This window comes from Rhizobium sp. L51/94 (assembly GCF_019355555.1).
Taxonomy (GTDB): domain Bacteria; phylum Pseudomonadota; class Alphaproteobacteria; order Rhizobiales; family Rhizobiaceae; genus Rhizobium; species Rhizobium rhododendri.
In genome coordinates this window covers 57,672-173,014 of sequence record NZ_CP072145.1, presented here as the reverse complement: position 1 = coordinate 173,014, position 115,343 = coordinate 57,672, and the positions used below count along the sequence as shown (strand labels likewise).

97 protein-coding genes, 18 pseudogenes and 1 other annotated feature (2 of these 116 cut by a window edge) are annotated in these 115,343 nt (G+C 56.7%); of the genes and pseudogenes, 71 read left to right on the top strand and 44 right to left on the bottom strand.

Annotated features, from left to right (window positions below; translation table 11 throughout):
* The 4 genes and pseudogenes from J5274_RS28175 to J5274_RS28160 all read left to right on the top strand — a co-directional run.
* Positions 1–55 carry the 3' portion of a LacI family DNA-binding transcriptional regulator gene (locus J5274_RS28175; protein ID WP_142832487.1) on the top strand. 968 nt of this gene lie to the left of the window's left edge, so only the last 55 of its 1,023 coding nucleotides appear in the window; its start codon lies off the left edge, out of view; the stop codon is at positions 53–55.
* A gap of 179 nt (positions 56–234) precedes the next feature.
* Entirely contained in the window at positions 235–687 is a 453-nt protein-coding gene (locus J5274_RS28170) for a transposase (protein WP_219276134.1), read from the top strand.
* Entirely contained in the window at positions 684–1,037 is a 354-nt protein-coding gene (gene tnpB / locus J5274_RS28165; RefSeq protein ID WP_209207799.1) for an IS66 family insertion sequence element accessory protein TnpB, read from the top strand. Before J5274_RS28170 ends, tnpB (J5274_RS28165) begins: the two co-directional genes overlap by 4 nt.
* Before the next feature lie 61 nt (positions 1,038–1,098).
* A pseudogene (locus J5274_RS28160) lies at positions 1,099–2,145 on the top strand (IS66 family transposase); the annotation flags it as partial.
* 272 nt (positions 2,146–2,417) lie between these two features.
* Here J5274_RS28160 and J5274_RS28155 read toward each other — a convergent pair.
* Positions 2,418–3,443, bottom strand: coding sequence for an IS110 family transposase (locus tag J5274_RS28155; protein ID WP_219276132.1), 1,026 nt, complete (start codon positions 3,441–3,443; stop codon positions 2,418–2,420).
* A gap of 234 nt (positions 3,444–3,677) precedes the next feature.
* Positions 3,678–4,907 carry a group II intron reverse transcriptase/maturase gene (gene ltrA / locus J5274_RS28150; RefSeq protein ID WP_224130376.1) on the bottom strand — a complete coding sequence of 410 codons (1,230 nt, stop codon included), beginning with the start codon at positions 4,905–4,907 and terminating at the stop codon, positions 3,678–3,680.
* Between the two features lie 720 nt (positions 4,908–5,627).
* On the opposite strand from ltrA, the pseudogene J5274_RS28145 reads away from it, so the two are divergent.
* Positions 5,628–6,188: pseudogene (locus J5274_RS28145) on the top strand (transposase); the annotation flags it as partial.
* A 218-nt stretch (positions 6,189–6,406) separates the two neighbouring features.
* Positions 6,407–8,050, top strand: coding sequence for a hypothetical protein (locus tag J5274_RS28140; RefSeq protein ID WP_219276130.1), 1,644 nt, complete (start codon positions 6,407–6,409; stop codon positions 8,048–8,050).
* A gap of 318 nt (positions 8,051–8,368) precedes the next feature.
* Here J5274_RS28140 and J5274_RS28135 read toward each other — a convergent pair whose 3' ends face one another.
* The 4 genes from J5274_RS28135 to J5274_RS28120 all read right to left on the bottom strand — a co-directional run bounded on the left by J5274_RS28135 (position 8,369) and on the right by J5274_RS28120 (position 11,380).
* Positions 8,369–8,953, bottom strand: a complete 585-nt coding sequence (locus J5274_RS28135; protein WP_219276128.1) for a plasmid pRiA4b ORF-3 family protein — start codon at positions 8,951–8,953, stop codon at positions 8,369–8,371.
* Entirely contained in the window at positions 8,953–10,611 is a 1,659-nt protein-coding gene (locus tag J5274_RS28130; protein WP_219276127.1) for an IS66 family transposase, read from the bottom strand. Before J5274_RS28130 ends, J5274_RS28135 begins: the two co-directional genes overlap by 1 nt.
* Before the next feature lie 77 nt (positions 10,612–10,688).
* Entirely contained in the window at positions 10,689–10,970 is a 282-nt protein-coding gene (tnpB, locus tag J5274_RS28125) for an IS66 family insertion sequence element accessory protein TnpB (protein WP_257625801.1), read from the bottom strand.
* Positions 10,971–11,032: 62 nt separating this feature from the next.
* Positions 11,033–11,380 carry a transposase gene (locus tag J5274_RS28120; protein WP_111217014.1) on the bottom strand — a complete coding sequence of 116 codons (348 nt, stop codon included), beginning with the start codon at positions 11,378–11,380 and terminating at the stop codon, positions 11,033–11,035.
* 230 nt (positions 11,381–11,610) lie between these two features.
* Between J5274_RS28120 and J5274_RS28115 the strand changes: the two genes are divergently transcribed.
* From J5274_RS28115 to J5274_RS28085, 7 genes and pseudogenes are all read left to right on the top strand, one after another.
* Positions 11,611–12,489, top strand: coding sequence for a hypothetical protein (locus tag J5274_RS28115; protein ID WP_219276125.1), 879 nt, complete (start codon positions 11,611–11,613; stop codon positions 12,487–12,489).
* A gap of 188 nt (positions 12,490–12,677) precedes the next feature.
* A pseudogene (locus J5274_RS28110) lies at positions 12,678–12,764 on the top strand (transposase); the annotation flags it as partial.
* A 133-nt stretch (positions 12,765–12,897) separates the two neighbouring features.
* Positions 12,898–13,236, top strand: coding sequence for a hypothetical protein (locus tag J5274_RS28105; RefSeq protein ID WP_219276124.1), 339 nt, complete (start codon positions 12,898–12,900; stop codon positions 13,234–13,236).
* A 46-nt stretch (positions 13,237–13,282) separates the two neighbouring features.
* On the top strand, positions 13,283–14,473 hold the full coding sequence (locus tag J5274_RS28100) for a tyrosine-type recombinase/integrase (RefSeq protein WP_219276122.1): 1,191 nt from the start codon (positions 13,283–13,285) through the stop codon (positions 14,471–14,473).
* 80 nt (positions 14,474–14,553) lie between these two features.
* Complete coding sequence (locus J5274_RS28095; protein ID WP_219276121.1) at positions 14,554–15,741, top strand: IS701 family transposase; 1,188 nt, start codon at positions 14,554–14,556, stop codon at positions 15,739–15,741.
* Positions 15,635–16,525: a tyrosine-type recombinase/integrase gene (locus J5274_RS28090; RefSeq protein WP_257625769.1), complete on the top strand. Its 891-nt coding sequence runs from the start codon at positions 15,635–15,637 to the stop codon at positions 16,523–16,525. The genes J5274_RS28095 and J5274_RS28090 overlap by 107 nt, the downstream gene beginning before the upstream one ends.
* A pseudogene (locus J5274_RS28085) lies at positions 16,518–17,512 on the top strand (tyrosine-type recombinase/integrase); the annotation flags it as partial. The gene J5274_RS28090 and the pseudogene J5274_RS28085, both read left to right, overlap by 8 nt.
* 522 nt (positions 17,513–18,034) lie before the next feature.
* Here the strand turns inward: J5274_RS28085 and J5274_RS28080 are convergent.
* Positions 18,035–19,468 carry an MATE family efflux transporter gene (locus J5274_RS28080; protein WP_224130282.1) on the bottom strand — a complete coding sequence of 478 codons (1,434 nt, stop codon included), beginning with the start codon at positions 19,466–19,468 and terminating at the stop codon, positions 18,035–18,037.
* 229 nt (positions 19,469–19,697) lie between these two features.
* Positions 19,698–20,075, bottom strand: a complete 378-nt coding sequence (locus J5274_RS28075) for a hypothetical protein (protein WP_219276118.1) — start codon at positions 20,073–20,075, stop codon at positions 19,698–19,700.
* 428 nt (positions 20,076–20,503) lie between these two features.
* Between J5274_RS28075 and J5274_RS29230 the strand changes: the two genes are divergently transcribed.
* A complete protein-coding gene (locus J5274_RS29230; RefSeq protein ID WP_224130284.1) occupies positions 20,504–21,031 on the top strand; it encodes an MFS transporter in 528 nt (175 codons plus the stop codon).
* Positions 21,016–21,597 (top strand): MFS transporter, encoded by a 582-nt coding sequence (locus J5274_RS29225; RefSeq protein ID WP_224130286.1) that lies wholly within the window; start codon positions 21,016–21,018, stop codon positions 21,595–21,597. The genes J5274_RS29230 and J5274_RS29225 overlap by 16 nt, the downstream gene beginning before the upstream one ends.
* Positions 21,598–22,014: 417 nt before the next feature.
* Here the strand turns inward: J5274_RS29225 and J5274_RS28065 are convergent, their stop codons facing one another.
* From J5274_RS28065 to J5274_RS28035, 7 genes and pseudogenes are all read right to left on the bottom strand, one after another.
* Positions 22,015–23,481, bottom strand: coding sequence for a DHA2 family efflux MFS transporter permease subunit (locus J5274_RS28065; RefSeq protein ID WP_257625768.1), 1,467 nt, complete (start codon positions 23,479–23,481; stop codon positions 22,015–22,017).
* A 92-nt stretch (positions 23,482–23,573) separates the two neighbouring features.
* Positions 23,574–24,305, bottom strand: a complete 732-nt coding sequence (locus J5274_RS28060; protein WP_219276114.1) for an HlyD family secretion protein — start codon at positions 24,303–24,305, stop codon at positions 23,574–23,576.
* Positions 24,306–24,538: 233 nt separating this feature from the next.
* A pseudogene (locus tag J5274_RS28055) lies at positions 24,539–25,759 on the bottom strand (IS701 family transposase); the annotation flags it as partial.
* Positions 25,760–25,786: 27 nt separating this feature from the next.
* Positions 25,787–26,086 (bottom strand): biotin/lipoyl-binding protein, encoded by a 300-nt coding sequence (locus J5274_RS28050; protein ID WP_224130392.1) that lies wholly within the window; start codon positions 26,084–26,086, stop codon positions 25,787–25,789.
* Between the two features lie 638 nt (positions 26,087–26,724).
* Positions 26,725–26,964 (bottom strand): flagellar hook protein, encoded by a 240-nt coding sequence (locus J5274_RS28045; protein ID WP_219276112.1) that lies wholly within the window; start codon positions 26,962–26,964, stop codon positions 26,725–26,727.
* A gap of 60 nt (positions 26,965–27,024) precedes the next feature.
* Entirely contained in the window at positions 27,025–28,260 is a 1,236-nt protein-coding gene (locus J5274_RS28040; RefSeq protein WP_209229499.1) for an HlyD family secretion protein, read from the bottom strand.
* On the bottom strand, positions 28,257–30,347 hold the full coding sequence (locus tag J5274_RS28035; RefSeq protein ID WP_219276110.1) for a peptidase domain-containing ABC transporter: 2,091 nt from the start codon (positions 30,345–30,347) through the stop codon (positions 28,257–28,259). The genes J5274_RS28040 and J5274_RS28035 overlap by 4 nt, the downstream gene beginning before the upstream one ends.
* A gap of 1,780 nt (positions 30,348–32,127) precedes the next feature.
* Between J5274_RS28035 and J5274_RS28030 the strand changes: the two genes are divergently transcribed.
* From J5274_RS28030 to J5274_RS28000, 7 genes are all read left to right on the top strand, one after another.
* A complete protein-coding gene (locus J5274_RS28030) occupies positions 32,128–32,640 on the top strand; it encodes a GNAT family N-acetyltransferase (RefSeq protein ID WP_224130313.1) in 513 nt (170 codons plus the stop codon).
* A gap of 102 nt (positions 32,641–32,742) precedes the next feature.
* The gene (locus J5274_RS28025) at positions 32,743–33,180 is read left to right on the top strand and encodes a VirK family protein (RefSeq protein ID WP_219276108.1); all 438 of its coding nucleotides are present in this window, start codon (positions 32,743–32,745) and stop codon (positions 33,178–33,180) included.
* Between the two features lie 238 nt (positions 33,181–33,418).
* Entirely contained in the window at positions 33,419–34,657 is a 1,239-nt protein-coding gene (locus tag J5274_RS28020; protein WP_219276351.1) for a cytochrome P450, read from the top strand.
* Between the two features lie 55 nt (positions 34,658–34,712).
* The gene (locus J5274_RS28015) at positions 34,713–35,243 is read left to right on the top strand and encodes a GNAT family N-acetyltransferase (protein WP_219276375.1); all 531 of its coding nucleotides are present in this window, start codon (positions 34,713–34,715) and stop codon (positions 35,241–35,243) included.
* 425 nt (positions 35,244–35,668) lie between these two features.
* Positions 35,669–36,100: a transposase gene (locus J5274_RS28010; protein WP_142832636.1), complete on the top strand. Its 432-nt coding sequence runs from the start codon at positions 35,669–35,671 to the stop codon at positions 36,098–36,100.
* Positions 36,097–36,447 carry an IS66 family insertion sequence element accessory protein TnpB gene (gene tnpB / locus J5274_RS28005; protein WP_143122947.1) on the top strand — a complete coding sequence of 117 codons (351 nt, stop codon included), beginning with the start codon at positions 36,097–36,099 and terminating at the stop codon, positions 36,445–36,447. Before J5274_RS28010 ends, tnpB (J5274_RS28005) begins: the two co-directional genes overlap by 4 nt.
* A gap of 47 nt (positions 36,448–36,494) precedes the next feature.
* Positions 36,495–38,177 carry an IS66 family transposase gene (locus J5274_RS28000; protein WP_219275753.1) on the top strand — a complete coding sequence of 561 codons (1,683 nt, stop codon included), beginning with the start codon at positions 36,495–36,497 and terminating at the stop codon, positions 38,175–38,177.
* Here the strand turns inward: J5274_RS28000 and J5274_RS27995 are convergent.
* The 4 genes and pseudogenes from J5274_RS27995 to traA all read right to left on the bottom strand — a co-directional run bounded on the left by J5274_RS27995 (position 38,146) and on the right by traA (position 43,344).
* On the bottom strand, positions 38,146–38,391 hold the full coding sequence (locus J5274_RS27995) for a DUF6429 family protein (protein WP_142832635.1): 246 nt from the start codon (positions 38,389–38,391) through the stop codon (positions 38,146–38,148). The two genes, J5274_RS28000 and J5274_RS27995, sit on opposite strands and share 32 nt — an antisense overlap.
* A 224-nt stretch (positions 38,392–38,615) precedes the next feature.
* Positions 38,616–38,903, bottom strand: a complete 288-nt coding sequence (locus tag J5274_RS27990; protein ID WP_219276349.1) for an integration host factor subunit beta — start codon at positions 38,901–38,903, stop codon at positions 38,616–38,618.
* Positions 38,904–38,941: 38 nt separating this feature from the next.
* A complete protein-coding gene (locus tag J5274_RS27985) occupies positions 38,942–39,685 on the bottom strand; it encodes a DUF6118 family protein (RefSeq protein WP_219276347.1) in 744 nt (247 codons plus the stop codon).
* Positions 39,686–39,693: 8 nt separating this feature from the next.
* Positions 39,694–43,344 (bottom strand): annotated as a pseudogene (traA, locus tag J5274_RS27980) (Ti-type conjugative transfer relaxase TraA).
* Between the two features lie 416 nt (positions 43,345–43,760).
* On the opposite strand from traA, the gene J5274_RS27975 reads away from it, so the two are divergent.
* From J5274_RS27975 to J5274_RS27955, 5 genes are all read left to right on the top strand, one after another.
* Positions 43,761–44,207 carry a GNAT family N-acetyltransferase gene (locus J5274_RS27975; RefSeq protein ID WP_219276345.1) on the top strand — a complete coding sequence of 149 codons (447 nt, stop codon included), beginning with the start codon at positions 43,761–43,763 and terminating at the stop codon, positions 44,205–44,207.
* Between the two features lie 37 nt (positions 44,208–44,244).
* A complete protein-coding gene (locus J5274_RS27970) occupies positions 44,245–44,550 on the top strand; it encodes a mobilization protein (protein WP_219276343.1) in 306 nt (101 codons plus the stop codon).
* 379 nt (positions 44,551–44,929) lie between these two features.
* Entirely contained in the window at positions 44,930–45,205 is a 276-nt protein-coding gene (locus J5274_RS27965) for a helix-turn-helix domain-containing protein (RefSeq protein WP_219276341.1), read from the top strand.
* A 39-nt stretch (positions 45,206–45,244) separates the two neighbouring features.
* Positions 45,245–45,484 (top strand): type II toxin-antitoxin system VapB family antitoxin, encoded by a 240-nt coding sequence (locus J5274_RS27960; protein WP_209207607.1) that lies wholly within the window; start codon positions 45,245–45,247, stop codon positions 45,482–45,484.
* Positions 45,484–45,918, top strand: a complete 435-nt coding sequence (locus tag J5274_RS27955; RefSeq protein ID WP_219276339.1) for a type II toxin-antitoxin system VapC family toxin — start codon at positions 45,484–45,486, stop codon at positions 45,916–45,918. Before J5274_RS27960 ends, J5274_RS27955 begins: the two co-directional genes overlap by 1 nt.
* 293 nt (positions 45,919–46,211) lie before the next feature.
* Here J5274_RS27955 and J5274_RS27950 read toward each other — a convergent pair whose 3' ends face one another.
* Positions 46,212–47,168 (bottom strand): HD-GYP domain-containing protein, encoded by a 957-nt coding sequence (locus tag J5274_RS27950; protein ID WP_219276337.1) that lies wholly within the window; start codon positions 47,166–47,168, stop codon positions 46,212–46,214.
* A 127-nt stretch (positions 47,169–47,295) separates the two neighbouring features.
* Positions 47,296–49,716 carry a methyl-accepting chemotaxis protein gene (locus J5274_RS27945; protein WP_224171971.1) on the bottom strand — a complete coding sequence of 807 codons (2,421 nt, stop codon included), beginning with the start codon at positions 49,714–49,716 and terminating at the stop codon, positions 47,296–47,298.
* A 296-nt stretch (positions 49,717–50,012) separates the two neighbouring features.
* On the opposite strand from J5274_RS27945, the gene J5274_RS27940 reads away from it, so the two are divergent.
* Entirely contained in the window at positions 50,013–50,735 is a 723-nt protein-coding gene (locus tag J5274_RS27940) for a Crp/Fnr family transcriptional regulator (protein WP_219276335.1), read from the top strand.
* 528 nt (positions 50,736–51,263) lie between these two features.
* On the opposite strand, the gene J5274_RS27935 is transcribed toward J5274_RS27940, so the two are convergent.
* Both J5274_RS27935 and J5274_RS27930 read right to left on the bottom strand, forming a co-directional pair.
* Positions 51,264–51,500: a hypothetical protein gene (locus J5274_RS27935; protein WP_219276334.1), complete on the bottom strand. Its 237-nt coding sequence runs from the start codon at positions 51,498–51,500 to the stop codon at positions 51,264–51,266.
* Positions 51,501–51,608: 108 nt separating this feature from the next.
* Positions 51,609–52,678, bottom strand: a pseudogene (locus J5274_RS27930) (IS1595 family transposase).
* Positions 52,679–53,111: 433 nt separating this feature from the next.
* Here J5274_RS27930 and J5274_RS27925 point away from each other — a divergent pair.
* Genes J5274_RS27925 through J5274_RS27915 form a run of 3 tightly spaced genes read left to right on the top strand, consistent with a single transcriptional unit; the run spans position 53,112 to position 55,434 of the window.
* Positions 53,112–53,417: a mobilization protein gene (locus tag J5274_RS27925; protein ID WP_219276332.1), complete on the top strand. Its 306-nt coding sequence runs from the start codon at positions 53,112–53,114 to the stop codon at positions 53,415–53,417.
* Complete coding sequence (locus J5274_RS27920; RefSeq protein WP_219276330.1) at positions 53,414–55,078, top strand: type IV secretory system conjugative DNA transfer family protein; 1,665 nt, start codon at positions 53,414–53,416, stop codon at positions 55,076–55,078. Before J5274_RS27925 ends, J5274_RS27920 begins: the two co-directional genes overlap by 4 nt.
* The gene (locus J5274_RS27915; RefSeq protein WP_257625773.1) at positions 55,075–55,434 is read left to right on the top strand and encodes a hypothetical protein; all 360 of its coding nucleotides are present in this window, start codon (positions 55,075–55,077) and stop codon (positions 55,432–55,434) included. The genes J5274_RS27920 and J5274_RS27915 overlap by 4 nt, the downstream gene beginning before the upstream one ends.
* Before the next feature lie 132 nt (positions 55,435–55,566).
* Here the strand turns inward: J5274_RS27915 and J5274_RS27910 are convergent, their stop codons facing one another.
* Complete coding sequence (locus J5274_RS27910; protein ID WP_307877658.1) at positions 55,567–55,734, bottom strand: transcriptional regulator; 168 nt, start codon at positions 55,732–55,734, stop codon at positions 55,567–55,569.
* Positions 55,735–55,957: 223 nt separating this feature from the next.
* Here J5274_RS27910 and J5274_RS27905 point away from each other — a divergent pair, with 223 nt between their 5' ends.
* The 4 genes from J5274_RS27905 to J5274_RS27890 all read left to right on the top strand — a co-directional run bounded on the left by J5274_RS27905 (position 55,958) and on the right by J5274_RS27890 (position 59,200).
* Positions 55,958–56,641, top strand: coding sequence for a hypothetical protein (locus tag J5274_RS27905; RefSeq protein ID WP_219276326.1), 684 nt, complete (start codon positions 55,958–55,960; stop codon positions 56,639–56,641).
* Positions 56,642–57,406: 765 nt separating this feature from the next.
* Positions 57,407–57,784 (top strand): type II toxin-antitoxin system RelE/ParE family toxin, encoded by a 378-nt coding sequence (locus J5274_RS27900; protein ID WP_219276324.1) that lies wholly within the window; start codon positions 57,407–57,409, stop codon positions 57,782–57,784.
* Positions 57,768–58,103 (top strand): DNA-binding transcriptional regulator, encoded by a 336-nt coding sequence (locus J5274_RS27895; RefSeq protein WP_219276322.1) that lies wholly within the window; start codon positions 57,768–57,770, stop codon positions 58,101–58,103. The genes J5274_RS27900 and J5274_RS27895 overlap by 17 nt, the downstream gene beginning before the upstream one ends.
* A 182-nt stretch (positions 58,104–58,285) precedes the next feature.
* On the top strand, positions 58,286–59,200 hold the full coding sequence (locus tag J5274_RS27890; RefSeq protein ID WP_374113797.1) for a HEPN domain-containing protein: 915 nt from the start codon (positions 58,286–58,288) through the stop codon (positions 59,198–59,200).
* A 196-nt stretch (positions 59,201–59,396) separates the two neighbouring features.
* Here J5274_RS27890 and J5274_RS27885 read toward each other — a convergent pair whose 3' ends face one another.
* The 4 genes from J5274_RS27885 to repA all read right to left on the bottom strand — a co-directional run bounded on the left by J5274_RS27885 (position 59,397) and on the right by repA (position 64,476).
* Positions 59,397–60,584, bottom strand: coding sequence for an IS701 family transposase (locus J5274_RS27885; RefSeq protein WP_219276121.1), 1,188 nt, complete (start codon positions 60,582–60,584; stop codon positions 59,397–59,399).
* A gap of 161 nt (positions 60,585–60,745) precedes the next feature.
* A complete protein-coding gene (gene repC, locus J5274_RS27880; RefSeq protein ID WP_219276319.1) occupies positions 60,746–62,068 on the bottom strand; it encodes a plasmid replication protein RepC in 1,323 nt (440 codons plus the stop codon).
* A 195-nt stretch (positions 62,069–62,263) separates the two neighbouring features.
* Positions 62,264–63,262 carry a plasmid partitioning protein RepB gene (repB, locus tag J5274_RS27875; RefSeq protein ID WP_219276318.1) on the bottom strand — a complete coding sequence of 333 codons (999 nt, stop codon included), beginning with the start codon at positions 63,260–63,262 and terminating at the stop codon, positions 62,264–62,266.
* Positions 63,259–64,476: a plasmid partitioning protein RepA gene (gene repA, locus J5274_RS27870; RefSeq protein ID WP_219276317.1), complete on the bottom strand. Its 1,218-nt coding sequence runs from the start codon at positions 64,474–64,476 to the stop codon at positions 63,259–63,261. The genes repB and repA overlap by 4 nt, the downstream gene beginning before the upstream one ends.
* 617 nt (positions 64,477–65,093) lie before the next feature.
* On the opposite strand from repA, the gene J5274_RS27865 reads away from it, so the two are divergent.
* From J5274_RS27865 to J5274_RS29215, 4 genes and pseudogenes are all read left to right on the top strand, one after another.
* A complete protein-coding gene (locus tag J5274_RS27865) occupies positions 65,094–65,387 on the top strand; it encodes a hypothetical protein (protein ID WP_219276316.1) in 294 nt (97 codons plus the stop codon).
* Between the two features lie 285 nt (positions 65,388–65,672).
* A pseudogene (locus J5274_RS29220) lies at positions 65,673–66,004 on the top strand (cation transporter); the annotation flags it as partial.
* 69 nt (positions 66,005–66,073) lie between these two features.
* Positions 66,074–67,153: an IS630 family transposase gene (locus tag J5274_RS27860; protein WP_111223089.1), complete on the top strand. Its 1,080-nt coding sequence runs from the start codon at positions 66,074–66,076 to the stop codon at positions 67,151–67,153.
* Positions 67,150–67,383, top strand: a pseudogene (locus J5274_RS29215) (cation transporter); the annotation flags it as partial. The gene J5274_RS27860 and the pseudogene J5274_RS29215, both read left to right, overlap by 4 nt.
* 97 nt (positions 67,384–67,480) lie before the next feature.
* Here J5274_RS29215 and J5274_RS27855 read toward each other — a convergent pair.
* Positions 67,481–68,029 (bottom strand): annotated as a pseudogene (locus J5274_RS27855) (Tn3 family transposase); the annotation flags it as partial.
* 1,304 nt (positions 68,030–69,333) lie between these two features.
* On the opposite strand from J5274_RS27855, the gene J5274_RS27850 reads away from it, so the two are divergent.
* Positions 69,334–69,984: a YcaO-like family protein gene (locus J5274_RS27850; RefSeq protein ID WP_219276315.1), complete on the top strand. Its 651-nt coding sequence runs from the start codon at positions 69,334–69,336 to the stop codon at positions 69,982–69,984.
* Here the strand turns inward: J5274_RS27850 and J5274_RS27845 are convergent.
* A protein-coding gene (locus J5274_RS27845; protein ID WP_219275748.1) for an IS3 family transposase occupies positions 69,948–71,176 on the bottom strand; the annotation gives its coding sequence in 2 pieces (ribosomal slippage) (positions 69,948–70,882 and positions 70,882–71,176; 1,230 coding nt in all). The two genes, J5274_RS27850 and J5274_RS27845, sit on opposite strands and share 37 nt — an antisense overlap.
* Positions 70,779–70,895: a sequence feature (AL1L pseudoknot), on the bottom strand. It overlaps the preceding gene by 117 nt.
* A 54-nt stretch (positions 71,177–71,230) precedes the next feature.
* On the opposite strand from J5274_RS27845, the gene J5274_RS27840 reads away from it, so the two are divergent.
* The 7 genes from J5274_RS27840 (at position 71,231) to J5274_RS27810 (ending at position 76,987) form a co-directional block, all read left to right on the top strand.
* The gene (locus J5274_RS27840) at positions 71,231–71,725 is read left to right on the top strand and encodes a YcaO-like family protein (RefSeq protein ID WP_219276370.1); all 495 of its coding nucleotides are present in this window, start codon (positions 71,231–71,233) and stop codon (positions 71,723–71,725) included.
* Positions 71,726–71,734: 9 nt separating this feature from the next.
* Entirely contained in the window at positions 71,735–72,520 is a 786-nt protein-coding gene (locus J5274_RS27835; RefSeq protein WP_219276314.1) for a SagB/ThcOx family dehydrogenase, read from the top strand.
* Positions 72,517–73,731 carry a protein-L-isoaspartate O-methyltransferase gene (locus J5274_RS27830; protein ID WP_219276312.1) on the top strand — a complete coding sequence of 405 codons (1,215 nt, stop codon included), beginning with the start codon at positions 72,517–72,519 and terminating at the stop codon, positions 73,729–73,731. Before J5274_RS27835 ends, J5274_RS27830 begins: the two co-directional genes overlap by 4 nt.
* Positions 73,732–73,742: 11 nt before the next feature.
* Complete coding sequence (locus J5274_RS27825) at positions 73,743–74,234, top strand: hypothetical protein (RefSeq protein WP_219276310.1); 492 nt, start codon at positions 73,743–73,745, stop codon at positions 74,232–74,234.
* Positions 74,235–74,264: 30 nt separating this feature from the next.
* Positions 74,265–74,513, top strand: a complete 249-nt coding sequence (locus tag J5274_RS27820; RefSeq protein ID WP_219276308.1) for a hypothetical protein — start codon at positions 74,265–74,267, stop codon at positions 74,511–74,513.
* A gap of 55 nt (positions 74,514–74,568) precedes the next feature.
* A complete protein-coding gene (locus tag J5274_RS27815) occupies positions 74,569–76,188 on the top strand; it encodes a hypothetical protein (RefSeq protein WP_219276306.1) in 1,620 nt (539 codons plus the stop codon).
* A gap of 232 nt (positions 76,189–76,420) precedes the next feature.
* Positions 76,421–76,987, top strand: coding sequence for a recombinase family protein (locus J5274_RS27810; protein WP_219276304.1), 567 nt, complete (start codon positions 76,421–76,423; stop codon positions 76,985–76,987).
* Between the two features lie 257 nt (positions 76,988–77,244).
* Here J5274_RS27810 and J5274_RS27805 read toward each other — a convergent pair whose 3' ends face one another.
* Positions 77,245–78,195: an IS630 family transposase gene (locus tag J5274_RS27805; protein ID WP_219276302.1), complete on the bottom strand. Its 951-nt coding sequence runs from the start codon at positions 78,193–78,195 to the stop codon at positions 77,245–77,247.
* A 128-nt stretch (positions 78,196–78,323) separates the two neighbouring features.
* On the opposite strand from J5274_RS27805, the pseudogene J5274_RS27800 reads away from it, so the two are divergent.
* Positions 78,324–78,749: pseudogene (locus J5274_RS27800) on the top strand (transposase); the annotation flags it as partial.
* On the opposite strand, the gene J5274_RS27795 reads toward J5274_RS27800, so the two are convergent.
* The 3 genes from J5274_RS27795 to J5274_RS27785 are packed head-to-tail and all read right to left on the bottom strand — an operon-like array spanning position 78,713 to position 79,837.
* Entirely contained in the window at positions 78,713–79,183 is a 471-nt protein-coding gene (locus J5274_RS27795; RefSeq protein WP_219276301.1) for a site-specific DNA-methyltransferase, read from the bottom strand. The pseudogene J5274_RS27800 and the gene J5274_RS27795 overlap by 37 nt on opposite strands.
* Before the next feature lie 33 nt (positions 79,184–79,216).
* Positions 79,217–79,537 (bottom strand): HigA family addiction module antitoxin, encoded by a 321-nt coding sequence (locus J5274_RS27790; protein WP_219276299.1) that lies wholly within the window; start codon positions 79,535–79,537, stop codon positions 79,217–79,219.
* Positions 79,538–79,552: 15 nt separating this feature from the next.
* Complete coding sequence (locus J5274_RS27785; protein WP_219276297.1) at positions 79,553–79,837, bottom strand: type II toxin-antitoxin system RelE/ParE family toxin; 285 nt, start codon at positions 79,835–79,837, stop codon at positions 79,553–79,555.
* A gap of 235 nt (positions 79,838–80,072) precedes the next feature.
* On the opposite strand from J5274_RS27785, the pseudogene J5274_RS29205 reads away from it, so the two are divergent.
* Positions 80,073–80,162 (top strand): annotated as a pseudogene (locus tag J5274_RS29205) (recombinase family protein); the annotation flags it as partial.
* A pseudogene (locus J5274_RS27780) lies at positions 80,158–80,757 on the top strand (ornithine carbamoyltransferase); the annotation flags it as partial. The pseudogenes J5274_RS29205 and J5274_RS27780, both read left to right, overlap by 5 nt.
* 182 nt (positions 80,758–80,939) lie before the next feature.
* Here J5274_RS27780 and J5274_RS27775 read toward each other — a convergent pair.
* Positions 80,940–82,063 (bottom strand): annotated as a pseudogene (locus tag J5274_RS27775) (IS5 family transposase).
* A gap of 178 nt (positions 82,064–82,241) precedes the next feature.
* Here J5274_RS27775 and J5274_RS27770 point away from each other — a divergent pair.
* The gene (locus J5274_RS27770) at positions 82,242–83,351 is read left to right on the top strand and encodes an IS110 family transposase (RefSeq protein WP_219276293.1); all 1,110 of its coding nucleotides are present in this window, start codon (positions 82,242–82,244) and stop codon (positions 83,349–83,351) included.
* 302 nt (positions 83,352–83,653) lie between these two features.
* On the opposite strand, the pseudogene J5274_RS27765 reads toward J5274_RS27770, so the two are convergent.
* From J5274_RS27765 to J5274_RS27755, 3 genes and pseudogenes are all read right to left on the bottom strand, one after another.
* Positions 83,654–84,076 (bottom strand): annotated as a pseudogene (locus tag J5274_RS27765) (integrase); the annotation flags it as partial.
* Positions 84,073–84,477: a type II toxin-antitoxin system VapC family toxin gene (locus tag J5274_RS27760; RefSeq protein WP_219276291.1), complete on the bottom strand. Its 405-nt coding sequence runs from the start codon at positions 84,475–84,477 to the stop codon at positions 84,073–84,075. The gene J5274_RS27760 and the pseudogene J5274_RS27765, both read right to left, overlap by 4 nt.
* Positions 84,474–84,731: a type II toxin-antitoxin system VapB family antitoxin gene (locus J5274_RS27755; protein ID WP_219276289.1), complete on the bottom strand. Its 258-nt coding sequence runs from the start codon at positions 84,729–84,731 to the stop codon at positions 84,474–84,476. The genes J5274_RS27760 and J5274_RS27755 overlap by 4 nt, the downstream gene beginning before the upstream one ends.
* 354 nt (positions 84,732–85,085) lie before the next feature.
* Here J5274_RS27755 and J5274_RS27750 point away from each other — a divergent pair, with 354 nt between their 5' ends.
* Complete coding sequence (locus J5274_RS27750; protein WP_142832637.1) at positions 85,086–85,424, top strand: hypothetical protein; 339 nt, start codon at positions 85,086–85,088, stop codon at positions 85,422–85,424.
* 6 nt (positions 85,425–85,430) lie between these two features.
* Here the strand turns inward: J5274_RS27750 and J5274_RS27745 are convergent, their stop codons facing one another.
* From J5274_RS27745 to J5274_RS27730, 4 genes and pseudogenes are all read right to left on the bottom strand, one after another.
* Positions 85,431–87,095: a transposase gene (locus J5274_RS27745; RefSeq protein WP_219276076.1), complete on the bottom strand. Its 1,665-nt coding sequence runs from the start codon at positions 87,093–87,095 to the stop codon at positions 85,431–85,433.
* Between the two features lie 728 nt (positions 87,096–87,823).
* Positions 87,824–89,560 carry a hypothetical protein gene (locus J5274_RS27740; protein WP_219276287.1) on the bottom strand — a complete coding sequence of 579 codons (1,737 nt, stop codon included), beginning with the start codon at positions 89,558–89,560 and terminating at the stop codon, positions 87,824–87,826.
* Positions 89,561–89,824: 264 nt separating this feature from the next.
* Complete coding sequence (locus tag J5274_RS27735; RefSeq protein WP_219276285.1) at positions 89,825–90,949, bottom strand: IS5 family transposase; 1,125 nt, start codon at positions 90,947–90,949, stop codon at positions 89,825–89,827.
* Positions 90,950–91,209: 260 nt separating this feature from the next.
* Positions 91,210–93,536, bottom strand: a pseudogene (locus J5274_RS27730) (hypothetical protein).
* Positions 93,537–93,859: 323 nt separating this feature from the next.
* On the opposite strand from J5274_RS27730, the gene J5274_RS27725 reads away from it, so the two are divergent.
* Genes J5274_RS27725 through J5274_RS27715 form a run of 3 tightly spaced genes read left to right on the top strand, consistent with a single transcriptional unit; the run spans position 93,860 to position 96,391 of the window.
* Positions 93,860–94,453, top strand: a complete 594-nt coding sequence (locus J5274_RS27725; protein WP_219276283.1) for a DUF6088 family protein — start codon at positions 93,860–93,862, stop codon at positions 94,451–94,453.
* Positions 94,446–95,462, top strand: coding sequence for a nucleotidyl transferase AbiEii/AbiGii toxin family protein (locus tag J5274_RS27720; protein ID WP_219276281.1), 1,017 nt, complete (start codon positions 94,446–94,448; stop codon positions 95,460–95,462). Before J5274_RS27725 ends, J5274_RS27720 begins: the two co-directional genes overlap by 8 nt.
* 5 nt (positions 95,463–95,467) lie before the next feature.
* Positions 95,468–96,391, top strand: coding sequence for a DUF4238 domain-containing protein (locus J5274_RS27715; RefSeq protein WP_219276280.1), 924 nt, complete (start codon positions 95,468–95,470; stop codon positions 96,389–96,391).
* Between the two features lie 162 nt (positions 96,392–96,553).
* On the opposite strand, the pseudogene J5274_RS27710 reads toward J5274_RS27715, so the two are convergent.
* Positions 96,554–96,676 (bottom strand): annotated as a pseudogene (locus tag J5274_RS27710) (L-serine ammonia-lyase, iron-sulfur-dependent, subunit alpha); the annotation flags it as partial.
* A gap of 101 nt (positions 96,677–96,777) precedes the next feature.
* On the opposite strand from J5274_RS27710, the gene J5274_RS27705 reads away from it, so the two are divergent.
* Complete coding sequence (locus J5274_RS27705) at positions 96,778–100,563, top strand: SIR2 family protein (RefSeq protein WP_219276278.1); 3,786 nt, start codon at positions 96,778–96,780, stop codon at positions 100,561–100,563.
* 244 nt (positions 100,564–100,807) lie between these two features.
* On the opposite strand, the gene J5274_RS27700 is transcribed toward J5274_RS27705, so the two are convergent.
* Positions 100,808–101,803, bottom strand: a complete 996-nt coding sequence (locus J5274_RS27700) for a CBASS cGAMP-activated phospholipase (protein WP_219276277.1) — start codon at positions 101,801–101,803, stop codon at positions 100,808–100,810.
* A 126-nt stretch (positions 101,804–101,929) separates the two neighbouring features.
* Between J5274_RS27700 and J5274_RS27695 the strand changes: the two genes are divergently transcribed.
* The 15 genes and pseudogenes from J5274_RS27695 to hxsA form a co-directional block, all read left to right on the top strand.
* The gene (locus J5274_RS27695; protein ID WP_219276275.1) at positions 101,930–103,063 is read left to right on the top strand and encodes a cyclic GMP-AMP synthase DncV-like nucleotidyltransferase; all 1,134 of its coding nucleotides are present in this window, start codon (positions 101,930–101,932) and stop codon (positions 103,061–103,063) included.
* Positions 103,056–104,738: a ThiF family adenylyltransferase gene (locus J5274_RS27690; RefSeq protein WP_219276273.1), complete on the top strand. Its 1,683-nt coding sequence runs from the start codon at positions 103,056–103,058 to the stop codon at positions 104,736–104,738. Before J5274_RS27695 ends, J5274_RS27690 begins: the two co-directional genes overlap by 8 nt.
* Positions 104,723–105,187 carry a Mov34/MPN/PAD-1 family protein gene (locus J5274_RS27685; RefSeq protein WP_219276271.1) on the top strand — a complete coding sequence of 155 codons (465 nt, stop codon included), beginning with the start codon at positions 104,723–104,725 and terminating at the stop codon, positions 105,185–105,187. The genes J5274_RS27690 and J5274_RS27685 overlap by 16 nt, the downstream gene beginning before the upstream one ends.
* Positions 105,188–105,193: 6 nt before the next feature.
* Positions 105,194–105,481 (top strand): hypothetical protein, encoded by a 288-nt coding sequence (locus J5274_RS27680; RefSeq protein WP_219276270.1) that lies wholly within the window; start codon positions 105,194–105,196, stop codon positions 105,479–105,481.
* A gap of 102 nt (positions 105,482–105,583) precedes the next feature.
* On the top strand, positions 105,584–105,781 hold the full coding sequence (gene yhhA / locus J5274_RS29495) for a YhhA family cyclophane-containing RiPP (RefSeq protein ID WP_374113793.1): 198 nt from the start codon (positions 105,584–105,586) through the stop codon (positions 105,779–105,781).
* Between the two features lie 10 nt (positions 105,782–105,791).
* A complete protein-coding gene (gene yhhB / locus J5274_RS27675; RefSeq protein ID WP_219276268.1) occupies positions 105,792–106,946 on the top strand; it encodes a cyclophane-forming radical SAM/SPASM peptide maturase YhhB in 1,155 nt (384 codons plus the stop codon).
* A gap of 58 nt (positions 106,947–107,004) precedes the next feature.
* Entirely contained in the window at positions 107,005–108,558 is a 1,554-nt protein-coding gene (gene istA / locus J5274_RS27670) for an IS21 family transposase (RefSeq protein ID WP_111221723.1), read from the top strand.
* Positions 108,559–108,569: 11 nt separating this feature from the next.
* Positions 108,570–109,346: an IS21-like element helper ATPase IstB gene (gene istB / locus J5274_RS27665; protein ID WP_111221724.1), complete on the top strand. Its 777-nt coding sequence runs from the start codon at positions 108,570–108,572 to the stop codon at positions 109,344–109,346.
* Positions 109,347–109,399: 53 nt separating this feature from the next.
* Complete coding sequence (locus J5274_RS27660) at positions 109,400–110,566, top strand: HEXXH motif-containing putative peptide modification protein (protein ID WP_219276267.1); 1,167 nt, start codon at positions 109,400–109,402, stop codon at positions 110,564–110,566.
* A complete protein-coding gene (locus tag J5274_RS27655; RefSeq protein WP_219276265.1) occupies positions 110,563–111,429 on the top strand; it encodes a hypothetical protein in 867 nt (288 codons plus the stop codon). The genes J5274_RS27660 and J5274_RS27655 overlap by 4 nt, the downstream gene beginning before the upstream one ends.
* A 27-nt stretch (positions 111,430–111,456) precedes the next feature.
* Positions 111,457–112,026 (top strand): GNAT family N-acetyltransferase, encoded by a 570-nt coding sequence (locus J5274_RS27650; protein ID WP_224130239.1) that lies wholly within the window; start codon positions 111,457–111,459, stop codon positions 112,024–112,026.
* A 58-nt stretch (positions 112,027–112,084) separates the two neighbouring features.
* Positions 112,085–113,173: a glycosyltransferase family 2 protein gene (locus J5274_RS27645; protein WP_219276263.1), complete on the top strand. Its 1,089-nt coding sequence runs from the start codon at positions 112,085–112,087 to the stop codon at positions 113,171–113,173.
* Between the two features lie 102 nt (positions 113,174–113,275).
* Positions 113,276–113,707, top strand: a pseudogene (locus J5274_RS27640) (His-Xaa-Ser system radical SAM maturase HxsB); the annotation flags it as partial.
* Entirely contained in the window at positions 113,704–114,795 is a 1,092-nt protein-coding gene (gene hxsC / locus J5274_RS27635; RefSeq protein WP_219276262.1) for a His-Xaa-Ser system radical SAM maturase HxsC, read from the top strand. The pseudogene J5274_RS27640 and the gene hxsC, both read left to right, overlap by 4 nt.
* Positions 114,792–115,343, top strand: partial view of a His-Xaa-Ser repeat protein HxsA gene (hxsA, locus tag J5274_RS27630; protein WP_219276261.1) — the 5' portion only. 81 nt of this gene lie beyond the right edge of the window; only the first 552 of its 633 coding nucleotides appear in the window; it begins with the start codon at positions 114,792–114,794; its stop codon lies beyond the right edge, outside the window. Before hxsC ends, hxsA begins: the two co-directional genes overlap by 4 nt.

Genomic DNA, 115,343 nt, shown 5'->3' with positions numbered 1-115,343 from the left:
CTTGGCGGCGCAAGAGAAGATCAGAATCGAAATTCTTTTAAAAGAAAACCTTTAAATTCTGCCTACTCGGTTCGCGATTTCCTTTAATTGAGGTGCGCACGTCAATTACACAGATTTGAAAGTCTTCGGATTTGAAACGCTTACTGTAAGCGCCGTCTCCGCCCCATTGGATTGGGTGTATTTTGAGGCTTGCTGCATATGCGAGAAGGTTTCCAGTTGTATCTGGAGATTTTCATGGCAGATGATGGATTTGTTGGTCGCTACGAAGTTGTCGAGCCGCGCCGCGGAAACCGGCGTTGGCCGGATGATGTGAAGGCGCGGATCGTGGCGGAAAGCTTTGAGCCTGGTGTTCGCGTTGTTGATGTCGCGCGCCGTCACGGCGTTATAGCAAACCAGCTTTCCGATTGGCGACGTCAGGTGCGCGACGGCATTCTGGTGCTGCCGTTTGCGGCGGCAACGACGCCGTCGGAGCACGATGGTATCGAGCCGGCATGCGTGCCTCTGGCAATCGCTGCGGATGCGCCTGAGCCTGTCAATCGGTTGCCGCTGCCGAAGCTGGCCTCCGACGGGCCGAAGGTGCAGGTTTTGACGTTGGAGATTGGCTCAGACGTTGTGATGCGGGTTCCGAACGATGTGCCCGTTGAACGGGTCGCCGCTCTGGTTCGCGCTGTGCGAGGAGCGCCATGATTGTCGCGGGCCAACGACTGCCGATCCTGATCGCAACGCGTCCGGTGGACTTCCGCTGTGGGCATCAGGCGCTGGCTCTGATGGTGCAGACCGAGTTGAAGCTCGATCCACATTCCGGGATTACGGTCATCTTCCGGTCGAAGCGCGGAGATCGTCTGAAGATCCTGGTGTGGGATGGCAGCGGAATGGTGTTAATATATAAAATTCTGGAACAAGGCAGCTTTGCTTGGCCCAAGGTTCAGGATGGAACGATGCGTCTTTCCAGGGGTCAGTATGAGGCCATGTTCGAAGGTCTGGACTGGCGACGGGTGATGGCGCAACGGGTGAGTGCGCCGTCTGCAGCGGGGTAAATTCTGGCGGCTCTCGCATTGTTTTATTTGGATTTTTGATGCCATTTTGCTATAAAGCGGCATGTCGCAATCCTTTGATCTCAGCTTGTATCCGGACCTTCCACCAGAGGTCGCCAAAGCCTTCGCGGAGATGCAGTTCGAGCTGTCGGTCGAGCGTGCAGCACGTCAGCACGAGCAGGCAGTTGTGGCCGAAAAGGATGTGTTCATCGCCGAGTTGAAGGAGCTGATCGAGACACTCGAGGGTCAGGTTCATGAATATCGGCGCGCGAAGTTCGGGCCGAAATCGGAAAAGCTTGATCCGGGGCAGATGGAACTGGCACTGGAAGACCTTGAAACGGCGATTGCCGAAACACAGGCGCGGATCGCCGCCGTCGAGAAGAAGATCGAAGCCAGCGCAATCAATCCTGGAGAGGTTGGCGATCCGGACAAGGCCGTTTCTCGCAAGGAGCGTAAGGCCCGTGCACTGCCTGAACACCTGCCTCGGGTCGAGCGCGTGATCGAGCCCGAGAGCATTGTTTGCCCCTGCGGTTGCGGCAACATGGTGCGGATCGGCGAGGATCGGACGGAACGGCTCGACCGGGTCCCGGCACGCTACGAGGTGATCGTCACGATCCGCCCGAAATACGCATGTCCCAAGGGGCGAACTGGCGTTGTCCAGGCCAAAGCGCCTGCACATTTGCTGGAAGGGAGCTGGCCGACCGAAGCCCTTCTGGCGGAGATTGCCGTCTCCAAGCATTCCGAACATATGCCGCTCAACCGGCAGGCCGAGGTCATGGCACGACACGGGGTGCCGATAGACCGCACGGTCCTGGCCGATTGGATGGGGCGCACGGGCAGCGAAATCCGGCCGGTGGTCGACCATATGGCTAAACAGCTCCTGTGGGACAGCACGCGGCTCTATGTCGATGAGACGACCGCCCCGGTTCTTGATCCGGGGCGAGGCAAGACGAAGACGGGTTATCTCTGGGCCGTGCTGCGTGACGACCGCGGCTGGAATGGCTCTGCGCCATCAGGCGTGGTGTTCCATTATCGGCCTGGGCGTAAAGGCGAATATGCCGCTGAAATCCTCGACGGGTTCAACGGCACGATCCAGGTCGATGTGTGTGGACGTGTGTGGACGTGTGTGGACGCCCCGGTAAATGCAAGCAAAATCTTTCTTCGGTACGGGCATGTGGTCGGGTGCTGACGTGTGTTCGGCCTCGTAAAGCGACTTCAACACGTCGCGGGCCCTTATGGAATACGTGGATCAGATCCAATTCGCTTAGGCGTGCTCTGGGCACTCATCGACCTAATGATTCTTCCGATCCTGCTTCTGACCGATTGCCCATAATCCTCCGTTGACCTCACCACATTCCCGACGTCTCGCGGTTCTGTTCTGCCCTAGACAGTACCAGATGCCGGAGCTTGGTAGACGCCGCCGCGAGCCATCAGAGCCCAGGCGGTCCGCGCCAATTTATTCGCCAGAGCCACGGCAACAAGCTTCGGCGGCTTCTTCAAAAGCATTCTTGCCAACCATGAACCGGCAGGCGCTCCGTATCGTCTTGCCCAGCGGACAACCGCCGTTGCTCCGAGAACGAGGAGACGGCGAAGATCGCGCTGCCCCATCTTGGAAACTTTGCCGAGACGGTCCTTGCCGCCGGAGGAGTTTTGTTTAGGCGTAAGGCCGATCCATGCTGCAAAATCTCGCCCCCTTGAAAAGGTCTCCGCGGCCGGTGCCAATGCTTCGATCGCGGTGGCGCAAATCGGGCCGACTCCCGGAATAGTCATCAGCCGCGAGGCAAGTTCATCCTGCCGGGCGCGTGTGCGGAGCTCCTTTTCCAGGACGGCGATCTGTTCGGAGAGGAACACCACTTGTTCCAACAAACCTTTGCAAAGTACCCGCGCAACCTCAGGCAGATCGGAATTCGTTGTGATCTGCTCATGTAGGAGGGGAATGTGCTTGATGCCCTGAGGAATGATCAGGCCATATTCCATAAGATGTCCGCGTAACGCATTTATCGTCTGCGTCCGCTGTCGGACCAACAGGTCGCGAACCTTGAACGCCATGGATGAAGCCTGCTTCTCGGCACTTTTGACGCTCACGAACCGCATCGTCGGTCGCGAAGCCGCCTCTGCGATAGCTTCGGCGTCGGCGGCATCATTCTTTTGGCGTTTGACGAAGGGCTTCACGTAAGACGGGTTGATCAGTCTAATCTCATGACCGAATTTGCCGATTTCTCGTCCCCAATAATGGGCGCTGGCGCAGGCTTCCATTGCGACAACACAGATGGGAAGCTGGGCAAAGAACTCAAGCAATCTTCCACGGTTCAGCTTCTTACGAAGAGCGACGCTCCCGTCGGAACCTGAGCCGTGGATCTGGAACACGTTCTTTGCCAGATCCAGGCCGATGATGCTAATCTCATTCATGGACGTCCTCCTTGTAGGTCTAAGCACCCGCACTATGGCACATTTGATGCCGTCGGGGGGCGTCCACTCCACCGCCTACGGTGGTTACTCTCACCTTGCCACGTCGGAGCGTGTGGGCGGCGATCCCTTGAAACTGGCTTTCTGCCGAGTAGGCGGGGTCGTTACCGAGCCCCGCCCCTCACAGATCCGGACGTGCAGATTTCCCGCATCCGGTTCCTCACGGTCCAGTTTCGCTCAGGTACGGCTCCATTGATGGACGATCCGGGTTGGCGGCAGGGGAAATCTGTCAAGGACCTGGGCCATCCGATTCCAGTTCGGCTTCCCAGATCGGCTGCGGCGCGAGAGCCCGCTTTTCCAGATACGCTCGACCTGATGGTGATACCACGTCAGACGTCGTCCGTTGCCCGTGATCCCGTAGTAGGCGTAGTGGCCTTGCATCATTCGGGTCAGGTGTCGATGCTGAACCGTGAGCGACAGGTGCAGATGCTTGATGCACCATTCCCTGGCTGCCCGTAAGGCCCGCGCAAACCGATCCTTGGCCGTGACCTGCCGCACCACCGGCTTGCCTCTCCGCGACTGGCCCCAGACATGGGTGAAGCCGAGAAAATTGAAACTGGTGGCACTAGTTGCCGGATGCTGCCCATGAGGGCGCCGGAAACGGAAGTCCACATAGCGCGTCTTGTCAGGATGTAGCCGAAGCCCATACCGCTCGAAACGCTTGCCCAGTACGGCCAGCATGCGCCGACCGTCCAAGTGATCCTCGAAGCTCATGACGAAGTCGTCAGCGTACCGCACCATCTGGCACCTCCGCTTTAGGCGGGGCTTCGCCACTTCTGCGAACCACTTATCCAGCACATAGTGCAGGAAGATGTTCGCAAGAAGCGGGCTGATCACTCCGCCTTGTGGCGTTCCAGCTACCGGTCGGCTCAGGGTGCCTTGCTCCAACACCCCTGCGTTCAACCACTTGTCAATCATGCGTCTGATGACGCCGTCTCTGATCCTCAGGTCGAGGAACCTGCGTAAATGCCCATGATCGATGCTGTCGAAATACTTCGAAATATCTGCGTCGATCACCCATCGCTGACCGGTGTCCATGATGCCATCGCGCAATGAGCGGATGGCATCATGTGCCGACCGTTCCGGCCGGAACCCGAACGAGCAGTCCAAAAAGTCCTCCTCGTAGATCGGCTCCAGCAGCATAACGATTGCCCGTTGCGCCACCTTATCCTCGAACGTTGGGATGCCCAGAGGTCGCCGGGACCCATCGGCTTTGGGGATGTAGTGGCGTCGCACCGGTGGCGCGTAGTAGCTGCCCGACATCATCCGGATCCGGAGGCTTTCAAGATTTGCCTTGAGATCTTTCTCATAGTCGTCAGCCGTGCGCCCGTCGATGCCCGCCGCGCCATCCTTGCGCGTCAGAGCCCACGCCTCGAACATCCAATCGAGGTCAATCAGATGGTGCAAGGATGTGAACACCCTCTCCGGGTGCTTCCTCGCCTGTTCGGCTATCCACTGCCGTTTTGTGTACACGTTTGTAGGGCTCAGGGTCCCCTCCGTTGTTTCCTGTCAGTGGTTCTGGTTCCGTGACACCCTCCTTTCCTCCTTCGGGTCCCGCCGGACACGGTTCCCCGCGCTCATTGGTACTATGAGGGTGCTACGACTTCCCGCTCACGCTTACCCATCAGCTTATTGCTTCGCCTTCAGGGTTCCATACGGCCCTGCTTGTTTGTGTCCGTCAACGCGCTCCCTCCGACATGCAGGGCTGTCGTAGGGCCAGGGGTCTTTTTACGTCAGCCGGCTCCCCGTTTCCGGCATTGCTTCCTTGGGCGTGAGTGGGATCTCTCAGGTTCCCCGGCAATCCATCCCGTGACTTTGCGACGGCCCAAGACCCCGGACGACCCCGATTGCCTCGCCAATATCGGCAGGTCGGGTGCTGCCCCCGGTCCCAACACTCCGAAGGCGTCATCAAGATCATGATATCGGGGCTTACCCCGCCGCTTTATCACCCGCTGTCTACGCTTCACGAATGTCGTTGCCGGCACCCATGCAAGACTCGCTTCCGGCTGACGGGCTGCGCCTTTGCCGGACGGGCGTTGAACCCGCTGGATCGCTACGAACGGTTTCTACTCGACTCTCACCTCCTTTCTTGTTCATCCCCCGTTCCGGGGCTTGCCTGACGCAAGTTGGGCACACGGGCGCAGAAAGCTGATCAAGGCCACGCCGAAGAGCGGATCACCCATCGTTGATGAGGCGCTCATTCGCATCGCCGCGCTCTACAAGATCGAAGACAGTATTCGAGGCAATGAGCCCGAACATCGTCGGGCAGTCCGACAGGAGTTGTCGCTCCCGCTGGTGGACAAGTTCTTCATATGGATCGCGGCTCAGGCTGCACGTGTCTCACGCAAGTCAGATCTTGGAAAAGCCTTGGCATACATGCTGACGCGGCAAGACGGCTTCAGATTGTTCTTAGACGACGGCCATGTCGATATTGACTCCAACCTGGTGGAAAACGCGATCCGTCGCCCGGCCATGAACCGCCGCAATGCGCTCTTCGCCGGCCACGATGAAGGGGGCCGAAATTGGGCCCGGTTTGCCAGCTTGATCGGCACATGTAAAATGAATGGAATTGAGCCTTACGCCTATCTGTGCGACCTCTTCACCCGCCTCGCAAACGGCCACCTCGCCAAAGACATCGATGCCCTAATGCCTTGGGCCTATGCCGCCCGCATCAAGTCCTCACAATGAGCTCGTCAGATACTCGTCGGTGAGCTCACATCCGGACCCAAAGGCAATACCATCAAGCCGCTGCAACTGAAAAATCAATGGGGCGTGGACGCCGCATACCGCTTACTGTATTACAGATGAATTGATTTTTGTGATGAACGCTCAATCGTTGGGATTGCCTAATGCGATGAAAGGCGCAAAATCGACGGAATAGAACCTCTTTGCAGTGGATATGCACCGTGCGCAAGTCCGAGCTGGAAGCATCAGCGATTACATATCTGACGGACTCCATCCGCAGCAGAATTCCTGCCTATGCAGGTGGTAGATTAAATGGTCCACCGCCCTCTGGCTCAAGGACAGAAAATTTACAATCAGACGCCGGTTCGCTCGGCCGCCAAGTGGACGCGATCCTGAGCCGCTCCATTCCTGCCCTGCCGCAGTTCAACAGACAGCGCTTGGGCACCTTGCGGCTCATCAGCGACGCCGGAATAATCGGTACTTCCGATTTGGCGACGATAAACAATGCGGCGAAAGTAGATGAAGTCATCCGCACCATCGACTCAATGAAACCGCGCTTTGCCAATCCAGTCCAGGCAGCTACGATCGGTCATCTGTCGGAGTACCTGCAGCGACACGGACAGATTCCACACTGGGTCAGCCCCGTCGAATTCCCTGAGACTGCTGTTGTTGGGCATCGCGCTGATCTCAGATTACCGGAAAAGCACACCTCCGTTTACACTAGTGGTAATATCAAACACAGAGATCGGTATAACGCCGACCTGCGTGAAATTAACAAGCTCCTCGACACGATAATCCCAGATGGTGCCAGCTACAATGAGGTGCGTCAGCGGGTCATTGATGAGATCGTAACGCATTCCAGTTCTATTCAGAATTGGCTCAAGAGGCAAAGGACCATTGCCGAGACGCGCGGTGCTGAAACCCGGGATTTCATTCCAAATCAATTTCATTATCGCATGAAGGAAGTGACGGACGCCGTAGAGAAAATAATTCATCCAGAACGGCAAAAGCTGCTGCAGCTAGCTGATAATAAGAATGTGCGCAAACTTGCGCCCGACGAAGTTAAAGATATTGCTCGTTTAATAGCGCAATACCGTTTCAGCTCGGATTCTTCCTATGCTGCAAATGGGGCCACAGAAGCAGCCCACCGCCCAATATCCTATCAACCTCACCCGTATCTAGCATACCACATGCTTGCGGCCGTCCTCTATGACAACCCGCATCGAGCAAGGACAAATCCCATTGCAGCAGAAATGGCAGGTCACGTCGCAAAATCCCTTGATGCAGTTATTCCTCCTAGCCGCGGTAACTTCTACAGCCGTATTTGTTTTCTTAAAACCGTCTCCGACAACAGAGACTTCTGGTTGGCTCCGGGGATGGTGGATATAAATGATCGCCCGGAACTCGCGGCGTTTGTCGGCAGCGGCCAGCTACACACGCTTAAGACAAACAGTCCTGACCAATTCAACGATCTTGTGCGCGATCTGCACGATTTTCATGAAGCATGGACGTGCCGGCTTCTCACAGTGCCCCAGCGGCACTTGGTGGTGGCGGGAGCGAGTAAAGCAGATAAATCTACCGGATTGAAAAAGCCTCAAATATCGGCTGTTCGTCGAGGAATCGAGAGGGCGGGATGTGCGGCTGGCCAGACCAAACTCACATTCAAACCAACGGGGACGAAATCGCTGGCTAACGATAAAAGACGTTCGGATGCGCGTAGGTCATCGATCTCCGATCCTAGTCCTTTCTTTAGGCATGAAACTGGGCAGCGGAACCGCGCCACCGGATCGGACTTGTCAAACATAAGGGAGACGCCACGCGATGCGCTTTCAAAACGAAAGCGTGACGATTCTATCGAACGTTAACATCGAGATTTTTTCAAATATTCTTTAGATGAGATTCCGCTCTCTAACACGCTATTTATCATCAATTATGCAAATTTCATCTCCACTGAAAGTGAGATTGATTACCGCGTGCTCAAACGTGCTCCGAAGAGCGGCCGTCTCGATGGGGATAGTCATTGCGGCACCGTCCTGTCACCCGGGCAACTGTAGCTAAAATGTAGATTGAGACCCGTCGCTGATCGGCTGATCGTCAAGCGTGTGTCGACAATAGTCGACCTCAACCGTTGACCAAGCTTTCCCTTCTCGATCTTCGGTAAGCATTCGCCGAGGACCGCAGGTTCAGCTTTTCTTTCGCGATCGGCGCTTCCACTTTGCAGCTAAAGCCTCTACGTTTTTGCGGAGATTGGCGGCGTCGACATCGCCAGGATCGTAGTGCGCATCGCTCCACCATTCCACAAGTTCGTGGTGACGCTCATGGTTGGTGTCCGTAATGGCCTCGCGGAACTCTTCATAACCCCACGGACCGCCGACATCCTCCGGTGGACATCGTCCGACAACGTCAAGCAGGAAGGGATCGTCGAAGCCGGCGGTCGCCGGTAAAACCTTTTCGATTTTCACGGTGTGCGTCCAGCCGTCGCCGAAGTCATAGAGATACTTGAATGATTTCGCGCCGATATCTTCTATGGCAGCAAGAAGCGTTTCTTTGCGTGCATCGATGGGACCATCAAAGCCGCCATCAGGCACGCCGAACCCGATGTCACGGATCCTGAACTCATACAGATGGCTGTTCGTCCAGCCGAAAGCCTCCTGAAGAACCTCATGAAGCCGGTCAAGCCGAATGCGGAATGGGACGACAACGCGCCGCATCACCAAGGGATCAACGTCATCGAGCATGATCTTTAAGCGAACGAGAGGACCTGCCATCAGGCCGCCTGCCTCAGTGGCGATGTTGTGGTTTCCCGCCAATTCCAGGGGAGAAGCTCATCAAGACGGCTGACTGGATGGTCGGCGATGCGGGCAAGGACATCGGCAAGCCAGGCCTGTGGGTCAATGCGATTCATTTTCGCGGTGACGATCAGGCTGTACATGGCCGCCGCCCGCTGGCCCCCTCGATCGGAACCGGCAAATAGCCAGGCTTTCCGTCCGAGTGCCACACCGCGCAGAGATCGCTCCGCACAATTGTTCGACAGGCAAATGCGCCCGTCGTCGAGGAAACGGGTGAACGATTCCCAGCGGTTCAGCATGTAGTCAAACGCCTTTGCCAAGTCATTGTCGCGCGGTAACCTAGCGCGATGTTCGCGTATCCATATCTCCACGTCGTCGATCAGCGGTTTTGACAACTGCTGGCGGATTGCTTTTCTCTCATCGGCCGTACGGCCATTGATATGGCGCTCGATTTCGAACAGTGCGTCGATCCGCTGCACCATGTTCAAGGCGACCGGCGAGATGACGGCGGCATTTTTACCCTGCGCTTTTCGGCGCGCGTTTGCCTCCAAATCGGCTTGCGCAAAGAATGGTCGCCTGGCATGCGCCCAACACGCCGCCTCATGAATCGGGCCCGGACTTCGATCAGGAAGATAGAGCTGGCCATAGCCCGTATAGGCATCCGCCTGAAGGAGGCCGCTATAATTGGCCAGATGCGCCTGTGGATGTTCGCCGGCCCGGTCCCGGGAATAATAGAACATCGCCGACGGAGGCGCCGTTCCGCCAAACGGAGCATCGTCCTTGACGTAGCTCCATATCCGACCGGTGACGGTCTTGCCGAGAGCGAGAACCGGCACGGTCGTGTCATCACCGTGGATCCGTTCAGACGCGAACGTATGGCTTTCAATCCGCCTCACAAGCGGGTCAAGGACCTGGCAGCACGCGCCAATCGCGTCTGCTGCTGTCGACAGACTGACTGGCACACCTTCCAGGGCAAAACGTTCGACCTGGCGATTGAGGGGAATGTGCTGGCCGAACTTGTCGCAGAGCATCATCGCCAAAAGGCTCGGACCCGCCCATCCTCTCGGTATGACATGGAAGGGTGCAGGTGCCTGGCTGATCTTCTCGCAGTCACGGCAGGTGAACTTTTCCCGCACCGTCTGAATGACCTTCCAGCTACGCGGTACGCTCTCCATCGTTTCGGTGATGTCTTCGCCGAGCTTGCGAAGCCGTTCACCGCCACAGCAGCTGCAGGCAACCGGACCAGGCACCACGACACGCTCACGCGGAAGATATTCCGGGAAAGGCTTCTTGACGGGCCGCTTGCGCGTAAAGCCGGTGACCGCAATCGCAGCAGCTGCGGCAACGGCCATTTCGGCGGCAAGCTCATCTTCAGTCGCCGCCGCTTCGGCGTCCTCAAGCATCAGCTCCATCTGCGCGATCAGCCGCGCTGTCCGTTCCGACTTCTGACCGCGCAGTTCCCGTTGCAGCTTTTCGATATAGACTTTCTGGCGAAGAATGATGGCCTGATCGTCGGCCTCCTTGGCCTTGGCAACAGCCAATTCGGCCAAAGCAGTAGCCCGTTCCGACCGCGCAATCGCTAGCTCTGCTTCCAGGGCTGCAGCATGATCACGGTGATTTCCCGAGCCGGTTTCCATGCTCGAAGTGAATCACAAAACCACTGATTTGTATAGCTTTTCTTGGTGCTGCCGCACGCAATCCCGCCAAAAAAACGCTATCCCGCGCTCGTCGGGCGCCATGTCTGCTGCGGGTTTCGCCAGTCAATTCCCTCAAGCAGATAGGACATCTGGCCAGCCGTCAGCGCAATCGCTCCACCCTCCGTCGCCGGCCAAATGAAACGGCCGCGCTCAAGCCGCTTTGCGTATAGCGAAAGGCCAATTCCGTCATGCCAAAGAGCCTTGATCAGCCGGCCACTTTTCCCCCGGAAGACAAAAACGTCCCCCTTGAACGGATCACGGCCCAGACCTTCCTGCACGATCAGAGCAAGACCCTGCATCCCTTTGCGCATATCGCAATGGCCGCTCGCAATCCAAACACGCACGCTCGAACTGATCGGGATCATTTGAGCGCTCGCATTACTGCTGCGGCAAGATCACAAGGTGCCCCGGACGAAATCCTCACCTTGGTACCGTTCGCAAAGTCCACAGCGATCGTCGCCGCAACGACATCGCCACCGCCCGCGGCACCCACGACCGTCGCGGGCACGAAGGCAGGACCATCCGTCACCGCAGCCGACAGCGCCTGGCGGCGCCACGTGTAGAGCAGCCCCGTCGAAACATCAAAACGACGCGCTACCTCCGACACATTTGCACCCGGCGCGAATGCTGCCTCCAGAATTTCCAGCCGATCAGCCGGTGACCAACGACGACGCCGTTCTTGACCCGTCAGCAAAATGGCCTGTGCCATAGGTCCTCATTGCGCTCTTAATTCCACTCTCAAGAGCGCAAAATCACGATATCGCCCAAAACTCGCAAGGCGGTCCACGCCGGAGCGATACGATCTTCGGCACTCAATCCCTCTTACAATTGTAAGGCAAAATTGGTTGAAATTCGTACTTCGGTCGATAACCATGCCTGTCTCTAAAATCAAAGTTCACGTGTGCTTCCGGTGACGCAGCTCGGAAAGGAAATATGACGATGAAGCGATTGAATGCGGAAAATCCCGGTAAGATCGATAATAGCGAAAGTTCCGGACTCCATAAGAATATGAACACAGATTCAGTCGCAGATATATTCTCCAGGCTGGTTACTCCCGATCCAGTAAAAACAGCCGCCGAGCTCGGAAGGTTCGAAAAGGCTGGCCGTGAAGCGAGGCAAATGCTGAAAGATGGGCCTACCGGCGACTTTAAACATAAGCTTAATCGTCTCGGGACGTCTGCAAGCAGGCTGTTTGAAAACGTGGTGCCGCGCGATGACCAGGCTGTGACGCAGCCACGGCTCAAGAGTGTCATTCCGATCATCGATTTCCAGACGTCACAGCGTAGAACGACACTCGTTGACCAAGTCCTCCATCTCCCCGAACAGCAAAAGCAAGCTGAGGCTCTGCAATTACTCAAAGAGAAGCTCGACTTATTCGATGCGAATGATAAAAATCGTTTAATTGATCACGCGCTCCATCTGTTTGACAGAGCTGACCATTCTGACGATCAGGGAAGTGCCGCCGAATTTCTCGTGTGTGCGCAGAATTTCCTCTCAGATGTACATCGTAGTCGTATTGATGAGCTTCGAAGTGGTGATGGCAACCACGAAGACTTGTATTGGAACATAGAACACGATTTCAAAAATTCTCAATCACAAGAGACACGTTCATCGAACAATCCGGCAACTCGAAATGACACCGAGTTAGGTGAACTCGAAGCAGCCGTATTACGCATAACATCATCAAATATCGTATCCGACGGTAAGTTGGGCGAGGTGGAAAAAGTAAGCGAGAGACTAGCAGAAAGCTATCAACGTTTGCGCCAGGAACTCTATTCAACCGATCGCTCGAGAAACAATAGCTCCAGAGCTGGATAGAATCGAAGCGCCAATGGACCTATTGGACCGCACCATGCGTGTCATCACCACGAAGCTTCGCGCGCTGCACCACTAGCAGCCAGTGTGGGTGGACCCTGACAACTATTTCTCGCGTGCGCCGGTAGTCGGAGGTCTCGCCGCCCGTCAGGACGAAGCATGGAGGGCGTCCCTTACATCGCTCTAGGTGGCTTTTCCTGACTGATGGGCGCATCGAGATCAACAATAACAGCGTCGAGCGGACCATCCGGCCGATAGCCGTCAATCGCAATTATGCGAAGCTCTATGTGTAGGCTTTCTGGATCCTCGGTAAAAAACCATTGTTTTACAGCGATTGCGAAAGCAGCGTGACGATTCCAACTGCGCATAATTTCATTCTCCCTGCTCCAATCACTGGAAGGGGAGATTTCCATGAAGCCCATCATTTTGCAGCCTGGACCTCAAGCATGGCTATCGTCCAGCACTCTATCATCCTATCAGGACCGCTATGTCGCTCGTCTTCGGGAAGACCGGTACGCGCACAATGTGATCCGCGTCTATCTCGCGAGCGTCGCCCATTTCGCACGCTGGCTCGGCGAGCAGGGCATTGGTCTTTCATCGCTGAGCGCGGCGGTGCTGGATCGCTTTCTTAACGATCACCTGCCGATCTGCAGTTGTCCTGAGCCAGTTCGCCGGACGCGGTATGAACTGCGAACCGCCATTCGTCACCTGCTGAGACTGCTTGAGGCCGAGGGCCATTTGGCCGGATGACGAGCAGGATGGGCTAAGCAAGGAGCTGGCCACGTTCGATGCCTATATGCGTGACGTCGCAGGCTTAGCGGAGACCACACGGCGGCAACGTGGTTTAATTGTCGGCAGATTCCTCGCTCAAACTTTCGGCGCGGGCTCTGTCGACATCACGAAGATCGATACCGGAGCAATGAGGCGGTTCGTCCTGGGTGAAGGTCGCGATTGGGGCGCCGGGGCAGTGCGCGTCGCGGGTAGTTCGATAGGCGGCTATCTGAAGTACCGACAGATGTGCGGCGACAAGGTCAGCAAACTTCTGCCGGCCATCCCGCGCGCGGCGCACTGGCGTCTGGCGTCACTACCCGAGACATTGTCACCAGCCCAGATTGACGCGCTTCTGGCATCGTTCGATGCGAATCTACCATCTGGTCGACGGGCCTATGCCATGGTCAGATGCGTCACCGATCTTGGCCTTCGCTGTGCGGAAGTGGTCAAGCTGCGCATCGAGGACATTGATTGGCGGAACGGAACAGTCAGGATCGCTCGCTCCAAGACGCATTTCATGGACTGCCTGCCGTTGCCCAGGGCAACCGGCGAGGCAATCGCCGAATACCTCAGGCACGAGCGGCCCGAGACGGTGAGCCGGGCGATCTTCGTTCGCCATGTCGCGCCCTATGATCGTCCGGTCCAGACAGGAGTAGCCAAGCGTGCAGTCATCGCCGCGTTTCGCCGGTGCGGTTGGGATCGGTGCGACCCGCATGTTCTGCGCCACAGCGTGGCAAGCCGACTGCTACGCGAGGGCACACCGATGAAGCACATTGCCGATATCCTGCGCCATCGCAGCCTCACACATCAAAGATCTACACCAAGATCGATTTCGAGCGGCTGTCGGCTGTCGCTCTTCCCTGGCCAGGGAGGGCGTGATGGCGATGAAGACAACAATGACGGAACATGTCGCAGCCTACCTGGCGGAACGCTCTCTGCTCGGCTTCAACGTCAGCGGCCCCGACGCTCGGCTGCTGAGGTCCTTTGCCGGTTTCGCCGACGAGCAGAACTGCGGCACACTGACCAACGACCTTGTCATCCGCTGGGCAAAGGACCGGTCGCGGATCAGTCACCCCTTCACCTGGGCTGGACGGCTGGCAGTTGTGAAGCCGTTTGCAGCATACATGACGCGCCTGGATCCCGTGACAGAGTTTCCAACAGCGCCGATATTCGGCAAGTCGCGGCGGAGGTTGACGCCCCATATCTATACCGATGACGAGATCCTCGGCTTAGTACTACAGTTGCGTTTACATTCAAATTGTGATTCACTTCCGATGTTTGATGGGAGGGATTTCGATGTCTGTCGCGGGTTGGTCCGGTTCAGTGGTGGCATGGCAGCAGGAACTCGATACACTGAAGCAGCGGCTAGGCGCGGTCTTTGGTCGACGTGAACTTCGGGCATCGGCGAGTGCCTTCCTAGATGGTTTGTTGTCTGGAGTTGAGCGCAAGACCGGCTGGTTAATGGCCGAACAGGCAGGGCTGGAGAGCCCCTATCGGATGCAATCGCTGTTGGGGCGCAGCCAATGGGATGCCGACAAGTTGCGCGACGTCGTTCGCACGTATGCAACAGAGGCACTTGGCGATGAGGACGGCGTCCTTGTGGTCGATGAAACAGGATTCCTGAAAAAAGGCACACACTCTGTCGGCGTCGCACGACAATATTCGGGCACGGCTGGACGTATTGAGAACTGCCAGGTCGGCGTCTTTCTTGCCTATGCAAGCCGTTTTGGTCAAACCCTGATTGATCGGCAGCTTTATTTGCCCAAAGACTGGAGCGAAAGCGAAGCGCGTCGTGCTGCGGCTCATATCCCACAGCAGCAAGCCTTCGCGACCAAGCCGACCATTGCAGCCAAGCTCATTGCCGATGCGCTCGATGCTGGCGTGCCTTGCGCATGGGTGTTGGCTGATGCACTCTATGGATCGGATTCCAAGTTACGCCGTATGCTGGAAGGCCGCGGCCAGCCGTATTGTCTGGCAGTTCGTTCCAATCATCGCCTGCGCTTTGTCCGTGAGCAACACTTCGAGCAAACTGATCCGGAAACAATGGCTGCGGAACTAGACGCGGGAGCCTGGTCCAGTCATGCAGCCGGAGAAGGTGCCAAGGGCCTTCGGCTCTACGATTGGGCACGTATTCCTTTGAGCTCTCGTCCTGATGGGCAATGGGAACGTTGGCTTCTCATCCGTCGCAACCGGCGCGAACCCGACGCACACGCCTATTATTTTGTCTTTGCGCGTGCTGGTACAGAACTGAGCGAGTTGGCGGGTGCCGCCGGGCTGCGATGGACAGTGGAGGAGTGCTTTCAGCGCGCTAAGGATGACCTCGGCCTGGATCATTGCGAAGCACGCTCGTGGCATGGCTGGAACCGACACATGACACTTGTCATGGCTGCCGCAGCTTTCCTCGCCAAGCTCGGCGCTGATCTACGCCGCGCGGCTACTGGCAAACCGAACGAAAGGAGTCCAAATCCTCCAATCGCCGCCTGACCCGCACACTCGCGTTATTGCCGACCGTCGCAGAAATCCGCTATCTGATTACACGACTACTGCTGCCGCCGCCCATCAGGGTTCGCCACATCCTTGCGTGGTCACTATGGCGACGAACCCATCAGGCTTCCGCAATGACATCACATTACAAAACACGCCATCAAACGCAACTGTAGTACTAATGGCCGCGGCACGCGCCCTCCAACCGCAGGGCGGGCTGCCATCGGTCGTGTTCGAGGCGTTGATCGGATTGATCGCCGCGACCGGGCTGCGCATTTCGGAGGCGATCAACCTGCGCTGGCGCGATGTCGATATCGAAGCCTGCTGTGCAACGGTGCGTATGACCAAGTTCCGAAAGTCTCGGCATGTGCCGCTTCATCAGTCGGTCGCCAGCGCGCTTGATTCATATCTGCTGGTCCGAGAGCGTTTCGCCAGGAAGGAAGAGGAGCAAGCCTTCTTCACCATCGCAGGCGGGCAACGCCTCAACAAGCGAACCGTCCACGGCGTCTTTCAACGGCTGCGCCTCGCAGCCGGAATCATGCCGCGCGGTTCCTATCCCCACGTTCGCATTCATGATTTGAGGCACACCTTCATTTGTCGACGGCTGGAGCGCTGGCAAGCAGACGGATGCGACATCGACAACGCCATCGCGGCGCTCTCGACCTATGTCGGCCACGCCAAGGTATCGGACACCTATTGGTACATGACCGGCATCCCCGATCTGATGTCCACCGCCGGATCACGCTTCGAAGGCTTCGCACTCCGGGAGAACGACTATGTCTGATCGCAACGCGCCGTCCCTCTCTAACCTTGTTCAGCGCTTCTTTCTTGAACATCTTGGCCAACACCGCGCCGTCAGTCGTCAGACGGTTGCCGCCTATCGCGACACGCTGAGGCTGCTCCTGGGATTTGCCGCACAGCGACTGCACCGAACACCAAGCGCGATTGCACTGTTGGACCTCGACGCGCCGTTGCTCCTGGCATTTCTCGATTACCTCGAGAAGGAACGTGGCAACAGCTTGCGAAGTCGCAATGCGCGCCTCGCGGCAATACGGACTTTCCTAAAATACGCTGGACATCACGACATCGATGCACTGGCCACCATCGAACGAGCGCTCGCAATCCCGCAGAAGCGATTTGACCGGCCCATGGTCGGCTTTCTGTCGAGAGACGAGATCCGCACCATCATCGAGGCCCCAGACCCTAGCACTTGGGCTGGCCAAAGAGACCGTGCCATGTTCAGCACCCTGTACAATACCGGCGCGTTTCCGAGATGATCGGCGTGCGCTGGGGCGATGTCGTGCTCGAAGGACAACCAGCTGCACATTTGCATGGCAAAGGCCGCAAGGATCGATCGGTGCCTTTGTGGCGACCAACGGCGTCGCTGCTTCGTAGCTGGCGCCGGCGGCTCGGTGAGCCGCCGGCCGATGCGATGCTCTTTCCGAACCGCAGCGGTGGCCACATGACCCGTTCTAACGTGACCCAAAGGCTGCAGCTTGCTGTTGAAGTGGCCACGCGCGAGCATCCGGCACTCGCCGGTCGAGCAGTAACCCCGCATGTTATTCGCCACACGACAGCGATGCATCTGCTTCAATCTGGCGTGGATATCACCGTCATCGCTCTTTGGCTCGGTCACGAAGACACTGCAACAACGCACATGTACGTCGAGGCAGACCTGACCATGAAGGAGCATGCGCTGATGAAGCTGTAGCCCGCAGGGGCAGCACCCGGGCGCTTCCGGGCATCTGACGACTTGATGAGGTTCCTTAAGCACTCTGATTATGTCAAGTTCATCGTGGCGAAGACAGTCTTCAACCTGCCCCGCCGCGGTGATCTACGCATAATCCCGAGCTTCGCATAATTACTATTATACATTTTGCGTAACACGATGTTTTCATTAGTTATTTATAGGATATCTTATGTTGGCGTCCGATTTTTCCGGCCGATTGCACAGCCGATCCGGATATTTGCACCGCATTATGCGCGTGGTTCGACATGAAAGTCAGACTACGAGCGTAGCTTAAGGTTCAGTTTGGATCCTCGCACTATCGCATCGCTAATCCCCGTGCGACCCTATCTTAAAACGTCGCAGCATTTACCTACGCTGTGCATTCTGGTGCCGCAGGCCGCCTGCTCCAAAGAGCCGTATCGCAGGCCAAAATATTCTATCCATTTCAAAGAAATGTAACAGAAGTGACATTGACGCTTACAAAAGTTTTCCCACGCTGGCACTTGTTGGCTAGAGTTTGGCTCGGGTGCGCAGTTCGTTGTGCGCCTAGAAGGGCGAACTTGGTTAATGCTGGCCGCGGGACGGCTGCGGCCTCAGGGAGCCTGAGCCCTCATCGGCGGAGGCGTGAAACCAAACGCCAGAGCGTATCGCCAGCGCCAAAAGTGTGGAATAGACAACAAGTGCGATTGCCATGGCAGCGTATAATCCTTGTAGCGAGCCTGAAATCTCTACCGCAAGCCATCCGCCAACTCCTGCAACAGCCAGCCGGAGCAATCCGCAACACATAGGCCAGCGCAGTTGGCCTGCCCCTTGGGAAGCAAAGTAAAGAGCCATGCCCATCCCGGAGAACCCGTAGACGGGCCCGATCACCTGCAGGTAGCTTACGCCTGTATCGATAGCCCCGGCAGCATGGCTGAACAGACTAATCCATTCATGAGGAAATATCGCAGCGATGATACCAATCGTTTCCGTAATTGCAAACGATAGAGCACCGCCCGTTAACGCAATCTTGATGGCTCGATCGCACTGACCGGCGCCGATATTGGTCCCTATCAAGGCAACCATCGGCGCGCCGATCCCGAATATTACGGGCATGAGAAGGTATTCAAGCCGTGCAGCGGTACCGAAGCCTGCGACTGCCTGCACGCTTGAATGAGCAGCCACAATCGCCGTTGCCACGCCTATCGTGACATTCGTGAGCACAGAGTTGACAGATGAAACGGCGCCCAGCCGCGCTATGTCTCGAAAGTGATCAAAGCGCAAGGCATCACGTCCGAAAACAACGGCATTTCGGCCTGACAAAATATACCATCCGAGAATAGCGGTGCCACAAAAGTTGTAGAGCAGCAACGCCAATCCTCCACCGGCAACCCCCATGGCGGGAACCGGCCCGAAGCCAAAAATGAGGAGCGGCGACACAAAAACAAGCACAATCGCACCGCCGCAGGTGACGATACCCGGTACAAGCACGTTGCCCGTACCACGCACGATACTAGCTAGGCCATTCATCAGCCAAACCAATGCCATCCCGCTGAAAACAACATTGGAATAGATGAGAGCAGCCTCAATCTCACTGCCACCGCCGCCTAGCGCCCGATAAATCCGCCGTCCGAAAGCCAGCATGATCGCTGTAAATATGAAGCCAAGAATGACGTTGATGATGATGGCGTGGGTCGCAAGTTGATTTGCGTCCGCGTTTCGACCTCCGCCGAGCGCTCGCGCAATCCCTGACGAAATTGCTCCGCCGAATGCACCGGCAGACATCATCTGCATCAGCATGACTGCAGGGAACACGAGCGCCATTCCGGCGAGCACATCGGTACCCAGATGGGATAGCCACCAAGTCTCTATGAGCCCAGTCGACGCCTGTACCAGCATGATAAGGACGTTTGGCCAGGCTAGGCGAACAAGCATGGGCAGGATCTGATCTGTGAGCATGCGCCGGATGCGTGGATTCATAGGTGGCGGTTGGACAATGGCGTCCGTTGCATGTGTCATCGGGTTCCCTCGTCCTTACGCGCAAAACTCTAAATCTATCAATGGATGGCGCCCTAATTTTATTGCCCATGCAAGGCCAAGTCACGCTCATCGGATCAGCGTCCTCCAAACGTTTCCGAGGTTAGGACGCATCTGAGCTTTGAGCCGTTCGGAAATCAGAGCTGACACGCTATGAGCCTGGAATCAATATGCGAGTTAGCTCTTCATGGTGGGAAATCCGGCATTACTTTTATCTCTGGTACTGGTCGTGGACGACACCCATTATATCGCCCGACCGCGATACACTCACGAGCAGGTTGTCGCCGCCACGGGTTGCCTTGACCAGATAGCGTTCGCCGACATCCTGAACATCCTTCACTCGGTAGCCGCGATCTTCAAGCAACGTGATGACGTCATCAGGTCCAAAGTTAGACTGTTGCCCGGACCAGCGGTTCTGATGGTCATGATGGCGGTTCCACGAACGTAGAAAGTTGGATTCCGTGTTCCCGTCGACCGAGTAAGGATCTGCAGCCTGGCGATCATAGATAACCACCTGCGAGAAGGCTGGTACGGCGGCGATAGCGACTAGAGCAGCGGCCGCGGTGAACGCGATGACATAACGTGTCATGAAACTTCCCTTTGACTAAAACGCTCTACCCGGTCCTATTTGGCGACTGAGTTAGATCGATGTTTGTACGCGATGCGAAGCACAACGGCATTATGCGCCTTGCTACTGTTGCGGTGTGTCGTTTGTTATTGGGAAATGTTGCACCGATTTTACGGATGAACTGCGCCGGGAATTTCTTCAGAAAAGTGGAGAAGCTTTCTTGAGTTGAAGGGAAACCGGAATGCCAAAGCAGAAGAAATCTACCAAGGAATTTGGAAAGGAAGCGGTGCGCTTGGGGTAGACGAGCGGACGACATTGTGCCGGGCTCGCGTCTTCCCCGGCGCTTGCCACGCGAGATTTTTTCTGCGTTGGCAGAGTCGAAACAATAGCTCCTCGTTGAAAACGACTGAGGCATTGGCGGTATGCGACCAAAAGCTGCGGGCTAAATTATGAGACGCGTCATCGCATTGTCATGTAAAAAATTTAGTTCCGAGCCTGGCGGGGCCTTGGATTGCGTTAAGGCCCGTGAAGTTGAACTTACCATTCCGGATTGGTGGGAAAATTTAACAAGCGATATCGCCATTATCGCCGGCCCCCTCGTCACGAAACAGCGCCGCCCTGAATTCGCCGTCACGCGTTCTGCTGGCAAGCCTGATCGGCACCACCATCGAATTCTTCGACTTTTACGTTTACGCGACGGCTGCCGTCCTCGTTTTCCCGAGCTGTTCTTTCCGACCAGCGATCCAACCACCGGCGTCCTGCAGTCATTCGCGACTTTTTCCATCGCCTTCTTTGCCCGTCCGATTGGCGCCATCGTGTTCGGCCATTTCGGTGACCGAAGCGGCCGCAAGGTGACGCTTGTCGCAGCCCTGATGACCATGGGCATCTCGACGTTACTGATCGGCTTCCTGCCCTCCTACGCCTCGATCGGCGTGCCCGCAAGGAGCGTGTTGCCGTTCCCGTGGTCGAAATCCTGAAGAACCACAAGCGCAGCCTTGTCCTCGGCACCTTCGTGGCGCTGGCAACCTTCGTGCTCTGCTACATCGGCACGGCCTACCTTCTGTCCTACAACGTCAAGGTCCTGAAGATCAGCTTCCTCGACGCGCTACTCGTGCAGATCGTGGCCTCGGTGTTCTTCGGCATCTTCTGCCCGATTGCCGGCAAGCTATCGGACCGCTTTGGCCGCCGCACCGTCCTCGTTGCCACGACGGTCGCGATCGGTGTCTTCTCGTTCTTCCTGCAGACCCTGCTCACCGGTGGCCTCACCGAGATCTATATCTTTGCCGCTGTCAGCATGGCATTGGCGGGGATGACCTACGGCCCAATTGGAACTGCACTGGCAGCTCCGTTCCCGGTCGCCGTGCGCTATACCGGCGCCTCCATCACCTTCAACTTTGCCGGCATCTTCGGCGCGTCGCTGGCACCCTTTATGGCCACCTGGCTCGCCAGCAACTACGGCCTTGCCTATGTCGGCTACTACATGGCAATCGCCGCCTTCATCACGCTTGTCTGCATCATGCTGTCAGGCAACGAAGAGATCTGATCCAAACGATCGCATCAAAAAAGGCCGCGAAACACATGTTTCGCGGCCTTTTTTTTCTAAATACACATCAGTCATTCACCGGGGTACAGACGCATATTGTGCCGTCATCGCTTCAACGCGAGGCCCAGGCACCCCGTTGTTTAGCTACTCTGTCGTCGCACCATGAAACGGGCGAACCTCGCGGCCATCCATGAAGGTTCCGAGCCCCTTGCTTAAGCGAGAACGGACCTTGGACAACGATAGCGTCGGTAATCCGTCAGAAGTCTATTTAATGCTTCCTCGCGGACAATCGCATTGAGATCGACGTAGGACACGCCCTCTTGAGCGCGGCGAGGCTTGGGCATTCTCGGCCGCCTTGCCGTTATCAGCGCGGATTTCATCATGTCCCTTTCATCTCCCAGTGCTGAGGCCATAAATTCAATGCTGAGGCATCGCCACGGCGGGTCCGCGCTGAATTGGTCTTAGGATAAACACTAGGGGGAAAATGACCAGAAGGGCGATGGCAAAAAAATAGAACATGTCGTTGAATGCCATGACGGCGGCCTCACGCTTAATAACCTGAAAGATGTTCACAATGGCGAGCTGAACAGACTGCGGATCGCTGCCGGACTGGTGGATGCGTTCCTGAGCAATAACTGAATTGGCGGTGACCCTCTCCATTAGACGTTGCGTATGAACCGAAGTCTGACGGTCGAGCATGAGTCCTATCACGGCCAGTCCGATAGACCCGCCTAGGTTACGGGCAGCAGTGTAGATTCCGGCTGCGTCCTGCGCCTGCTCGCGAGGTACGGAGCTCGTCATCGCCTGGTTCAGGAAGACAAGGGTGAACGTCTGCCCGAGCCCTCGCAGTAGCTGCGAGAAACCGAAGTCTCCGCCATTGGTAGCTGCGGTGAGGCTCGTGTCCAGGTAACAGCTGACCGAATAGCAGACCAGCCCGAATGCGATTGCGATCCTGAGGTCAAGGGTTCTGATCAGAAGCGGGAAGAACGGAATGATCGCCAGCATTGGCAGGCCGCTGATAAGAACGACCATTCCCGATTGAAGCGCGTTGTATCCACTAATACGGGCAAGGAATTGAGGGATGAGATAGGTTATTCCATAGAGCGATGCCCCCGTGACGACCGCCATGAGGACGACACTTCCAAACGATCTTTGAAACAGGATGCTCAGGCGGATTACAGGCCTATCGGCAGTAAGCTGGCCCAAGACAAGCATACAAAAACCTCCCAGCGCGACGCCAGTCAGGAGGACAATCAACGACGACTCGAACCAGCTTTCTCTCTGTCCGTCCTCAAGAACTACCGTCAGGCACCCTAGAAACATCGACAACCCTACGATCCCCAGCCAGTCCGCTTCAAGAAGCAATTCGAGATTGGTCCTTGAAGACGGCAATCCAAGGGTCAGAAGCATAATCAGGCCGACGCCTACGGGGAGGTTAAGGAAGAACGCATAGTGCCAGCTGGCGTTTTCCGTAAGCCATCCGCCAAGAACAGGTCCGGCAATCGGTCCCATGATCGCGGTAATTGCGAACAGGGCAACGCCGATAGACTGCTGGTTGGCGGGAAGCCGCTGGGCGATAATGGTCATCGCTGTAGGTATCATCGCGCCTCCGGTGAACCCCTGCCCCACGCGTCCTGCCACCATCATGCCAAGCGAGGTCGAGAGACCGCAGACCATGGAAAAGCAGATGAATAGTGAGGTCATTACAAGCAGAAACCTGCGGAGGCCGAGAAGGTTGGTAAACCAGCCCGAAAGCGGGATCATGACAATCTCCGCGACAAGATAGGCAGTGACGATCCATGTGCCTTCCGATCCGCTAGTTCCGATTTCCCCTTGTATCTGTGGCAGCGCAGAGTTGGTAATCGAAACGTCCAGCGTCGCCATAAGGGCGCCAACGATACCCGCGGTTACCGCCGTCCATGCCGCAGCGTCCGCCTTTTTTGGCGAGTTGTTTCCCCCCTCCAATTTCGTGGACCTCATTGGCTAAGCTCCACTGCATTGTCTTTGCCATCGGTGATGCCGTGGGTATCCACCTCGACGCTGACAGATAGACCCGGGACTAACACAATATGCGGGTTCGCATTGGCTTCAATTTTGATGCGTACGGGTATGCGTTGAACGATCTTTGTGAAATTCCCTGTGGCGTTCTCGGTCGGGATCAGCGCGAATTGTGCGCCTGTTCCGGGGGAGAAGCTCTCGACTTCGCCTTCGAGGGTTCCGGAGCTGATGGCGTCCACACTGATTCTCGCAGGCTGTCCGACACGCATCAATTCAACCTGCGTCTCCTTGAAGTTGGCAACGAGGTAGATGTCTTTGACCGGGACGAGCTTCATCAGTCGCGTACCATCGGAGACATATTGCCCGACGGCTACCGACTTGTCGCCGACGACGCCCGCGATCGGCGCGGTGATCTCGGTGGCGTCGAGATCAAGCTGGGCCGTTGCGAGCTGCGCTTCGGATTGCCGTACAGCCGCCTCCGCCTGTCTGACGGCGGCCTCAGTGGTATTGATGGCCTCCTTTGCAGACGCCAGAGACGCTTCGGACACCTTGACCTGCGCGGCCTGCTGGTCGCGTTGGCTTGTGTAGGTTGCGATCTGTTCGTTGGACGTCGCGCCGGCGCGGCCAAGCGACTGATAGCGGTCGACCTGGCTCTGGGCGAACTGCGCCTGCGTCCTGGCTGACAAGAGTTGCGCCTCAGCCTGTCCCACAGACGATATCTGCCGCTTCGCTTCGGCCTGCGCGCTGGCGAGGTCCGCTTTCGAAGACTCGACGCCAGCTTGTGCTTGCGCGACTTTAGCCTCATAGTTTCTAGCACTACTTTGGCAGAACTGGTTCTGCGGTTCGAATGTGCGCTTTGCAGTGGGGACATCGGATTGTGGTCATGGGCGTGGCGAGTGCGCTGATGACGGCTCGACGGATAGCAGGCAGGGTGGGTTCAGGCGGCCCCTTGCGTGCTTGTCGCTTCTTTTTTTTCCCGCTTTGCAGTCTGCAATCTCTGGTGCTGGAGGAAGGCGTAGGCGATCATCGTCATCAGAGCGTGCCGATGTAGCCCTTGCCATGATCGGCCTTCGAAGTGGTCGAGGCCGAGTTCCTCTTTCATCTGCTGATGCGCTTGCTCGCAAACCCATCTCGCCTTGATGGCGGCGGCCAGCGCTTTCAACGTGGCGTTAGCCGGCAAGTTGGACAGGTAGTATTTACGCTCGTCGTTTGATCGCCATTCGCCAACCAACCAGGCTTCCTCGCCCGGCATGTGTTGCTGTCCCTTATCAAGAATGCGTTGCGGCGTGCCGTCGGCGATCCGGACGCGCAATGCTGCAAAGCGTGCCGTCAGGCGGCCCTTTGTGCCACGCCGCCAACTGACCTTCTTCCAGCTTGCATGCGTCAGGATCGTCTCCGAGGCAACCGACAGAATGTCGGGGATCGGATGCTTGCGTGGGCGACCATGACCGGAGATGGGAAAGATCAATCCGACATCATCGGGATAAACCTTCTGATGCTTGGGGATACCGACCGCCCAGGTGAGGCCACGTTCACTCAGCCCCTTTCGGAACGTAGCCGACAGGCCGTAGCCTGCATCAGCCAGCACTGTGCCAAACCGGACACCAGCCACGATCAACCGATCGATCTCGTTAAGAGCGATCTCCGGCTTGGTGCGCGGTTTGCGTATCGGCTCGGGAACGCCAGCTTTTGCCATTCGATCCTCGTCACTGGTCCAGCCCTCGGGCAGGAACAGACGCAAGCCAACCGGAACAGGAACCTCGTCTCGGGCAAGCGTCACCGACACCAGCGTCTGGCAATTTGCCCTCTTGCCCAGCATCGAAGCGTATTGCGGCGCGACGCCGACTGAGTGGTCGCCTTTCTTGGGAAGGCCGGTATCATCGATCACCAGAAACGCATCTAACGCGCCAACGATCCTGTCTGCCTGTCGCGCAAGCTCAGTCTCAAGAGGAACAGCATCCCAAAGGCCATCGGAAATGAAATGGTGCAGGCGGTCGTACTGGCCTGGAGCAAACCGTTCCGCCATCGGCTCGATACTCTTGCGGTCACCCGGTCCAATGAGCCCAGAGACGTAAAGCGGGCACATCTGTCGTCGCTTCTTGTGTTCGAGCTTGTCCAGAAATGGCTGCAAAAATGCTGAAAGCTCCGTATCCCAATCTGCCATATCGCGCTCCCAACGAAGAGAGCACAATCATCTCAAACCAGCCTTGCCCCAATCTGCCAAAGTAGTGCTAGGCTCGATCTTCAAAAGCCTATCTCCGACCGCGACCTTCTGGTTGGCGACGACATACACCTGTTCGACATATCCCTGGACCTTTGGCGACACTGTCGTCTGGTCGGCCTGAAGGAACGCGTCATTCGTGGACTGCAGGAAGCGGCCGACCGTCCAATAGCGTAAGAACCATATTCCACCGGCGATCATTGCCAAAATGGCGACGGTCAGAAGGATGCGTTTGATGCGACGCTTCTGTTCGGGGTTTTTGGACGGCACGAAAACTTCTCCGGGCGGTTCGCAAGAAGCGTCGTCTAACTTTTCAGCCCGCGTCGCATTCACCTGTGCTAGCACCAGATCACTCCGTCGCATTGGGTACTATTCATTCTATTTAATCTCGGTGTGAAGTCTCGTTCGGTGGTTGTGAAACTCACCAGTTTCTCTATCGCTCAAGAGCGAAAGACCCCGACAATTTGCAATTGCTGCTGCTTGCTCGACGGTGCGCGTAGCGTTCGGGTGCCCTTGTTGGTACGACAGATCTAGGCTTTCGGCATTCACGTTGATATTTGCCGCAAGCAATTCCTTCAGCTTAAAGGTGACCATAACGGTAGGACGGCGCCCCACTAAATTGGGCTTTTCGGCTTACCAGAAGGCAATGGATCATAGTCTCTGCTCCAGACTGGAGGTTTGCTTAGGGCGATTTCACTGCGAGAAGTTTTGGGCGTGGCCCGTCACGGCAAGCATGCCGCCAGGCGCGTCGAGCGGCCTCGAAGTCAGTCGCTACGACCCGGACTAAAGCTATATGAGGCTTTTTGTCAAACCCATGTGAGCCTGCTTGCGGGTGGCAACAGCCCGACCGAGCCAGGATGGACCGGCAGCCGGGAACCGGCTGCCGGAATTATTGCTATCAGAGACGGTTAGCTAGCAAACGAGTTATTGAAGTTGAAGCCGCCAGACGCGTTGCTGAACGAGAACGTTCCAGCCTTCTGTACGACTTCAGCCGGCAGCGATGCCGAAAACGTGCCCGACTTCGAACCGAAGGTGTAGCTGCCGCTGACAGCACCATCAGCACCGATGGTGACCGTGGAAGCGACCGAAGAGGCGCCGCCGCTCACGAGATCCAGCTGGGCGATGTCGAGTTCGATGATGTTGTTCATGGTAGTCTCCTTTCAGGTTGGGTGGGGGGTGGCCTGCCTGGCCTTCCCCTCCGTCAGTCATCACCGGCTGCCTATGGCCATCAGAGGGTCCATTATCCAGTCGGTGAAGTGTCGGCGATCTGTCACGATATCGCCGATTAGGGTCATACCGGGGGTCAGCGGACGCTCTTCGCCATACGCGGCGATGCTGGTGCGCTCGAGGCTGACTGTGACCCGGTAGACGGGAGCTGTGAGGGCGATGGGAGCCAGAAGCTCACCCTCGCGATAGGTTGCGCGGGAGACCTGAACGACATGGCCCAAAAGCATCCCGAAACGCTGATATGGAAAGGCATCGACCTTCAGCCGTACCTCTTGCCCTGGCTGGATAAGGCCAGCAGCGCGCGGCGGAACCAGCAGATTGGCTTCCAGGTTGCTGCCACCAGGCACCAGGGCCGCAAGAGGCGATTGCGCGATGGCAGTCTGCCCCGGCTGAGCCTGTAGCGCCGCAACCCGGCCGGCCACCGGCGCGACGACCACATAGGCGCGGTTGACCTGCAGTTGCGCAAGAGATTGCTCGAGCTCGCTGCGAAGACCTTGTAGCTGAGCGAGCTTGTCGTCCCTGTCCGCCGGCAGGCTGGCCAATTGCGAGCGGGCATCGACAAGATCGCCTTGCCGCTGTTCCTTCTGCCGCTCGAGTTCGTGGATGACGCTCTCTTGGGCAAAGATCTGCTGCTGGCGGCGCGATAGTTCAAAACGCGTCCCGCCACCGTTAACCTGGAGCTTGGCGTAGTGGCCGGTATCGTCTGTTTGCAGGGCTTGTAGCCGGCGTTCCGACTCCAGACGTTGCTCCTGGCTCGCCAGTTCGCTGCCCAGCCCTTCGACACGGGAAGACAGGCGTCGCTCCTCCTGGTCAAAGCGGGCGTTGGATGCCTTGATCTGTGTATCGATGGACTGGATACGGGCTTGCGTCTCAATCCGTAGTTTTTCACCGACCGTGCCGTCTGCGCCGGTCGTCTCCAGCGACAGTTCCACCATCGGCTGGCCCTGGGTGACCAGGTCTCCCTCATGGACAAGGACGCGGGTAACCGTACCGCCCTTGGCGGCGTAAATCTGTGCCAGGCCACCAGTCGGGGCTATGTAGCCCTGCACCGTCTCCTTGCGCGCATAGGTACCGGTCATGAGATAGGCTGCACCGACCACCACGAGGCAGCCGAGGACGGTGGTCATCACCCCATGGCTTACCGGTTGTGCGATCATCACCTCCCCGCCAATGCGGCGACGATGTTCAGTGGCTTCGCTGCGGAACAGTGTACTCATGGCACCACCTGCAGAGGGTGGGCCGGCACATCGCGCTTTAGCTCGCGTATATTGCCGTTTTCCACTGCGAAGGCGCGGGCAGCACCTTCGATGGCTCCGGGGCGATGGGCGACCATCACTTGGGTGATTCCGAGCTTGCTCAGCGATTGCATGAGGCGGCGCTCCGACAGGACATCCAGATTGGCCGTCCCTTCGTCGAGAAACAATATGGACGGCTTGCGGTACAGCGCACGCGCCAGGAGAGCTCGCTGCTGCTGCCCACCTGACAGCGTAGATCCGAGGTCGCCCACCAAGGTCATGTAGCCCATTGGCATACGCATGATTTCGTCGTGAAGGCCAACAAGCCGGACAACCTCCTCGACCCGAGCGATATCGATCTCAGGATCGAAAAAAGCGATATTGTCGGCAATCGTCCCCGCAAAAAGCTGGTCGTCCTGCATCACCACACCGACCTTGGCTCGGTACGCCCGCATCCCGAAGACCCCGAGCGGGAGGCCGTCCACAAACACCTCGCCCTCACCCGGCGGATAGAGGCCCATCAACAACTTCAAGAGGGTAGACTTGCCGCCGCCAGAAGGGCCCACAAAGACGACGGACTGCCCCGCCTCTATGGAGAGGGATACATCCTTCAGAACCCATGCCTCCCGTTCGGCATAGCGAAAGGAGAGGTTGCGTACGAGAAGTGATCCGGCAAGTGGACGATCCCCCCGGGCTGCGGCATTGAGGGCGGGCTCTGGATCCTGATGCACGACATCGGCCAGGCGCTCTAGATGAAGGCCGATCATGCGAAATTCGAAATACTGGTCGATGAGTGAAAACGCCGCCGTGCTGAACTGGCTCCGATAGGAAAGGAAAGCCAGCAACATGCCGAGCGTCATCTCTCCGCGGATGATGCTGCCGGCTCCGAAATAGAAGACGAGGAGCATCTCGGCGCCCGTCAGGAAGGATAAGCCTGCCGAACCCTTAAGACTGATTTTCTGGACGCGTACATTGTTGTTGATGCTGTCGGCATAGGCATTTTGCCAGACACCGTGGCGTTCCAGTTCACGTCCGAACAGCTTGAATGCCCGCGCACCACGGATCGTTTCAAGCAGGATACCATCCACCTTGGCCTGGTACTGGATACCCTCGTTGGTCAGGCTGCGAAGCCACGGAAAAGTCCCCAAGCGTATGCAAATGACCAGCGCCAGCGAGCCCAGCACAATGCTTGCCAGATAGGGCGCGTAGATCACCATCACGACCAGCGTGATGATCGCCATTAACCCGTCCAGCGCGCCGGACACAAAGCCACCTGTCAGCAGATCCTGAACCGGCTGAAGGGAATTAAAACGCGATAGGATATCGCCGAGACGCCGTTTTTCAAACCACGGGACAGGCAGGCGCATGGCATGACGCAACAGATTGCCGCGCATCTGAAAGGTAAGAAGCGTGCTGAAATGCATCTGCACGTATCCGCGCAACAAGGTCGTGGCGCTCTGAACCAACAGCAGCAATGCCGCGCCGATGACTATGACGTTCAGGAGACTGAAATCACCCTTTGAGATTGCCTCATCGACAATCATCTGGTTGACGAGCGGCGACAGCAGAACAAAGAATTGCAACAGGGCGGAGAGCGCCAGGATCTGCAGCAGGCTCGGAATGAAGCCGGCGCTCCTGGACCACAGGTCGGCCAGGCGCACCCGCTCGACCACCTTGCGTTTTCGGAAGGTGGTCGCCGGTGTCAGTTCCAGCGCTATCCCGGTAAAATGTTTCGATGCCTCGTTGAGCGAGAGCCGCCGCTGGCCGCTGGCCGGATCGTGCAAGTCCACCCACCGGCCGGAAGCATGCGTCAGCACGACGTAGTGCGACATATCCCAGTGCAAGATGCAGGGCGTCTTCAGCTTGCCGACATCTGCCATTTCCAGCTTCAGCGGCCGACTGGTCAGACCGAGGTCGTCAGCGACGGCAATAAGCGTTTTTAGCGTCGTACCGTTTGCGGATGCGGCGTGGCGGCGACGAAGTTCTGACAAAGTCACCCGATGACCGTGAAAGCCGGCCACCATCACCAGACACGCTAGCCCGCATTCAGCGGCTTCGGATTGTAGCAACGGCTCAATCCCGTAGCGTTTATGGAGGGCCGTGAGAAACAACTGACTATCTCGCTTTAGGATGGTGAAAGATGAGAACTGGACGCGATTTCCAACGCTCGTCCAACCGACGGTGCTCCCGTCACGACAGGGCCGTCGATTAGTATGCAACAGGCGGCGGTAAAGTTCGGGAGAGTTGGACCGCTACATTCAGTTCAGAACTCGCATCGGATCGAGGGCACTGATTGGTCCCGGGTTTCGTGAAGATGAGTGATGTAAGACATACGACAAAGCTCCCTTGGATCGTTGTCGGCGCTTTATTCCCGGCACTCGTAATTCGTGCGTGGCAATTAAGCTGCCGTGTCCAAAGGTATGGCATGCCTCATTATTGAGTTGGGTCTGGTTATATTGAGAGATGTTGCGGCGACCCACTTTGCTGCCACAATCGGGATGATATCTGGCTTGCAGGGGCGGCCAGTGCGCTCGCCGAACCGGATCTGTCAATCGGACACCAGGCCGGGGAGACCAATCGCCTTCGAAGCTACGCCACCTCCGCAGACCTTCAGGCAAGGACATTTCCCGATCGTCGTGTCACTGCTCGATCCCCGTTTGATCGTGCTATGATTGATCTCGAAGCCGAGCTCTTCGAACATTCCTTTGAAGTCTCGTCTCGTGCATAGCGCGCTGAAACACCGATCCGCACCAGGATTGCGGATGGAATAGGTGATTTCCGAGAGTGAGGCAGCTGTCGATCTCCGTTATGATGAAAGTGCTTCCGCATGATCTCTGGAACAGTACACTTTTATGATGGTGGTTTTTTGGTGCGCAGCTCACCACAAATATGCAGCATAAGCCCAACCACTGACCATCCCAACGAGATCACTTTCTCATCGGACCGCATCCAACTTTCACGTTGGCCTTTCTGGGACGATGCTGAATCCAGTGCCCACGTTGACATTTCGCAACAAAACATCACGCACTGCAACCTAGAGATCAGGCATGTATCTCGGGGACCCTACCTGGTGTCCTTTGAGGTTCCAACGAAACGAAGTTTCCGTGCCCATAAGACGGAGTTGGCCAATAACACCTGTAGTTCTTAAGCGTCGCTCGCGGCCGAGCTGTCCACACTTTGATAACGTCGGATTGGAGCACACAAATGCCAATGACACGCCGACAGTATGGGTTTGCCGGACCTCGCTTAGAGATGGCGAAGCACTGTGCGCTCATGATTAGCTTACCAAAACAAAGCAGCCTTCCGCGAGACAAGTCCAGGTGTCATACTGAAGTATTTAACGAAAACAATCACATAGGTCTTCATAAAATCTTCATTTGCCAATTCACGAATTCGTGATCAGGTTTGGTAGGTGGCAACACGATACAATTGCATGGGTGTAATATGCGACAGCATGGGGGCTTATTAGCCAATTGCTTAAGACGACTCCACTCAGGCTCGGGGTCTAAACAGCATTGAGATCAAGTGCTACAAGTTGCTTCCCGGTGAGCGGAAGCGAGATCTCGGATTTCTTGATGGACAGCCCTGTAAAGATAGCGCTGAAGACGGGCTAGTGAGCGGGAATGTCATTTGATCATCAACCTGCCTTCCGTCCCAGACGCTGACGTTGGCCTAGTACTTTAGGGCCAAATCATTTTTTAACAGAGCGGAATCCCCGCCGCTCTGTCTGATACTTCCGGTGCTGGTGTGGACAGGATGACCTAAACTCTGGCGCATGCAGCGCTTAAAACGGACGTTTGCTGGGTCAGTCTGTCGTGTTGGCAACAAAACCGGGAAAAGGAGCATATCTTGAACACACAAGAAATTTCATACAGACGGATTGTGCCCGGCGAAGGCTCTATCTTCAAACAGATATGGCTCGAGGCCTTAAGGTCCACACCATCGTCCTACGCCAGCATCCTCGATGACTGGGATTCCCTTTCCGAGGATGAATGGAATAGGCGGCTAACTGATCCAGTCTTCGGCGCTTTCCATAGTGGTATCCCTGTGGGATTGATGGGGCTTATTCGCAGGCATCCAGCAAAACTGAAGCACCGGGCTATTATCGTAATGGCTTACGTCCACGCCGACTTTCGGCGAACTGGGACGGCTTCGGCTTTGCTGAACCATGTCATTTCATTCGCAAAAGACGAGAGTATTTCGAAACTGGAGCTATGCGTCAGCGGCGAAAATGTATCTGCAATTGCATTCTATCGTAGTCAGCTTTTCTCTGATCTCTGCGTCGTGCCTGGCGGAATTATCGAGAATGGTAAGCCGGTTGAAGAAGTCCAAATGATACGCTCCATCGGTGATTTAGGGTAACGGCTTCCCTCGCAACGCAATTACGCTGCGTCAAGTTACGCGATGCCAATCAATTTGACGGCGCTTATCGAGCCATGCGCCGAGAGTTCCAAGGAGTACTGCATGAAGCGCGTCTTCACTATTCTTCTCGCGGCATTGCTACCCGCCGCCGCGAGTGCAACCGAGCATCGCCAGGGCCCCCTCGCCCTGCCAGCTGTAATCCGTATGCTTGGCAAGGGGCAGTCGGTCGCCGTCACCGTTGATCTCAGTCTCTGCAGCGCGGTACCAAACGATGCAAAGCCGAGCAAAACACGCGGTGGACTACGGATTAACGCATTCAGATTGACGGACGATGGGACGCTTGCCTTTGCTGACGAGCATATGACCATCGATCTCGATGGAAAGCCGATCGTTCAGTTTTTACGATACAAAGTCCACCCAGATAACAGCGCTCAATTTTCTATGACTGTGTTCAGCCTGCCCGCGTACGAACAAAAGGGTAAGACACTCGAATTCAACTGTGCGATGGACCGTGGATTAAGTTTCTTCCCAGCGCGCTAATGTGGCTGCACGTAGATGTTGATGGTGTGACAGGCACACCTAACGACGCGGGGAAATTCTCGCCAATTCCGTTGCGCACATGAGTCAACGTGGATCTTCCACCACTGTTACCAGCACACAATGCATGCCTGCTGTCGCCGCTAAAGAACTCTACCGCCCTGCCTGACGCGTCGGTTGTGTTTCGGCAGCTGGCCGGAAATTTAGGCGGCGGATGAGCCGAATTAAAGGATATTGATGAATGACCCTAGACAACTCCGCGGAGCGGTCTACGAACTTTCGAGTTCCGGTGCTACCCATTTCAACCCTGAGCGCCGACCCTCATCGCGTCTACCGGCACTACCGAAAGGAGATTCCGTTCATCTTGTCGGAAGCGGGGGTATATCTCATCTTGCGTGCCAACGATGTTCTCAGCCTGTGCAGCGATGCTAAGACACGTCAGGTAGAAACAGAATTGGTCACCCTGCGCGGTGTTGAGAATGGGCCGATCTGGGAATTCGTGCGAAACGGGATGCTGACGTCGAATGGCGATGTCCATTTGCGCAGACGATCTCCCCTGACCAGGACATTCGCCTTCAAGATGATTGATGCGTTGCGACCTCTCATTAGAGAGACTGTTGCGCAGATCGCCGATACCGCAGCGCCCGATGGTGGCATGGACTTGCTTGAGGACTTTGCCGCTCTTATTCCGGCCAGGATCATTGCGTCGATCTTGGGCCTCCCCCAGGACGATGTGAATAGATTTACAGAGATCGTATACCGCTTCAGTCCGCTCCTGGGCGGATCTTGGCGTGCGCAAGATGTACCGCAGCTTCAACGAGCAGCCGGCGAGCTGAGATCATATGTTGCTGACGTCGTGGCAAAGCGCAGCTACGAGAAAAACAATGACTTCGTGAGCAAACTTCTCTCCGATGTGGAAAGCGACGGATCCTTGTCCGCCGAGGAAGTGATTACCCAAATCATGACTTTGATTGTCGGTGGCAGCGACACGACGCGATCTGCCATCGTCATTCAGCTGGCAGTGCTTCTCCAGCATCCTGAGCAATGGAATGCAGTTTTAGACAATCACGACCTGGTTCCAAAGGCCGTCCTGGAATGCCTTCGTTATGAGCCTGCGATAGGCTCGGTTCCGCGCTCTACCACAACCGATATCGAGTTGGACGGGATGCTCCTCCCTGCCAATAAAGCCTGCTCCCTTGTGACCATGTCCGCCCTCCGAGACGAGCATCTCTACAACGACCCTGATCGGCTGGATATTACAAGAGAGCAATTGAAATGGCATCCGGTATTTGGCGCTGGAGCGCACCGTTGTCTGGGCGAAGCACTGGCGAAAGCTGAGCTGGAAGAGGCATTGACCGTCCTAGCAGAGAGGTTCCCGACCATCAGAGCGGCGGGGACCTTTCCGAAAGTCACCGGCTTTTCGGGCATCCGAACAGTTCAAAACTTTCCGGTGACTTGGGACGCCAATCGAGCTCGATAGCATCGACCAAATGATCAGCAAAATGACACCTGCCACCTTTGAAAAGGAAACGACAATGCGGCCCACTGACTGCGCGGCACCATCCCCAGAGTTCAACGTGCAGGATGTTTTAATCCGTGGTACTCGCACGCAAGATGCCGAAGGAATTACGGAAATTCTTAACCTGCCCGGGTTTCGTTATGGGACTTTACGCCAACCGTTCCATAACGCTGACAGAACTCGAAAATATATCGAAGCTATGTCCCCTACAGATATATCTATATGTGCTGAATGGCATGGCAAGGTCATCGGCAATGCCGGGCTACACCGCAAAACCGGCCGTCAGCTTCATAGTGCGACTTTGGCTGTTGGCGTTCATGACGATTTTGTCGGTAAAGGTGTCGGAGCGAAGCTCCTCAGCACGTTGATTGAGACGGCCGACAGGTGGCATGACATCCGGCGTATCGAACTTGATGTGTTCGTAGATAACAGCCCTGCCATCCGGCTTTACGAGAAATCTGGTTTTATTCGTGAGGGAATATTACGACAGAACGCGTACCGTGACGGCGAATATGTAGATGCATATCTAATGGCCCGACTGCGCTGAGGTCCATTCAACTGAGCCCTTTGGGCGACCCTTGAAGCCCTTGCCGTCGTCCGAATTGGATCGACGAATCTAAAATTAAGCGCACGATCCACCGGGGGTATTCGAAGGTCCTCACATGAGTCGATCTCAGCCAAGCGTTCGACAGGTAATGTTTTGACGCCTGCAATCGCGTCGGCGCAGGCCACAGACTACCTGGCGGATTGTATATAATTGCGAGCTTGATCAAGACCTCACCGGCGCGGCGGGGTTCGTTCTACTGACCGCAGCAGACTGCTTATAAGTACTGAAGGATACGGTCGCGCCTTGAAGAATTCTAATCGGGCACGCTCTTCTCGGGCGTACGCATCCGAGCTGAACCGGATTGCGGATTTGAGTGATCGTGTGGATGCTCTGTCTATATAGACGGCAATATAGACGGTGCTTTCATGGACATCACAAGCGATCACTCGGGGCGTTTCAGCCGGATGGAGATTGTCGATAGCGGGCGTCGGCGGCGTTTCACGGATGAAGCGAAGCTGGCGATCGTGGCTGAGAGTTATGCTGGCCCGCGGCAGGTAACAGTCACGGCGCAGCGTCACGGGATCACGCGTTGGCAGTTGAATGCCTGGCGCAGGGCCGTGCGGGAAGGACGCCTTGTCCACCGCTCGACGAACGAGTTTGTTCCGGCGATTGTCGTTGCTGCCGAGCCTGTTTTTGCGAGCACGCCTCCTGCGGAAACTGTCGCGGTGCCGTCTCCCATCACCGACCGGGGTCGCATAGAGGTGGTGAGTGCGAACGGCCGGCGTGTGATCATGGGCCAGGATATCGATGTGGACGTTTTGCTACGGATCATGCGTGGTTTGGAGACATTGCGATGAATCCGTTTCCGATGGGGGCGGAGATCAAGGTGTGGCTGTCGACCGGACATACCGACATGCGGTGTGGCTTTCCATCCTTGGCCCTTCGGGTGCAGGAAGTTTTAAAGCATGATCCGCTGGGCGGTCATTTGTTCTGCTTCAGGGGCCGCCGCGGTGACCTGATAAAGTTGATCTGGCATGATGGCCAGGGCGCATGCCTGTTCACGAAAAAATTAGAACGCGGCCGGTTTATCTGGCCGAATGTGCAGGGTGGCGCGGTGGCGATCACACCGGCGCAGCTTTCCTATTTGCTCTCTGGAATTGACTGGCGAGCTCCTCAGGAAACTTGGCGTCCAACACGCGTTTGAGTTTCTTCATCATTGAATTTGTTGAAGAAATATGCTCTTATTCTGGCATGTCGTTACCACCGCTTTCCTTTCCTGACGATCTTGCCAGCGCCCACGCCGCGCTGCTGATAGAACGCGAGGCACGGTTGCGGGCCGAGGCGGAAGCCACCAGCGCCAAGGCAAAACTTTCCAGCATCGAGGCGCTCAACGCCCATCTGCAATTGCTGATCGCCAAGCTGGAACGCGACAAACATGGTCCAAGCCGGGAGCGCACCCAGCGGCTGATCGACCAGATGGAATTGCAGCTCGAGGAGCTGGTTGCCGATGCCACCGAGGACGAGCTCGCTTCACAAGTGTCTGCCGCCAAAACCCAAGTCGTGCGTGCCTTCACCCGCAAGCGGCCAGTGCGCAAGCCTTGGCCAGAGACTATCGAGCGCGAGCGCGTCGTCATCGACGCGCCCAGTGCCTGCGATCACTGCGGCAGCGAACGCCTGTCGAAGCTCGGTGAGGACACCACCGAGACGCTGGAGGAGATCCCGCGCCGCTTCAAGGTCGTTGAGACCGTGCGGGAGAAGTTCACGTGCCGGGACTGCGGCTGCATCAGCCAATCGCCCGCACCCTTCCATGCAACGCCACGTGGCTTTCTCGGCCCCAAGCTACTCGCCACCATCGTCTTCGACAAATTCTCTGAGCATCAGCCGCTCAACCGCCAGAGCCGTCGCTTTCGCAGTGAAGGGATCGATCTGTCCACCCAGACGCTTGCCGACCAGGTTGGCTACGTCAGCGCCGCAGTCACACCGCTGTTCGATCTCATTGAGACCCATGTGTTTGCGGCCGAGCGGTTGCACGGCGACGACACCACCATCCCGATCCTCGCCAAGGGCCAGTGCACGACGGGGCGCATATGGACCTACGTTTGCGACGACAGGCCGTTTGGTGGGCTATCACCGCCGGCGGCCGTCTTCTACGCCTCCAGTGATAGGCGGGGTGAGCATCCGCAAGGACACCTGGCCGAGTTCACCGGTATCCTGCAGGCTGATTGCTACAATGGCTTCAATCTCTCAGCCGGCAGGCGCATGCTTGCATGTGCCGAGAGGCCGCTCTTCGATCGGACCAAGAAACAGATCCCGGTGACGCCGGCCTTCTGTTTTGCCCACGCGCGCCGAAAGTTCTTCGAGTTGGCAGATGTCTCGCGAAGTGCCCGGCGGGGCAAAGGGGCAAAGCCTGTCTCTGCGACGGCGTTGGAGGCGGTCAAGCGTATCGATGCGCTGTTTGACATCGAGCGCGACATTAACGGCCAGAGCGCCGGTGAGCGACTTGCCGTGCGCCAGGAAATGAGCAAACCGCTGCTCGAAGAGCTGGAGACCTGGTTGCGGCAGGAGCGCGAAGGTTTGTCGCGATCCTCACCGGTGCTTGAGCCGATCAACTACATGCTGTCGCGCTGGCAGGACTTTGCCAGATACGCCGATGACGGCAGGATCTGCATGACGAACAACGCGGCGGAAAGAGCTCTGCGCGGCGTGGCTTGCGGAAGGAAAAACTGGAACTTCGCCGGGTCCGATCGCGGCGCAGACCGGGCTGCCATCATGCTGACCCTTATCACCACGGCCCGTCTCAACGATATCGATCCGAAGGCCTGGCTGGCGGACGTGCTGGCTCGCATCGCCGATCTGCCCGTCTCCCACCTGCACGAATTGTTGCCATGGGAATGGAAGAGGATCAAGGCGGCGGAGATTGCGGTTGCTGCGTAAATAACTGCCGGAAAAGCTCTTCCGATCGGCGTAGACCCTCATCCGTCAGCACCAGCGACTTCGACTTGTTCACCGGATCGCCAATCAAGCCTTTCTGATGCAACCGATCCGTCGTAGCCCAGTCAAAACCCTTCCAGGCGCAACGCTCGTTGTGAAGCGTCAGCCATAGCAGCGCCAGCACAGCATCGTCGATTTTGCCTTCGTCGATCTCCATCCCGCCAATTTACCACGCGCAAAAGCAAAAATCCTGCGGTTCACCTCGGATGGATACACTCGGGCTGGCTAGTTGGTTGTAAGAATGAACGCTGGACAATCAGCCAACATAAGGCGCATCCAAAACCTGGGCAAGTTTCGACCCAGTCCCCATGTAGACCCTGTCTTGCGCCAATGCTAAGCCAACTTGGCTACATCATTGCGGTCTTGGTGACCAAAAACAGCTCAAGTCTTCTCGGAATTCAAACGCTCTTGTATTTCCTTTCCGGCCTTGAAAAATGGCACCCATTTGTCATCGACAAAGACGGTTTCCCCGTTTCTCGGGTTGTGCCCGGATCTCGGCGGGCGGTGTCGCACGGAGAAGCTCCCGAACCCACGAAGCTCGACCCGGTTGCCCTTTTCCAGGGCCTCGGTAATTCCCTCGAGAATGATGTCGACGATCCGCTCGACGTCTCTGTGATAGAGGTGGGGATTACGCCGCGCGACAATTTGGACGAGTTCCGATCTTGTCATCGTTTGCCTATAAAACCTCGTGGCTGAACGAATGCTGGTTACTTGTCGGAAGCTGGCACGGCAACCGTGATTACGCAACGCTGCTCGCTTTTGGCCTTTGCGGCCACTTCAGCACAGGTCGTGAGCGCCTGCTGATTGGCACGCACGAGAGCACTGGCATCGGCAATACCACGCCATCCCTCGGGGCTTGCCGACTGCATTAGGGCGATCCCCGCATCCCAGCGATCGGCATTCATGACCGTGGCGGCAATCGCCTTGTCGATTGATCCCGGTAGCAGGCGCGGCCCAAGCGCCAGGAAGACGCCACCCATGACCATGCCGACGGCCGCGGCAACGAGGAGCCAGCGATCTTGCTGCCGCCGGTCGCGAACACCGCTGACGACGTCTCTGATGTCGGCCTCTACCCGGTGCAGACCGCGCTCCCGGTTCTCAAGTGTCCGAACGGCGTTTGCCGAAATGCGATCGGCGGCGATTTCGATCACACGGGCATAATGCTCGGGGCCGTTCTTCAGGGCCGGAGACTTTTGGATCACCGTCAGGTGCTTGCCGATCAGCACCAGGCTCTCGGCGATCTGGCCGATATCCACGCTGTGGTCGGTCGGCTGCTGGAACGTCTCGAACCGTTCGAAGGCGGCCTCCACGCCCTTGCGAATGACCACCATTTCGCCACCGAGATCGCGGGCGAGCTTCTCCACGGTCCGGCGCAAGGCCTCGAAGGCTTCGGTCGCCTCATCGATTTCGGAGGGCATCCCCCGCTCCTGATCGTCGGTGCTGTCAGTCATAGGCACTCCTATCGTTCAAGCCCTTGGCTACGCCCGCGGGAAATCTGTCGGTCCATCTCGCGGGCGATAGTCTGTTCCTGGCGGATATTGCCGATGCCGAGCTCCTGGGCGCGGCTGCGCACGATAGCCTCCACCTGTGGATCCTTTTCGATCTGAGCAGATACCTGGCGCATTTGCCCCTCAACCTTGCCGCGGGCCTCATCATAGGTCCAGCCGCGAAGGCCCTGGCGCTCCGTCTGTAGTTCCTGCCAGCGATTGATCAGCCGGTCGGCCCGAACGTTCGGATCGGCCTGCAAAGCCTTTTCCTTCTCCATGCCAGCGATCAAATGACTGACGCGCTCGCGGCCGGTATATGCTCGCATAGCTTTCAAGATATCCGGATCATATCGGGCGGCTGAGGCCATGAGTGCCGGTGATCCAGGCTGCGCCCGCTCCATCTGCCGGCCGGCTTCATGCAGTCCCAATTTCTGGCTCGCAAGAATGGGCAATCCCTGATCCTGCATCCTCGCTGCAGCGGTGAAGGCGCGGGCATACCGGTCGACCGCCTGCTCGAACTGCGACGGCCGCCGCCATGCCTCAGGCGATCGTGGAATATCTGGCCTGTCCGGCGGCTCACGCTCCCTGGAGGCGGCATTCAGCTTCAAGCCGGCAAAGATGCTGCGCTTCGGGGTTGCCGCCTGCGGAGGGCGCTCCTCCGCCGTTTTGGGACGATCTTGGGATGGCTGGGGTTGCGACGCTCCCCTGTGCCCGAGCTTCAAGCCAGCAAATGCGCTGCGACGCGGAGCCTGCTGGTGGTCGGAAACAGCCCGAGCGGGATCGCGTTCAGGACCGGCCTGCATTGGGGGTCGCACCTCATCAGAGGCACGCAGTGCCGACCGGTCCTGAACCTCCCGTGCCGGATGGTCCGCACGGGAAACCAGTTCTTGGACAAGCTTTGGGGCAGGAGCAAGATCAATCTCGCTTCTGATGCCAAAATGCTGCGCGACGCCACGGCGCTCGGCAAAGTCCCTGGTATAGTCGAGCGTGGTTTCCTTGACGCCGGAGCGGCTGAGCCGGCTTTCCATCTGTCTATAGGCAAGTTCGCCGGCGCCAGCGACTTTCCACGAATTGCGCTCGGCCGTCGTGCCGTTTGGAAGGTGCACTGTCTGCGATCCGCGATGCTCGAGCCCGATCCTGTCTCCGATCTCCGGCTTCGCCTCAGCCATTGCCCGACCGAGATCGACGCCCCACGTCGTGTGCTTCTCGCCTCGATCGTTTTCCAGCGTCACGAAATAGCTGTCGCGGTTACCGGCCTTGTGTTCGAAGGGAGCAACGCCATGCGCGACCAGACGACCTCCATTGCGATTGAACTCGTCTTGGCTCCCATAGAGCTGCACCTCGTCGCGATGGCGGGTCATGGCGACGTAGGTCAGATGCCGGTCCATTGTCGCGGACGCCATGACGAATGCCCGGTCCACTGTCGCACCCTGGTTCTTGTGGATCGTCGTCGCATAGCCATGATCAAAACCTTGATAAGAATTTGTGTCTATCCTCACCAGGCCAACTCCATCCCCTGGCGACAGTACACTGCCGTCGATCTCCACATGCAGTGCGTCGGGCTCGACGGCCTTGACTGTCCCCAGCATGCCATTCTTCACACCGAGATCGCGATCGTTCTCCAGGAAGACCAGCCGGTCTCCCTCGGCAAAATCGCGGCGGCCATCATTGGTCTGATAGGTGAAGGCCTTCGGCCGCTCCTGCTCCTGGGCGGAACCCTCTCTCTCCAGAAGATCGCCACCGTCGCGAACCTTGGGAAGCGCGCCGCGCGCCTGCAGCTCGCTTCGGATTGCGTCGTTGATGGCGCGAACATCGGCACGGCGATGCGCCATCGCCACACGGCTGCCATCCGGCCGCTGCTCCCGGTCGGCAAGATAGTCGCGAACGATCTCGGCGCGTGCCGCCTCGCGCGTCTCGCTGAACGAAACGTTGCCGTTGTCCCGATAGGCAGCTACGCCGTCCACCGTCCGATGACTGGCACAGGCAACGGAGGCCTCGCGCTGCCAATCCACACGCTGACGCCGGATTTCCGAAAGCTCGGCATGGCCGATCTGTTCGGCGATCGCCCGGAACGGAGCCCCTGCCCCGATCGCCTGGAGCTGCTCATGATCGCCGACGAAGCGGGCAAGCTGCCGGCTGCCAATCATGCCGGCCTCGTCGATGACGAAGACGTCACCTCGGCCAAGCGTCCGGTGACCGGCCTGCCAGTTATATTCCCATGAAGCCAGCGTGCGGCTGGCGATGCCTGAGGACTCCTCCAGCCCTTCAGCCGCCTTGCCCGACAAGGCCGCGCCGTGGACCGTGTAGCCTTGTCGCTCCCATGCCTCACGCGCCGCTGCCAGCATCGTGCTCTTGCCGGCCCCGGCGTAACCGACGACGGCCGCGATCCGCTCAGGCCCGGTGATATGCTCGATTGCCGCCCGCTGCTCATCCGAAAGGCGTGCCGTCTCAAGACGCCGAGCGCGCTCGCCCGCGTCGAGTTCACCGCGCTCCATTGTCCCCGCCATATCGCTGAAGACACTCGCCCGTATCGCATCATCCTGGCGCCCGATTGCCCGTTCGACATGTCGACGATCGACACCATGACCCTCAGCCCGATGAAGTCGCTCGGCGGAGTGAGCAAGGCCCTTTTCCAGATCGACCATTTCACGGGTCGAATAGCGCGCAAGCTCAACCTCTCCTGTCGCCAGGTCCATGCGCTCGGCCTGTAACTCGACCAGCGAAGACGACGCCATCACTGACGCAAAGGCGTTCTGAAACACCTGGGGATCATCGTTGATGTAACGATGCAAAGTGCGGGCAATATTATGCCGGTCGAACACGCTCTTCTCATTGGTGATGAGCGTCAGAACCTGTTCCGGCCTTTCCCGGATCAGATCCGCGTTGCGCTTGGCTGCCTCCGCATCGATCCGGGTCCGATCGACCTCCCCGCCCCGCCGCATGACGTTCGTCGCCCTGACGCCCTATGCTCGGTCGGCTCGATTTCCAATCCCCGCTCGGAGTGGGAGCGATGATCGATGCGGATATTCAGGCCCGCCCGCGCAAGTTCGCGGTTCGCCATCTGCTCCCACGACCGGCGGATATCGACCAGTTGCATCTGCGTTGTCGGCAGGTCGCGCGGCAACAACTCCTTGTTGGCAAGTTCCATGTAGGTCTTGTCGCCGAGCCCATCACGGCTCACCTGTCGCGTCGTCATCATCACATGCGCATGATGGTTTCGAACGTCACCCATCTTGTGCGGCTGGTGAATGGAAAAAATCGACGGCTGCGCCATAGCGATCTGCCAGTCCTTTCGCAAACTCCCGCGTTAGCTCCAGGCGTTGTTCCGCAGACAGTTCATGCGGCAGCGCCAGTACGAATTCCCGGGCCACACGGGCATCTTTGCGAACCTCGCGCTTCTCAACTGCATTCCACAAGAGCGACCGGTCCCTCGCCCAGTCCGCATCGACGCCTTCCGGCAGCACGATCTCGGAATGTTCTACGCCCTGCTTGTTGCGATAGTCATGCGTCAGCCCGTCACGCTCGTTGGTAAGTTTCTCCGCGGCGCGATAGGCGATCGCCGCAACTGCGCTGCGACCGGACGAGCGAGACACCGGTGTCATCTGAGCGTAGAAAATGGCCAAGCGCGATTGCCTTTTCTGTCTCGTGTTTCCTCTTCCGCATCAGCGGCGCTGGGTTGTGCAACAACCCGTATATGCGCCCTTGTAACCTCAATCGCTCTGCTCAATCGGCCACGGTGTGGCGTCTGTGATGGACGTCTGAGCGATGCGATTGAGCCTCCAAAAAACTACAAATCGGCACGATTTTCAATATTGTCGATGGCATTTTCGCTTGAGGCGCCAAGGCTTTTTTCTTATTCTTGCCGTCGAAATTCGATATCGCGGTCCTTCTCGAGGAGCCGTGACATGAGCGATAACGTGCTGCTGAAGAACGATTTGTTGATCGAGATGCCGGCAAGCGACAAACTGTTCACGTCCAAATGCATCGCAGGCACGGTCGCCGCGATTATACCGAAGACCAGATGTTGGCTGAGGTTTACATGTCTATTTTGATCAGGAAAATGCAAAGGACCGACAGCGACTTATGGGCCGCTATGCGATCCAGGCTTTGGGATCGTCTCTCTTTCGAGGAACACTCGGCCGATATCGAAAGGTTATGGAACGGCGAGAAAGGGAACGGCTACATCGCCCAGACCCCGGATCGCACTGCGGTTGGCTTTGCGGAAATATCCATTCGTGACTATGCCAATGGCTGCACTGCGCAGCCCGTTCCGTTCCTGGAAGGAATCTGGATAGACCCCAACCATCGCCGCAACGGGATCGGCCGACTTCTCATCACAAACATCACCGACGATCTGATTGTACAAGGGTTTCATGAGCTCTGCTCCGACGCTGACGTCGGAAACCGACGATCGCACCAGGCGCACAAAAATTGGGAGTTTTCGGAAACCGCTCGAGTCGTCTATTTCCGCAAACCCTTGTGCTAGTCCCGCTTCGCCTTAGACCTGTTCGAAAGGAGAGATGATGGCCAGGAAGACCATCGAAGAACGCCTCGCCCAGATCGAGGCCCAGCGCAGAACCCTCAAAGCCCGCCTCGGCCAACAAGAGCGCAAGGAAGACACAAGACGCAAGGTGCTGCTTGGCGCCCTCGTTCTCCACCGTCTGGAAAACAGCGGCGATGCCGAGTTTTCCAAACGTCTCGCCGAATGGTTACGCCGCGAACTGCCGGGCTTCCTCACCCGCGATGCCGACAGGCAGCTGTTTGACCACCTGCTGCAGCCCTCCCCTCCTTCCTCGAAAGGTGCCTCGGCGGAAGGAACGGAACAATGATCCAGGCAAGGTTTGTATAGGCCGCATTTAATAACATGCTGCGGACCGCAGCTCATGATCCGCTCTGCGCCTTCGTTTTCGTTGTCACTGGGCCGTTTCGCGCCGGCCGTAATATGCTTCAGATGAGTGCCGCGTTTTCCCTGGTCGTTTTCGTTTTCGGGTTTGCACTGCAGTATCTGAGGCCATCCGTCGGAATTGCGAAAGGCGATTTCATCTCGGCTGCCGTCAACTGGCTCTATCCCCAGGCGCCATTGTAGTCGTGAGCGTTTGGAGTTCCGTCGCTACCCTGTGGATTTAGGGATTGAAGCACGGAAGCACTTGGGTACAAATGGTTCCGTGCTTGTCAGAGCGCTTGGCCTCCCACCCGAAAGGAGAGACAATGGACGAGTTTCCAACATTCAAGCAAGAAATGGGAAAGAGACTGTCAAAGGTGCGCAGCGACGCCGGCCTGTCGCAGAATGACTTCGCCGCGATCCTCAAGGTCAGCGAGAAGCTCTATGCAGCATATGAGGCCGGTGAGAGGGAAATACCAATCGAAGTCCTTCTAGCGCTTCATGATCAAAACGTTGACGTTTCCTGGGTGATGTCGGGCGAAGAGCCGCGTTGGTGTGCACCGACTGCCGCAAACGCACCAAGTGATGTTGCAAGGATATGAAAAAGGGATATTATATATCCTTCAAAGGATATGCTCGCCATGCCTCTCTATATCAAGGATCCGGAAGTCGACAAGCTCGCGGATGAACTTGTGGGCCTTACCAAAACCTCCAAGGTCGACGCCGTGAAGGCGGCACTGAAACGTGAGATCGCCAGCCGCAGAAGCAGCCTGCCGATCCGCGACCGCCTTGCAAAATCTCTTGCGATGGCCCGCGCAGCGGGACCTTATGCACCCGGCGACCACAAGCGCGAGACCGATGAGATGTGGGGCGAGGACTGATGCTGTTTCTCGATGCATCCGTGATTGTCGCGATCCTCGCTTATGAAGAAGACCGCGAGGAGCTTTTGGACCGTATTGGGCAGGACGAAGGTCCATTCTATGTGTCGTCAGTTGCTCGCATGGAAGCCTCGCTAGCGCTCGCCCGCCGCATGGCTGAGCGCGTCGGCCGAGACAAGCCCGCAACGCTCGAAATGCTTCAGGAGTCTCGCCGAATAGTAGATCAGTTTCTCGTCGACCTGGAGGCGGAAGACGTAATGATTTCTGGCGATGTGGGATCCAAGGCCCTCGACGCCGCGCAGCAATACGGCAAAATCGTCAACCACCCAGCAAAGCTTAATATGGGCGATTGTTTCGCCTACGCTTGTGCTCGCGCCTACGGGACCAAGGTCGCCTACAAAGGCAACGACTTTTCCCTAACCGATATAGGCTGGTAGCGCCTAGCGCTCGAATGCAGGGTGCGGCTTCAGCGGTAACCCCTCACCCTTTCCCACTCGCTCTGTATGCCACATAGCCGCGACGGCTCACTGAGACTTTTTGGCGGTTTCGGCCATAGGACATTCGATGCCGAGTGGGACAGATTTCGGCAAAATTGCTGCCAAATCAGTGCAGAAACGCGCGACGCATAACTCAGGCGCAATATTCCAACTTCTGTTGGGAAGGCTTACGCCAGAAGCAGTCAAAGCATCAGGTCCAACCTAGACAGCGTTGAAACCAACAGCCATAGCCATTATGCTCCGATCACACCATCGATGAACTCACGCAGAAGTGGTCGATCAAATGCTCCCTTTGTATCAAGCATCCACGATGTAGCTTCCGACGGTGTCCAAGGCCTTTTGTAAGGCCGGGTCGATGTGAGGGCATCGTAAACATCGCAAATCGCGGCCATTCTTGCGTAGAGGCTGATCTGCCCGTCAAGAAGACCCATGGGATAGCCCTTCCCGTCCAGCCGCTCGTGGTGATGAAGGGCTACGTCTAGCACGACGTCGGGCATGCCCTTGCCACGCGAAAGCATACGATGGCCAAGTGCGGGATGGCGACGAATAAGCGCCATCTCGGCATCGGTCAGGACACCGGCCCTGGTCAAAATCTCGATCGGCATCCCGATTTTTCCGATATCGTGGAGGAGACCGCTCATTCCCAAAATTGGGACAAGGGGCGCATCAAGTTTCAGGTGCCGCGCCAGGCGGATCATCAATGCCGACACGGACAGGGAGTGGAGAAAAGTCACCTCGTCCTTTGTCTTCATCCGCGTCATGTTGATGAGGATCGAAGGATTGATGTCCAACGACTGAGTAATTTCCTCGATGACCGGCGACACCATTTCGACCGTAACACCGGCCCCGGCGCTAACGTCATCAAATATGCTCTTCAACAGGACGGAGGTTCTTTTGATTTTATCGGCCGTCAGAATACGGATCTTCCGACCACTCGACGCCGACGATGTCTTGACCGCTCGACCCGGACCATCGGGTTTGGATCGCCCCGCGACCGCCGGTAAGACATCCAGCCCTTTGGATGTGTTGATGAACACACCGCAGACGTTACTGTTCCTGAGACATGCCGCGTCCTCCTCGCACTCGAGTGTGTAGCGACGACCGGCAAACGGCGTGTCGAGCCAGGAACCCTCCAACGCCTCGATAAACATTCCGATTCGCAACTGATCCTTGCAGATACGTTTCAGCATTTTCTTCCCCTTGGGATGAGAACAACCTTTTCGTGTTGAGCACAACGGCCACGCAGTCTTGAAATGCGGGGCCGCTGCCTGATGGAGCGGGTACCGCCGAGCCGACGAAATGCCCGGCGCCAATGGCTCAGAACTCCTTCCAGGACGGCTCCGAAGATCCGCCGAATGCACCGGCGATCTTGCGTCCCAGCGCTTTTGCGGGTGATGCTACCGGGCGTGCGTTGTTCGACGCGAGACGTACCGGTTGATGATTCGCCGGCTGACCGCCAAGATTGAACTGCGCGATCAGCTTGTTCAGGGCGTCGGCTTCGCCGGCCAGACTGTGACTGGCAGCCGTGGACTCCTCGACCATGGCGGCGTTCTGCTGCGTGCCCTGGTCAATCGTGTTGACGGCCGTGTTGATCTCCTGAATACCGACCGACTGCTCGCGCGCCGATTCCACGATGGCACTGACGTGAATGTTGATCTTCTGAACCTCGCCGACCATGATTTCCAAGGATTTCCCCGTTTCCCCAACCAGGGCGACACCGGTACGGACCTGCTCTCCGGATGTGATGATGAGCGCTTTGATCTCCTTGGCGGCAGCGGCAGAGCGCTGTGCAAGCTCCCGCACTTCCTGGGCGACGACCGCAAAGCCCTTGCCGGCATCTCCAGCGCGCGCGGCTTCCACGCCCGCATTCAGCGCGAGCAGATTGGTCTGGAAGGCGATTTCATCGATGACGCTAATGATATTGCTGATCTCGCCGGAGGATTTCTCGATCTGATGCATGGCATGCACCGCGTTGCGCACGACTTCCCCGGCCTTCTCCGCACCAATTCTGGTGCGCGAGACAAGAACGCCTGCCTCTTCCGCCCTCTTCGTGGAATCACGCATCGTCGTCGTGATCTGTTCCAGGGCAGCCGCTGTTTCCTCGACGGAGGCCGCCTGTTGCTCGGTCCGCTTTGCCAGGTCATCTGCGGCGGATCGGATCTCATTCGCACCACCGTCGATGCCGCGAGCATTCTCCATGACTGCCTGTAGCGCCTCATGCAGTTTGGTCAGCGAGTTATTGAAGTCGAGACGCAACGTGTCGAGATGGGCGGCGAAGGGTGTCGAAATCCGATAGGCGACGTCGCCGTCAGCCAGCCGCTGGAGCCCGGCTGCCAAGGAATCGACGACGAACTGGGATTGTGCCGCTTCACGTGCCTTTTCCGCTTCACGTTCCAGGCGCTCCCGTTCGCTCATCGAGCGATTGGCCAGTGCTTCTTCTTCCATCGCTGTTTTTTGTATCGCGTTTTCTCGGAAGACAGAGACCGCAGCAGCCATTGCACCGATTTCGTCGACTCGGTCGAGGCCGGGTACTTCGATGGAGACATCGCTCTGCGCCAATCGGCCCATGGCGGTCGTCATTTGCTTGATGGGAGACGCGATGCTGCGGGCCACGAACCACATCGCCGCGATGCCGCCGGCTGCAATGATGAAGCCGACGATAATCTGGAACAGCGTGTCGGCATGGTTACGGTCTGCCAGCGATGATGTGAGGGCCTTGGCCTGCGCCATTGCTACCGATCGCGGGACTTGAATAATAACGGACCATGGAGTTTTCGTCCGGCCGATGACGATGGGTGACAGAGCCGTAAAGGTTTCGGCATTTCCCTCGACGGTATCGCGGCCGGCTTGTATCGATGGGAGTTGCGACGTCGCCGCTGAGCTTATCTGGTCAAACGGGCGGCCGATCGCATCCGGATGGTCACTGGATGCGACGACAAGGCCCTTGTAGCTGACAATGTCGACCGCGGCTTTGCCGCCGTAGATCGATGCCTTTACATCTTGCGCAAGCTTCTGGACGAAGGTGAGATCGAAATCAGCTCCGGCGACGCCGACGAACTTGCCGTCGATCGTCATCGGAACCGACATCGTCGCCAGATAGACGTTCTTGCCCTGAACGACATAGGGCAAGGGGTCCAGGATGCTTTCGCCCCCGCCGCCTTTCGGACCGAGATACCATCCACCTTTCATGACGCCGTTGGGGTGAAGCGCTGTGCTGTCATATTCGACAAGGGGTTGGACAGCCAATTTGCCATCGGCGCTTCGTGTCCAGTAAGGCAGGAATCGCCCGGTCGCATCCGATCCGGCATCCTGCTTGTCGCGAAAGAGTTGATCCTGCCCATCAAGCGCATTGGGCTCCCAGGCGCTGTACGTTCCGTTAAAACGTGGATTGTCCTTCAGCACGTTGAGAAGGATCGCATTGAACTCTGTGCGGCGTTTGCCAACCGGCGTCGCTGCTCCATTGTCGTTGCTCGCCGATATCTCGAACATCCGGGCCATGTTACGCGCCGAGTCGAATGCCATGTCGAGCGGCGACTTGATCAACGCGGCCTGCGCAAGAGCCAATGTTTTGAGATGGTTCTTGGTGCTGTCTTCCGTCAGAGTATCGACGTGTTCACCCACGAATGCCTTACTGTTGGCGGCGGATATAATGCTATACCCCACCAGTGCGCCGCTTGCCGCAACGACGCAGACGCCCGCGAGCAGGGCAATTTTAAGCTGGATTGATCGTATGCGCACAGTCCGTCACTCCTGTTTCTCGGCGCATGATGCGGCCTGAGGAGTTTGAACGTGAACCGCGAAGGTTAATTATCTCAGTATTGAATAAAACTGTATTTAGATTTTGTCGCAAATTTGCGACTGAAATAACGTATTCTCAACTAACGTATATGATTTAAACTGTTTAGTTGTACGAATTCGCACAATCGCATTTGATTTAAATCAATATTGAGGGTCATAGTATACTTGTCGACGGCAACGCAAGGGCTCCGTCGCTTATAAGTTCATTGTGCTTTCGCCCCCAAAAGGAGAGATTCATGAACTTGGCGCACGCAGTTCCATTTCAAAACCGATTGCTTTGCTGCTTGTCGGAGCCCGATCTCGCACTCGTCATCGCATCCGCTGAACGCGTAAAACTTCATCTCAGGCAAGCGCTGGAAATCGCTCATCAGAAAATCGAATTTATCTATTTTTTGGAATCTGGGTTGGGTTCGGTCGTGGCAGGCAAAGAATCGGGTTCCGCAGTCGAGGTTGGCATGTTCGGGCGCGACGGCATGTCCGGAACATCCCTGGTACAGGGTGACAGCGAAAGCACGTTCGACTGCATAGTCGAACTCGAAGGATATGCGATCCGCATTTTTGCAGAAGATCTGGAAAACGCCATGCGGCAGAGCACGTCTTTGAAAAATCTTATGGCTCACTACGCCCATGCTCTTGGTATCCAGACGACCTACACCGCATTGGCAAATGCTGAGATCAAGCTGGAACAACGCCTGGCGCGCTGGATTTTGATGGTCGATGATCGGGTTGACGGACATCACTTCCGTATCACGCATGAGTTTATTGCGATGACGCTGGGGGTTCGCCGGGCGGGTGTTACCGTGGCACTAAAACTTTTGGAAATGCGCCTTCTTATCAAGATACAACGCCGCGAGATCTTCTTATTGGATCGTCAACGGCTTATTGATTTGACAAAAGGAACGTACGGCCCCGCTGAGATCGAATACACTCGACTCATTCACAAGTCTCCCATGGCCTAATTATCGAGGGGCTGCCAGAGGTCGTCTGAACCCGGAAGATCGATCGGTTGACCTGTGTATGACGATCTATATACGAGACGTTATGGCCGCGGAAAATGGAAAGCGTTCCGGGCGATAGCGCCCGGGCTTGAAAGTGACCAGAGGGCCGGCCACGTCGGCGCAATGTCGAAGCGCCTTCCCTTCGTAGCAGGACGGCTCTCCCGCGCACTGTTCGCTATCGCGAGCAGACAGGCGGTCCTGGGGTCTGGGCAGATACCATGGGGGTGGAAAGCGGCCCGCTCTCTGTCAGAGTGAGGGCGCCAACTTCGGAAGTCCTCCTTCGTTGCGAATTTCTGCCAGCGCGCCTAGCCTTATTAACTGTCATGTCAGCAAATGCTAATGCTCTGCCGTCAGATATTTGACGATTTCCGACTTCACGGGTACCGTCGAGCCTGACGTGCCACGGTATGGATCGACTGCAAAGTGTTGGTACACAGGGCAGGAGGACGCCATGATTCTATTCGTAATCATCAGATCCGTTCGCCCCGGCTAAGACTTCGGGTCAGTGACAAATCGGAGCAACATTTCATTGATCCATACCGTGGCGCCCTTATGCAGCGCGTCCTGTTCGGCCAAAACTATGATTGCCTCCGTCGCTTCTATTGGGCTCCACTCCGCATCAACGGCGTCGGCAATCAATTTCAGAACGAATGGCGACAGCGCCTCCTGGCAATCCAGGAAACGCTGTGGGTCGGTTGGCGGCCTTGTGGGTTTTGCGATAGTCATGCCCATGCTCCAGCGAGGAGCTTAACACAACTTATGATAATATACAAATATCGATTTAAACCTAAAGGGGCCAGAACAAGAGCTGCTCCAAATCATACGCCGGCTCTATCAACCAAAGACAGCTACGGCGGATTTGATTGTAATACCTCCCGCATGGCTTCGGCGCATTTGGCGCCGATAGCAGCACGGAAGACTTGCTGCAGTTGCAGTGCAGGTGGCACGCGTGACCAGAGGGTCTTCATACTCTCCTTGCCACTTCGGCTTTTTCGCACCGCCTGGCCTGTGACGATGCGTTGGGACCAGCGGAAGCCGATTTCATGGAAATACAGGTCGGCGAGCTGCGGGCTAATGTGATGGAAAACGCCTGTTATGGTTCGGCGAACACGGTCATTGAACCCTTCGACTGAATTGATGTGGACGGCATCACGAACATATTCGCGGTTGGAATGATTGACTGTTTCGTGTTTGGCCTTTGCCTCGTCACTCATCAAATTGCCCGAAGCTCTACCTGCGGAGTAACAGCGCCCACGGCGGCGCTCAAGGAGAGGTCGCGGACCACAGTGGCACGGGCATCGCCCGCGGGAGAGCCGGGAGTGATTTCCGCAGGACGCTGCACAATCGCCATAACTGGTGCCTTCTGTGTCTTTGCCTGCCCCTTTCGGCCTCTTCCGGATGGTGGAGCATCGGGCTGCCGCTCAAGCTTGCCACCGAGATAGAAATGATCAACCTCAATCGTGCCGTCGAGCATGTTTTCACGCGCTACCATCAGGCGCAATGCATGGCCGATCCGCCATGCCGTTGGCTGGCTCACCCCGAGAGCCTCGGCAAGACGTACCGAGGATAAGCCCTTATCAGACTGTAGCAGCAGCCACATCGCCTTAAGCCATGTGCGTAAAGGAAGCTTCGTGGCATGCAGGGGCGTGTGTGTTGTTACAGTGAACTGGAACCGGCAATCGCCGCTGGAGCACTGATAAAGACCCGGCCGCGCCCGGTGCTTGCCCATGTCGCGGCCGGCGATGGCGATCGACCGCTTATAGCCGCACGCAGGACACACCCGCCCATTTGGCCACACCATGTTTTCCAGCAAGACACGGCAATGAGTCTCATCCCTGAAAGCCACCGACATGTCGTCAATTGATTAGGATCGTGGAAAGGGCTGCCAGAATTGTCTTGGGCATGGTCTTCTCCCTAACTAAAGGCCGAAGAAGCGCACCGATATCTCTCGATTGCAGGGGCCTTGCTGTCTTTGGTTGATAAAGGCGGCGTACGATTTCGCACTGTTCTTGTTCCGACGCCTTTTACGCGCCCGGGATCGCGAAACCGATGCCTCGCACAATCGCTTAAAACTGCTTCTGCAGATCTGCACCATGACAGCCTTCCTGCTTGGGGGTATTTTGAGGCGTTATTATTTATCAGGCCATCGGCGGCTGGCTGCTGATCCTTGCGGCCAAGCTGCTAGTCGTCATCGCAATGATGGGAGTTTCTTGGGCACGCCGCACGATTGACGTGCCTGCCTCTCCCGCAATCAACTCTGGAAACCCGAAGCTTGGCCTGTGAACTCTGTCCCCCAAAACATCCGCTAACCCCGAATGGGAGAAAGGTACAAAGACCATGCCTCGCAAATCCATCGAGGAGCGCCTCGCCCAGATAGAGGCGCAGCGCAAAACCTTAAAGGCCCGCTTGGGAAAACAGGAGCGCTCAGAAGATACCAGGCGCAAAATTCTACTCGGGGCGCTCGTACTTCATCGACTCGAGATCAGCGGCGATGGGGAGTTTCCAAAACGCCTCGGTGACTGGCTGCGCCGAGAACTTCCCGGCTTTTTGACGCGAGACGCCGACAAGGAATTGTTCGGAGATCTCATCAATCCCGAAGGTCCTGATACGCGCGCAGGAAATACCGGAGAGGCAGCGTCATGAGCCAGGCGACACTTGCATGGGCTGCATTTAAGAACATGATTCGCGCAGCCGCCCGTGATCCCCTCTGGGCCTTCGTCTCGATACTGTTTCTTCCCTTCCGTGCAGCCAAGCCGATGTTCGGAGCCTTTTGCCTGTTGGCTATCGTGTCGGCAGTCATCGAAATTGGGGGGCGGTATGCTCTCCAACGAGCCGGATTTGAACCCAGAAGCATTGCCTTCATCTCACTTGATTTGATCGCAGCAGCCGTCCTGTTGTCGCTGGTATTTCGCCTGATCACCAATCCTATCATCTTGCATTTCGGCGACATGGAAGGCAGCACCCACGGCTCGGCGCGCTTTGCCGCCAACAAGGAAGTTGCGTCGCTTACCCGGACTGGATCCGGCCTCTTGATAGGGCGCGATGCAAAGACCGGAAAACCACTTCGCTACGACGGGCCTGCCCATCTCCTGACGATGGCGCCGACCAGGACCGGCAAAGGTGTAGGCACCATCATTCCCAATCTGCTGACCGCCGATCGCTCGGTGATCTGCATCGATCCCAAGGGCGAGAATGCAAAAATTGCCGGTCGGGCGCGCCAGAAATTTGGATGTGTCCATGTCCTTGATCCCTTCGGGGGGACGGCGCAGCTCTCAGCCGCATTCAATCCGCTCGATGCGCTCGATCCGGACGGACTCGACGTGGCAGAAGATGCCAGCACGCTTGCAGACGCTCTCGTCTACGATGAACCGGGCATGGGCGGCGAGGCGCACTGGAACGAAGAAGCCAAGGCGCTGATCTCAGGCATGCTGCTCAAGATTATAGTGGAAGAACCCAGATATCGGCGGACACTGACGACTTTGCGCGAATATCTGACCTCTCCGCCTGATGATTTCACCGCCCTTCTCAAGCGCATGCAAGAGAATGCTGCGGCAGGCGGGTTGGTCGCCCGCGCCGCCAACCGGCATCTCGGCAAATCCGACCGGGAAGCAGCCGGTGTGCTGTCAGCGGCGCAAAGGCATACCCACTTCCTCGATAGCCCACGGATGGCGGCGGTGCTCGGCCGATCTGACTTTTCCATCCGTGACCTGAAAGCGCGGACCGAGACCGTCTTCCTGGTCCTGCCGCCCGATCGGCTGTCGACCTATTCGCGCTGGCTGCGACTGCTCGTAACCCAGAGCCTGCTCGATATGGCCCGAGATCCGACGCGACCACCGTCGCCCGTCCTCTATCTGCTCGACGAGTTTGCAGCGCTCGGTCATTTAGCTCCCGTCGAGCGTGCCATGGGTCTCATGGCAGGCTATGGCGTTCAGCTTTGGCCGATCCTCCAGGACGTCCACCAGTTGCGCGCCACTTACGGTCAACGCGCCGGCACGTTTCTGTCAAACGCTGGTGTCCTCCAGGTCTTTGGCGTCAACGTCCACGACAGTGCCCGTCTTGTCTCCGATCTGCTCGGACAAGAAACCGTGGTGTTCCAAACCATGGGTCGCGCACTCGATTCCGAAAAGTCTGGCATCTCCTATGGGGAACAGCATAGCGCTCGGCCCCTCCTCACCCCCGATGAAGTCCGAAACCTGCCCGCGCATGCCCAACTGTTGTTCCTCGCCGGCCAACGCCCGATCGTGGCCAGGAAACTCGCCTACTATGCTGACGTGGAATTCAAGGGAGCATTCGATCCGGTATGAGCGAAGACGATGAAAACGAAACCGAGGCCATGAGCAGAGATCTGATCTGGATCCTTAGCCTGATTGTGAATAGCAGGCCGGAAGAGCGCCAGCGGATTGCACTTGCCTACGCCCAAGCCCAGGATCTGGTGGCAAGCATCTCGAAAGACAATGGCGATGCCTGGCCTCGCATTGTCGCCTGCTTCGAACGCTCCGATGCCTATCAGGCTGCAGGCGACCCCGCCTGCGCTGGCTGGTTGCTGACAGGCATGCAGGAGCGGGTCAATGAACGCAACCTTCCCGACTGGCGAAAACTGCGCAAGATCATACGAAACACCATCAAAAGGCTACCTCTGACCATGCCGACAGTTCACTGAGACAGGTAAATCAGGCCCTGGCGCTATGGCGCCGGGGCATTATTGCTGGCGTCCTCCGACTCTCTATGGTGCGATAGGGAGGCCGCTTGCCTCCGCGCGGGAGCGACTGCGTCGCATAAAGCCCGCCAGTCGTCATTCATTTCGCAAAGCAGGTTTCTTCAAGCGGACACCAGGGCCACCATCTCCGTTTTCAGAAATAAAAATAATTCCGGCATCCTCCAATACGACCCGCAGTTCATCGACTGTTGATTGCTTAAGGACTTTGCCCGTTTCAAAACGAACAATCGTGTTGGTAGACATTTTTGACAGCTCCGCGAGTTCTGCGATCTTTAGGCCAAGAGCTGTACGCGCCATTCGACACTGAACTGGTAACATTAAATCGCCTACCGTAGGCGAATTTGATTGATCCGCCGAGTTTTTCTATTAGAATATTCAGGTCTTGTATCATTGCAGACGGCCGAGCAAGGCGTTGCGACCGCCCTACTCGGCCTAACCACAACCCTAGCTATCTGGAGCTTGGATCATGGCTGATTCTGAGAATAGCAGAACTGCGCCTACAATTTCCTCTGGAAAAAAAGGATCATCGAACCAAAAAATCAAAACGTTGCCGCATGTGATCAATCGTCGAAACCTTCTTCCCGTCGCGGGACGTGTTTTGCAGGACCGGATAGCATCAATTCCTCCCAGGACTGTAAGCGGCCAAACACCCGTACGAGAGATTTGGCTGCGTTGGTGGGATTTATTTCAGCAGCGTGTGCGGGCAAGCCGCCTGCGGAAAAACCTGGAGAGCAGATTGCTTAAGGAAATGGGCGGGCACCCATCGGTGGAAATAGACTTAGCGGAAAGTGATCAACCGGTCATCGTACGCACCTATTCGGAGATCAATGCAATCGCACCCCGCTTGGAACCTGATCAAACCGCCAGAGCAAAAGCATCACTACGTCAACGCCGGCGCGCGTGGAACAGCGCTAACCGCCGCCTTGGATACAGCGCAGCCCTCACTAAAGAACAGGAAACTGCTTTCTCAGAAGGGATTGCAGGGCGCGTACTGCTTCTCACGCCGCCCTCCTCTCTCGTTGAGGTCGCCGCCAAACTTCACTGCCTCCTGGTTATGCAAGATCCCGATCTGAAACTAAAGGATGAACCTTGGCCACAGCTGCGTAGGATGCTCAAGGAACTCATTCGACCCGAACTGTCTGAGACTTGATGACAAAGGCAGACCGCCGGTGACTTCCCGCCGACAGGCTTCACTGCGAAAAGGCAACGCTCGACAACATTCTGCAGGTGACCGCCCGGCTGGCGTTCATCTGCGGATTGAAACTCCCACGGAATATGCTTCCAGCCATCAACGCGGCGTGGATTAGCATGTTCGAGCCGGAGCGGCGCTTTAGCCTAACGAAACTTCCAGCCCATGAGGGAGGCAATTCCTCACGTGCTTGACAGCGTCCATCCTCTGGAAGTCGGCGAAGCTCCTGCTGCATAGATATGACGATCTTTGACAGTAAATACACCCGGGGGTGGCAAAGGCCCGGTCTCGAACTGCAGCCCCGGGCCTTCCCCTGCCGCCTTGTCAAGAAGCGCGGCGAGGCGGGCCTAGCGTCAGATCGCGTCAAGGTCAATGCGCCACGCGCTCGTCGAAACCATCTCCATCAATTGAGGGGTTGTCGCAGAGTGGGCCTCATCCCTATAAGGCAATCGTCTCCTTTGTTCCCCTCAGGAGGCAGGGCGAGCGCCCTGCTCGCATCCAAACTGGCCGCCGGCGTTCGCGCCTGGCGGCGCTTTTTCCCCGCCACTGGTCTGATCAACCGGACCTTCTCTACCCGTCAGCGTCTTGCCCCGCGCCGGTCACTCCGGCGCGACGGGGGAAGCGCGTTCCCTTCGCGCCGGAGTGGCGCTGCCGCGCCATTCAATACCGATAGCTATTGAATTATATAATGCTTAGCACTATAGTGCAGAGAACTATGGAGGTCGGGTGCGGATTTATAAGACGAAGATCTTTGCTCGTTTTCTGCGTAAGGAAAGCATTGGCGATCCGGACCTTGTCGAGGCCTGCCGCAGGGCCAATCAGGGATTGATCGACGCAGATCTCGGAGGCGGCCTTATCAAACAAAGGGTCGCCCGTCCTCGACAAGGGCGAAGCAGCGGATACCGAACGATATTGCTTTTTCAGTCGGGGAGCCTCGCCGTCTTTCTCGCAGGTTTTGCGAAAAACGAACGTACCAACATTGCAGTCGATGATCTTGAAGACCTTAAAATAATCGCCAAACAATGGCTCACGGATCCAAAACGTATCGAAAAGGATCTTGCCGCTGGAATCTTGAACGAGGTACCCGATGACAACGAAGGCTAGAATGCCATCCCGGCTCAGACTTGAAATCCTTGAGCTGGCAAATGACATGCATGCAAACGAAACACTGAATGACGCTGATTTTCGCAAGATCACGTTGCGTGAATTCGCCGCCGCCGCCCCGACGGCCACTCCGCTTTCAGCCGAGGACATCAAGGCATTGCGTGAAGGTGCACATATGAGCCAAGCCGTATTTGCGAAATACCTTAACTTGACGGCCGGGCACGTCTCGCAGATGGAACGTGGATTGAAGCGGCCGACAGGCCCAGCGTTGGCACTGCTGAATGTGATCCGTCGTAAGGGTATCGAAGTGGTTATGTAATCATCAGCCACATGGCCCTATGGCCGAGTGTGCTGCCATGCCCCAAGGACTGACTCTGGCTCGCTGTCAGGGGGAGCAGAGGACGCTCTCTAATAGCAGCGCTTGCGTTCTAGCCGTTCGCGTCACAGAGTCGATCTTTCGCCGGTTGGCATTTCCAAAGAAATTTTCATGAGGCCGTTTTGATCTTTCCCGAGCAACTTGATCATCTCCCCGACAGAAAACGCCGCGAGCTGTCTCAGGTCGTGAAGATCATTTTTGAGGAGTTCGAGGATGCCCAGAAGACCAAGCTTTCCGAAAAAGCTCGGGCTGGACGGATCCTGAAGTTGATCCTGTTTGGCTCCTACGCTCGTGGTGACTGGGTTGAAGACCACGACAGTGGATATCGCTCCGACTACGACCTTTTGGCCATCGTCAACACCAACAGATTTGCTGAGGAAAACGAAGTCTGGCTTAAGATAGACGAACACCTCACACAGGAATTCACCGTCACACAGCGCCTCCAGACGCCGGCTAAAGTCATCGTTCATAGCTTGCCGGACGTGAATGATAAACTTGCCCGTGGCCTGCCCTTCTTTGTCGACATCGCCCGTGATGGCATCATGCTATACGAAGCCCCGGGGCATCCGTTAACCGAGCCCAAGTCACTGGCGCCAGAAGCTGAGCGGCAAGAGGCGCAGCGGCATTTCGATCAGTGGTTTTCTAAGGCGAAGCGTTCGCTTGAGACTGCGGACTTCCAACGTCAGAGATCGATAAGCGATCATCGTTGGAAAAATGACGCTGCTTTCGCAATGCATCAAGCCACAGAGGGATTTTACCACTGTGCCCTCCTCGTTCTCACGCTTTACAGCCCAAAATCCCACCGGCTGAACATGCTCCGTACGTTCGCTGAACGCCTCGATCCACGGCTAATCGAAGCCTGGCCACGCGACACAAAGTTTGCGACGCGATCCTTCACCAGGCTTGATCGGGCCTACGTCGATGCCCGCTATTCCGCTCACTACGAAATCACCAAAGAAGAACTCGATTGGCTTGTCGATCACATCAAGCAACTTCAGGACATCGTCGCAACGATTTGCGCTGAGCGGCTCAATGGCTAACACTGGCGCCACCCCTAGTACTACAGTTGCGTTTGATGGCGTGTTTTGTAATGTGATGTCATTGCGGAAGCCTGATGGGTTCGTCGCCATAGTGACCACGCAAGGATGTGGCGAACCCTGATGGGCGGCGGCAGCAGTAGTCGTGTAATCAGATAGCGGATTTCTGCGACGGTCGGCAATAACGCGAGTGTGCGGGTCAGGCGGCGATTGGAGGATTTGGACTCCTTTCGTTCGGTTTGCCAGTAGCCGCGCGGCGTAGATCAGCGCCGAGCTTGGCGAGGAAAGCTGCGGCAGCCATGACAAGTGTCATGTGTCGGTTCCAGCCATGCCACGAGCGTGCTTCGCAATGATCCAGGCCGAGGTCATCCTTAGCGCGCTGAAAGCACTCCTCCACTGTCCATCGCAGCCCGGCGGCACCCGCCAACTCGCTCAGTTCTGTACCAGCACGCGCAAAGACAAAATAATAGGCGTGTGCGTCGGGTTCGCGCCGGTTGCGACGGATGAGAAGCCAACGTTCCCATTGCCCATCAGGACGAGAGCTCAAAGGAATACGTGCCCAATCGTAGAGCCGAAGGCCCTTGGCACCTTCTCCGGCTGCATGACTGGACCAGGCTCCCGCGTCTAGTTCCGCAGCCATTGTTTCCGGATCAGTTTGCTCGAAGTGTTGCTCACGGACAAAGCGCAGGCGATGATTGGAACGAACTGCCAGACAATACGGCTGGCCGCGGCCTTCCAGCATACGGCGTAACTTGGAATCCGATCCATAGAGTGCATCAGCCAACACCCATGCGCAAGGCACGCCAGCATCGAGCGCATCGGCAATGAGCTTGGCTGCAATGGTCGGCTTGGTCGCGAAGGCTTGCTGCTGTGGGATATGAGCCGCAGCACGACGCGCTTCGCTTTCGCTCCAGTCTTTGGGCAAATAAAGCTGCCGATCAATCAGGGTTTGACCAAAACGGCTTGCATAGGCAAGAAAGACGCCGACCTGGCAGTTCTCAATACGTCCAGCCGTGCCCGAATATTGTCGTGCGACGCCGACAGAGTGTGTGCCTTTTTTCAGGAATCCTGTTTCATCGACCACAAGGACGCCGTCCTCATCGCCAAGTGCCTCTGTTGCATACGTGCGAACGACGTCGCGCAACTTGTCGGCATCCCATTGGCTGCGCCCCAACAGCGATTGCATCCGATAGGGGCTCTCCAGCCCTGCCTGTTCGGCCATTAACCAGCCGGTCTTGCGCTCAACTCCAGACAACAAACCATCTAGGAAGGCACTCGCCGATGCCCGAAGTTCACGTCGACCAAAGACCGCGCCTAGCCGCTGCTTCAGTGTATCGAGTTCCTGCTGCCATGCCACCACTGAACCGGACCAACCCGCGACAGACATCGAAATCCCTCCCATCAAACATCGGAAGTGAATCACAATTTGAATGTAAACGCAACTGTAGTACTAGCTTGAGAAACGTCTTCCCCAGTTTAGCCCGAAGCATTACGGATGGGTTCTGAGAGACGATCCGCTGTATCCCCCGGTCACTCTACCCCTCCCCCTCACCCTGTCCGCTCGCGTCTGCCGGCATTGGCCCTTGCGAGCGACATCAGCATCGGACCGATGGCGAACTCGCCGCGCTCTGTCCTGCGGGTGAGGTCGCGCAGATATCCGCCGGCCGACGTGATGCTGCCGGCCCTTTCCAGCACGCAGGCCATGACGGTCGCCGCATTCTCGGGCCCCATGATGACGCAGGCCTCCTCGTAGGCGCTGGGGCTGACCCCCAGCATCGAGCGGACGACGACGGCCGCCGCCATCAGGTCTCGCCAGCTGCCGATACTGCCACCCGGGCCGTAGGACAGGATTTCCGGGCAGGCCTGCAGCACAAGCCCGAGCGGAAACGCCTTCAGCCCCGGTTGATCTCTGCCGGCCACAGCCAGCCTTCGCGGTTTCACCAAACGGGCATCCGCCACGCTTTTGCGCTCGCCGCTCTCATCGGCTGCAGTCGTGTGTCCCATCGGCATATCCGGCGCCTGTGGTTTAATTTCCGATGTTTCGCCCTGTTTCTTGTCCGAAGCTGGTTCAAGATCAGAGTTAGAGTCGGGGTTTGAATTCTGTATGTGGCGCTCAGCTTGGGACTCATTGCCGTGCATATTTTGCACATTTATCCTAACTTCCAACAGGTTGAGCACTTCTTCGCGCAGCATCTCCATCTCTTCGACAATAGGGGTGATGTCATGGATGTCGGGAGAGCGCGGGATCCGAGCCACGAGATCGCGGAAATGGCCATGCACCATCGTCCAGTCACCCGGCACACCCTCTTCCAGAGCCGTCTCGATCAGCTTGGCAATGTCACGCCGGCAGAGCGACAGGCGCTCGCGCATCGCCCTGAACAGGGCGCGGTCGACGGTGACCTGCGCTGCCAATGCCTGGATCTCATCGGCACGAGCAATCAGCGGAGCGATATTGAAGCCATACGCCTGGTCGACCTCCCCCTCCCCGTCACGGCGCGCAAAGCGCTTGCCGTTCGGGCTATCCTTGCGCACCAGCAATCCGGCCTCGACCAGGGCAGCCAGATGGCGGCGCAGCGTTGCCGGCGCAATGCCGTGGGCGCGGATCGACAGCTGGGCGTTGGAGGGAAAGACCACGAGGCCGTGCTTTGCGCTGAGCTCATTGCCCGGATAGAAGCTCAGCAGCGCGTTCAGCACCGCCAGCGCCCTGTCGGACAGGCCGAGCAGCGGCTTTGCTTCGCAGAGCGCACGAAAGATCTTCCACTTGTCGACGGACTGTTCCGGCGCGATGTCGTTGGCCTTGTACTGGCTTGCCAGCATGCTAAGCGTCATCGGCCGCCGCCCAAAGGGCGTCGTCACACTTCCTGTCTGCATTTTCTCGTCACCTTCAATAAGGCAATAGAAATCTGCTCACCAAACGGCGCCAAGACTCTTGACAGTGATTCCGGGAAATGCGATTCTCTAGCTGCTAGACACGAGAAGGGCTTCCACGACGGCAACGTTTGGGGGCCTTTTTCTTTTGCGGTTTTGATCTCCTGGTTATCCTCCAATTGTCAGCTGACAATTGACCTAAAGCTCTGCTTCAGAAGGGTTTTCTTTCTCAAACTGCTCGACAAGAGTAGTCATTCGAGCGGCTATGAACTCTCCGAACCCTCCTGATGTAACCGTAATCTTAGTGCCTTTAGCGGTTCGCTCCATCGACGCGAGAACCACACCTTTGCGCGTTCGAATTTTACTTACGGTAGGTTTCCTTGATGCTTTTGCTCCTTGCGCCTTTACCCACAATTGAGCGAATCTTTCGTTCGAATCGATCGCCGCGAACTGAGGTTCGCCAATGGCATCCGCGATCCGAGCCGATGTTGTTTCGTCCTTCAACAATTCTGCGAATGCCAACCAACGCGGACGCCCGATTTTTGAGGCCGGCCCAATAGCAAGGATGATATCTATTGGTATCGAGTCAGTGACCTGTAAAAGCCGCGAGGTCTCAGGCCTATCGACAGAAAGGGCCTGGCAAATTCGTTCGCGGTCAAAACCATGCTGCTCAAGTCTTTTTGCAAACAGGGCACGCTCGATAAAACTAAGATCGACACGCGGGCCATTCTCTTGGCCCTGCGCAACAATGAGCTCCTCGTCCGTGAGATGACGCACAATGGCCTTCACCGGCCGCCCCAGAACAATAGCCGCACGTAATCTGCGGTGCCCGTAAGCTGCTTGGTACTGGTTTTCCTTTGTCGAGTGTGGCCGCACCAGAATAGGAACCTGCTGGCCGCTATCCCGCATTGATGTTATCAGTTCATCCAAGGCAGCATCATTTTCAGTCGGAATACGGTCCCGAATGAATGACGCCTCGATCTGCTGCGGGTTCAGCTCGACTACTTTGTCGCCAGTTGCCAGCACGGATCGCAACTCTTTAGCCGCCGCAGCTTCATCGCCGAGCCTGCCGAGAGACAGGTTCATAGCCCGAACTGCACCCGCCGGTTTGTGTTGTAGCTGAGCCGGGCCGGCCACCTTAGATGTTTCAGCACCAGCGGTGCTGACCATATTTTTGAGTATGTCTCGGCCTTTCATGCATGCCCCCATGAGCTCTTGAGAAGAGCTTCGACTTCAAGGTTGACGCCATCCATAGCCTCGACGGCGCGATCATACGTCTGCCGGTTCATTGACTCCCGTGCAGCTTCATAAATCGTCTGCTTTGACAGGCCAGCATCAGAAATTGCCGTAGACTTCACCATCATTGATGTCAGGACGCGTTCCCCGAACATGCTACGGAGAAACGCGACGATCTGAGCTTGTGGACCATCGTTTGGCTCATATCTCGTAACCAGATAACGCATCCAGTCATATTCGAGATTACCCCCGGCCCCCTTCACCACCGACAAGAGGTCGGAAGTCATTGCCAAAAACTGGTTCATGGATGCAACATCAAGCATCTGTGGGTGCACGGTTATCAACACAGCCGTGGCAGCGCATAGCGCGGAAAGCGTTAGAAACCCTAGCGTCGGCGGGCAGTCGATGACAACGACATCGTATCGGTCAGAAAGGTCGGCAAGGGCATTACCGACACGCATGAAAAACATGTCTGTCTCAGAACCGTTTCGTTCGGCCAAGGCTCTAGGAGTGTCGTGTTCAAATTCGTGGAGCTCCAGATTTCCAGGAATAAGGTCCAGACCCGGAAAATAGGTTTCGCGAACAACCTCCCGTACAGGCCGCCGGAGTTCATCGTATCGGATCGCGCCAAACAATGTTTCATTTTCGCCAACATCAAATTCTGGCTGATAGCCGAGCATAGCCGACATCGATGCCTGGGGATCAAGATCGACTGCAAGCACGCGATAGCCCCTAAGGGCGAGGTATTGTGCTAGATGGGTCGACGTCGTTGTCTTACCCGAGCCACCCTTGAAGTTGGTCACCGCTATAACTTGGAGATGGTCTGCCCCTCGACGGCCAGCCAAGTATGCGGGTTTGGTCTTGCCCAAGAGCTGCCGTATTGTGTTGATCTCGGATAGAGAAAACGTTCGGCGCCCAGCAGACGTTTTTTCGGACGTAACGGAGTCTTCCTGAGCGGCCAAGTGACGCACGTAGCTGTCGGTTACACCGAGTAATTTAGCAGCCTCCGTGCTACTGAAGCGACGCAGCGCTTTTTGGGCATCAGGCGAAAATAAGCGCGCGGACAGCTCTTGAAGATTGCTACTTAATTTTGCAGCATCATCAGCAATAGTTTTATCAATCGAAACACGCTGAATTTTTTCGACTGTTGTACTTTTTGCGGTCTTATTCGCCATTCACGGTAAACCCGATCATTCGCTCTAATTTCCGCAAATGATCTCATAGCGCACCTCTTCGTCAAGTTGTTTTTGATTAACGCAACTTTACCATTTTTCACTGTCATAAAGACTTTTAGAATTCAGTTACTTAGCTAGATTGTCAGCTGACAATTGTTTTCGCCTTGGTGCGAGGCAAATGACGTCACCTCTTAAACCAGAGAGAATCGCTCGTTAAGGCAGAAGCTCGCGGCTACGTGGTCGTACATTCTTACCAGGACGATGTGTTCTTCCAGCCAGCCTATAGACGCTATCGAGGACGACGACCCCTTGCCACTTGCTGCGGCTGCAAAGCCATTTTTCAAAGGCGCTTTGACCAAGTCATCGTTGCGGACCAAGGCGGCAACGGGCAATCTCGAAATAATCCGCACAGCCAACAAGGATTTCGTGACTCTACGCGGTATCAAAAGATGATCGAACGCTGCACTGTCTCGTATGACCAGCGGGCTCAAAGCGACTCGTTGGAGCCAGATCAGAGAGTGACGGTGCAAGAGGCGTTGCGACGAACGCAGGCAGCGCGCAGAACCACTGGGTGAGGAAAAATCATCGTTGAGAACGCTTAAGGCATTTTAGGGGAAATGACTAAGTTGCGTGAAGTCTTGGACATATATCGAATAACAGGCCGCTCCGGCACGATGATTATCGTTCAGGGCACAACTGATCTGCCAGTGAACGTTAAGCTTGCTGCAACTGTTTATCGCCCTGATGCAACAAATATCAAGTTTAAGGTCTATAAGGATTGGATCATCTACCCAACCCAATCCGGTCCGGAAGCTGAAGGATTTTTTCTATTTGAGCTAGAAAACCTTGATATCCCAACCCGCAGCTTGGTTGAAATTGTGGTCGACAGCGAGCCGGGCCAGAATGAGTAGAGCTAGTCCGGCCTGCCCCTAACCTGAGACCACCGTATAAATTAGTCTGGATAAGCGAAAGATCGTTGGCGATCCATCGTCTGAGCACTAGGCAAGGGTTCGCCAAGTTGACGAACCCTTGTGGATATTGCACGTCGGTCGAGGCGCTCTACATGAAAGACTGGGGGACGTCCGCTTGTGGCCGTCGGGCACCTACTACTTTGCCTCCTTCGCGCTAACTGAAGCGGCGCGACCCGACCCCGCCTAGAGGCGACGGCCCGACGTAGCAATGTCGACCTTGCAAGAATCGTTAGATGGGTCGGGGCGCTCAACATCGGTTACTTCGGGATCGAATTCGGCGTGGCCGTTTCCATTGGATCAGTTTCCCTCTTCGCTAACAGCTTGGACTTCCTTGAGGACGCCTCGGTCAATCTGTTGATTTTGATCGGGCTGGGTTGGAGCGTTCAAAATCGTGCTAGGCTCGGAATGCTGCTGGCAACACTTTGATGGTGCCGGGGCTTGCAACACTGTCGACCGGTTGGAGCAAGCTTCAGTTTCTCTCACCGCCTGACCCCCTGTCCCTGACCGTGACGGGCGCTGGCGCTCTGATCGTCAACCTCCTTTGCGCTTTCCTTCTAGTGGTTACCGCCTGACATAAGAGTCCCGTATGGGATTCCATTTGCTGGGTTGGCATGCGAGTCTGGCGCATGCGCACAGGAATATCGTTCACCGTTTCGCCAACAGATCACCAACGCCTGATGGCCTTGACCAGGGATCGCAATGCGCCCCAAAAGCACGTCTGGCGGGCCGAGATCATCCTGCTGAGTGCCGATGGCGTCGGGACTGTCGAGATTATGCGCCAGACCGGCAAATCGAAGACCTGCGTATGGCGCTGGCAAGAGCGCTTCGCCACAGAAGGCGTCGAGGGTCTCCTGCGCGACAAGACGCGGCCGTCGCGTATTGTGCGGCTCGGACCCGATGTCGCCGAGCGTGTGGTGGCCCTGACGCTGGCTGATCCGCCGGGCGAGACGACGCACTGGACGGCCGACATGATGGCGACGGCCGCCGGCATCAGCGCCAGCGCAGTCAGGCGTATCTGGAAAGCGCATGGCCTCGCACCTCATCGGTGGCGGCAGTTCAAATTGTCCAACGACCCGAAATTCGTCGACAAGCTGCGAGACGTTGTCGGCCTCTATGTTGATCCGCCAGCCCACGCCGTCGTGTTGTCGGTCGATGAGAAAAGCCAAATCCAGGCGCTCGACCGCACCCAGCCGGGCCTGCCGATGAAGAAGGGTCGGCTCGGCACCATGACCCACGACTACAAGCGGCACGGCACAACCACGCTGTTTGCCGCCCTCAACGTGCTCGACGGCACCGTCATCGGCCGCAACATGCAGCGTCATCGTCATCAGGAGTTCATCCGCTTCCTCAACGCCATTAACGCCCAGGTGCCGGACGACAAGGCCGTCCACGTCATCCTCGACAACTATGCTGCCCACAAGCATCCCAAGGTGAGAGCCTGGCTCGACCGTCACGAGCGTTTCACCTTCCACTTCACTCCGACTTCAAGCTCATGGCTCAACGCGGTGGAGGGTTTCTTCGCCAGGCTGTCGAAGCGGCGTCTGAAACGCGGCGTTTTCCATTCCGTCGTCGATCTCCAGGCCGCCATCAACCGTTTCCTCGTTGAGCACAACAAAAAGCCAAAGCCCTTCACTTGGACCGCCGATCCCGACAAAATCATCGCCGCCGTTAAACGCGGGCACCAGGCGTTAGATTCCATCCACTAGCACCGTACCGAAGTCATGGCGGCAGTCTCACCAAGGCAGCCTTTTTGTCTGCGCGAAACGATGCGATCGCCAACATTGGAGTCATCGTAGCAGGGCTCATTACTGCGTTTCTCTGGTCGTCGGCGTGGCCAGATCTCATCGTTGGGATTGGCATTGCCGCAATGAACGCTGATGCTGCGCAGGTCTTCAAAGCCGCCAAGGAAGAACGCCGTTTCACTGTGGGAGCATAGCCAACAAAGCCTCGGAGCCCATCCAGTTGGGTTTTGAACCACCCACATAGGCTACAAGCTCTGCTTGCTATGAATGCAGAAGCGAAAAGGGTTTGGCATCGTTATCGTTGGCAACCTGCAAGGCAAGGATCGTGTCGAGGAACAGTCGCAACGCCTTCGATGTTTCCGGGCGGGAATTCATATGGCGTTGCTTTTTCCGGTTGTTGACTTGAGAAAACAGGCGGCCCAACAGCTTGATGAACATCATCACCGCATCATCAGTGAGCTTCTGGCCGAGCCTAACGATCTGCGCCACGATCATCGCGCGCCAACGATCGGCACTGAAGTCGCTGGCAAGCCAAGCCGGCGTGGCGTCCCGCACCATCTGATCCCACCGTCCGGAAGAGATGCGAGCCTGTAAGCGAGGTTCGATCCCGAGCGTGCGCAGGAACGCAATGCGCTCTGTCAGTCCGACCAGGTTCACCGCTCCGGGAGCCTCCGGGGAAGATTTCAGCCAGTGAAAGCACGTATGGCCGATCGCGGGATCGACATCCAACAATCTATCGAGTTTTTGCAGCTTTTCCGGATCGAGATTCGAGAGCAAGTCAGTTTCGGCACGCCGCCTGGCAATGGCCCGCGCCGCCAATTCCATCCGCTCGATCGTGTTCGGTGTCCGCGAGTGCTGCATTTTTGCAACCCGCCGTCTCGTCCCCAATGACGGCTTATCGAAAGGACGGCCTCCAACCCGACATCTGAGAGACCCACGGCAACATAGAAGTCATCTGGTTGCTGCGGTCCCGAAACCCGACGACAGAATATGCGGGGCTGGGTGGCGGCAAGAGGGGGGGGCGAGCTCGGTCAACGAGCACGATCTACAATAGTGGAACGTGGGAGTAACCCATACCCGCTTGATATGTTGAGAGTCAAGACCGGTTCACCTCATTCGGATGATGTCGATGCCGCGTGGCCATACCGTCTAGCCTTGGCTAGCGTTTGGTCGCCCAACGTCCATCAACATTCTGGGATAGACAGTTCCAGCTCGGCAGGTTGTGGGTGGCTGGTTTTCAGCATGAAAGCACGCAAGCTTGTCCAACCAGCTGGCAACGTCCTCTGGGATCCGTATCTCCCCGCTCTCCAGTCCTTCGATCCAGGCCAGGTCGCACTGCAGAGCGTTGACGATGTCGACAGAAGTCCAGCGGATTGAGCGTAGGCATTCTCGGAAGCGGGCAGGGGTCATTTCAGATCCTTCAGGCTATCGGGCCAATCAAAGGATCGGCCGACTGTTCAGAAAGGGATGCTATTTATGATTAGAGCCCTTTGCTTGACCGAATCTGGAGAGATGTGTGGCGGCACTGCCGCATTTCGCATTATCTTGTGGCCGTCCATGCTCAACCACCACATCCGAGGGAGGTATTTCAAATCAATGTCGAAACCAGCCATTGCACCGCTGCCGGCATGCACACTCCGAGAGTTTGCGAACTGAGGGCATTAGCGAAGAAAATAAGAATTGGCATTATAGGAAAAACGAGAATGCCAATGCCAGAAAGTACTATCCAATTCCTTTGTAAAAAAACCTCAGCACCGAACCGGGTTCTTGGGCAAATCGCTCGGCTGGCTTTTGGCGTCGAAGACGCCGCGTACAACCATTTTTATGTTGGAAACATTTTCAGCAACGAATTCAAAAAACATCGAATTCTTAAGATTCCTCGTTGTCCGTCATGCGGTCCCAAAAGCTAGTCGAGGGATATTATGCTAGATCGACTCGACGACGCAATTTCGGCACTTGTAGATCCATACTGCGGAATTATCACGCAGGTAAACCGGAGACCGGTGCCTCCTGGCTTCCCGCCGACCTTTCTCTATGCAGGGACCTTGGCCGCTCCTTACTTTTACCGAACGTCAGGGCCGCCGGTTCGATACACCGAGCGCCTCAATCACGTTGCCGGTGGCGGACTGTCTTACGAAGACGCGATGTGGCGAATGCTCGGCGAAGGGGTTGAACGGTATTGCGCGGTCAATGCGGATGAAGATCGTATCATTCTCGCGTCGTACAACGAACTCGGCGAGTCGGCCGTCAATCCTATGCTCTGGGTCGGCTATAATGATGAGATCGAAGAGCATGACCGCTATCGATTTGATCCCGCTCAAGCAATGCATTGGACGGAGGCCTACAACCTTAAGACCGGCAAGCCGGCGTTCGTTCCCGCTGCGCTGGTATGGCTGGCATTTCCAACTGCCAATAGAGCAGACAGATTTCACCAGACGACGTCGTCCGGACTAGCTGCGGGTCGGACCAAAGACCATGCAATTTCTTCAGCTCTGTCGGAACTCATCGAACGTGACTGTTTTATGGCCCGGTGGATGTTGAGGGCTGTCCCACCGAAATTGGATCCCGAAGCCGTGGGATTTCAGGGCGCAGACAAACGACTCCTGGAAATGTTTCGAGGGGGGCCTTTGAAAGCAGAGCTTTTTGACCTTTCGATTGATGCCCCAGATTATACAATCCTGGGCAAGGTCACGCTCGGCGGCCCGGAAGGATTTGGTATTGAACCGCACCGGGTTTGCCGGAGGCTATTTCGTTTAAGTTATGCGGCCATGGCTGGTTCGTCCAGCATGGCGTAATACCGCTCTTCAGCTTCGGCTGGCGGTATATTCCCGATGGGTTCCAAAAGCCGTCGATGGTTGAACCAGTCGACCCATTCCAGGGTGGCGAATTCTACCGTCTCGAAGCTCCTCCATGGTCCGCGCCGATGAATGACCTCGGCCTTGTAGAGACCGTTGATCGTTTCGGCGAGGGCGTTGTCGTAACTGTCGCCGACGCTTCCGACAGACGGCTCGATGCCAGCTTCTGCCAACCGCTCAGAATACCGGATGGACACGTATTGAACGCCGCGATCCGAGTGATGCACGAGGCCGCCGCCATGAACTGGACGCCGATCATGAAGCGCCTGGTCAAGGGCATCAAGGACAAAGCCTGCATGTGCCGTCCGGCTCGCCCGCCAGCCGACGATGCGACGAGCGAAGACGTCAATGACAAAGGCCACGTAGACGAAACCCTGCCAGGTGGCGACATAGGTGAAATCCGAAACCCACAGCCTGTTTGGTGCTGGGGCTTTGAACTGGCGGTTGACCCGGTCAAGCGGGCTCGGAGCCGTCTTGTCCGAGAACGTCGTGCGGACCGGCTTTCCTCGAATGATCCCCTGCAGGCTCATCGACCTCATAAGCCTGGCGACAGTGCAACGGGCGACATCGAAGCCTTCACGCTTCAATTGCCGCCAGACCTTGCGAACGCCATAGACGCGGAAATTCTGCTCGAAGACACGACGTATCTCGATCTTCAGACTGATATCGCTGCGGGCGCGGGTCGATAGGCGATCCACGTCCAGGCGTTTGGCGACATTCTCGTAGTAGGTTGACGGGGCGATCGGCAGCAGTCTGCAGATCGGCTCGACCCCGAACACACCACGGTGTTCGTCGATGAACGAGATCATCGCTTGAAGGGGCGGTCGAGCTCCGCCATGGCGAAATAGGCCGAAGCTTTGCGCAGAATCTCGTTGGCCTGGCGAAGTTCTCGGTTCTCCCGCTCAAGAGCCTTCATCTTCTCGGCGACATCACTCGGCAGGCCTACTCGTTTACCACTGTCGACCTCGGTCTTCTTGACCCATTCGTGCAGCGTGGCTGGCGAGCAGCCGATCTTGGCCGCAATAGATGAAACGGCAGCCCAGCGTGATGGATGCTCGGCTTCGTGGTCCAGCACCATACGGATGGCACGGTTACGGACTTCAGGTGAAAACTTGTTCGTTGTCTTGCTCATGATGGCTCCACTCTCTCAGAAGTTGGAGCCTCCGGCAAACCCGGTGCGGTTCATATCGCTTTAGGGGCTTGCGCAAACGGTGAGCGAGATAAAGCGGCAGCGAAGGCGTTAATCGAAGCTCTTCAGATTTGCATCTCGCTGATCAACAGGCGAGAAAAGGTGAAAGCGAGTCTGCCGATCGAGAGTGTTGACAGTTTTCTGGATCATGCAGATTTCTATGCCCAGCCGGGCGCGGCCAGCGACGTCGAATTTTTCTTTTCTGGCGATATGGTTCCTTCAAAGAGCGCGGAGCCTTTCCCAAAAAGCTACGAAAGACACCTAGGCTATTTAGCGACCCACAATATCGACAGCTACGTCGTAGACATCACAACGCCTGACGTATCGTCGATTGGGTTCCATGTCGTGCGGTGCCTTGCGCCGGGACTCCAGCCCTTAACTCATGGATATAAAAACCATACGGTTGACCGGTCACGGCTTTCCCAACTTGCAGCAGTATTGGGACTACCCTCGAATTTTTCGATCAACACAATGCTCCATCCATTCGCATAGGAGTAACTGATGGACCAGGCCAATAACTTCGGCGAACTCTTCGAAGTGCTTCACGAGGCGACAAAGCTAGTCCGGGGACACGACAGCGAATTCCGATCGCAAGTCGGTTTTTATAATAGTTCGGAGGAGGGCCGGAATTACCTAGCGAACGCTTATAAAAAGTTCGTTGGCTTACCTGAAATCGAGCTTGCGGAAGGACGGCAGCCAGGCACATCGATAGTGGACTGCTTCGCGAACCGGACAAGCGTGAGAGATTTCTTGCCTAAACCGATTACCGATCAGGATCTATCGTCGCTTCTTTTTCTTACATATGGCAACAATCTCGGTAAGCGGGATTCACGCTTCACGTTGCCAAAACGTCCATATCCTGCGGCTGGCGGTCTCTATGCGGTAGAAGCCTATCCTATACTCCTCCACAAAGGGGAGGCGGGGGCCAGGGTTTGCCACTACTCGCGGTTCGAACAAAAGTTGCGAAAGCTGAAAGAATCCAGAGTAGACGATTTACGTCGCATCTTCAATTTGCCCGATGCGGTATCCCAGGCGGCTGGCCTGATAATGGTCCACACGTCGATCCCAACGCGCGTATCGACGAAGTACGGCCTCCGCGGCCGTCATTTTGCTGCAGTGGAGATGGGCCTTGCTACGCAATCCCTGTTAATCGCCGGCGCCGCGCTAGGTCTGTCCAGCGTTGTGTGGGGTGGCTATTACGACCATGAGGTAGAAGCACTTTTGGGCATCGACGGCATCGAAGAAATTATTGCAACCGTGACCATTTTGGGAAAGGCGGAAAAATGACTGTCGTTCGGCAACTGCAAGAAGACCTTTTCAAGGCGATTTCAGGTTACAAACCGATCCACGGCGAGCCAACGGAAATATCTCATGAACTAAAAAATGCGTATTTTGACCTACCACGGCATGAATTCATAGACCGGTTTAAGCTGATCAATGACTCAAGCCTAAGGTCTTCGACCGACGAAGGCTCGATGGAGCAGATATATTCAAATCAACCGCTCATGTACGTCCGAGGTGACGGAAGCACTTTGCACGCATCGAATTCGGAGCCGGCATTCATCCTGCACCTCCTATCTCTTCTAGATGTAAAACCTGGCCAGACCGTCCTCGAAATAGGTTGCGGAACTGGCTGGCTACTAGCTCTCATCTCCCGGCTTATCGGACAGGAAGGGCGCGCCGTAGGGGTAGAGATTGAACCTATTCTTGGTTCTAAGGCTCAGCAAAATCTGTCGCGCCTTGGAATAAATAACGCTGAAGTTTTAATCCAGGACGGAAACACATCTGAATTTGATCAAAAGTTCGACAGGGTGATTTTCACCGCGTCGACATACTTCCTCCCGGAGTTTCTTTGGAATGCCGTGGCGGACGGCGGGAAAGTGGTTGTTCCCTTCCGCGGCAAAGGACCCGCCGAGGAGGCTTTCGTGCTGCAGAAATCTGGAGAAGAATTTCGATCGATCGCTGCTCGTTTATGTAGGTTTGTGCCAATGAGCCCCTCTAGCTTTGGGGGTGTTGATCCCTCCGGCATGAAACAGCTGCTCCCACCCACGCTGGAAAAACTTTTGGCTCATGAAGGGAAGTCGCGTCCGTTTCTCGTTGGCGACGGGACGGTAGAACAACAGGCATACCGCGCGCTGCCATTGACCGCTTTTCTTTCAAAAATCGAGCCACAGTTCGAGGTATTTGCCCCGACGGTCCCATTCCAGCCGTCCCCTTTAAATGACAAGCTGTTTGGTGGCTCTCCATCCTTGGCGCTTACTATAATGGATGAACGGGAGGAATCGCTCGCCGTCTGGCGAGCTGGTTCGCTGATAACTTTCAACAATCGGTCAGCTGCGGAGACGTTCGAACGAGATTTCGACGAATGGTGTGCTCTCGGTAAACCTCTGGGATCGAATTTCAGCGTGGTGATCAGCCGGCAAGAGCAGGGGATCGAGGCGAAAAGACTTTGGAAGGAAAGGCGAGGGTTGGACGTCTTCCATTGGTATTTGCACTAGAGGAGTCTGTGATGAACTTGAGGCCTTTACTGATAGCAAGTGCGCTGCTTTTTATTCCCGTGACTGCATCGCTCGCACAAAGCGATGTAAAACCGGCAGAGAACGCCGGCGCCGTAAAGGGCTTTGATCCCTTGGATTCGCTCTCTCCGGCGTCGGTTCCTGGTGAGTATAAGGCGGTCCGTCACTTGCCGGAAAATCTACAACAATGGGAAGGCTTATGGCGAGGTCAGTGGGAGGGAACTCTTGATGCCGTCATGACGATAGTTTCTACCGACGGCAAGAAGGTTACCGCCTATTACGGCTGGGGTACAAATCTGCTGGTTACAAAGCCGGGCGGAAATCTTTATCGTGGAACGGTAGAGAACGACACTCTCATATTCCCGATAACCAAAGGTCTGACCATTACCTTTAAGATGGACAAGGACCATCGGCTCGTTGCTCTACATCATTCGCCCGCGAAGGAAACGCCGTCCCGCGCAGTGTTCATCAAGGTCGAGTCCTAGCTGTCGCGAATCCACAGAAAGGAGATGGCAATGCAGAATATTCTGGGCGCTGATGAAACGATCCGTTCTCTGGCATTTCAGCATGGAATACTTGGCGTTAGAAGTCCCCTAGAGCCTTGGTCAAACGATATTCTCGGTATACCGCGGCGCCCCCTAGATATCGACATGGTATCACGGATTCTCGCTGCTCTTCAGCGACGGGGAGCAGTTACAGTCGAACAAGCGTCTGCCCTTGAAGCCGCCTTTATGAGCGAACAATTGCGTCGTCGCCGCGATTAGGCACCTCGACTGAGAGACGACCGCTATTCAGGCAGAGGTCAATCAGGAGAGACATGTGAACGAAGCGTATTGGAGTCTAAAATCATCAGTTTGGGAAACGGCTCCCGAGGTTATCTATTCGGACCGTATTTCAATAGACGAGCATAGATGGATAGAGTTAGTGCCTATCGGGCGGATCTTCGCTTTCAACGGTGAGCAACCGGCGCAGGCTCTAAGAAAACTTATTCCCTCAAAGGCAACGAACGCAGACGTTATTGAGCGCATACCAAAGATAATTTGGGGCGGCTATATTGCTATTATCGTTGATGAACAGAGCAATTACAGACTATTCTTGCCTGACCCGATGGGTAGTGTGCGCCTTTATTTTCGCCAACTGCGTGGCGGCAAGTTAGACGTAGATATTGACCCAGTCCGTCTCATTGCCGGGCGCATGCCGGTGTGGAACATCGGGTATCTTATCCATTTTGCAGAAACCGGGCAAGGCATTGAGGGTAACACACCTTTCCTCGACCTTGCCGAAGTACCGCCCGGTTTCTGCATACGGGTGAATTCGGACGGCACATTTGAAATGGTGCGAGCTTGGTTCGAACCGGTCGTCCAAGAGATAGATTCGTCTGATCTTGGTCAGGAAGTGGTGGGAGCTATACAAGCTTTATTCGAAGGAAAGCAGAGGATAGCATTCCCGGTATCAGACAGCGTGATCTCATCGGCCTCATCGATATTCTTGCGAAAGGCCTTGCCATCCATTGAATGCCTTAAACTGATCGAGATTCCGAGCATCGGCTCTCCACTCGTTGATAGAGGGCAATTTAAGGAAGTATTTGACACAATCCAAGCCGACCGGGTTAATGTTGAAGCCTCCGACGCCCTTCCATTTGCAAAATTGGCTCCGAAGGAACTCCCGACCGTTTTAAGTGAGCGCTTAATTTTTCTTGGAAAAGAAGAAGCCGTCATGGACGTTGTCGGAAGGGATACCATGATATTTGACTGGGAAGGCGCTGATTTACTATTCCACGCCGCTCCCGGACCCATGGTATTGTCAGACGCGCTCAAAGCGCGGGGTGGCTTATTTGCATTGGAAACTGCAAGAAAATTATCTCGCCTTCGGAAGGCGACCATCTTCCGAATACTTTGGGACAGCGTTGTCCCTGAAGCTCAGTACCGGGGACTCTTTCCGGGTCGGTCATACATCATTCCCGCAAGCAGGGTAAAACGGGAAGGTAGATTTCTTAGAAAACAGCGTAACCGCCTCGCTCAGGCACAAATGCTGCAATCGCCCAGTGTTTCGAGACCAGGCACCTGGGTTAATCCCTATTTCTCCCAGCCTGTAGTCGAAGCGGTTATGCGACTTCGAAGTTTCGATAGTTTTACCGAAGGCGCAGCAGATAGTCAGGAAATATCCTCTGCGCTGTGGCGCGCTCAGGTCGGGCCTGAGGAGAACCTAGTAGTTCACGGCCTTCAGACAAATCGGCGGCAGTCAGAAGAATTGATTCGAGACGGTGTCCTGATGAAGAGTGGATACCTCGACCGCAAAGCTCTGCTCAATGCGCTGGATTTAGTTAACAATGGCAACCCGCTGCCAGCAAATACGATAGCACGAATAGTGTGTGTCGAAATGTTTTGTCGGGCTTGGCAAAGCGCGGTTGAGCCAATGGCAGTCCCAAGCCTTCATTAAGTGCTACGAACGGTTGCCGCTCCGCACTTCGCAATGTGCTTACGTACACGGGAATGGGTTGTCCTTGCCCTTGCGCAAAAAATACGCACAGCCGGGCGAGCGGTACATGCTCATTTAGGGTACGCCCTAGAGTGACGTCCAAATATTACGCGCGCCGAGTGTAACAAAAGGGTGGATTTTCGATCAAAGTGACGTTACACAATCGGAACCACCCTAATGTTACAGAATCGCCATGGCCCGCATCGGATACGCTCGCGTCAGCACTACAGATCAGGATCTCGATATTCAGAACGAGCGTCTGAAGGTCGCAGGTTGCGAAATCATCCGCTCGGAAACCGGATCAGGGGCGTCTCGAAAAGGGCGGTCCGAGTTGGAGACCATCATGCAGTTTCTGCACGCGGGCGACGAACTGGTGGTGCTGCGGCTTGATCGGCTTGGTCGCTCCACCCGCGACGTTCTCAATCTCGTTCATGAGCTTGACGAAAAGGGCGCGTCACTCCGCATTCTTGAGCCGGAAGTCACGACAGCCGGAAGTATGGGTCGAATGGTCATCACCATCCTCGGCATGGTCGCCGACATGGAACTCAAGTTCATCAAAGACAGGCAACGAGCGGGCATCGACGCGGCAAAAGCTGACGGCATCTACACGGGTAGGAAGAAGAATGTCGATGACGCCGAAATCCGCAGGCGGATCGCTGCTGGCGCAACGAAAGCCGCCGTTGCGCGTGAGCTGAACATTTCCAGGATGACTGTCTACCGCGCCTTGGAAGATCAAGGTTCGCAATCAGATTCTACATGATTACACGTTCGCTATCCGTTCTATAAGTTGGCCAAAATCGCAGCTTCGGGCCGACTGGGCCAAGCAGGCGCCGGGCGACGAGACGGGTCTGGAGAGAAGGGTCCATTGAGCAACACGTGCTCGGCTGGACACCTGTCGAGCGATACCGTCTCGCGTGGATGGACATGCCTGACTTTGCCATGTCTTCTGGAGAGCCGGATGCGTAACGAAAGGCGCACGTCCGGTTCGGCGAGAGGCGATGCTAAAGCGTGTCGCATTTAATCGCACTCATATCCTGCTGCCTTGAAGTAGTTTTTACATTCTGTGACGGAGAAGAGGTCACAGATTTCGCCAAGCGCGTTGGAGATGGCATCGAAGCTGCGGGCCGCCCGCTTTCGCAGCAGCGTCTTGAGTTTTGAGAAGGCCATCTCGATGGGATTGAGGTCGGGACTATAGGGTGGCAGGAACAGCAGCCAGGCTCCCTTTGCGCGGACCAGCTTTTCGGCCCGCTCGCTCTTGTGGAAGGCGACATTGTCTAGGATGACGACGTCTCCATGCGACAGGGTCGGCGCGAGTTGGGTCTCTATCCAAGCCTCGAAGCTGCGGCTATTCATCGGCCTATCGACAATCCAGGGGGCAACCATTCCATAGGATCGTAGCCCAGCGATGAACGTTTGGGATTTCCACGACCCGAAGGGGGCGTGCGTTCGATATCGCTGGCCTCGGGGAGACCAGCCCGTCCGCTTTGTCAGCTTTGTGTTCGTCGACGTCTCGTCAATAAAAACCAGTCGTGCCAATGCTTTGTTGAAGAAAGGCTTTCGCCGCCCGGTCCACAGTTCACGCGCCCGCGCGATCTCCAGGCGCTGCTGCTCGCTTGCCATCAGGCTTTTTTTATGGCTCAGCCCCAGCCTGTGAAGAAGCCGTCCGACACTGGAGCGATGGACGATGACGCCACGTCCGCAGAGTTCCACGCAAAGCTCGTCCAGTGTCAGTTCGCCATTCTGCATCATCCGCTCTTCAACCCACGCGTGATGCGCTGAAAGCTTGCCGCCGCCAACATGCCCCTGCCGGCGCGGGACAAGCGAATTTGTCTCGCGTTTGAGGATCACCAGATCGTTCACGAAACGTGGCGAGACCCGAAAATGCCGGGCCGCCTCGCGATGGCCATGGCCTTCCTCAACAAACCCTATCACACGCTCACGCAACACAATCGGATGTGACTTACCCATGACGGCCTCCCTTCAAAGCGAAAGAGAATCACCGATAAGCTGATTGAGAAGATTGAATCGTAAAAACGGCGACAGGCTTTAAACCTGCCGTCGTAATGCGGTAAGGCGCGCATCGCCTACTCATCCCCACCTACCTGAAGGTTCGTCGCGGGGGGCGCATCGTCTCTGTCGCGGTCATCATCGCGGTGGGCGTCAACACCGATGGCCGACGTGAGGTGCTCGGCATGGAGATCGGCACATCCGAGGCCGAAGCGATCTGGACGGAATTCCTGCGCAAGCTGACAAGGCGAGGACTACGCGGCGTCAAGCTTGCTGTCTCCGACGCCCATGAAGGCATAAAGGCCGCCGTTTCAAAGGTTCTTGCCGCCACCTGGCAGCGCTGCAGGGTTCACTTCATGCGCAATGCATTGGCTCATGCCGGGAAGAGCGGGCGGCGCGTCGTTTCCGCCTTCATCGCCACCGCTTTCGCTCAGGACACGCCAGAGGCCGCAAGCACCCAATGGCGCAATGTCGCCGATCAGATCAGACCGAAGGTTCCCAAACTCGCCACCCTCAGCATGGTTTTCATCCATTTTGTATGCCGCGAACCATCGTCCATTTTTACGACTTGACCGAGATCAGGGTCGTTAGGGTCTTGATCCCACTTATCATTATAACGGAAACTCTGACCTGTATTGTATGGTGGATCGGTTACGATAAGATCTATCTGCCCACGCTCTTTGTAGAGCGTCACCATCGCTTGTAAGTTTTCGCCTTCTATAAGAAGATTTTCGACTTGTTCCTCAGGTGTTCCGACGCTTAGGTCCTTTTTTATTATTGTCTGGCGTGGCCTAACTTTTTTATAGACTTCATGTGAAAATCTCTTGCCATGGAAATTGATGGATACGCCACCATCGACCATCGATCTAATGACGTCGATCAGGTCTTCTTTAGACAATAAATCCAGGGCAGAATCTTGCCGGTTTATTTTCTTAGCTTCTCCGGTCATGCACACGTATTCCTGTCTATAGAACCCTAAGTATCAGATTGAATTTGGCTGGCGCGAGTGTTCTGCGCCGTTGGCTAGCCTAGTTGGAAGGGCGGCGATTTCATTGCCAGCCGTCTGTTCAGCCAAGCGGATGTCGTACGCGCTCTGGAGGTTGAGCCAGAACTGCGCGCTCATGCCGAACCAGTGACCAAGGCGCAAAGCTGTGTCGCCAGTGACATTCCGCTGCCCTTTAATGATCTGAGTTACACGATTAGGCGGCACGTTAATCTGCCGCGATAGCTCAGTCGGCGTGATTCCGAGTTCGTGCAGCTCGTCGGCGAGGATTTCGCCGGGGTGAATGGCAGGACGGGTCATGATGGTGCTCCTTTCCTAGTGATAGTCCACGATCTCGACGTTCGATGGTCCAGCGGCATCCTGGGGCCATTCAAAACAAATCCGCCACTGCATATTGATGCGGATCGAATACTGTCCTGCTCTGTCGGCCTTCAGTGCCTCAAGCCGATTGCTTGGCAACTGGCCTAGCTCAGCAAGGCTGGTAGCGGCGTCGAGAATTTCCAGGCGCTTCCAGCCCTGCCGATTGAAGCCCTGAAACTCGCGAACGAATCCGCCAGCGGCGAACGTCTCTGTTCGTTTGTCTTTATAGCTCAAAATCATAGCCATTATCTAGCTGACGTTTATGCTTTACGTCAACCGTAAACGACATGAAACCATACGGAACTTTGGAAAATTACTATGTCGCAAATCTCCTAATCCGCGCGACAGATCAGGCACCCCTGAAAATTCATGGGTTTCTGTGTCGCACGTCATTGTCGCAAGTGGTAGAAATCCCGCGACATGATTTGCGACAGGAGGAGCCGTGAAGGGCCAACCAGATTCCGACGCCGGCCGATTGTTCATCGGCTATGCCCGTGTATCGACGCGCGGGCAGGACCTCGACCAGCAGCGCGCCGCCCTTGGCGCGGCCGGCTGCATTCGGATATCTTGATAATTGGTTCGACCTTCTCGTCATCCGGACGAAGGAGCTTGCTACACTGCAAGAGCTCGCATCCGCCGCCGCTGCTCCCATTATCAATGCCCGGACCAAATCCAATCATCCCTGCGAAACGCTCGGGGATCTTGCCTATATCAAGAGCGTAAGAGGAAATTTGGACGGCTTGAAGATTGTTGGGATCGCCCCGGACGCCAACATCATCCGATCTTGGGTGGAAGCTTCTAAGTCGATGCCCATTCATGTTGTCCAGGTCTATCCAGAGTCGTGGCATATCACCGATCGAAAGCTGCTAAACCCGAATTTCGAAACCAGTATCGATATTCGCCATGTCTTGGATGCTGACGTTATCGTCACCGATTCCTGGCCGGAGGGTGCAGAGGAAGGTCTTTTGGTCGAGTATCAGGTGTCAGCCTCCCTCCTCGATCGGGCACGCAAAGACGCAGTCTTTTTACCGTGTCCGCCTGTAGCGCGAGGGAAAGAGGTAACTGCCGACGCCATGTCGCACGCAAAATGTCAAAGCCGCCCAGCAAAGGCATTCTTGCTACACGCACAGAATGCGTTGATGGAGTGGGTTGTGTCGTAAACGAAGGCTTTGTCTTCGCCCGCCTAGTGGTTTTGGATCGTCTAACAGGTCGCGGAAATATCCCCCATTTTTCCGCCGATCCTGGCTAGACAGCTCGAAGACAGGCCGTGATGAAGCTTTTTCAGAGGCCTTGTCGGCCCATTTTGTCGCCATCCGCCTGGTTCGGCGGATTCTGGACGCGATTATGCCGTCGCCAGCAGCTTTGGCAGCCTCACCAGATTATAAGCCGTCGCTGTCAGGGTGAACATCCAGCCGACGCGATCCTTTCCACGATGGCGGGTCTTACGCATTCCGCCGCTGGTCTTGGCCCAGCCAAACACTTCTTCGATGCGCTTGCGAATGCGCTGACTGACTGCGTAGCCGGAATGATGTGTAGTCCGACCGTCGATGGCCGAGCGTCGGTTCGTCGTGTTCTGGGCGACGTGTGGCGTCACCTTTGCGTCCCGCAAGGCTTCGACGAAGTCGGCAGTATCATAGGCTTTGTCTGCAGCCAATGTGATGCGGTGACGACCATCCATGCGACCCACCATATCCAGAGCTGCCTCGCGCTCTGCGGTTCCACTCGCATGGGTCAGCGTGGCGTCGACAACCAGGCCGTTGCGGTTTTCCATTATGACGTGACCCATGTGGCAAAGCTTGGCCGCCTGGCCACGGGCCTTCTTGTAAAGCCTGGCATCCGGGTCAGTGGTCGACGCATGGGTTCGTTGCTGCGCTTCTCACCGTGGAAATCACGCTCAGAGTTGCGGCCTGCGGCCTTTGGCGGCTGCTTCCCTCCAGCGCCAGAGCCGCTGTCGTCAGTGTCGCTACCATCTGCGCCGTCCTTGGGTTTGAAGCTCTTCATGCTGGCCCACGCTTCGATCAAGGTGCCGTCCACCGAGAAGTGGTCGTCTGACAGCAATGCCTTAACCCGCGGCTGGCTCAGCAACGCCGCCAGAAACTTGGCGGCGATGTCGCCAGCCAAGAGCCGCTCACGGTTCTTGGTGAACACGGTGACGTCCCAGATCGGCGCGTCCATCGATAAGCCGACGAACCAGCGGAACAGCAGATTGTAGTCCATCTGCTCGATAAGCTGACGCTCCGAGCGGATCGTGTAGAAGGCCTGCAACAACAGAGCGCGCAGCAGCTTCTCCGGCGGGATCGACGGCCGGCCGATCGCTGAATACATCCCCTCGAAATCCGGGGACAGAACTTCCAGCGCCTCGTCTACGATGGCACGGATCGGCCGCAGCGGATGGTTTGCCGGAACGCGGGCTTCGCAGCTTACATAAGAAAACAGACCCGCCGTCTGGTCATCACTGCCGCGCATGTCCTGCTCCCGCCAATCAATCACCCAGGCATGGAATCACGGCAGTCCGCTTACAGCAAGGGCCTTTTTCCGCAACCTACTAAAGCTCATTGGTTGCTTAGACCAGATGAGCGATTTACCGCGGCAAAGCCGCTAGGTTTTCCATGTCGACTGTTTTCGATCGGAAAAGGAAATCGTTATGGAAAGAACTGTGTATGTTGGCTTAGACGTTCATGCTGATACCATTGCAGTTGCCACCGCTGAGGAAGGCAGAAACGGGGAAGTTCGCTTCCAAGGCGTCATTGAAAACACCGCCGATTCTGTACTGCGCCTGACGAAGCGGCTGGCAGCACCCGGTGCCAGGCCAGTTTTCTGCTATGAAGCCGGCCCGTGTGGCTACGGCCTGCATCGCTTGCTCACAAAGCTGGGGTTTGATTGCGTCGTTGTTTCGCCGGCCATGATCCCACGTCGCTCCGGGGACCGGATCAAGACCGATCGGCGCGATGCGGAAATGCTGGCGCGGCTATGGCGAGCCGGCGAACTGACCCCGATCTGGACGCCCGATGAGGCACAGGAAGCTATGCGGGATCTGATCCGCACCCGCAAGCAGGCTCTGGAGGCGCTAAAGATTGCAAAGCAGCAACTCCTGAGCTTCCTGCTTCGGCATGGTCTTCGCTATGATCGGCCAACCTATTGGACAAAGATCCACTGGCGATGGATCAACGAATTACGCAAATTCCGCTATCCACATCAGCAATTGGCCTTTGAGGAACTGAAACGCGCCATTCGCCAGATTGAGGAGCGTATCAGCACGCTGGATCTGGCGATCGAAGATGCGGTGAAGGACTGGCGTTTTGCACGACTTGTCGATGCCCTCCGGGCACTGCGTGGCGTCAACACAACAATCGCCGCGACGCTGGCTGCCGAGATAGGCGATATCAGCCGCTTCTCAAATCCGCGACAACTCATGGCTTGGCTGGGACTGGTGCCGAGCGAGCATTCGAGTGGCAGCACAATAAGGCGCGGGCGCATCACCAGGACTGGCAATGCTCTGGCTCGTACGATGATGGTCGAGGCGAGTTGGTCGTATCGGCATCCACCTCGCGAACAGCATCCCCATCTAAAGCGCAGCCTTCATCTTCCGCAGGAAATCAAAGATATCGCCTGGAAAGCACAGACAAGGCTCTGCAAGCGTTATCGAGATCTATCGAGGACTGGAAAGCCACAACCGCGTGTGCTCACTGCCATTGCTCGTGAACTGGCAGGCTTCATCTGGGATATTGCTCGCAAAGTGCCGATTCCAGCGTAGGCGCAAATAGACCCTGCTGCCTGTGCAGCGTGCTGGAGATGTAGGCCAAGGATAGGGAACCCTCGACACACGTTGGGACAAATATCCGTTCTTAGAGAGAGGCAAGCCCGCATCGAATATGGTCAGGCGGTTAAAATCCGCGGATGAGAGTATGACAAACCATCGGTTCGGCCAGCATCTCCAGCACCGTGCACAGGCTACATCAATTGACCCACCCCGCGAAGGCGGGGTAGATTAACTGCGTCCGGAAAATCTAAATCGCTCATGAGAGAGTGTCATTTCGCCCTCAACCGGAACCGACCCCATGTGGCAAGCCGTCTGCGAACGGTATCCGGTGCATGTGGCCCGATCACTCTAAGAAAGCCCTGGCCGCGAAGGCTCTGCTCGACCGCGTCCGGCATGCCATGCTGTGGATCGGTCAGTCTCTTTTCCGGATCCCAGAGATGATGGGCCACAAACTTCAGGAGCAGCGCCTCTGGGGCCGGCCAAGAGAGGGATTTGCCGGTTGCAGCAAGCGACCAGGCCTGCAGATAGGCGAGGTCCGAGGTGAGGGCGCGCAAGGAGTTGGCACCCATGCCTTCATTGACCAGGTGGCGAAGGGTTTTGACGTCCTCATCCGACAGGATTTCGGCGAGCTCGTCCCGTCGCCCCATCGGCAGGACGGCGGCGATCGTGTCGAGCTCTTCGAGCCGGCGGTTCAGGGCCTTGTCGCTCGATCCGCTCATGCCGTCGATGACGCCGGATGCAATTTCAGGTCGGATTGCCAAAAGTCCCGGCCCTTGAACAAGAGCGGCGCCTTAGCCACCGCAGACACCGCATAGGAGAAGCAGTCACCCATGTTGAGGCTCGCTGGATGGCGCCCCTTTCCGAACCGCTCGAACGCGAGCTCTGCGGCATGATAGTGGCGCTCACCAAACTCGACAGCGGTGACATTGGGCAGCACCACCAACTGAGCGATGACGGCCGCAGCACCTGGAAAACGTTTTCCTGCCAACACCATCCGAGCCTCGAGAAGGGTTGGCCAACCCACGAGGATTTCTTCACGGCTCATAAGGGCGTGGAAAAGTTCCGCCTCAGGCTCGCCCAGCGCGGTGGCCACAATCGCTGACGTATCGAGAGCAATCATTTAGGCAGGCCGTTTTCGTCATACAGATCATCATGAGCCGACGTCGTGCCTGGCGGCACTAAGCGGCGCCCTTCCGCCATCAGGTCCCAAAGGATATCGGCCGGCGTCTTGGCTTGTTTCTCACGCAGTTCCTGGTCGTAGAGCTCAAGCGCTTGCTCTACGAGCCTGTTGATCGGCTGGCCGGTACGACGCGCGAGCGCATGGGCCAGGTCGCGGGCCTTGGCGCTGCGGATGGACAGCTGTGGTTCGGACATGGTGATCCTCGACGAATGTTGACGTGAACATACCCCGTGGCGGGCGAGATGGCAACAATCACCGGCAAGATGGCTGACCTCCGATAAGGGATACTTATCGGCGGTGATTACGGCGGTTAGGGTTAATAATTGGTTACGGAAGTGATGTTCTGTTTCAATGCCGCGACGTATATTCTATTTAATCTAATCAATCACCTAGGCGGTACAATTTCACAGAAATCACCGTCAAATTCGGGTACGTGGGGCAGATTTGGTGGCGCTGCCGGTTTGTCAGGCAATTGTGTCGCTGACTTCCTTCTATCATAATCGGCATCGTCCTTGAAGAAGACTGCCATTGGAGGATGGATCTGCGCCATGACCGACATCGATATCGACACGCTCGATGAGACCGAACTGCTAGCGTTGAACGAGCGTATCGTCGAACGGCTTCATCTTCTGCATCGGCAAAAGACAGACCAAGCGTTGCAGCAGATCAAGATCGGCAGTGCTGTGATGTTCGAGACACACGACGGCATAACGATCACGGGTATCGTCATCCGTCGCAATCGCAAGACCGTGACGATCCATTCTGATGACGAGAAGCACTGGAATGTCTCACCAACGCTCGTTAGGCTGATCGGGCGGAATGTTTTGGAGGACTTGACGCCCAAGGATGGGCGCGTGCTGCCATTCACGAAGCCCGGCAGCCGTTAGCAACGCTCAGGCTCTCGCCGCGACAAGGCCTGCTAATTGCGGGATGGCCTCGCCACCAATGCCGAGCCGGTCGCCAAGATAGTCGTAAAATGAGATGCCGAGCTTCCGGCACGTCTGCATCAGACCGAGCATTGTATCGCGTGCAATGCGACCGTCTCGGCTCATCGTGCCGCCAGAGATCTTCCGCTTGGTCACAATCGTCCGCAGGGCGCTTTCCGATGCGTTGGTGTGCAGCGGAATGTCGGGATAGTCGAGCACCTTCAGGAGTTCGTTCTTTCTTCGATGCAGCCGCTCAAGAAGCTTGTCGAGGGCCTCATAACCGGTGCGTAGAGTGAAGATCCGATCGAACCGTCGTCGGAATGCGGGAGCGGATGCTGGGGTAGGGTTCTGCTTGTAGGCTTTCAAAGCTTTGTAGTATCGCCAGATGAGATCGCGGACGACTGTGGCCCATCGCTCCTCCTTTGCGGTTGCCGGCATCAACTTTTGCACCAGACGTTCTGCATGCACCCAACAGAGGGCATGATTGCCGACGCGGAACTGGCCGGCATCGTCGGACACGATCACCATGTCACCCACCAAACCATGATGGCGGATGGCACCCCAGAGCCCGGCTTCGGCAAGCAGGCCAACGGCTTGCGTATCAAAAATGTCGACGCCCTTGCCAGCCAGATGCGTCATGAACGGAACCTGGTTGCTGAAGTGTTGCGGTTCAAAACTCCTCAGTCCGGCGGTCAACGGTGACCCACCACGGCGTTCTTCCAAGTACTCAAAAGCAGCGTCGTTCAACACATAATCCTGGTAACTGCCGCGTAGCAGCGACAGAAAATTCAGCCGTGATTTCGATTTCGTCGTGCGGAAAACGCTAAAGTTCGGGCCGCCGATGTGTGTGGCGTAACCGTTATTATGGCAATGACGGGCGCCGGTGTCGTCAACAGTGACGTAAGACGACGATACCAACCCGGCATGCAGCACCGCCGTATCCTCGGCTGCAAAGCCATCCAGTTGCCCGGTCACAAGTCGCACCACCTGGCGCTTTGAGATATCGAGACCGATATCGTTCAGCAATGTCGTGAGGCGTCCGGTCGTCACCTGCCCTTGTGTATGGAGCATCAGACAAAGACGCCTGAGGTTGAGGCCGTAGCCAGCAGTGATCCCCGCCGGCAAGGACGCAAGAATTGTCTTTCCGTCCGGCGTCAGCCAGCATTCGCGGCGGTAATGCACAAGCTCCGCCTTCATCACCAGATCGCGAACATAGATGCTTCTGTATCCCTTGAAGCGCGACCCGACAGGAGCATCGACGCGCAGGACTTCCTGCCGGCTCACCCGCTTCACATCCAGCTTCGGGCCACGGGGCTTTTTCTTATGCGCCGATATGTCGCCGGGTTTGGCATCCGTTGCCTTCTCCATGCCGGAGGAGCGAAACGGCGGCCGGGGTGGCAGGTTCTTCAGCCGGGCGATCTCGTCGCGCAGCAGCTGGTTCTCGAGTTTCAGCCGGGTGTTCTCCAGGCGAAGGGCGGCGTTCTCTTCGCGAAGCTGGATGTTGTCGACTTCAAGCTTCTCGAGCCGGGCTTCCGCTTGCAGCGACCGCTCCAGCAGACCCGTCACAAGCCCGCGCAACGCATTCAGCGAAAGCGTGTCGGCATGCTCGGGGGAGGGGAGCCGTTTCTTCATGATGGAATCGAATCATGATTTGCCCCGCTCAGGGAATCCCCCAAGCCGAGAAACAGTTATCAACGCGTGCGGTTATGCACACTTTCTAGGCACGGCGCCGAAACGCTGCCACCGAATCTGCCCCACGTACCAAATTCGGGCGGCGGCACCCGGAAGTCGGCGGGCGGGGACCTTGTGGAAGAATTCGAAGGTGGCAAGCCCGAAATGCTCCTCGCTGCCCATGACGGCAACCGTCCAAAACTCGCGCGGATCCAAACACGGTGGAGATCTGGACGACCTCGATATCGCCGAGCCCTCTGATGGCACACGGCGGGCCCAGTAGAATCTGTTGGTTTCAGTTGACCGGTGCCGATCGTGTTCGTGCGGCTCTGCTTCCTCAGACATTGATGGTGTTCAGTGAAAGAAGATGAGTAGTTCATCGCTTAATGAATGTTACATCCTCATGCGGCGCTCAGACACGCCCGAAGCGCCGGCCTGACCGACGGTCGTTGTTTGCCAGCTTCATCGGATCCAGCCACGGCGGTTTTGTCGAAGTTGAATGGCAATAGATAGATGACCTGGCATTCAACAACTCGACTTTTAAGCCATAATAAGCTTCTGATTACCGATTTGCCCGCTCCCAATTGCGAGCCGCAAGATAAGTTATAAATCTTAAAGCACTTCAGCCATAGTTTGTAGCGGACCGCTCGGCCTGGATCCGCTCACGAGCAATTTCGCTTCCCGTGTATTTACGCTTTGGCTGAAATCGGTGCCCGCTGGCCGAGTTTCATCAACCGGCACCCTGGAAGTTCAACAAGACGGGCCTTCAGTAAGTCCGTCAGACCGTCCGCTATTTCCCACACCAGTTCCTCACCTGGAAAGAATTTATCAGGGTCTTCGAAAATACCGTCTTCGTCTTCGTTCCATGCCACTCCAAACCTTGAACTAGCAAAGCCAACGATCTCGATTTCCTTCTTGCTCACATCGGCTGCAGCCACCTCAATTTCTCGATGCAGCGGTAGATTAGTCTCGTATTCATCCATTTGCTTGCGAGACTCCAGTATGAGCGCTTCCGGAAATGTTACCTTCTCCAAGGCGGTTTTAAGACGTCTGGCAGGCTCGGAAAGGTCCGGCAAAGCCGGGTAGAAATTCCGCCGTACGTCAGTCAGCTCAAACTCAGCTCTAAACGTGGTCTGGCCAGTCAACCCTGTCTCATCCAGCATTCGCGCAAGTGCGACAGCCAGCGCATGGTTTGCGGCGATCATCCTTGGGGTGGTAAATGTTGCGCCACCTCTCTGGTACGAATGCGGATTGTTTCCCTTGGGGCGATTCAAGGCTAGGTGAGCATCGACGCGATCAGCCACGCGTTGAACCATCAAGGCATTAAAATTTGCGACACGCGCGCCTTGGTATGTTCGAAGTGAAAACTTGCGGCCTATTTTCGAAATTGCAAGATCATACAGTGCTGCCCAATCAAGCGATCTCTGAAACAGCTCCAGTCCGGTGAGGTTCGGGTCGCGCCATTCATCGAAAAGAAATTTTGCTCCTGCGAACCGCTGCGAGGGATCTTTACGCGTATTTGTTGCAACACGACTGCCGTCGCGCTTTTCCACGCCCAACCATACTTTGGCTTCCATGCGGGAAAGGCTCTGTACCGACAAACTGATCTTCTCTGTGCGAATTTTCTCGTCGGCGTCCGCGATGCCAAGCGGTTCGATAACAGTATGCTCGGGAAATTGAGTAGGGGAGACCTCCCCTGCGTTTTTTGGAGGCGGCGTCGTGCGGGGGGTTATGTGGTCGTCCGGAGCCAGCTCGTTCCCCGCTTCTAGGTCAAACCGATAAATACGTCTAAATTCGCACCCGAGTGTTCTGGTAGCATCTCTGGAAAGCGATAGCCCTTTCAAGCCCTTCTTGAGGGCGCCGAAGGCATTACGACCGTCATATCCGCCCTCGGCGTCGAGCCGGAGTATAAGGTGTTGTCGCCAAGAGAGGGGAACCTTTACCGCAATCTTCGACCGCGCTGCGGCAACCTCTTCGACGGGTAACTGGCGAATCTCGATTTCCGCCTCGATATCCACATCACCGTAATCTGGCCGATTAGGATCCAATGTGCTGCCAAATAACCTAAGCTCCCTGACCCGAGCAAGGCGATCTGGATCCCTATTGATGGCACGCGCCCGTTCAATGACCTGCCCAATTACAGCATGCGCCCTTTGGGGTGTCATTCTCGGGCCGAAATCATCGGCAGCAAGTCGAAGCCCATGTTCAGTAAGGCTCCAGTCCGAGCTTCCCGCGTATTCGGCTTTCCACTCGATATATCCAGCGATTGCGAGGCGACGCAGGAATGCATCGGCTTCCCGTGCTGGGCATTTGAGCTCTTCGATCGTTGTGGCAAGCAATGATTGATCGCGTTGCTCCTCGTGCTTTCGGAGAAGGTTGCGGACAGCGATAAGCTCAGTACCTGGCACAATTGGGTGCTTAGACATATAGATGAAATATCTCTTGAAAAGAACAAGCCTAGATATGCGAGTGTCGGCGCTCTTCGCAACCCACGATCTCGCCGATGATAACTAGGGTATTCCCGAGTTTCGCTTGAACGTCGAGTTTTTTCTAGCAGGCTGCGGAAATAGCGCCAATTTTTCACCGATCCTGTTTAGACGGCTGGAAGACGGGCCGTGATGAGGCGCTTTCAGCGACCTTGTCGGCCCATTTTGTCGTAATCCGCCTGGTTCGGCGGATTCCGGGCGCGATTATGCCGTCGTCAGCAGCTTCGGCAGCCTCAGCAGATTATAAGCGGTGGCTGTTAGGGTGAACATCCAGCCAACGCGATCCTTTCCACGATGGCGGGTCTTACGCATTCCGCCGCTGGTCTTGGCCCAACCGAACACTTCTTCGATACGCTTGCGGATACGCTGACTGACACCGTAGCCGGGATGATGGGTGGTCCGACCATCAATTGCCGAGCGTCGGTTCGTCGTGTTCTGGGCGACGTGTGGCGTCACTTTTGCGTCCCGCAAGGCAGCAACGAAATCGGCCGTATCGTAGGCTTTGTCTGCAGCCAATGTGATGCGGTGACGACCATCCATGCGGCCCACCATATCCAGAGCTGCCTCGCGCTCGGCGGTGCCGGTCGCATGGGTAAGCGTGGCGTCGACAACCAAGCCGTTCCGGTTTTCCATTATGACGTGACCCATGTGGCAAAGCTTGGCCGCCTGGCCACGGGCCTTCTTGTAAAGCCTGGCATCCGGGTCAGTGGTCGACGCATGGGTTGCGTTGCTGCGCTTCTCACCGTGGAAATCACGCTCAGAGTTGCGGCCTGCGGCCTTTGGCGGCTGTTTCCCTTCAGCGCCAGAGCCGCTGTCGTCAGTGTCGCTACCATCTGCGCCGTCCCTGGGTTTGAAGCTCTTCATGCTGGCCCAGGCTTCGATCAAGGTGCCGTCCACCGAGAAGTGGTCGTCTGACAGCAATGCCTTAACCCGCGGCTGGCTCAGCAAAGCGGCTAGAAACTTGGCGGCGATGTCGCCAGCCAAGAGCCGCTCACGGTTCTTGGTGAACACGGTGACGTCCCAGATCGGCGCGTCCATCGACAAGCCCACGAACCAGCGGAACAGCAGATTGTAGTCCATCTGCTCCATGAGCTGACGCTCAGAGCGGATCGTGTAGAAGGCCTGCAACAACAGAGCGCGCAGCAGCTTCTCCGGCGGGATCGACGGCCGGCCGATCGCTGAATACATCCCCTCGAAATCCGGGGACAGAACTTCCAGCGCCTCGTCTACGATGGCACGGATCGGCCGCAGCGGATGGTTTGCCGGAACGCGGGCTTCGCAGCTTACATAAGAAAACAGACCCGCCGTCTGGTCATCACTGCCGCGCATGTCCTGCTCCCGCCAATCAATCACCCAGGCATGGAATCACGGCAGTCCGCCCACAGCAAGGGCCTTTTTCCGCATCCTGCTAGGCGTCCTTATGCGATTTGATCCAGCAATCGATAGAGAATGCCGTTTCCGACTGGACACAAAGGAATTGAATGTCTTGGCTACCGTGGTTGACGGTTTTGGCGTTGACCAATTGGAGAGGTAGATGTTGACCGACGATCGATCGCCGGTCGCCCCCTCTAGTTTCGCACTTCGGAGTCTCAGGCTGCTTCCCAAACCTGGTTGAGAATGCGGGCCGCCAATGCCGCCTTGTCTTGCGGAAGGAAGCGTCCGTAGTGCTGCTGGACCATATCCGCCGTATCCTGAATGGCGTAGCTTGCCTGCTCGTAGGAACCGGTCTGCTTTAGAATATGGGTTGCCAGAACGTCGCGAACATTGTGAGGTCCGTGGGGCAGGAGACCCTTGATCGCCCCGCGACCGGTGTATGGATTGTAGATACCGTAACGCTGGATCGTGAGCCGCCACGCTTCATAGAACGTAGTTTGATCATAGGCAGCATCCATGCTGGTGAGCTTCGCCGTCTTGACGAAAAACGTCCCGGGGTCCTTGGCGCTTGCCAGCAGGACGCCGCGGTGCCGATCGATGTAGGCGTCTATGTAATAGTAGAGGTCCAACAGGTTCGGCAGGATCAGCCGAAACGGTTTGGATCCGAAGAAGGACGAATGCGAATTCTTGAAAGCGTTCGATGGGATCAGGACTTCCCAGCCATTATCCCGGTCGCTCCACCGCAGCTCACCACGCTTCATCTCTTCCAAGCGTCGCTCCGATGTCGGCAAGTGACCGCGTGGGCAGACAAGCAGTTGACGCAGGTTCTTTTGTCGCAAACCGAGGTGTAGACCGAGACGCAGCATCAGAAACGATCGTACGGACTCAGCCGCCGCTCTCGGGTAATGGTCCTTGTCCGGCATACGGAGCAGGATCTCGTCGGTGATCTTTCTATATTCGGCAAGCGGACTTGGTGCCTCCAGAATGCACATAATCGGCTCGAACGGATCACGGTGGACTTGCATCACCCGCTGGATCTCTCTGATGCGGTTTCGGGCATGCTGATGAAACGCATTACAGCAGGCATGCCAGTCACGCTTGGCAAACGCGATTTCATCCGCGGACACGAGCCCGTCCACTGGAACGACACGCTCGATCAGCTCAGGGTGCTGACGCAACCAACCCGTTTCCTCCCTCGTCAACGACAGGGAAATGCTCAGCATGTCGGCCTCCCATGCAGTGAAGAACCCACGGCGGCGCTCACGCCACTGCAGATACCAATCCCAGATCCCTGGAAACACCAGCAGTTCGAATGTCAGTGCGCCGAGGGGAATGCCACGGCCGGCAATCTCGCCGTTTGGCGAGGCGGCCAATGCACCGAACATCAATCCAAGATGTTCCAGCTTTTGCGAGGCCGTTTCCCTCCCCAGACGCCGTTTCGCTGAAATCCGATCGCAGTCAGCGTCGACGTCTTGAAAGAGATGAGGTTTGCCATTTCCATAGCTAGCCGGGGAGGGGCGTCGATGACGCCGGACAGAAGGTCCGGATCCTCGATATCATCGTTCGTGGAAAATGAATTCGCCAGTGTAAGGTTGAGCGATCGGATATCGGCACGCGCTCCATAAGTCATTGCGGGAAAGCGGATGGCATAGCGCTGTTTCAATGCCGTCGCTTGGAAGCGGCGGTAATCGGTCGCCCCGCTGATTATTACGCGGCGGACCCACTCGAGGATTTCCTCGCGTTTCTCGAACGGGAGGCTGTTGAAATTATCGGGGAGGTGCCAAGCGAGGCGCCGTCGCTCGGAAGGAGTGATATCCTCTGCAAGATCGTGCCCCGACGCCGACCTCGATTGATGAGGCAGCTTTTCCTTGAAATAGCCTATCGGTAATCGGTACCGTCGCTCGATGCGGGCGAGGATTTCGAGGCTCTCGATAGTTCGCGGCACCTTTGTGCCCTTCACCCAACTGAGGATAGTCTTGTTGTCGACGGTCTCCTCCGGACGGACAACGGCGCGATGGAGGCCGTAATAGGTCTCGCCAAAGCGGCGCATATGCAATTCCAATGCCGCCTGAAACGACACGGGCTCTTCCCATTGGTCAAAAAGTGGAGTTGGGAATTCTTCGATCGGCTGGAGCTTGGGTCCTGGCTTTGCCGGAGCCTTGACTCGCTGCGCCGAGGGCTTGATGGCCCTAACCATTTTTGCGGGCTTCTTTGAAGGTTCGGCGCGTTTCCTCACAGCTTTTGCGGGCTTGGGCTTTGCCGTGCTGCTAGCAAGCCAGCGCTCGATCGCGTCGAAGCCGTGCTGCGCCGTGCGCTTGAACTTGGCGTTTAGTTCAGTTGTCAAATTGCACGCCATTGCGATTTCTGCCCAGTCCAGTTTTCCGGACTTCATTGGTGGGTGAGCATGATCTCGAATTAGGCCGCTCATAAAACTGGAGAAATTCGCGAGTGGAATGGGCTGAAGAAACGGGGAGAGACGAATTTGACAAAAGGTAACGATTTTGCGCTCAAAGCTTTCCATGGATGAAATCGGTGTAGTCATGAAATTTCCTTCGCAGTCGGTCTCCGTAGCGGCGCGGCCTGCTAAGGCAAATCGGTAAAAGCAGAGTTAAAATTTGGACAGTAAACGGATCAACGTTTGTTAGCCGACTAAACGAATCCGTCGTGATTCTCAATCTGATTGGACCTCATAAATGCCTGATAATGCGAGATTATCGGACATATTGTGTGGACGACATGGCGGGCGGTTTAGTGCGTTATTGCTGGCGTAAACCGCGCACTTGATTCATGCTGCGTGAAAACCAACAGCAAGCCGCCGATTGCAAACTGTCAGAAAACCGCGTATATTTCTGACAGGAGATCAACATGCAACGGTTAAGCGAACAGATTTTGGCGCATGCGGGCGGTTTGCCCGAGGGTGCGCCCGTTTCCGCGAAGAGCTTGCTCCACCTCGGCAATCGGCCTGCGGTGGATCAGGCATTGTCGCGCCTAGCGGAGCGTGGCCAGCTGATCCGCGCTGGCCGCGGCGTCTATCTGCGTCCCTTGACGAGCCGATTTGGCACGCGGTCGCCTTCCGTGGAGCAGGCGGTCGAGGCGCTCGCCAGTCAGCGCGGCGAAGTGATCGTGTCCAGCGGCGCGGCGGCTGCCAACACCCTTGGGCTCACGACACAGGTTCCGGTTCGCTCGGTCTATTTGACTTCGGGCCGGACCCGGAAAATGAACCTCGGCAAACAAGTGGTCGAACTGCGGCACGCACCGCGCTGGCAACTCGCCTTGGCCAATCGGCCGGCCGGTGAGGCAGTCCGGGCGCTGGCTTGGCTTGGTCCGGAAAAGGCCGAGGCGGCGCTGTTGGCTTTGAAGCGCAAACTTCCACAGACCACCTTCAACGAGCTGGTGGCGGCGGCGCCGCAGCTTCCGACCTGGCTCGCGCGCAGCGTGGGAAAGGCGGCGCATGGCTGACGCATTCCTCAGCCTTTCGGCCGCGGATCGCCGCGAAGTCTTGGGCGTCGCGGCGGACCGGTCCGGTCGCCCGGCGCACTTGCTTGAAAAGGATGCCTGGGTGGTCTGGGCGCTTGCCGCCCTCTATGGCTCGCCTCTCGGCGAACACCTGGTCTTCAAGGGCGGCACGTCGCTGTCGAAAGCCTACGGGGTCATCCGTCGATTTTCCGAGGACGTCGACCTCACTTATGACATCCGCGCGCTTGCCCCCGAGCTGGTGGGCGACAATGGCGAGGCCTTGCCGAAAACCCGGAGCGAGGAAAAGCGCTGGTCGAGCGAGGTCCGCAAGCGTCTGCCCGAGTGGGTGGCGGAAACGGCGCAGCCGACCATCGCGAATGCGCTGGCCAGCGAGGGATTGGCGGCGGCGATCCGCGTCGAAGACGACAAGCTGTTCATCGATTATGAGGCGACGGCGACCGGTTCGGGATATGTCGCACCGAGCGTGATGCTCGAGTTTGGCGCGCGCTCAACCGGTGAGCCGGCGAGTCCGCGCGATGTCGTCTGCGACGCGGCGGGCTTGGTGGAAGAGGTGGAATTTCCCACCGCGCGGCCGCGCGTCATGCACGCCGAGCGGACGTTCTGGGAAAAGGCGACGGCGATCCATGTCTTCTGCCTGCAGGCACGACTGCGCGGCGACAGGTTCGCGCGTCATTGGCACGACATCGCCCGGCTGGATGAGGCTGGGCTGGCGACCGCTGCATTTGCGGATAGAGAGCTCGCCCAGGCGGTCGCGCGCCACAAGAGCATGATTTTCGCCGAGAAGGCGGCCGACCGCGAACCGATCGATTACGCGGTCGCGGTCAACGGCGGCCTGCGTCTTGTCCCCGATGGCGACGCGCTGAAGGCGCTGGAGGACGACTATCTTCGTATGGTTGAGGACGGGCTGCTGCTGGAGGAGGCCGAGCCCTTCGAGGCGCTTGTGGCGCGATGCACCGACATAGCCGCGCGGGCCAATCGCATGGGCGCATAAGCCTGATGCCCGATAATGAGCCTATCTACCACCATTACATCCCGCAGTTTTATTTGCGCCGCTGGGCCAATAAAGGACGCAAGGTCTGCCGGTTCAGCAAACCCTATGACAGGATCTTGCCGAAGATGACGGCGATCAGTGGAACCGGTGGAATGGATCGGCTTTACGAGATGAAAACCGTGTCGCCGGAGTTCGCGCAATGGTTTGAAAAAGGCTCGCTCAAGGCCATCGACACCGCCGCCAATAACGTGCTCGACCTCCTCGAAGCCGGTAAGCTCGACCACTTGACCTCTGACCAGCGCAGTATGTGGGCGAGGTTTCTAATGTCCATGCTCATGCGCGGTCCTCGGGATATCGAGGTGATGCAAGCCTCCTATGCGCAGGAATGGCAGGCGCTCATTCCCGAGATCGTCGCAGAGTTCAAAGCTAGCGAGAATGAAATTACCCGCGGCCTTGCCGCCAATGTGCCCGCCATGTTGGCGCCGGGCTCGCCATTGTTGGCAGACTGGGGGCTTGAGGCCGCGATAGGCCTCATGGATCACGCCGGTATCGGCAATATCATTATCAACATGGAATGGATCGTGCGCGATATGCCGGAAAGCGCGCCCGAATTGCTGACATCCGATAGGCCAATAATGAAATCGGGTGAACTGGTCGCGTCCGATGATTTCGTTATGTTGCCGATTGGTCCCCGCACGCTGTTCATTGCGGTAGGAAATGCTGAGACCGTTGGACGGGTGCAGGCTTATGATCCTGCCGCTCAAGCGGCGGCAGTGAACCGCTTCATTGTAGAACGGGCGCAGGAATGCGTTTACGGCACGGACGATGCGCAACTTGAGTTCGTGCGGGAGTATATGGGCACGAAACCCATAAAGACGTTATTTGAACGGCTGGTGGCATTTCGTGAGCGGAATGGTACTCCGCTTTGAATCAGGTTGGTGAGCGAAATCATCGTTCTCCCTTGACGAACACGGTCGATCCGCATGCGCTGTTCCCAGCTGCAATTAATACCGGCGGATTAGAAAGTTGCGCTGTGTGTCGCTCCGTCGTCAACACTCGACAAGGTTGACGGCGAGAACGCCGGTCGAGGTTTACTTGTATTTCTCGCTCATGTCGTTGCCGGTCTGGCGCATGGTTTTGATGGCCGCATCTGGCGGCACGAAATGGCTGCCGTCGCCCTTGAGCGCCAGCGAGGCGGCCGTGACCGCCTTGACTACCCAATCCTCGAGCGGGAAGGCGAGCTGCGGGAAAGCAGGATGGTCGCGAACGGGTAAGCCATCTCGACAACACAAGTGGAGCTTGCTTTATCTAGGGCATGAGATTCACCGCGCACGGCCCATCGATTCCTGACGACCTTCTGCTTGCCCATGACAGGAACGAGGTCGTGTTTTTTTGTGGTGCCGGGGTGTCACAGGCGCGAGCGGGACTATCGAATTTCGCACAACTGGCTCGCAAGGTCATGGAACGGCTCGGTCCTGCCAAGGACAGCCCGGCGAGAAAACTGCTTGACCTCGCGACCAATGTCGGTCCCATCCAAGGCGTTGGCAGCTTCGTTGCCACTGACAGGGTTTTCTCCCTTCTTGAACGGGAGTTCGACACCCAGGATATCCATGCTGCGGTCGCCGCAGCGTTGAAGCCACAAAATGTCGCCGATCTGTCGGCCCACGAACTGGTCCTCGATCTGGCAGGCCGTGCGTCCGGCGGCGTGCGTCTGGTAACCACCAATTTCGACAGGCTGTTCGAGGACTGCGATCCCGCGATCAGATCGATCGGCCCAGTGCATCTGCCGGACCCCAAGCGGGCGGATATGAATGCTGTTATCCATCTCCATGGCCGCGTCGATCCTGATTATCTCGGCTCGGATGAGGAAGGTTTCGTGCTGTCGAGCGGTGATTTCGGACGCGCCTATCTTGCCGACGGCTGGGCTGCCAGATTTATCCAGTCGTTGCTGTCACGGTATAGCATCGTGTTTCTGGGCTATTCGGCCGACGACCCTCCAGTCCAGTATCTTCTGGAGGCCCTGAAGGGTGGATCGCAAACGGAAGGGCAAATGTACGCATTTCAGTCCGGCGAAAGTACGGTTGCGTCATCGCTCTGGGAGAATAAAGGCGTCCGTGCACTCGCCTACGACCCTTTGAACGGGCATGAGGCCCTTTGGTCGACACTCGAGGCGTGGGTCCAGCGAGCCAAGGATGTTGACGAATGGCATGAAGGCGTTCTCCGGAAGGCCACGCGTGGACCGGAAAACTTGTTGCCTCACGAGCGCGGTCAAGTCGCCCATATTCTCTCATCGGTTGAAGGCGTACGTCGCCTGACACACCTCAAGGGCACCGGCGTTCCAGCCTCATGGATTCGCGTGATCGACTCTAAGGAACGTTACGGGCGGTTGGAAACCGATGCGAACGCTTCGAAAGAGCCGCTAGACCCATTCGACAGGTTTGGGCTCGACACGGACGCGCCGCCGCCGCCGCCAGATCCCAAAATGAACGAATTTTCCTATCTTGCCGGAGAGCGAGAGGTACCGGATGACAGTTGGAATGGCTTCGATCTCTATCCGTTAGATGCTCCGGTTCCGGCTCAACAGTCGGGGGTCTTTTACGGACATAACGCGGCTATAGCGGCTCCCTTGCCCGGTCGCCTCCGTCAACTCGCGGTCTGGTTGATGAATGTCGCCGACCAGCCTGAGGCCTTTGCCTGGGCGTTGAGGCAGCCTGACCTCCACCCACACGTAAAATCGCTGATAACTTGGGCGATAAGAGACAAAGGTGACACATGGCCCCCCGAAATCGCCCGGGGATGGCGCTATCTAATGAGGATATGGGACGACCGGCGTGAAGACCCCGATCGCGTGGCTTACGCAGTCTCAGCAGAAGCGAAAGCAACGGGTTGGTCAGATGAGATGGTGCGGCGGCTGATTGGGGCTCGGCGACCACGCCTCAGAATCGAGGCGCCCTACTCGATGCGCGGCACCAACGATGATCGGCTTTTCAGATTAAGCATCGACTATCCCAGACCGCATATCGAGGTTGAGATACCGGATGAGATGCTCGCGACCGCGGTTGCAAGGCTCCGGGAGAACCTGGACCTTGCAAAATCACTTGAGACAGAAGTCCACCAGGGCAACTGGATCTACCTGCCGACGAGGTACGAGAGCGATGGGCAGCTTCAGGACCTGGACGCTCATGGCCTTGTGGGCCCGGTCCTTGAAACTCAAAGGATGGTGCATCGCCTCGCGGTGATCGATCCAGTGGCAGCCCATGCGGAATTTCTCCGTTGGCCGGTCGTTGACAATGGCATCTTTGCCCGCTTGCGTATCTGGGCCGCGCGACATCGTGACCTCACATCGGCAGACGAGGCGGCGGCAGTCCTGATTGGTCTGTCGGACAAGGCCTTCTGGGGATCTCTCCATCAGCGCGACCTTCTGATGACTTTCCGCATGCGATGGAGTGACCTGACATATTCCGCTCGTCGCCAGCTCGAAGACAAGCTGACTTCGACCAGCTATCCATGGGAAAATACCAGCAGGGCCGGGGAATACAACGATCTTGCGCTCGTCGAGCGGTTGCGATGGTTTGTTGTGCAGGGCATGGAGTTCTCGTTCGACATTGAGGGGAAGATTGCCGACCTGGCCAAACGGTTCGACGGCAAGCTACCCGATATCGGCGAGGTTGTTGAGGGCACACAGCCAAGGGTGTTCTCTGTCGAAACGGTAAACGCGCCGGGCGAGCTGATATCGCTCCCGATTTCCGAGATCTTCGCGAAAGCCGCGGCAGTCGAGGGGATCGATTATCGCGCTCATATCCACCGCGATCCCTTCGCGGGCCTGGTCGAGCTACGTCCCGTCAAGGCTTTTGCCGCCCTCTTGTACGAAGCTCGGCATGGAAGGGTCCAGATCGAAGGATGGGGATCGTTCTTCCGTTCAGAGAAGAGGATAGATGATCCGAAACGGTTGCTGGGCCTCATCTCCGCAAGGCTGGCCGGCATTACCGTCGCCGATCTCTCGCAGATCCTCTATCCGGCGACGGAATGGATGATGCGGATGGCGAAACGGCTGGTCGCCGAGTTTCCAGAGCTGTTTGATACTCTTTGGCAGAGGATGGTGGATGCCGCGGTCACACTTCCCGCCGCAGACGGCGAACGATATTCTGAGAGGAACTGGGCCGATGACGGCCTCAACAGGCCGGTCGGGAAACTGACTCAGATCTTGCTTCAGGATTCGAGCCTTTCCGGGCGGCGCCGAAAATCGGGGCTGAGTCCCGTTTGGAAGGGAAAGATGGAGAGCGTTCTGTCTTTGCCCGGCGATCTGCGTCGTCAGGCGCTAGTATTTGCATCATTCCATTTCGTGTTCTTCTGGTTGGTCGATCCGAAATGGGCTGAGGCGACCATCATGCCGAGCATGAACTCCGAGGAGGCCGATGGGGACGCGTTCTGGGATGGCTTCCTGTGGGCGAGTAAGGTGCCGCCAGCGCAATTGCTCCAAAAGATGAGACCGTCGATTCTTCGGAAGGTCGGTGAGGGATCGAGACGAAAGCCAACCACCGACAGCTTGGCAGACATAATTCTCTACGCCTGGATTGAATGGTCGGACAAACGCAGGCCGCCATTCACGAATGCCCAGTTTAGGGAAGCCATGGTCGATGGCGGTTCTCAATTTGCGGTACAGGTTGTCTGGAACCTTGGGAGACGGCTGCAGCGAAAGACCGTTTCCAATGAGAAGATCCGCGAATTCTTTCGCGAAGTCTGGCCGCTCCAGAAGGCACTGAAGTCTCAGGAGATATCACGGGCGTTAAGTACCTTTCTGTTCAAGACGGGCGACCTCTTTCCGGAAGTGTCGACGTTGATCATGGGACGGCTCGTCCCGTGTGAAAATTTCGACGCCTACACCATCCATTCCGAAGGGGCGGGCGGGGTTATAGAAACCTATCCCGAAGCCCTACTTGATGTGCTTCAGCGGCTGCTTCCGAGCGATGTCACCCGCTGGCCGCATTATACGTCGGAAATACTGGATCGTCTGGCGCGCGACCCGGTTGTTGCTGATGATAGTCGTTTGAAACGACTGAGGCGAGCGATCGGTCTTACAGCAGCTCCACCCGCGCTGTAACTCTCGTCGGCGCTGGCCAGTGAGCGCGTGGGGCTCCGGGGCAACCCCGCTTACGCGGCGTGCTGGTCGATTTCGTACGCGGTCTGGCAGGCCGAGCAGGTCGGCGACCTCCTTCGACTCGTTGCGCATTCCGCCGATATAGACGATGACTACGCCCATGCCGGAACAGCTAGTCGCGCTTTGCTTGCTTGATGGGCACCAGTAACATGAGGGACAGCGCCTCCAGTGTGGCCTTGTCGGGCACCTATCGCGAGGGTGTCGTAGCATGACTGGCGACGAAGTCCGGCGGAATCGGTGTATGGCTGAGGAAGGCCTGAATCTGTGGCAGAGTGGCGACGTTCCTGTAGGAGCTTTCAGCCAATCCAAGCAATGTTTTCCGGCGCTTTTCGTCTGCTATGTCGAGGCCGAGATCTGACGTTTGCTCGTTCGAGGGCTCTTCGTCTATCCGCAGGAAGCGATCCTTGAGCTGCTGCGTCATCATGAAGCGAACAAGCTGCTGCTGGCTCGTCATAACTGTAGAGAGGAGACGGTCCTTACGAAACCAGGAGATCGCGCCGAGATCGGGCCCTAGCGAATTCGGCAAAGAAAACTTGGAGGAAGTCGTCCCAACACTCAGAACGTGAACGTCGGCAATGTCCTGTCCACAGAAGAAGGTGGCTTCATGCAGCGCGCATAGATCCGGTGCGTTGGCAACCATGCCGCCGTCGACGTATCGGGAATTACCGATGATAGCCATCGGGAAAAAGTACGGGGCTGCCGATGTAGCCATCGCGACATCGGCAGCGAAAAGCTTCTTGTCCCAGATAAGACTCTCGTGATGTGGGGTTTTGAACATCTGCACTTGACCGGCGCTCATGTTTACGGCGGGGACCAGCAGTCTCGTTTTCGCGTCCCCAATGAGCGCACTTCCGCCAATAACTTGTTCGATGGCTTTGCGAAGCTCGATACTTCGGTATTTCGCTCCGTAGGGCTTCTTAAGCCTAGACATAAGCCTGCCGACCATCGAGTTGGCGCGAGGGAAAATATCCTCCCCGCGATCAAGGAAGACCCGTTCGATGTCTCCCGCGCTCTTGCCGAGCGCCAGCCCTATCGCGATTATCCCGCCGATCGACGTGCCCGCGATCATGTCGAAACATTGGCCAATCGGGCGTCCGGCCTGCTGCTCGAGGTGCTTGAGGACGGCGATCGTGTAGAGCCCGCGATAGCCGCCGCCGCTGAGCGCCAAAATTCTGAAAGCCATACTTGAACTCTTTCGTTGCAATAACTACGTGATGTCCACATATGGAACAATTTATGCCATTCGCATACTATCTGTAGTGATTTCAAACTTTATTCAGCTGCCGACAAACCGGGGGACTCGGGACACATGGCAAACGTATCCAGGCTTCTATACTCCACGGTGGCCGACGTGTCCTTTCTGTTGGAGATCGAGCCCGAGAACGACGCGAAGGCCGCGTTGCTCAAGGCGAAAGAGCAAATACGCGAGCGCCTCAGGGAGGCTTTTGCGGAAAAGAGCAAAGAGATATTTGGACGCTCCATTCGGCCGAGGTTTTTCACGCAGGGTAGCCATTCATACAAGACGTTGAACTATCCGGCGTGGCCGCCGGAACAGCAGATGGACCTCGATGACGGTTGCTATCTGCCCATGTCATTCGTCAAAGGAACCCGTCCGTCGCAGGCTTCTGCACTTTTCTTCGAATTCGTCGACGGCGTGCTTGAAGAGGTCGCAGAAGAGGAAGGCTGGAAGCTTACTAAAAAGGACACTTGCTGCCGCGTCGTCATCAGTTCGATAGCCCATATCGACATCCCTCTGTACGCGATCCCGGATGACGAGTTCGTGTTGCTCGAGAAATCGATGAGCGCCAATGCCTCGTTCGCGGAAGACCGCCGCCCCGACACCTGGGATGCCCTGCCGTCGGACAGCGTGTTGCTGGCGCATCGCAAAGATGACTGGAAGGCATCTGATCCCCGCAAGATCAAGACCTGGTTTCTCGCCGAAATCGGCATCTACGGCGAAAAACTGCGTCGCATCTGCCGATATCTCAAGGCATGGCGTGATCACCACAAGCCCCACCTGAACGGCGTTTCCTCCATCCTCTTGATGGTCTGCGCCTGGAAGGCATTCGAAGAGATCAGGCGGCCATTCATCCCCGACCGTGAAGACCAGGCCTTGCTGGCAGTCCTCGAAAGGCTTCCGGGCTACTTGGAAAACGCGGTGCCGAACCCGACGGACAAAGATGAGGATATAAACCGCCTCTCGTCCGAGGACAGGAAGACAGCGGCAAGGTACGCCCGGGACTTCGTGGCCAGCCTGCGCAACACGATAGACGCCGTCACGGATACCTCCAAGGCCGTCATCGATACCCGGCTCTCACTTGGCCCGCGCGTCCCCGACAGACACGACCTCGTCAGCATCGCTGAGACAGCCAAAATCACTGTGCTCTCGCAACCTCGGAAGGAAGTCGCTGCCCCGGTCGTCGGCAGGTCCCAGAGTGGCTGAATTCAACGTCTCCGCAAGTCAGCGGGTTCATGATGCGCTCACGCAACGGGGGTTCGAGCGAGACTGGTGCAGCGAGCGCGTGATATATTTCGGTGTACTTGATCCCGATGCGCTCCAGGTTCCCGTCAGCATAGACGTAACCGATGTGGATTTTGTCCGACCTCCGCCGATAAGGGTAAAGGAGGGATATGATACCGCGGGCCGTCGGATCCCGCACCTCCTCGATGAGACCCGGTCTTTCTGCTACTACGCAGCGGGAACGGTCGTTCTGGACCGCTACAATCCCGGCGGAACGGTTCTCCAATGCCTACAGCAAGCGAATGACGTCATGCGCCAGGCCGTAGGCGGAAAGTCCGACGCCGATTTCGCGAACGAGATGCAGGCCTACTGGTCTTCTTCCTTTGTTCTTGTCGATCTCCCTGTCGGGTTCACTGGACGAGCGAAAGTCCGCTATTTGAACCTGCGGGGCGCAGACACATCGACGGGAACCCTCTGCACGGACAGTTCATGGCTGATCGACGCTCATCGTGCGAACGGCTCCCCGCTCCCTCAAGGCGACGACTGCGTTGTCGTATCGACAAAAAGTGCGGTAACGCTCAATCCGGATGCAGACTGGCCGCCGACCTCCCTTTCTAACTTCAATACCTGGTTGAAATGGCTGGATCCCAGGCTCGTCGGAGTCCTCGAACGAAGTTTCGCGCGGGGTGAAGGAACCAGGAGATGGGTCGCAATTAGGGCTTCGAACGGTGTTTTCATCATTGACGCGTCACTCCCGCCGATTTTGCAGACGGAGGAATTTCTCAAGTCGCGGCGGACGGGGCTTCCGGCCGCGCTCGGCAGATTTGCGACGAAGACGACGATAGAGCGGACGATCGGAATGCCAGCGGACACTGATTACATATTCAGCCGTAATCTGGGCGCTCGACAGAACCTGGCGGGCAAGCGCATCCTGCTCATCGGGGCTGGCACGATCGGTGGATTTCTCGCGCACCAGCTCGCGCAGTCGGGAGCGGGAGAGGATGGCGGCCGCCTGACGATCGTGGACACTGACGAACTGAGGACGGCAAATCTCGGGCGTCATCTGCTCGGTCTGCCATATATAAACGTCAACAAGGCAGAGGGTTGCCGTGCGTTTATCAAACACCAGCTGCCTATGCTCGACGTTGACACTCTCGCCGAGGACGCGTTGAAGGTCGTCTCTGGCGGACATCTGCCCTATGACCTGATCATCGACGTTACGGGCGAGGAGGCGCCGTCGCTGGCCATCAACGAGAGAGCCGTCCGCGCCGATAGCGGCTGGCCACCCGTACTCTTCGGATACCTTCTGGGAAACGGCGCTCTCGCACAGGCGCTTATGGTCGGCGACCGAGAGCACGCCTGCCTCAAATGTCTCAAACCCGCGCTTTCCGGTGTCTCGCGATTTCCGTCGCTAAGGCAAGGATTTGAGGTAGTACGAGGACGCAACATGGAATGTGCGGACCCGAACTACATACCTTACCCAGTAACCAGATCGGTGGTGGCCGCCTCCCTCGTCTGCGAAATGGCGCTTGCATGGGCGGCAGGTTCGATAGGCCAGCGCTTTCGCTCCCACCTCTTCGACGGTTCTCAGGCTTACCAAGTCAAGGATGGAAATCCGGGGCCATCACGGGAATGCCCCGCATGCAGTCGGATCTAATTTTTTCGACGGGATCCGGCGCGTTCGTTCTGCTTCCGGGCCCACTCGCTGAGACCATGCAGCGTTTCACCGTCGGCGAAGAGGGACGAACCGAAGCGGGGGGTATTTTGATCGGTAGCCATCGTGGTGACCACATAGAGATCACCGACTGCACTTCTCCGCTTCGCTGCGACGTGCGGAAGCCATATCTATTCGACCGCAAAGACCGTGGGCATCAACTGGCCGCCGTCGCTGCTTGGACCAAGAGCCTCGGCAGGAAAAGCTTCGTCGGCGAGTGGCATACCCACCCCGAGGACTATCCGATACCGTCCGGTATCGACCGCGCGACCTGGCAAAGCATTATAGAAAAGAGCAACGATACCAGGGTTTTCGTTATCGTAGGCAGAAAAGATATCTGGGCGGGCGCGAGCGCGACCGGGACGGTCGTGAGAATGTCGCCTATTAAATGAGCCCCTATGATTGAGATGGGGCCCGGTGATAGGTGGGATAAAGTCGATGGAGGCACGTTATCATCGACGGCTTATCCGGTGTTTGACGTAGGCTTCGAAGATCGCCACGAGGGAAGTGCCATAACATGTGCTCATGCCCCGCAGACGATGCGCCTGAATGAAATGACGGAATTTCAGACACTTAGAAATTTTGATGATCAGGTCGGTGGTTCGATTCCGCTCAAGACGCACTTTGTTCTAATCGAAAATGCTAAAGGTAGCGCCATCGTTGTGATGCTGATTGCTCGCTTTTAAATCGGTTTCCGTAAGAAAACCGCGATCTTACATTAGAAAATAGAAAGTGACCTATATCGTTATTGAATATCTTGAAATCTCGTATAGATTGCAAAGCAAAGAATGGGAGTTCGTGGTATGCCTGCAGAAGCAAAGCTAGTCGTCGAATCGGTTAAAGAAAACTTGAAAACTACGGTCATGCGAACCGAGTCGGCAAACCCGGCGATCCAACGTTTGCGCAGTCGAGTGCTATCCAACGCTGAAACTAGCGACATCATTACCAGCTACGACAGGATGCATCATCGCCACAACCGCTCTTGACGGCCGACGCGTGACAGATGCCCGGATAACGTCCTTCCTGGTTAAAGTCGCGTCGCGGTGTAATCTCGACTGCGACTACTGCTACGTCTATCATCACGCTGATCAAAGCTGGCGGAAGATGCCCAAAACAATGTCCGCAGAAGTGCAGGCAGCATTTGCCGCGCGCTTGAGAGAATACGTCGCCGAGGTGGGACTAAAGCGCGCCGTCGTCGTATTTCACGGCGGCGAGCCATTGCTCGCTGGCGTCGAAGCGATAGTCGGGTTTGCGAACAATCTAAGAGCGGCAGTTGGATCTGACGTGTCGCTCGAAATGGCGATGCAGACCAATGGGTTGCTGTTAAGCGACCTCACGCTCGACATACTGGAGGCTGCGGATATCTCCGTCTCGCTGAGCCTCGATGGCGGGCGGGAAGCCAACGACCGCCATCGAGTTAGCCGAAAAGGCCGATCGAGCTACGATCGTGTGATGGAAGGCTACAATCGCCTGCAAGAACATCCAAAAATTTTCGCAGGCGTCATTGCGGTAATAGATCCGGAAGTCCGGCCGGAAGAACTTTTCTCATTCTTCGGTACGCTCAACCCTCCGAAGCTCGACTTCCTGCTGCCGGACGCCCATCATCTGAGGCCGCCGCCAGGTCGGCACGGTCAGCTGGACCGCTACCAAGAATGGCTCGTCAAGGCGTTCGATCTGTGGTTCGACGTTTATCCGCATCTGCCCTTGCGCACCTTTGAGGCGCTCCTCGATGTCGCGGCTGGTCTGCCGTCAGCCACCGACGCGTTTGGATTCGGCGACGTTAATCTGCTTTCGATCGAAACGGATGGCAGCTACCATGATCTGGATGTCCTGAAGATCACGACCGACGGCGCGACTGCCCTGCCGGGATCGGTGCGCGATGCAGCGATATCGGCAGTCGCGGCATCCGCAGGGATCGAAAGACATCGCAGTCTCCTGCGCAAGGAAGGACTGAGCGCGAAGTGCCTCAGTTGCACCGTCGTCGATATTTGTGGCGGCGGATCGGTCCCGCATCGGTTTGGCGCGAATGGGTTCGACAATGCGGGTTTCACAAAGTCCCGGACAAAGATTTCAGTAAGTCGCGGACACCGAATTCAGAAAGTTCGGGACAGCAAATTCAGTAAGTCGCGGACAGAAGCGACAGCGATTTAGATCGAATCTCGTGAGCGCCGATCTGGCAATTTGTTCTCGTGTTTTAAGCGAGGATCTAATGCCTAGACGGAAGCAAGCGAGACATACTGATGTGAAAGACATTCGATCGATACTGCGGCTGACGTTCGAGCAGGAATTGTCGATACGCGCCGTTTCTGAGCGGCTGAAGATGAGCAAGACGTCGGTCTCAACGTATCTGCTGCGGGCGCGGGAGGCGGGGCTTGCAGCATGGCCACTTCCACCCGGTCTGGATGATGACGAGCTCCTGGAGCAGCGACTATTCCGGCGGATGGGGCGACCTCCTCGAGACAGCGAGGAACCGAACTGGCCGAAAGTGGCCAGCGAGTTGAAACGCAAAGGCGTGACGCTCAACCTGCTATGGCAGGAATACCGGGAGGTCCATCCGGATGGATACGGCTACACCTGGTTCTGCTGCCGATTTGCTGATTATGAGAGCCGCGCCAAACCCACCTATCGCAGTCGTCATGTGGCTGGTGTCGCGATGGAATGCGACTATGCCGGCCATACGATCCCGATCATCGATCCGTCTTCTGGCGAGATCCGGGCAGCACAGATTTATGTGGCCGTGCTGAGTGCATCGCAATTGGTGTTCTCCTATGCCAGCTTCAGTCAGAAGCTGCCGGATTGGATCGAGGCGAACCAGCGAGCCTTCAGTTACTTCGGTGGGGTGACGAAGACAACGATCTGCGACAACCTCAAATCCGCGATTGCCAAGGCTCTCTGGTTCGAACCGACGTTGAACGCGACATTTGCTGCCTTCGCCGAACACTACGATACGACCGTATTGCCAGCACGGCCGCGGCGTCCTCGGGATAAACCATCCGCGGAGGGATCGGTTTTAATCGTCGAGAGGTGGGTTCTGGCCAGACTTCGAAACGACCGTTTCTTCAGCCTTGTCGATCTCAATATCCGCATCAGCGCTCTGATCGAGGACCTTAACACCCGTACGATGCGTCGGTATGGAAAATCCCGGCGAGCCCTGTTCGATGAGGTCGAGCGCTCCCAGCTCAAGCCACTGCCGCCAACGCCGTTTGAATACGCGGAATGGAAGGTCGCCAAGGTTCATCCCGATTACCATGTCGACGTCGACAAGACGTTCTATTCCGTGCCGCACGGTCTGATCGGCAGGAAGGTCGATATCAGGCTGACGTATCGAGCGGTCGAGATCTTCTTTGACCACAAGCGGGTCGCCAGCCACATCCGAAGCTCCCAGCGTTCCGGCCATATCACTGTCAATGAGCATATGCCGAAAGCTCACCAGCGCTATGCAAACACGACGCCTCACACGTTGCGCAAGGAAGCGGCGAAGGTTGGGGCCAATACTGCGATATTTATCGAGCGTCTGCTTAGCGATCGGCCGCACCCGGAGCAAGGCTACAGATCCGCTCAGGGCATTCTCTCCCTGGCGCGTCGTTACGAAACCGATCGGCTGGAATTGGCCTGTGAGCGTGCGTTGGTCATCAATGCGCTGACCTATTCGTCTGTCGCCAACATTCTCAGATCTGGTCTCGATCAGGCTCCTGCCGCAAGCGAGACCGTGAAGCCGGCACCGCCGCACGGCAATATCCGCGGCAAAACCTACTACCAATGAAAGGACATCTAATGCTGACACATCCAACACTGGACCAGATGAGTGCGCTTGGTCTTGCCGGAATGGCAACCGCCTATCGCGAACTTATCGAGCAAGTTCATGGAAATGATCTTAGCTTTGACGAACGGCTTGGCCTGATGCTCGACCGCGAGATCGCACTACGAACCGACCGACGGCTGACCAATCGGCTCGCCACAGCAAAGCTTCGATTTGCCAATGCCTCGATCGAAGACATCGATTTTAGATCTCACCGCGGCCTTGATCGTCGCAATGTCTTGTCCTTGGCGCAGGGCGCATGGCTGAAGGCAAACGAGAACCTGATCCTGACAGGCCAAACGGGCACTGGAAAAACTTGGATCGCCTGCGCCTTTGCGAGACAGGCGGCCCGCCTCGACTACTCTGTCCTCTACGTTCGTATGCCGCGGCTCTTCGAGGATCTCGCACTTGCCAGGCTCGATGGACGCTTTCCGCGCCTCATCGACAAGCTGGCACGTGTTCAGTTGCTGGTGTTGGATGACTGGGGAACCCATACCCTGAATGACCGACAGCGCCTCGATTTGCTCGAAATCTTCGAGGAGCGATATCGAAGGAAATCGACCCTGATCACAGCTCAGCTTCCGGTGGCCGCCTGGCACGAAATGATTGGAGAAGCCACTTTGGCCGATGCGATTTTGGATCGCATTGTTCACAACGCCCACCGCATCACTCTCGAAGGCGACAGCATGCGCAAACGAAAAACGCCGACGCTCTTGACCGGCGACGAAATAACCGAACACAATCACGCGTAACAGCAACAAGGCAACCGGGATTCGATCGCATCCGTTGTCCGCGACTTAGCGAAATGCTTGTCCGCGACTTGCTGAAACCGCTGTCCCGATTTAGCGAAATCCGCATCGACAATCCTTCCGTCTACTGCGCCGAACTCTTCAGCCTTATTTCGCATGTCAAGAAGAGACTTGCCGACAGTCTGGTCGCGGATCAACCCGCGCTCAATTCCCGACTTCCGGAAGGGTTTGATCTCGCACGTTTTGAATTCGCCGAAACTGCTGATCCGGCCATGACGCTGCTGATTGATGACGCGCAGCGTGAATACGTCGGCGAATTTGGATCTGCACTCGCCAATGCGCTTTCGCTTGATCAATCAGTGGGCGCAGCGGCGCGCACCCTCATGGATCTCCCATCAGATCAATTTGAAGCTGTCGCTTGCCAGCCAGGCACGGTCGCTTGGACGCGGACGTTCCTCGCACATGTCAGAGGAGCGGCAATTCACGACGTAGACGGAAAGCCGCTCGTCGCGGACGGCGTATATCTTGTATCGCTGGCGTCCGGTTTCGATCGTCATCGGGACAACGGCATGGATATTGCGGCTGACGACGTGTGGCTACGTACGCCATTTGGGGAACAGATCTACTTCGAACCTGAAGGCATCGCTACTGACGCGCGCGCCGTGGTGCGGGAAGCACTGAGCGTCGTGAGACAATGGCGTCCGGCGCTTGCCGACGAAATTTCATCGGCATGCCACGCGGTGCAGTTCGTGCGTGATCCGACCGCTCATCCTGAGAAGATCGTCTCGTTCAGCGATGACTCGGTTCCGGGCGCGCTGTTCGTTTCCGTGACGCAGGGCGACTCCCTGATCGACCCCTATGACCTTGCGGACTCCTTGATCCATGAACATCGTCACCAGAAGCTGTATCTTCTGGAACGCTTGGGACCGACGGTCAGCCCCTTCGCGCCGCGCGTCGTTTCGCCTTGGCGGGCCGACCTAAGGCCGCCCTCCGGATTGTTGCATGCCGTTTTTGTCTTCGTGGAACTGAAGAGGTTCTGGGAGCACGTGCTCAGAAACGGACCGCAGCGTATGCACAACCGGGCTCTAAATCAGCTGGCTGACACAGAACGCAATCTCAAGCTCGGCATATCAACCTTGCGCACTTGCGAGATGACATCTGTCGGTGACGCGCTCATTGATGTTTTGGAGAAGGCCGGAGCGCGGTCGCTCATTACCGCATGACCAGGATTCGCGTGGCGACCGAAAGCCTACCACTCGACGAAGCCGAGCGGCACGCCCGTCTACGCGATTATTTTTGTGACAAGGACGCAATCGCGTCGCTAGGACCGAGTGGGTGGGATCTCAGTTTCAGCTGGCCTTCCGGCCGGGAACGACACATAGACGAGAAGCTAGAGCTGGGCCTCGATTGGTGGGGTAAAGGCCTAAAACGTGAAGAAATGGCTCTCTCGCGCCGTCGCTCTTCCAAATTGCTGCGTTGCCTTTACGATAGCTGGACATTAGCAAGCTGGTCGGAATGGCTTAAACGGCGGGGCGGTACCGAGACATTGACTTCGCTGGTTCTGCTTCACGTTGACGATCACCGCGATCTAGGCTCTCCACGTATCGAACGGAACGAAGCTGGCTGGCGGGATCTCATAACGCACCGCCAGATTTCCCTATCCGACCCGGACACGGTAATCGAAGCGATCGAAAGCGGCGCGATCGGAATGGGTAGTTTCATGACCCCGTTCCTCGCTGCCGTACCGCTCGCAGAGGTGAGACACCTGTGTCAGCCGCCAAAAGCCGAGGCCACTCGGGATTTTGTAATCCGTATCGAATGCAATTCGGACGATTTGCTTCAACCAGGTGCATCGCGACCAGTTGCTACGCTCGAGCCCTCAAGCGGCACAGGTGCCGGGCGCTACCGTTTGACGCCCGATGTCGACGACTGGTTGGAGGGTATTCAAGGCAGTCCGCTGCTCCTCCACATTGATATGGACTACTTCAATAATAGATATGATGGCGACAGCGACTGGCGCGATCGTCCGGCGCGCCTCGATATTCCCGTCGAGAAGATCTTTGCTCAAATCACGATGCTTACCTAGGCTTTGCGTCGTCGCGGATTGCTAGAGGTGATTGAGGACGTCGTATTCGCTTTCTCGCCGGGTTTCTTTCCGGCCGAACTGTGGGAGAAAGTTGATCAACATTTGGCGAACTGTCTTGGGTTGGATACGCTTGACGGCGGGACGGCGCGATCTGGGCGCGCCGACAAAGTGACGCGCAACAAGGGGAAGGCGCGAAAAAATCGTTCTCCTGTCTCCGAAGACGAAGTCGAACTTGTGCCAGCAAAAGGTACGAAAGGACGAGGCGGCGGAGTCGATGGTGAGGCCTGGCATATAAAACTAGGCGGCAAACGGGCAGGACAAGTCTTCATCAACTTGATCGACGAGGCACCGATCGGTAAGCACGCTTCGATTCAGATCTATCTCAATCTCACGAGCCAAGGTCGTGGCATCGGCAGCTTATGTTACCGTTGGGCATGCGAGCGAAGCAAATACGTCGTCATTTACGCCCACATGCAAAAATCGAACATCGCCTCGACACGCGCTGCGGAAAAAGCGGGGTTCATCGACGAGACGTCGGTTCGGGAACGACAGAAGCTTATGGTGTGGAGAAGGTCTAGTTCGGCGGCTTCGGCGTGATTAAACGGGCCGCCACAAATGGAGCGCTCTGCAGACCTTTCTCGCCCGGGGGGCAGGGATGCTAACCGCGATCGTTATCCCCTGTCTAAACGAACGTGAGCTAATTCCCGCAACGACAGCATCGCTGGGGTTTGGTAAAGGCCCACCGCCGAAGGACACGATTCTCGTTCTAGTCGATAATGGCTCCAAAGACGGAACTCTCGCTGTGCTGAAAGAGATCCAGCAACGCGCTGACGTTGGCCTGGTGTTCGTCGGAGAGGAATTGATCCGGGGATATGTTCCCCCACGGGCCAAAGGGATCGAAATAGCTACCATGGTGGCAGACACCCAAAACATCAAACCCGATAGGTTGCTTATCCTGCAAGCTGATGCCGATACGAGATATTCCGACCAATACGTTCGAGCCTTTCAAACAGCGGCTTCGAACGAGAAGCGTTCGGCCATGTTCGAGGGGACAACCGCTGTGCCCCACCGCTTTCGAGACGGTCATCCAGGCTTCCAGAGGTTAGCCGACAGAGTGGATACCGATATGGCGCGCTATCTCGTAGGCGAAGATCTCGATGTGATCGTCGATGATAAGGTGGCCGGGTACACGCTGTCCAGCTATCAACAATGGGGCGGCTTCCGGCGGGATTATAGCGCTGATGGCAATGAGATCCACGCGGAGACATCGAGATTGTTCATGCGTGCAAAGGGCAGCGGAGCTGTTCGCGTGCGAGTACCAGATGCCGAGGCGACGCCTTCCAGACGAAAGATCTTGCGAAATCCGATACGCCACTTTGCGACGGCGGGATTTCCACGCGATGAGACCTGGTGGCGACGATGGAGCAACGCTTACGATGGGCCTCGTGATCTAGCTGCGTTTGAGGCCGGAGGAGCCTCTGATATCTTGAAATCGGTGATCAAGGCGCGTGAGGCGCACCTATTGGGCTTGTTTTCGCTGTTGCCGTTGCTGGTGGAGGAGTCGATGGGCAGAGGTGGAATCCTTGAACCGGATAACTTGCATCCATTAGTCCGACAGAAGCTATCGACAAATAGGCGGAGCGTCGCGAGAACTGATATTTCTGCGATCTTCGATTTCGTGCGATGCGCCGTTGATGAGTGGGCAAGGGCCAAATTTGGCATTGACCCACCAGAGCAGCTTTGAAGATGCGGTCACCGCAGGCGAGTTTCTTCAATTCTTGGGCCTAACTTTGCTCTGGCGCTGCGAACGTGACCGATGGTTCACATGCCTTCAAGCGCAAGTAAAGATCTGAGACTCTTCCAAGCCATCGGGCGCAGCTATCTCGTCATCGACTACGACGGGACATTCTATCCAACAGATGAAGCGAGGATGGTGACACGAGTAGGGCAACTGGACCTGAGCATGGGCAACGTGCATACCGGGTTGCAGCGGCGTGTAATCGACACGCTCAATAGCGAAGCCAGCAATATCTGCGACCCAGATTGCATCCACTGTCCTTACCAGGCGTTCTGCGGGGTCGACCTCGTCGATGACCTCTCCCGATACGGCCGCATCGACATGCCGAAGCACCTAACCCATTTCTGCCAACGCCATACCGCCATCTTCGACAAGGTATTCGAGCTGCTTTATTCGAATGACCCGAAGGTCCACAAATCTCTCGCAATATGGGCTGGCATCCCTGAATTCGATCCAAGCCTGGCTAAGGTCCATTCATGATCGATCTCCGCCTAAGGGTTGATGCTCCACCTTTGGACCGCCCGCTGGTCGTCCGGCTCCGTGAGAATTTCTCTGCCGGGGAGCAGGGCGAGCACGATGCTTTTCTGATCGGTGGCGACGAGGTATCGCGGGAATTCGATTTCCATGGGTTCTCGCTGACAGTTTACGCGCCAGCAACGACGCCTCTCGACGGCGATGTTTTGCTGATCTCCGACGATGGCAGTGCGGCGCGGCGACTCGTGAGGGCAGGCTCCAAACACAACACCTTCCTGGTGACAGAGCAATGCGATCAGCTTTGCGTCATGTGTTCGCAGCCACCCAAAAAGCATCACGTCGACGTTTTCGAGTACCTTGAGATCGCAGCCCAACTCGCTCCTCAAAACGCCTACATCGGCATCACTGGAGGAGAGCCGCTCCTGCACAAGGAAAAGCTGTTCCGGTTCCTGCGATCGGTTGCTGCCGCTCGACCGGATCTACGGTTCCACATCCTGAGCAACGGCCAGTTCTTCGAAGCTGCAGATATGGAAACGCTCGCGGATATCGGATGGGACAGGATGCTCTGGGGCATTCCGCTATATGCCGCTGATGCTACGGTCCACGACGCCATCGTTGGAAAGCAAGGAGCTTTTGATCGGCTGCAGAAATCGTTCCAGCTTTTGATCCGGGCAGGAGCGTCGGTTGAGCTGAGAACAGTCATCCTCCGCCAGAACTGGGCTCATCTTCCGGCGCTAGCATCCTATGTCACAACGCGGCTGCCATTTATCGATGTCTGGGCCTTGATGCAGCTTGAGAACATCGGCTACGGGCGGATGAATTGGTCCTCTTCATTCCAAGATACCTCCCTCGACTTCGGCTTACTGAAGACAGCGGTGAACGTAGCAATCGCCCACGACATCAGGGTCTCACTCTACAACTTTCCTTTGTGCTCGGTCCCTGGGGCATACCGACATCTTGCCCCTTCCACGATCTCCGACTGGAAACGGAAATATCTGGAGTTTTGCGATGGTTGCGCCGTGCGCTCGGCTTGTGGTGGTTTTTTTGAGTGGTATAGGCATGCTCAGGGTTTCGGAGGACTCGCTGCACAATGAAACGTAAGGTTTATCTGATTCCGTCGTTGATAGCGGCGGGCTTCATGCCAGCGAAATCCGACGCAGCCTTGGTCAGCGGGATGGCGGAAAAGAAAAGCCCGCAGTCAATCTTCGAGCGTCTCCGCATCAAGCACGTTTACACGCTTGCTGGCCACAGTTCGCATGCGAGTCACGCATCCCATGCCAGCCATGCTTCGAGTGCCGGGAGCGGATATATTCCCCGTGCGACCTATGACAGCACGTATACTGCCCCTGATCCCGCTCCGAACTACGCACCAAAGCGGGTCTATCACCCTCCGGCTGCCATCTATACGCCGCCTGCCGCAGTTTATGCCGCCCCTCAGCCCGCTCCACCGCAACTAGAGACTCCGCCTCCTGCCGTCGCATCCGCTCCAGCAGCGCCGCCGCCGCTCAAGGTCTTGCCGGGCAACACCGACCGGTTCAAGCGGATCGTCATCCAGGTCCAAACCGGCCTGGTCGCGTTTGGATACTACCCCGGTCCGATAACGGGGCAGGTGGATGCCGCGACGAAGGTTGGGCTGTCGAAG

Excerpts from the sequence above, each read along its gene's own strand:
- J5274_RS28170 (WP_219276134.1), top strand. The coding sequence starts at position 235 with ATGGCAGATGATGGATTTGTTGGTCGCTACGAAGTTGTCGAGCCGCGC.
- tnpB (WP_209207799.1), top strand. The coding sequence starts at position 684 with ATGATTGTCGCGGGCCAACGACTGCCGATCCTGATCGCAACGCGTCCG.
- J5274_RS28155 (WP_219276132.1), bottom strand. The coding sequence starts at position 3,443 with ATGAATGAGATTAGCATCATCGGCCTGGATCTGGCAAAGAACGTGTTC.
- J5274_RS28135 (WP_219276128.1), bottom strand. The coding sequence starts at position 8,953 with ATGGCAGGTCCTCTCGTTCGCTTAAAGATCATGCTCGATGACGTTGAT.
- J5274_RS28130 (WP_219276127.1), bottom strand. The coding sequence starts at position 10,611 with ATGGAAACCGGCTCGGGAAATCACCGTGATCATGCTGCAGCCCTGGAA.
- tnpB (WP_257625801.1), bottom strand. The coding sequence starts at position 10,970 with ATGCAGGGTCTTGCTCTGATCGTGCAGGAAGGTCTGGGCCGTGATCCG.
- J5274_RS28120 (WP_111217014.1), bottom strand. The coding sequence starts at position 11,380 with ATGGCACAGGCCATTTTGCTGACGGGTCAAGAACGGCGTCGTCGTTGG.
- J5274_RS28115 (WP_219276125.1), top strand. The coding sequence starts at position 11,611 with ATGAAGCGATTGAATGCGGAAAATCCCGGTAAGATCGATAATAGCGAA.
- J5274_RS28105 (WP_219276124.1), top strand. The coding sequence starts at position 12,898 with ATGAAGCCCATCATTTTGCAGCCTGGACCTCAAGCATGGCTATCGTCC.
- J5274_RS28100 (WP_219276122.1), top strand. The coding sequence starts at position 13,283 with ATGCGTGACGTCGCAGGCTTAGCGGAGACCACACGGCGGCAACGTGGT.
- J5274_RS28095 (WP_219276121.1), top strand. The coding sequence starts at position 14,554 with ATGTCTGTCGCGGGTTGGTCCGGTTCAGTGGTGGCATGGCAGCAGGAA.
- J5274_RS28080 (WP_224130282.1), bottom strand. The coding sequence starts at position 19,468 with ATGACACATGCAACGGACGCCATTGTCCAACCGCCACCTATGAATCCA.
- J5274_RS28075 (WP_219276118.1), bottom strand. The coding sequence starts at position 20,075 with ATGACACGTTATGTCATCGCGTTCACCGCGGCCGCTGCTCTAGTCGCT.
- J5274_RS29230 (WP_224130284.1), top strand. The coding sequence starts at position 20,504 with ATGAGACGCGTCATCGCATTGTCATGTAAAAAATTTAGTTCCGAGCCT.
- J5274_RS28065 (WP_257625768.1), bottom strand. The coding sequence starts at position 23,481 with ATGGCGACGCTGGACGTTTCGATTACCAACTCTGCGCTGCCACAGATA.
- J5274_RS28045 (WP_219276112.1), bottom strand. The coding sequence starts at position 26,964 with ATGAACAACATCATCGAACTCGACATCGCCCAGCTGGATCTCGTGAGC.
- J5274_RS28040 (WP_209229499.1), bottom strand. The coding sequence starts at position 28,260 with ATGAGTACACTGTTCCGCAGCGAAGCCACTGAACATCGTCGCCGCATT.
- J5274_RS28025 (WP_219276108.1), top strand. The coding sequence starts at position 32,743 with ATGAAGCGCGTCTTCACTATTCTTCTCGCGGCATTGCTACCCGCCGCC.
- J5274_RS28020 (WP_219276351.1), top strand. The coding sequence starts at position 33,419 with ATGACCCTAGACAACTCCGCGGAGCGGTCTACGAACTTTCGAGTTCCG.
- J5274_RS28015 (WP_219276375.1), top strand. The coding sequence starts at position 34,713 with ATGCGGCCCACTGACTGCGCGGCACCATCCCCAGAGTTCAACGTGCAG.
- J5274_RS28010 (WP_142832636.1), top strand. The coding sequence starts at position 35,669 with ATGGACATCACAAGCGATCACTCGGGGCGTTTCAGCCGGATGGAGATT.
- tnpB (WP_143122947.1), top strand. The coding sequence starts at position 36,097 with ATGAATCCGTTTCCGATGGGGGCGGAGATCAAGGTGTGGCTGTCGACC.
- J5274_RS28000 (WP_219275753.1), top strand. The coding sequence starts at position 36,495 with ATGTCGTTACCACCGCTTTCCTTTCCTGACGATCTTGCCAGCGCCCAC.
- J5274_RS27995 (WP_142832635.1), bottom strand. The coding sequence starts at position 38,391 with ATGGAGATCGACGAAGGCAAAATCGACGATGCTGTGCTGGCGCTGCTA.
- J5274_RS27990 (WP_219276349.1), bottom strand. The coding sequence starts at position 38,903 with ATGACAAGATCGGAACTCGTCCAAATTGTCGCGCGGCGTAATCCCCAC.
- J5274_RS27985 (WP_219276347.1), bottom strand. The coding sequence starts at position 39,685 with ATGACTGACAGCACCGACGATCAGGAGCGGGGGATGCCCTCCGAAATC.
- J5274_RS27975 (WP_219276345.1), top strand. The coding sequence starts at position 43,761 with ATGTCTATTTTGATCAGGAAAATGCAAAGGACCGACAGCGACTTATGG.
- J5274_RS27970 (WP_219276343.1), top strand. The coding sequence starts at position 44,245 with ATGGCCAGGAAGACCATCGAAGAACGCCTCGCCCAGATCGAGGCCCAG.
- J5274_RS27965 (WP_219276341.1), top strand. The coding sequence starts at position 44,930 with ATGGACGAGTTTCCAACATTCAAGCAAGAAATGGGAAAGAGACTGTCA.
- J5274_RS27960 (WP_209207607.1), top strand. The coding sequence starts at position 45,245 with ATGCCTCTCTATATCAAGGATCCGGAAGTCGACAAGCTCGCGGATGAA.
- J5274_RS27955 (WP_219276339.1), top strand. The coding sequence starts at position 45,484 with ATGCTGTTTCTCGATGCATCCGTGATTGTCGCGATCCTCGCTTATGAA.
- J5274_RS27950 (WP_219276337.1), bottom strand. The coding sequence starts at position 47,168 with ATGCTGAAACGTATCTGCAAGGATCAGTTGCGAATCGGAATGTTTATC.
- J5274_RS27940 (WP_219276335.1), top strand. The coding sequence starts at position 50,013 with ATGAACTTGGCGCACGCAGTTCCATTTCAAAACCGATTGCTTTGCTGC.
- J5274_RS27935 (WP_219276334.1), bottom strand. The coding sequence starts at position 51,500 with ATGACTATCGCAAAACCCACAAGGCCGCCAACCGACCCACAGCGTTTC.
- J5274_RS27925 (WP_219276332.1), top strand. The coding sequence starts at position 53,112 with ATGCCTCGCAAATCCATCGAGGAGCGCCTCGCCCAGATAGAGGCGCAG.
- J5274_RS27920 (WP_219276330.1), top strand. The coding sequence starts at position 53,414 with ATGAGCCAGGCGACACTTGCATGGGCTGCATTTAAGAACATGATTCGC.
- J5274_RS27915 (WP_257625773.1), top strand. The coding sequence starts at position 55,075 with ATGAGCGAAGACGATGAAAACGAAACCGAGGCCATGAGCAGAGATCTG.
- J5274_RS27910 (WP_307877658.1), bottom strand. The coding sequence starts at position 55,734 with ATGTCTACCAACACGATTGTTCGTTTTGAAACGGGCAAAGTCCTTAAG.
- J5274_RS27905 (WP_219276326.1), top strand. The coding sequence starts at position 55,958 with ATGGCTGATTCTGAGAATAGCAGAACTGCGCCTACAATTTCCTCTGGA.
- J5274_RS27895 (WP_219276322.1), top strand. The coding sequence starts at position 57,768 with ATGACAACGAAGGCTAGAATGCCATCCCGGCTCAGACTTGAAATCCTT.
- J5274_RS27885 (WP_219276121.1), bottom strand. The coding sequence starts at position 60,584 with ATGTCTGTCGCGGGTTGGTCCGGTTCAGTGGTGGCATGGCAGCAGGAA.
- repC (WP_219276319.1), bottom strand. The coding sequence starts at position 62,068 with ATGCAGACAGGAAGTGTGACGACGCCCTTTGGGCGGCGGCCGATGACG.
- repB (WP_219276318.1), bottom strand. The coding sequence starts at position 63,262 with ATGAAAGGCCGAGACATACTCAAAAATATGGTCAGCACCGCTGGTGCT.
- repA (WP_219276317.1), bottom strand. The coding sequence starts at position 64,476 with ATGGCGAATAAGACCGCAAAAAGTACAACAGTCGAAAAAATTCAGCGT.
- J5274_RS27865 (WP_219276316.1), top strand. The coding sequence starts at position 65,094 with ATGACTAAGTTGCGTGAAGTCTTGGACATATATCGAATAACAGGCCGC.
- J5274_RS27860 (WP_111223089.1), top strand. The coding sequence starts at position 66,074 with ATGCGCACAGGAATATCGTTCACCGTTTCGCCAACAGATCACCAACGC.
- J5274_RS27850 (WP_219276315.1), top strand. The coding sequence starts at position 69,334 with ATGTGGCGAATGCTCGGCGAAGGGGTTGAACGGTATTGCGCGGTCAAT.
- J5274_RS27835 (WP_219276314.1), top strand. The coding sequence starts at position 71,735 with ATGGACCAGGCCAATAACTTCGGCGAACTCTTCGAAGTGCTTCACGAG.
- J5274_RS27830 (WP_219276312.1), top strand. The coding sequence starts at position 72,517 with ATGACTGTCGTTCGGCAACTGCAAGAAGACCTTTTCAAGGCGATTTCA.
- J5274_RS27825 (WP_219276310.1), top strand. The coding sequence starts at position 73,743 with ATGAACTTGAGGCCTTTACTGATAGCAAGTGCGCTGCTTTTTATTCCC.
- J5274_RS27820 (WP_219276308.1), top strand. The coding sequence starts at position 74,265 with ATGCAGAATATTCTGGGCGCTGATGAAACGATCCGTTCTCTGGCATTT.
- J5274_RS27810 (WP_219276304.1), top strand. The coding sequence starts at position 76,421 with ATGGCCCGCATCGGATACGCTCGCGTCAGCACTACAGATCAGGATCTC.
- J5274_RS27805 (WP_219276302.1), bottom strand. The coding sequence starts at position 78,195 with ATGGGTAAGTCACATCCGATTGTGTTGCGTGAGCGTGTGATAGGGTTT.
- J5274_RS27795 (WP_219276301.1), bottom strand. The coding sequence starts at position 79,183 with ATGACCGGAGAAGCTAAGAAAATAAACCGGCAAGATTCTGCCCTGGAT.
- J5274_RS27790 (WP_219276299.1), bottom strand. The coding sequence starts at position 79,537 with ATGACCCGTCCTGCCATTCACCCCGGCGAAATCCTCGCCGACGAGCTG.
- J5274_RS27785 (WP_219276297.1), bottom strand. The coding sequence starts at position 79,837 with ATGATTTTGAGCTATAAAGACAAACGAACAGAGACGTTCGCCGCTGGC.
- J5274_RS27770 (WP_219276293.1), top strand. The coding sequence starts at position 82,242 with ATGGAAAGAACTGTGTATGTTGGCTTAGACGTTCATGCTGATACCATT.
- J5274_RS27760 (WP_219276291.1), bottom strand. The coding sequence starts at position 84,477 with ATGATTGCTCTCGATACGTCAGCGATTGTGGCCACCGCGCTGGGCGAG.
- J5274_RS27755 (WP_219276289.1), bottom strand. The coding sequence starts at position 84,731 with ATGTCCGAACCACAGCTGTCCATCCGCAGCGCCAAGGCCCGCGACCTG.
- J5274_RS27750 (WP_142832637.1), top strand. The coding sequence starts at position 85,086 with ATGACCGACATCGATATCGACACGCTCGATGAGACCGAACTGCTAGCG.
- J5274_RS27745 (WP_219276076.1), bottom strand. The coding sequence starts at position 87,095 with ATGAAGAAACGGCTCCCCTCCCCCGAGCATGCCGACACGCTTTCGCTG.
- J5274_RS27740 (WP_219276287.1), bottom strand. The coding sequence starts at position 89,560 with ATGTCTAAGCACCCAATTGTGCCAGGTACTGAGCTTATCGCTGTCCGC.
- J5274_RS27735 (WP_219276285.1), bottom strand. The coding sequence starts at position 90,949 with ATGCGCGGCAGTGATGACCAGACGGCGGGTCTGTTTTCTTATGTAAGC.
- J5274_RS27725 (WP_219276283.1), top strand. The coding sequence starts at position 93,860 with ATGCAACGGTTAAGCGAACAGATTTTGGCGCATGCGGGCGGTTTGCCC.
- J5274_RS27720 (WP_219276281.1), top strand. The coding sequence starts at position 94,446 with ATGGCTGACGCATTCCTCAGCCTTTCGGCCGCGGATCGCCGCGAAGTC.
- J5274_RS27715 (WP_219276280.1), top strand. The coding sequence starts at position 95,468 with ATGCCCGATAATGAGCCTATCTACCACCATTACATCCCGCAGTTTTAT.
- J5274_RS27705 (WP_219276278.1), top strand. The coding sequence starts at position 96,778 with ATGAGATTCACCGCGCACGGCCCATCGATTCCTGACGACCTTCTGCTT.
- J5274_RS27700 (WP_219276277.1), bottom strand. The coding sequence starts at position 101,803 with ATGGCTTTCAGAATTTTGGCGCTCAGCGGCGGCGGCTATCGCGGGCTC.
- J5274_RS27695 (WP_219276275.1), top strand. The coding sequence starts at position 101,930 with ATGGCAAACGTATCCAGGCTTCTATACTCCACGGTGGCCGACGTGTCC.
- J5274_RS27685 (WP_219276271.1), top strand. The coding sequence starts at position 104,723 with ATGCAGTCGGATCTAATTTTTTCGACGGGATCCGGCGCGTTCGTTCTG.
- J5274_RS27680 (WP_219276270.1), top strand. The coding sequence starts at position 105,194 with ATGATTGAGATGGGGCCCGGTGATAGGTGGGATAAAGTCGATGGAGGC.
- yhhA (WP_374113793.1), top strand. The coding sequence starts at position 105,584 with ATGGGAGTTCGTGGTATGCCTGCAGAAGCAAAGCTAGTCGTCGAATCG.
- istA (WP_111221723.1), top strand. The coding sequence starts at position 107,005 with ATGCCTAGACGGAAGCAAGCGAGACATACTGATGTGAAAGACATTCGA.
- istB (WP_111221724.1), top strand. The coding sequence starts at position 108,570 with ATGCTGACACATCCAACACTGGACCAGATGAGTGCGCTTGGTCTTGCC.
- J5274_RS27660 (WP_219276267.1), top strand. The coding sequence starts at position 109,400 with ATGCTTGTCCGCGACTTGCTGAAACCGCTGTCCCGATTTAGCGAAATC.
- J5274_RS27655 (WP_219276265.1), top strand. The coding sequence starts at position 110,563 with ATGACCAGGATTCGCGTGGCGACCGAAAGCCTACCACTCGACGAAGCC.
- J5274_RS27645 (WP_219276263.1), top strand. The coding sequence starts at position 112,085 with ATGCTAACCGCGATCGTTATCCCCTGTCTAAACGAACGTGAGCTAATT.
- hxsC (WP_219276262.1), top strand. The coding sequence starts at position 113,704 with ATGATCGATCTCCGCCTAAGGGTTGATGCTCCACCTTTGGACCGCCCG.